The organism is Nocardioides cremeus (genome assembly GCF_030518195.1).
Classification (GTDB): domain Bacteria; phylum Actinomycetota; class Actinomycetes; order Propionibacteriales; family Nocardioidaceae; genus Nocardioides; species Nocardioides cremeus.
In genome coordinates this window covers 55695-168918 of sequence record NZ_JAULSC010000006.1, presented here as the reverse complement: position 1 = coordinate 168918, position 113224 = coordinate 55695, and the positions used below count along the sequence as shown (strand labels likewise).

104 protein-coding genes and 1 pseudogene (2 of these 105 only partly in view) are annotated in these 113224 nt (G+C 74.1%); 31 read left to right on the top strand and 74 right to left on the bottom strand.

Annotated elements, in window-relative coordinates:
• The 3 genes in view from QWJ41_RS08910 to QWJ41_RS08900 are tightly spaced (at most 57 nt apart) and all read right to left on the bottom strand, a layout consistent with a single transcriptional unit that may run on beyond the window.
• Positions 1–99, bottom strand: partial view of a YlbL family protein gene (locus QWJ41_RS08910; RefSeq protein WP_302707422.1) — the start only. Its footprint begins 951 nt before the window's first position; 99 of the gene's 1050 nt are visible here — the first part of the coding sequence; it begins with the start codon at positions 97–99; its stop codon lies beyond the left edge, outside the window.
• 35 nt (positions 100–134) lie between these two features.
• On the bottom strand, positions 135–365 hold the full coding sequence (locus tag QWJ41_RS08905; protein ID WP_302707420.1) for a hypothetical protein: 231 nt from the start codon (positions 363–365) through the stop codon (positions 135–137).
• Positions 366–422: 57 nt separating this feature from the next.
• Entirely contained in the window at positions 423–860 is a 438-nt protein-coding gene (locus QWJ41_RS08900; protein ID WP_302707418.1) for a molybdenum cofactor biosynthesis protein MoaE, read from the bottom strand.
• Between the two features lie 76 nt (positions 861–936).
• Here QWJ41_RS08900 and QWJ41_RS08895 point away from each other — a divergent pair, with 76 nt between their 5' ends.
• Together QWJ41_RS08895 and QWJ41_RS08890 are read left to right on the top strand one after the other, a co-directional pair.
• Positions 937–2331 carry a zinc-dependent metalloprotease gene (locus QWJ41_RS08895; RefSeq protein ID WP_302707416.1) on the top strand — a complete coding sequence of 465 codons (1395 nt, stop codon included), beginning with the start codon at positions 937–939 and terminating at the stop codon, positions 2329–2331.
• The gene (locus QWJ41_RS08890; protein WP_302707414.1) at positions 2328–2933 is read left to right on the top strand and encodes an NUDIX hydrolase; all 606 of its coding nucleotides are present in this window, start codon (positions 2328–2330) and stop codon (positions 2931–2933) included. Before QWJ41_RS08895 ends, QWJ41_RS08890 begins: the two co-directional genes overlap by 4 nt.
• On the opposite strand, the gene QWJ41_RS08885 is transcribed toward QWJ41_RS08890, so the two are convergent.
• Positions 2873–3454 carry a M48 metallopeptidase family protein gene (locus QWJ41_RS08885; RefSeq protein ID WP_302707412.1) on the bottom strand — a complete coding sequence of 194 codons (582 nt, stop codon included), beginning with the start codon at positions 3452–3454 and terminating at the stop codon, positions 2873–2875. The genes QWJ41_RS08890 and QWJ41_RS08885 overlap by 61 nt on opposite strands.
• Before the next feature lie 10 nt (positions 3455–3464).
• Entirely contained in the window at positions 3465–4517 is a 1053-nt protein-coding gene (locus QWJ41_RS08880) for a PHP domain-containing protein (RefSeq protein WP_302707410.1), read from the bottom strand.
• A gap of 84 nt (positions 4518–4601) precedes the next feature.
• On the opposite strand from QWJ41_RS08880, the gene QWJ41_RS08875 reads away from it, so the two are divergent.
• A complete protein-coding gene (locus tag QWJ41_RS08875; RefSeq protein ID WP_091026547.1) occupies positions 4602–4760 on the top strand; it encodes a DUF5679 domain-containing protein in 159 nt (52 codons plus the stop codon).
• Positions 4761–4831: 71 nt separating this feature from the next.
• The gene (locus tag QWJ41_RS08870; RefSeq protein ID WP_302707404.1) at positions 4832–5743 is read left to right on the top strand and encodes a TOMM precursor leader peptide-binding protein; all 912 of its coding nucleotides are present in this window, start codon (positions 4832–4834) and stop codon (positions 5741–5743) included.
• 10 nt (positions 5744–5753) lie between these two features.
• On the opposite strand, the gene QWJ41_RS08865 is transcribed toward QWJ41_RS08870, so the two are convergent.
• From QWJ41_RS08865 to QWJ41_RS08840, 6 genes and pseudogenes are all read right to left on the bottom strand, one after another.
• Positions 5754–5915 carry a hypothetical protein gene (locus tag QWJ41_RS08865; protein ID WP_302707402.1) on the bottom strand — a complete coding sequence of 54 codons (162 nt, stop codon included), beginning with the start codon at positions 5913–5915 and terminating at the stop codon, positions 5754–5756.
• Between the two features lie 89 nt (positions 5916–6004).
• Entirely contained in the window at positions 6005–6199 is a 195-nt protein-coding gene (locus QWJ41_RS08860) for a putative WhiB-interacting protein (protein ID WP_302707400.1), read from the bottom strand.
• 34 nt (positions 6200–6233) lie between these two features.
• Positions 6234–6479: pseudogene (locus tag QWJ41_RS08855) on the bottom strand (putative WhiB-interacting protein); the annotation flags it as partial.
• Entirely contained in the window at positions 6452–6733 is a 282-nt protein-coding gene (locus tag QWJ41_RS08850) for a WhiB family transcriptional regulator (RefSeq protein WP_302707397.1), read from the bottom strand. The gene QWJ41_RS08850 and the pseudogene QWJ41_RS08855, both read right to left, overlap by 28 nt.
• A gap of 125 nt (positions 6734–6858) precedes the next feature.
• Positions 6859–7047, bottom strand: a complete 189-nt coding sequence (locus tag QWJ41_RS08845; protein ID WP_302707395.1) for a hypothetical protein — start codon at positions 7045–7047, stop codon at positions 6859–6861.
• A 178-nt stretch (positions 7048–7225) separates the two neighbouring features.
• Complete coding sequence (locus QWJ41_RS08840) at positions 7226–9304, bottom strand: ATP-dependent DNA helicase UvrD2 (protein WP_302707393.1); 2079 nt, start codon at positions 9302–9304, stop codon at positions 7226–7228.
• 42 nt (positions 9305–9346) lie between these two features.
• Between QWJ41_RS08840 and QWJ41_RS08835 the strand changes: the two genes are divergently transcribed.
• A complete protein-coding gene (locus QWJ41_RS08835) occupies positions 9347–9625 on the top strand; it encodes a mycoredoxin (protein WP_302707391.1) in 279 nt (92 codons plus the stop codon).
• Between the two features lie 36 nt (positions 9626–9661).
• Here QWJ41_RS08835 and nudC read toward each other — a convergent pair whose 3' ends face one another.
• Positions 9662–10570: an NAD(+) diphosphatase gene (gene nudC, locus QWJ41_RS08830; RefSeq protein ID WP_302707389.1), complete on the bottom strand. Its 909-nt coding sequence runs from the start codon at positions 10568–10570 to the stop codon at positions 9662–9664.
• Positions 10571–10643: 73 nt separating this feature from the next.
• Here nudC and QWJ41_RS08825 point away from each other — a divergent pair, with 73 nt between their 5' ends.
• Positions 10644–11732: an NAD(P)-binding domain-containing protein gene (locus QWJ41_RS08825; RefSeq protein ID WP_302707387.1), complete on the top strand. Its 1089-nt coding sequence runs from the start codon at positions 10644–10646 to the stop codon at positions 11730–11732.
• Here the strand turns inward: QWJ41_RS08825 and QWJ41_RS08820 are convergent.
• From QWJ41_RS08820 to moeZ, 11 genes are all read right to left on the bottom strand, one after another.
• On the bottom strand, positions 11720–12376 hold the full coding sequence (locus QWJ41_RS08820; protein WP_302707385.1) for an SDR family NAD(P)-dependent oxidoreductase: 657 nt from the start codon (positions 12374–12376) through the stop codon (positions 11720–11722). The genes QWJ41_RS08825 and QWJ41_RS08820 overlap by 13 nt on opposite strands.
• 25 nt (positions 12377–12401) lie before the next feature.
• On the bottom strand, positions 12402–15641 hold the full coding sequence (locus tag QWJ41_RS08815; protein ID WP_302707383.1) for an ATP-dependent helicase: 3240 nt from the start codon (positions 15639–15641) through the stop codon (positions 12402–12404).
• Positions 15638–18916, bottom strand: a complete 3279-nt coding sequence (locus QWJ41_RS08810; protein WP_302707381.1) for an ATP-dependent helicase — start codon at positions 18914–18916, stop codon at positions 15638–15640. The genes QWJ41_RS08815 and QWJ41_RS08810 overlap by 4 nt, the downstream gene beginning before the upstream one ends.
• A 60-nt stretch (positions 18917–18976) precedes the next feature.
• Positions 18977–19702 (bottom strand): lysophospholipid acyltransferase family protein, encoded by a 726-nt coding sequence (locus QWJ41_RS08805; RefSeq protein WP_302707379.1) that lies wholly within the window; start codon positions 19700–19702, stop codon positions 18977–18979.
• A gap of 42 nt (positions 19703–19744) precedes the next feature.
• On the bottom strand, positions 19745–20698 hold the full coding sequence (locus QWJ41_RS08800) for a sulfotransferase family protein (RefSeq protein WP_302707377.1): 954 nt from the start codon (positions 20696–20698) through the stop codon (positions 19745–19747).
• 16 nt (positions 20699–20714) lie between these two features.
• Positions 20715–22262 (bottom strand): SpoIIE family protein phosphatase, encoded by a 1548-nt coding sequence (locus QWJ41_RS08795; protein WP_302707375.1) that lies wholly within the window; start codon positions 22260–22262, stop codon positions 20715–20717.
• Positions 22255–23691 carry an amidase gene (locus QWJ41_RS08790; RefSeq protein ID WP_302707373.1) on the bottom strand — a complete coding sequence of 479 codons (1437 nt, stop codon included), beginning with the start codon at positions 23689–23691 and terminating at the stop codon, positions 22255–22257. Before QWJ41_RS08790 ends, QWJ41_RS08795 begins: the two co-directional genes overlap by 8 nt.
• A complete protein-coding gene (locus tag QWJ41_RS08785) occupies positions 23688–24017 on the bottom strand; it encodes an MGMT family protein (RefSeq protein WP_302707371.1) in 330 nt (109 codons plus the stop codon). Before QWJ41_RS08785 ends, QWJ41_RS08790 begins: the two co-directional genes overlap by 4 nt.
• A gap of 33 nt (positions 24018–24050) precedes the next feature.
• Complete coding sequence (locus tag QWJ41_RS08780; protein ID WP_302707369.1) at positions 24051–24938, bottom strand: hypothetical protein; 888 nt, start codon at positions 24936–24938, stop codon at positions 24051–24053.
• A gap of 61 nt (positions 24939–24999) precedes the next feature.
• Positions 25000–25944 carry a S1 family serine peptidase gene (locus QWJ41_RS08775; protein ID WP_302707368.1) on the bottom strand — a complete coding sequence of 315 codons (945 nt, stop codon included), beginning with the start codon at positions 25942–25944 and terminating at the stop codon, positions 25000–25002.
• Positions 25945–26022: 78 nt separating this feature from the next.
• A complete protein-coding gene (moeZ, locus tag QWJ41_RS08770; protein WP_302707366.1) occupies positions 26023–27222 on the bottom strand; it encodes an adenylyltransferase/sulfurtransferase MoeZ in 1200 nt (399 codons plus the stop codon).
• 268 nt (positions 27223–27490) lie between these two features.
• Here moeZ and QWJ41_RS08765 point away from each other — a divergent pair, with 268 nt between their 5' ends.
• Together QWJ41_RS08765 and QWJ41_RS08760 are read left to right on the top strand one after the other, a co-directional pair.
• Positions 27491–28078: a TetR/AcrR family transcriptional regulator gene (locus tag QWJ41_RS08765; RefSeq protein WP_302707460.1), complete on the top strand. Its 588-nt coding sequence runs from the start codon at positions 27491–27493 to the stop codon at positions 28076–28078.
• Between the two features lie 31 nt (positions 28079–28109).
• Positions 28110–28331 carry a DUF3107 domain-containing protein gene (locus QWJ41_RS08760; protein ID WP_302707364.1) on the top strand — a complete coding sequence of 74 codons (222 nt, stop codon included), beginning with the start codon at positions 28110–28112 and terminating at the stop codon, positions 28329–28331.
• Between the two features lie 37 nt (positions 28332–28368).
• On the opposite strand, the gene QWJ41_RS08755 is transcribed toward QWJ41_RS08760, so the two are convergent.
• Entirely contained in the window at positions 28369–29094 is a 726-nt protein-coding gene (locus QWJ41_RS08755) for a ferritin-like fold-containing protein (RefSeq protein ID WP_302707362.1), read from the bottom strand.
• 202 nt (positions 29095–29296) lie between these two features.
• On the opposite strand from QWJ41_RS08755, the gene QWJ41_RS08750 reads away from it, so the two are divergent.
• Positions 29297–30829 (top strand): DEAD/DEAH box helicase, encoded by a 1533-nt coding sequence (locus QWJ41_RS08750; protein WP_302707360.1) that lies wholly within the window; start codon positions 29297–29299, stop codon positions 30827–30829.
• A gap of 89 nt (positions 30830–30918) precedes the next feature.
• Here the strand turns inward: QWJ41_RS08750 and QWJ41_RS08745 are convergent, their stop codons facing one another.
• Complete coding sequence (locus QWJ41_RS08745) at positions 30919–31689, bottom strand: ParA family protein (protein ID WP_302707358.1); 771 nt, start codon at positions 31687–31689, stop codon at positions 30919–30921.
• 62 nt (positions 31690–31751) lie between these two features.
• Between QWJ41_RS08745 and QWJ41_RS08740 the strand changes: the two genes are divergently transcribed.
• Complete coding sequence (locus QWJ41_RS08740; RefSeq protein ID WP_302707356.1) at positions 31752–32510, top strand: SDR family NAD(P)-dependent oxidoreductase; 759 nt, start codon at positions 31752–31754, stop codon at positions 32508–32510.
• Between the two features lie 9 nt (positions 32511–32519).
• Here the strand turns inward: QWJ41_RS08740 and QWJ41_RS08735 are convergent, their stop codons facing one another.
• Positions 32520–33392: a PHP domain-containing protein gene (locus QWJ41_RS08735; RefSeq protein ID WP_302707354.1), complete on the bottom strand. Its 873-nt coding sequence runs from the start codon at positions 33390–33392 to the stop codon at positions 32520–32522.
• A 29-nt stretch (positions 33393–33421) separates the two neighbouring features.
• The gene (locus QWJ41_RS08730) at positions 33422–34063 is read right to left on the bottom strand and encodes a DUF6758 family protein (RefSeq protein WP_302707353.1); all 642 of its coding nucleotides are present in this window, start codon (positions 34061–34063) and stop codon (positions 33422–33424) included.
• Between the two features lie 166 nt (positions 34064–34229).
• Here QWJ41_RS08730 and QWJ41_RS08725 point away from each other — a divergent pair, with 166 nt between their 5' ends.
• From QWJ41_RS08725 to QWJ41_RS08710, 4 genes are all read left to right on the top strand, one after another.
• Entirely contained in the window at positions 34230–34913 is a 684-nt protein-coding gene (locus QWJ41_RS08725) for an ANTAR domain-containing protein (protein ID WP_302707351.1), read from the top strand.
• Positions 34914–35065: 152 nt separating this feature from the next.
• Positions 35066–36091 carry a sensor histidine kinase gene (locus tag QWJ41_RS08720; RefSeq protein WP_302707349.1) on the top strand — a complete coding sequence of 342 codons (1026 nt, stop codon included), beginning with the start codon at positions 35066–35068 and terminating at the stop codon, positions 36089–36091.
• Complete coding sequence (locus QWJ41_RS08715; protein ID WP_302707347.1) at positions 36070–36753, top strand: LuxR C-terminal-related transcriptional regulator; 684 nt, start codon at positions 36070–36072, stop codon at positions 36751–36753. Before QWJ41_RS08720 ends, QWJ41_RS08715 begins: the two co-directional genes overlap by 22 nt.
• Positions 36754–36876: 123 nt before the next feature.
• Positions 36877–38277 carry an exopolysaccharide biosynthesis polyprenyl glycosylphosphotransferase gene (locus tag QWJ41_RS08710; RefSeq protein WP_302707345.1) on the top strand — a complete coding sequence of 467 codons (1401 nt, stop codon included), beginning with the start codon at positions 36877–36879 and terminating at the stop codon, positions 38275–38277.
• 60 nt (positions 38278–38337) lie between these two features.
• Here QWJ41_RS08710 and QWJ41_RS08705 read toward each other — a convergent pair whose 3' ends face one another.
• Together QWJ41_RS08705 and QWJ41_RS08700 are read right to left on the bottom strand one after the other, a co-directional pair.
• Positions 38338–39069 carry a helix-turn-helix transcriptional regulator gene (locus QWJ41_RS08705; protein WP_302707344.1) on the bottom strand — a complete coding sequence of 244 codons (732 nt, stop codon included), beginning with the start codon at positions 39067–39069 and terminating at the stop codon, positions 38338–38340.
• Positions 39070–39169: 100 nt separating this feature from the next.
• Complete coding sequence (locus QWJ41_RS08700) at positions 39170–40504, bottom strand: DUF4910 domain-containing protein (RefSeq protein WP_302707343.1); 1335 nt, start codon at positions 40502–40504, stop codon at positions 39170–39172.
• Between the two features lie 121 nt (positions 40505–40625).
• On the opposite strand from QWJ41_RS08700, the gene rfbG reads away from it, so the two are divergent.
• A complete protein-coding gene (rfbG, locus tag QWJ41_RS08695) occupies positions 40626–41690 on the top strand; it encodes a CDP-glucose 4,6-dehydratase (RefSeq protein ID WP_302707341.1) in 1065 nt (354 codons plus the stop codon).
• 10 nt (positions 41691–41700) lie between these two features.
• Here rfbG and QWJ41_RS08690 read toward each other — a convergent pair whose 3' ends face one another.
• Both QWJ41_RS08690 and QWJ41_RS08685 read right to left on the bottom strand, forming a co-directional pair.
• Positions 41701–43047, bottom strand: coding sequence for a glutamate-1-semialdehyde 2,1-aminomutase (locus tag QWJ41_RS08690; RefSeq protein ID WP_302707339.1), 1347 nt, complete (start codon positions 43045–43047; stop codon positions 41701–41703).
• Complete coding sequence (locus tag QWJ41_RS08685) at positions 43044–43703, bottom strand: PIG-L deacetylase family protein (protein ID WP_302707338.1); 660 nt, start codon at positions 43701–43703, stop codon at positions 43044–43046. The genes QWJ41_RS08690 and QWJ41_RS08685 overlap by 4 nt, the downstream gene beginning before the upstream one ends.
• Positions 43704–43858: 155 nt before the next feature.
• On the opposite strand from QWJ41_RS08685, the gene QWJ41_RS08680 reads away from it, so the two are divergent.
• Positions 43859–45451 (top strand): right-handed parallel beta-helix repeat-containing protein, encoded by a 1593-nt coding sequence (locus QWJ41_RS08680; RefSeq protein WP_302707336.1) that lies wholly within the window; start codon positions 43859–43861, stop codon positions 45449–45451.
• A gap of 356 nt (positions 45452–45807) precedes the next feature.
• Here the strand turns inward: QWJ41_RS08680 and QWJ41_RS08675 are convergent, their stop codons facing one another.
• Positions 45808–46626 carry a sugar phosphate nucleotidyltransferase gene (locus QWJ41_RS08675; protein ID WP_302707334.1) on the bottom strand — a complete coding sequence of 273 codons (819 nt, stop codon included), beginning with the start codon at positions 46624–46626 and terminating at the stop codon, positions 45808–45810.
• Between the two features lie 15 nt (positions 46627–46641).
• Positions 46642–47886, bottom strand: a complete 1245-nt coding sequence (locus QWJ41_RS08670) for a class I SAM-dependent methyltransferase (RefSeq protein WP_302707332.1) — start codon at positions 47884–47886, stop codon at positions 46642–46644.
• A gap of 128 nt (positions 47887–48014) precedes the next feature.
• On the opposite strand from QWJ41_RS08670, the gene rfbC reads away from it, so the two are divergent.
• Positions 48015–48587, top strand: coding sequence for a dTDP-4-dehydrorhamnose 3,5-epimerase (gene rfbC, locus QWJ41_RS08665; RefSeq protein ID WP_302707330.1), 573 nt, complete (start codon positions 48015–48017; stop codon positions 48585–48587).
• Here rfbC and QWJ41_RS08660 read toward each other — a convergent pair.
• From QWJ41_RS08660 to QWJ41_RS08600, 13 genes are read right to left on the bottom strand one after another with little or no spacing between them, the layout of a single operon-like run.
• Positions 48541–49776, bottom strand: coding sequence for a glycosyltransferase family 4 protein (locus QWJ41_RS08660; protein WP_302707328.1), 1236 nt, complete (start codon positions 49774–49776; stop codon positions 48541–48543). The genes rfbC and QWJ41_RS08660 overlap by 47 nt on opposite strands.
• The gene (locus QWJ41_RS08655; RefSeq protein WP_302707326.1) at positions 49766–51088 is read right to left on the bottom strand and encodes an MATE family efflux transporter; all 1323 of its coding nucleotides are present in this window, start codon (positions 51086–51088) and stop codon (positions 49766–49768) included. Before QWJ41_RS08655 ends, QWJ41_RS08660 begins: the two co-directional genes overlap by 11 nt.
• A complete protein-coding gene (locus tag QWJ41_RS08650) occupies positions 51085–52269 on the bottom strand; it encodes a polysaccharide pyruvyl transferase family protein (protein WP_302707324.1) in 1185 nt (394 codons plus the stop codon). Before QWJ41_RS08650 ends, QWJ41_RS08655 begins: the two co-directional genes overlap by 4 nt.
• Positions 52266–53252: a glycosyltransferase family 2 protein gene (locus tag QWJ41_RS08645; protein WP_302707322.1), complete on the bottom strand. Its 987-nt coding sequence runs from the start codon at positions 53250–53252 to the stop codon at positions 52266–52268. The genes QWJ41_RS08650 and QWJ41_RS08645 overlap by 4 nt, the downstream gene beginning before the upstream one ends.
• 3 nt (positions 53253–53255) lie before the next feature.
• On the bottom strand, positions 53256–54518 hold the full coding sequence (locus QWJ41_RS08640) for a glycosyltransferase (protein ID WP_302707321.1): 1263 nt from the start codon (positions 54516–54518) through the stop codon (positions 53256–53258).
• The gene (locus tag QWJ41_RS08635) at positions 54515–55744 is read right to left on the bottom strand and encodes a hypothetical protein (protein WP_302707319.1); all 1230 of its coding nucleotides are present in this window, start codon (positions 55742–55744) and stop codon (positions 54515–54517) included. Before QWJ41_RS08635 ends, QWJ41_RS08640 begins: the two co-directional genes overlap by 4 nt.
• Positions 55741–57297 carry a YveK family protein gene (locus tag QWJ41_RS08630; protein ID WP_302707317.1) on the bottom strand — a complete coding sequence of 519 codons (1557 nt, stop codon included), beginning with the start codon at positions 57295–57297 and terminating at the stop codon, positions 55741–55743. The genes QWJ41_RS08635 and QWJ41_RS08630 overlap by 4 nt, the downstream gene beginning before the upstream one ends.
• Before the next feature lie 17 nt (positions 57298–57314).
• Complete coding sequence (locus QWJ41_RS08625; protein ID WP_302707316.1) at positions 57315–58913, bottom strand: GumC domain-containing protein; 1599 nt, start codon at positions 58911–58913, stop codon at positions 57315–57317.
• On the bottom strand, positions 58906–60972 hold the full coding sequence (locus QWJ41_RS08620) for a heparinase II/III family protein (RefSeq protein ID WP_302707315.1): 2067 nt from the start codon (positions 60970–60972) through the stop codon (positions 58906–58908). Before QWJ41_RS08620 ends, QWJ41_RS08625 begins: the two co-directional genes overlap by 8 nt.
• Positions 60969–63128: a bi-domain-containing oxidoreductase gene (locus QWJ41_RS08615; RefSeq protein WP_302707314.1), complete on the bottom strand. Its 2160-nt coding sequence runs from the start codon at positions 63126–63128 to the stop codon at positions 60969–60971. The genes QWJ41_RS08620 and QWJ41_RS08615 overlap by 4 nt, the downstream gene beginning before the upstream one ends.
• Positions 63128–65053: an asparagine synthase (glutamine-hydrolyzing) gene (gene asnB, locus QWJ41_RS08610; protein WP_302707312.1), complete on the bottom strand. Its 1926-nt coding sequence runs from the start codon at positions 65051–65053 to the stop codon at positions 63128–63130. The genes QWJ41_RS08615 and asnB overlap by 1 nt, the downstream gene beginning before the upstream one ends.
• A gap of 3 nt (positions 65054–65056) precedes the next feature.
• Positions 65057–66307, bottom strand: coding sequence for a glycosyltransferase family 4 protein (locus QWJ41_RS08605; protein ID WP_302707310.1), 1251 nt, complete (start codon positions 66305–66307; stop codon positions 65057–65059).
• The gene (locus QWJ41_RS08600; protein WP_302707308.1) at positions 66304–67623 is read right to left on the bottom strand and encodes a UDP-glucose dehydrogenase family protein; all 1320 of its coding nucleotides are present in this window, start codon (positions 67621–67623) and stop codon (positions 66304–66306) included. Before QWJ41_RS08600 ends, QWJ41_RS08605 begins: the two co-directional genes overlap by 4 nt.
• A gap of 320 nt (positions 67624–67943) precedes the next feature.
• Between QWJ41_RS08600 and QWJ41_RS08595 the strand changes: the two genes are divergently transcribed.
• Complete coding sequence (locus QWJ41_RS08595) at positions 67944–68738, top strand: AfsR/SARP family transcriptional regulator (protein WP_302707306.1); 795 nt, start codon at positions 67944–67946, stop codon at positions 68736–68738.
• Between the two features lie 19 nt (positions 68739–68757).
• Here the strand turns inward: QWJ41_RS08595 and QWJ41_RS08590 are convergent, their stop codons facing one another.
• Entirely contained in the window at positions 68758–69294 is a 537-nt protein-coding gene (locus tag QWJ41_RS08590) for a MaoC family dehydratase (protein WP_302707304.1), read from the bottom strand.
• A gap of 137 nt (positions 69295–69431) precedes the next feature.
• On the opposite strand from QWJ41_RS08590, the gene QWJ41_RS08585 reads away from it, so the two are divergent.
• Positions 69432–69989, top strand: coding sequence for a DUF6174 domain-containing protein (locus tag QWJ41_RS08585; protein ID WP_302707302.1), 558 nt, complete (start codon positions 69432–69434; stop codon positions 69987–69989).
• A 15-nt stretch (positions 69990–70004) separates the two neighbouring features.
• On the top strand, positions 70005–71111 hold the full coding sequence (locus tag QWJ41_RS08580; protein WP_302707301.1) for a hypothetical protein: 1107 nt from the start codon (positions 70005–70007) through the stop codon (positions 71109–71111).
• 12 nt (positions 71112–71123) lie between these two features.
• On the opposite strand, the gene QWJ41_RS08575 is transcribed toward QWJ41_RS08580, so the two are convergent.
• From QWJ41_RS08575 to QWJ41_RS08550, 6 genes are read right to left on the bottom strand one after another with little or no spacing between them, the layout of a single operon-like run.
• Entirely contained in the window at positions 71124–72320 is a 1197-nt protein-coding gene (locus tag QWJ41_RS08575) for an acyl-CoA dehydrogenase family protein (RefSeq protein WP_302707300.1), read from the bottom strand.
• Between the two features lie 3 nt (positions 72321–72323).
• The gene (locus tag QWJ41_RS08570; RefSeq protein WP_302707298.1) at positions 72324–73706 is read right to left on the bottom strand and encodes a phospholipase D-like domain-containing protein; all 1383 of its coding nucleotides are present in this window, start codon (positions 73704–73706) and stop codon (positions 72324–72326) included.
• A gap of 16 nt (positions 73707–73722) precedes the next feature.
• Positions 73723–74847, bottom strand: coding sequence for a hypothetical protein (locus QWJ41_RS08565; protein WP_302707296.1), 1125 nt, complete (start codon positions 74845–74847; stop codon positions 73723–73725).
• Positions 74844–75077: a DUF6752 domain-containing protein gene (locus tag QWJ41_RS08560; protein ID WP_302707294.1), complete on the bottom strand. Its 234-nt coding sequence runs from the start codon at positions 75075–75077 to the stop codon at positions 74844–74846. Before QWJ41_RS08560 ends, QWJ41_RS08565 begins: the two co-directional genes overlap by 4 nt.
• Positions 75074–76648, bottom strand: coding sequence for a LicD family protein (locus QWJ41_RS08555; protein ID WP_302707292.1), 1575 nt, complete (start codon positions 76646–76648; stop codon positions 75074–75076). Before QWJ41_RS08555 ends, QWJ41_RS08560 begins: the two co-directional genes overlap by 4 nt.
• Positions 76645–77754: a hypothetical protein gene (locus tag QWJ41_RS08550; RefSeq protein ID WP_302707290.1), complete on the bottom strand. Its 1110-nt coding sequence runs from the start codon at positions 77752–77754 to the stop codon at positions 76645–76647. The genes QWJ41_RS08555 and QWJ41_RS08550 overlap by 4 nt, the downstream gene beginning before the upstream one ends.
• A gap of 189 nt (positions 77755–77943) precedes the next feature.
• Between QWJ41_RS08550 and QWJ41_RS08545 the strand changes: the two genes are divergently transcribed.
• Together QWJ41_RS08545 and QWJ41_RS08540 are read left to right on the top strand one after the other, a co-directional pair.
• Entirely contained in the window at positions 77944–79827 is a 1884-nt protein-coding gene (locus QWJ41_RS08545; protein ID WP_302707289.1) for an alkaline phosphatase family protein, read from the top strand.
• A gap of 50 nt (positions 79828–79877) precedes the next feature.
• Positions 79878–81488, top strand: a complete 1611-nt coding sequence (locus QWJ41_RS08540; RefSeq protein ID WP_302707287.1) for a sulfatase family protein — start codon at positions 79878–79880, stop codon at positions 81486–81488.
• Between the two features lie 12 nt (positions 81489–81500).
• Here the strand turns inward: QWJ41_RS08540 and QWJ41_RS08535 are convergent, their stop codons facing one another.
• Together QWJ41_RS08535 and QWJ41_RS08530 are read right to left on the bottom strand one after the other, a co-directional pair.
• Positions 81501–82598 (bottom strand): endonuclease/exonuclease/phosphatase family protein, encoded by a 1098-nt coding sequence (locus QWJ41_RS08535; RefSeq protein WP_302707285.1) that lies wholly within the window; start codon positions 82596–82598, stop codon positions 81501–81503.
• 73 nt (positions 82599–82671) lie between these two features.
• The gene (locus QWJ41_RS08530; RefSeq protein WP_302707283.1) at positions 82672–83772 is read right to left on the bottom strand and encodes a hypothetical protein; all 1101 of its coding nucleotides are present in this window, start codon (positions 83770–83772) and stop codon (positions 82672–82674) included.
• A 53-nt stretch (positions 83773–83825) separates the two neighbouring features.
• Here QWJ41_RS08530 and QWJ41_RS08525 point away from each other — a divergent pair, with 53 nt between their 5' ends.
• The 4 genes from QWJ41_RS08525 to QWJ41_RS08510 are packed head-to-tail and all read left to right on the top strand — an operon-like array spanning position 83826 to position 87239.
• Positions 83826–85133 carry a magnesium transporter MgtE N-terminal domain-containing protein gene (locus QWJ41_RS08525; protein ID WP_302707281.1) on the top strand — a complete coding sequence of 436 codons (1308 nt, stop codon included), beginning with the start codon at positions 83826–83828 and terminating at the stop codon, positions 85131–85133.
• Complete coding sequence (locus QWJ41_RS08520; protein ID WP_302707279.1) at positions 85126–85653, top strand: DUF1003 domain-containing protein; 528 nt, start codon at positions 85126–85128, stop codon at positions 85651–85653. Before QWJ41_RS08525 ends, QWJ41_RS08520 begins: the two co-directional genes overlap by 8 nt.
• Before the next feature lie 60 nt (positions 85654–85713).
• The gene (locus tag QWJ41_RS08515; protein WP_302707277.1) at positions 85714–86877 is read left to right on the top strand and encodes an Mrp/NBP35 family ATP-binding protein; all 1164 of its coding nucleotides are present in this window, start codon (positions 85714–85716) and stop codon (positions 86875–86877) included.
• A gap of 23 nt (positions 86878–86900) precedes the next feature.
• Positions 86901–87239 (top strand): sec-independent translocase, encoded by a 339-nt coding sequence (locus QWJ41_RS08510; protein ID WP_302707276.1) that lies wholly within the window; start codon positions 86901–86903, stop codon positions 87237–87239.
• 21 nt (positions 87240–87260) lie between these two features.
• Here QWJ41_RS08510 and QWJ41_RS08505 read toward each other — a convergent pair whose 3' ends face one another.
• On the bottom strand, positions 87261–87800 hold the full coding sequence (locus QWJ41_RS08505; RefSeq protein ID WP_302707275.1) for a hypothetical protein: 540 nt from the start codon (positions 87798–87800) through the stop codon (positions 87261–87263).
• Positions 87801–87923: 123 nt separating this feature from the next.
• Here QWJ41_RS08505 and QWJ41_RS08500 point away from each other — a divergent pair, with 123 nt between their 5' ends.
• Together QWJ41_RS08500 and QWJ41_RS08495 are read left to right on the top strand one after the other, a co-directional pair.
• The gene (locus tag QWJ41_RS08500; RefSeq protein ID WP_302707273.1) at positions 87924–88568 is read left to right on the top strand and encodes a LysM peptidoglycan-binding domain-containing protein; all 645 of its coding nucleotides are present in this window, start codon (positions 87924–87926) and stop codon (positions 88566–88568) included.
• Between the two features lie 43 nt (positions 88569–88611).
• Complete coding sequence (locus QWJ41_RS08495; protein WP_302707271.1) at positions 88612–89151, top strand: Rv3235 family protein; 540 nt, start codon at positions 88612–88614, stop codon at positions 89149–89151.
• 17 nt (positions 89152–89168) lie between these two features.
• Here the strand turns inward: QWJ41_RS08495 and secA are convergent, their stop codons facing one another.
• The 15 genes from secA to QWJ41_RS08420 all read right to left on the bottom strand — a co-directional run bounded on the left by secA (position 89169) and on the right by QWJ41_RS08420 (position 106817).
• Positions 89169–91997: a preprotein translocase subunit SecA gene (secA, locus tag QWJ41_RS08490; RefSeq protein ID WP_302707269.1), complete on the bottom strand. Its 2829-nt coding sequence runs from the start codon at positions 91995–91997 to the stop codon at positions 89169–89171.
• A 59-nt stretch (positions 91998–92056) separates the two neighbouring features.
• A complete protein-coding gene (locus QWJ41_RS08485) occupies positions 92057–93316 on the bottom strand; it encodes a winged helix-turn-helix domain-containing protein (RefSeq protein WP_302707267.1) in 1260 nt (419 codons plus the stop codon).
• Between the two features lie 5 nt (positions 93317–93321).
• Positions 93322–94014, bottom strand: a complete 693-nt coding sequence (locus QWJ41_RS08480) for a response regulator (protein WP_302707265.1) — start codon at positions 94012–94014, stop codon at positions 93322–93324.
• A gap of 80 nt (positions 94015–94094) precedes the next feature.
• Positions 94095–94730: a ribosome hibernation-promoting factor, HPF/YfiA family gene (gene hpf, locus QWJ41_RS08475; RefSeq protein ID WP_302707264.1), complete on the bottom strand. Its 636-nt coding sequence runs from the start codon at positions 94728–94730 to the stop codon at positions 94095–94097.
• Positions 94731–95226: 496 nt separating this feature from the next.
• Positions 95227–95961, bottom strand: a complete 735-nt coding sequence (locus tag QWJ41_RS08470) for a ComF family protein (protein ID WP_302707263.1) — start codon at positions 95959–95961, stop codon at positions 95227–95229.
• A gap of 72 nt (positions 95962–96033) precedes the next feature.
• Positions 96034–97770 carry an LpqB family beta-propeller domain-containing protein gene (locus QWJ41_RS08465; protein ID WP_302707261.1) on the bottom strand — a complete coding sequence of 579 codons (1737 nt, stop codon included), beginning with the start codon at positions 97768–97770 and terminating at the stop codon, positions 96034–96036.
• Positions 97767–99368 (bottom strand): MtrAB system histidine kinase MtrB, encoded by a 1602-nt coding sequence (gene mtrB, locus QWJ41_RS08460; protein WP_302707259.1) that lies wholly within the window; start codon positions 99366–99368, stop codon positions 97767–97769. Before mtrB ends, QWJ41_RS08465 begins: the two co-directional genes overlap by 4 nt.
• A 10-nt stretch (positions 99369–99378) precedes the next feature.
• Positions 99379–100092, bottom strand: coding sequence for an MtrAB system response regulator MtrA (gene mtrA, locus QWJ41_RS08455; RefSeq protein WP_302707258.1), 714 nt, complete (start codon positions 100090–100092; stop codon positions 99379–99381).
• Positions 100093–100177: 85 nt separating this feature from the next.
• A complete protein-coding gene (ahcY, locus tag QWJ41_RS08450; protein WP_439117313.1) occupies positions 100178–101623 on the bottom strand; it encodes an adenosylhomocysteinase in 1446 nt (481 codons plus the stop codon).
• Positions 101624–101728: 105 nt separating this feature from the next.
• Positions 101729–102682 carry a DUF808 domain-containing protein gene (locus tag QWJ41_RS08445; RefSeq protein ID WP_302707254.1) on the bottom strand — a complete coding sequence of 318 codons (954 nt, stop codon included), beginning with the start codon at positions 102680–102682 and terminating at the stop codon, positions 101729–101731.
• 51 nt (positions 102683–102733) lie between these two features.
• Entirely contained in the window at positions 102734–103825 is a 1092-nt protein-coding gene (locus tag QWJ41_RS08440; protein WP_302707252.1) for an acyltransferase family protein, read from the bottom strand.
• Between the two features lie 38 nt (positions 103826–103863).
• Complete coding sequence (locus QWJ41_RS08435; protein ID WP_302707250.1) at positions 103864–104892, bottom strand: SIS domain-containing protein; 1029 nt, start codon at positions 104890–104892, stop codon at positions 103864–103866.
• The gene (locus QWJ41_RS08430) at positions 104889–105074 is read right to left on the bottom strand and encodes a Trm112 family protein (RefSeq protein ID WP_302707248.1); all 186 of its coding nucleotides are present in this window, start codon (positions 105072–105074) and stop codon (positions 104889–104891) included. Before QWJ41_RS08430 ends, QWJ41_RS08435 begins: the two co-directional genes overlap by 4 nt.
• Positions 105071–106447, bottom strand: a complete 1377-nt coding sequence (locus QWJ41_RS08425; RefSeq protein ID WP_302707247.1) for a phosphomannomutase/phosphoglucomutase — start codon at positions 106445–106447, stop codon at positions 105071–105073. The genes QWJ41_RS08430 and QWJ41_RS08425 overlap by 4 nt, the downstream gene beginning before the upstream one ends.
• A 10-nt stretch (positions 106448–106457) precedes the next feature.
• Positions 106458–106817, bottom strand: a complete 360-nt coding sequence (locus tag QWJ41_RS08420; RefSeq protein WP_302707245.1) for a DUF3499 domain-containing protein — start codon at positions 106815–106817, stop codon at positions 106458–106460.
• A gap of 49 nt (positions 106818–106866) precedes the next feature.
• On the opposite strand from QWJ41_RS08420, the gene QWJ41_RS08415 reads away from it, so the two are divergent.
• On the top strand, positions 106867–107304 hold the full coding sequence (locus QWJ41_RS08415; protein ID WP_302707244.1) for a metallopeptidase family protein: 438 nt from the start codon (positions 106867–106869) through the stop codon (positions 107302–107304).
• 9 nt (positions 107305–107313) lie between these two features.
• Here QWJ41_RS08415 and QWJ41_RS08410 read toward each other — a convergent pair whose 3' ends face one another.
• The 3 genes from QWJ41_RS08410 to QWJ41_RS08400 all read right to left on the bottom strand — a co-directional run bounded on the left by QWJ41_RS08410 (position 107314) and on the right by QWJ41_RS08400 (position 111928).
• A complete protein-coding gene (locus tag QWJ41_RS08410) occupies positions 107314–108708 on the bottom strand; it encodes a DUF5719 family protein (RefSeq protein ID WP_302707243.1) in 1395 nt (464 codons plus the stop codon).
• Positions 108705–111572 (bottom strand): glycosyltransferase family 2 protein, encoded by a 2868-nt coding sequence (locus tag QWJ41_RS08405; protein WP_302707241.1) that lies wholly within the window; start codon positions 111570–111572, stop codon positions 108705–108707. Before QWJ41_RS08405 ends, QWJ41_RS08410 begins: the two co-directional genes overlap by 4 nt.
• Before the next feature lie 101 nt (positions 111573–111673).
• Positions 111674–111928 carry a WhiB family transcriptional regulator gene (locus QWJ41_RS08400; RefSeq protein WP_179613947.1) on the bottom strand — a complete coding sequence of 85 codons (255 nt, stop codon included), beginning with the start codon at positions 111926–111928 and terminating at the stop codon, positions 111674–111676.
• 167 nt (positions 111929–112095) lie between these two features.
• Between QWJ41_RS08400 and cofD the strand changes: the two genes are divergently transcribed.
• Both cofD and cofE read left to right on the top strand, forming a co-directional pair.
• Positions 112096–113109, top strand: a complete 1014-nt coding sequence (cofD, locus tag QWJ41_RS08395) for a 2-phospho-L-lactate transferase (RefSeq protein WP_302707238.1) — start codon at positions 112096–112098, stop codon at positions 113107–113109.
• Positions 113106–113224: the 5' end (the start) of a coenzyme F420-0:L-glutamate ligase gene (gene cofE, locus QWJ41_RS08390; protein ID WP_302707236.1), read on the top strand. The gene runs 892 nt beyond the window's last position; 119 of the gene's 1011 nt are visible here — the first part of the coding sequence; the start codon lies at positions 113106–113108; its stop codon lies off the right edge, out of view. Before cofD ends, cofE begins: the two co-directional genes overlap by 4 nt.

Below are 113224 nucleotides of genomic sequence, written 5' to 3'. Positions count from 1 at the left end.
CTGGTAGGTGGCGTAGGGCAGCGAGGTGAACCAGGCCGCCACGAACAGCGCGAGCACCAACGGCGCCGCGACGAGGGCGGCGATCAGGCGCTGGCTCATGGCCACACCTTCTCATCACCCGCCAAGAGGGCTGGTCAGGAGGCCTTGCGTGCCCGGGAGGGGCGGACGGCGATGCCGGTGCTGCGGTCGCGCTCGGGGCGGGGTGCGGCGTAGCGCAGCGGCGTCTCGCGCGCCATCCCCTTCGCCAGGCGCCGCACCATCACCTCGCGGTCGACCTCGCGGGGCTCGCGCCCGGCCCAGCCGACCCAGCCCATCGCCCCGACCGTGACCAGCACGGCCGGCACCAGCCACAGCAGGATCTCCACTCCCCCAGGCTAGGGACCCGGAGGCGCACGGCCCGGCTGCCACGCCGAAGCTCGTGGTCAGGGGGTGCCGACCCACTCGTCCTGGCCGTCGGTGAAGCGCTGGTGCTTCCAGATCGGCACCTCTGACTTGAGTGTGTCGATGAGGTCGCGGGAGGCGGCGAAGGCCTGCCCGCGGTGGCTGGCGACGGTGGCCACCACGACGGCGACGTCACCGATGGCCAGCGAGCCGGTGCGGTGCAGGGCGGCGACGCCCTGCACGTCGTGGTCGGCCGCGACCTGCTCGCAGACCTCGCGCAGCCGGGCCAGGGCGGTGGGGTGGGCGGAGTAGTCGAGGCCCACGACGCCCTTGCCGCCGTCGTGGTCGCGCACCCGGCCCACGAACAGGGTCAGGCCGCCGGCGGCGTCGTCGTCGAGCGCCGCCATCACCTCCTCGACCTCGAGCGGGGTCTCGCGCAGGTCGACGAGGCGGACGACAGGGGGTGTGCTGCTGGTCACGACCCGAGCCTACGGCGTACGGGCGGGCCGCCACCGGGGCCTGCCGGCCTTGGGCGCCCCGGCGTAGCCTGACCCCATGACTGACAAGCCTGCGGACGGCCCCGGCGACGGCGACGACGAGCAGCAGAACCCCTTCAAGGGCACGCCCTTCGAGCACCTCTTCGGTGCCGGCGGCCCGATGGGCGCCATGGGCGGCGCCGGCGGGCAGATGCCCGACCTGAGCGCGATGTTCGGCGGCAAGATGCCCGACCTCAACCAGATCATGAGCCAGATCCAGTCGCTGATGCAGCCCTACGAGGGCCCGGTCAACTGGGACCTCGCGGTCGACACCGCCCGCAAGACCGTGGCCCAGCAGCCCGACCCCAGCCCGTCGCAGCGCCAGAAGGACGCGGTCGCCGACGCCCTGGGGCTGGCCGACCACTGGCTCGACGCCGCCACCGACCTGCCCTCGGCGATCACCAGCACCAGCGCCTGGAGCCGCGCCGAGTGGGTCGTGGGCACCCAGGAGGTCTGGCGCGGGCTGGTCGAGCCGGTCGCCGCCCAGTCCACCCAGTCGCTCTCGAGCGCCCTGCCCGAGGAGGCGCGCGCCATGGGCGGCCCGCTGCTGGGCATGCTCGGCACCTTCATGGGCTCGATGCTGGCCACCCAGGCCGGCTCGGGCATCGGCACCCTGGCCTCCGAGGTGCTCTCGGTCTCCGACGTCGGCCTGCCGCTGGCGCCCGCCGGTCGCGCGGCGCTGCTGCCGGCCAACATCGAGACGTTCGCCGAGGGCCTCGACGTCGGCTACGACGACGTGCTGCTCTACCTGGCCCTGCGCGAGGCCGCTCACCAGCGCCTCTACGGCAGCGTCCCGTGGCTGCGCGACCACGTGCTCGGCGCGGTCAAGGACTACGGGCGCGGCATCGACATCAACACCGAGGCGATCCAGGAGCGCCTCGAGGAGCAGATGCGCGGCGTCGACCCCAGCAACCCCGAGTCGGTGCAGCAGCTGCTCGAGGGCGGGCTCTTCGACCTGCCCAAGTCGCCGCTGCAGGTGGCCGCGCTCGAGCGGCTCGAGATCGTGCTCGCCCTCGTCGAGGGCTGGGTCGACGAGGTGGTCAGCCAGGCCACCGAGGGCAAGATGCCCTCCGCCGCCAAGCTGCAGGAGGCCGTACGCCGCCGCCGCGCGGCCGGTGGCCCCGCCGAGGAGACCTTCGCGGCCCTGGTGGGCCTCGAGCTGCGACCGCGGCGGCTGCGCGACGCCTCCACCCTGTGGGGCTCGCTGCGCACCCGTCAGGGCCCCGAGGCCCGCGACGGCGTGTGGACCCACCCCGACCTGCTGCCGACCTCGGCCGACCTCGACGACCCGCTCGGCTTCCGCGACGAGGCCAACGCGCCCGAGGCGCTGAGCGAGGCCGACTTCGACGCCGAGCTGGCCAAGCTGCTCGGTGGCGAGCAGCCCGACGACCAGCAGCGCGACGACGGCGAGTGAGCCTGCACGCCGACGCGCTGGCGCTGCTCTCGGGCTGGTCGGCCCCCGACGCGGGCCAGGAGGAGCTGCGTGAGCGCTACGTCGCGCAGCTGCACGCCGACCCCGACGCGCTGCGCCGCGAGGGCCGCCCCGACCACCTGACGGCGAGCACCCTGGTGCTCAGCGCCGACCGGGAGCGGGTGCTGCTGACCCTGCACGCCAAGGCCCGGCGCTGGTTCCAGCTGGGCGGGCACTGCGAGGAGGCCGACCCGACCCTGGCCGCGGCGGCGCTGCGCGAGGCCACCGAGGAGTCCGGGCTGGCCGGGCTGCACCTCGACCCGGTCCCGGTGCAGCTCAGCGCCCACCCGGTCCCCTTCTGCGGCGGCCCGCCCGAGCGGCCGGTGCACCACCTCGACGTGCGCTTCGTGGCGGTCGCCGGCGACGAGCAGCACGCACTCAGCGAGGAGTCCCTCGACCTGCGGTGGTGGCCGGTCGACGCGCTGCCCGACCCCGAGGCCGACCTGGTCGAGCTGGTGCGGCTGGCCCGTGCGCGCCTGTGCGCTCAGTCGGGCTCGTCGGGCTCGTCGGGCTCGTCGCGCGCCGCCGACCAGCCCATCAGGTAGCCCTTCGCGCGCTCGGCCTGCGGGTAGTTGTCGACCCAGGCCCAGAACCGCTCGTTGTGGTGGGCCTCGACCAGGTGCGCCAGCTCGTGGACGATGACGTAGTCGACGACCCACTGCGGCATCTGCTGCAGCCGCGACGAGATCCGGATCGTGCGCTCCCCCGGCGTGCACGACCCCCACCGCGTCGCCTGGTTCTCCACCCAGCGCACCGACTCGGGCACCGCGAGCCCACCGAGGTAGCGGTCCGAGAGGCTCCGCGCCCGGCCCATCAGGTCGTCGTCGCTGGGCCGGCGCCGCTGCTCGGAGCGCTCGATGCGCGCCACCATCGTCGCGACCCAGTCGGCCTCCTCGGCGCGGGTCAGCGAGGCCGGCACCAGCACCACGATGCGACCGCCGTCGCGGTACGCCGACACGGTGCGGCGGCGGCGGGCCGAGCGGCGTACCTCGACCTCGGGCGGGCAGGGCGGGACCGATCCCGAGCGCGGGTCGTCGTCTGGCCGGGAGTCCGGCAGGACCGCCATACCCCGCAGGCTAGCCGTTCGCCCACTCCAGCAGGCGCTGCTTGGGCCAGGTGTTGACGATCCGATCGGGGTCGATGCCGGCGGCCGCGGCACGCTGGGCGCCGTAGGCGAGGAAGTCGAGCTGCCCCGGGGCGTGGGCGTCGGTGTCGATGGAGAACAGGCAACCCAGGTCGCGGGCCAGCTCGAGCAGCCGGGTCGGGGGGTCGCGCCGCTCGGGACGGGAGTTGATCTCGACCGCGGTGCCGCTCTCGGCGCAGGCCTCGAAGACCGCGTGTGCGTCGAAGCTCGACTCGGCACGGGTGCCGCGGCCGCCGGTGACCAGACGGCCCGTGCAGTGGCCCAGCACGTCGACCCGCGGGTTGCGCACCGCGGCCACCATCCGCCGCGTCATCGCCTCGGACTCCATCTTCAGCTTGGAGTGCACGCTGGCCACCCGCACGTCGAGGCGGTCGAGCATCTCGTCGCTCTGGTCGAGGGAGCCGTCGTCGAGGATGTCGACCTCGATGCCCTTGAGCAGCGTGAAGCCGGAGCCGGCCAGGTGGTCGTTGACCGCGTCGATGACGTCGAGCTGGCGCGCGAGCCGCTCGGCGGAGAGCCCGCGGGCGACCTTGAGGCGCGGCGAGTGGTCGGTGAGCACCTGGTACTCCCGGCCGAGCTCGATGGCGCTGAAGGCCATCTCCTCGATCGGCGAGCCCCCGTCGGACCAGTCGGAGTGCGAGTGCAGGTCGCCGCGCAGCAGCGCGTGCAGCTCCTCGCCACCCTCGACGAGCGGCCCGCCGTGCTCGGCCTCGGCCCGCACCAGCCGGTCGGGACGCTGCCCGCGCACCGCCTGCTCGATCACCGACGCGGTGCTGGCGCCCACGCCGTCGACGCGGCGCAGGGTGCCGTCGGCGACCGCGCTGGCCACCGCCTCCTCGCCCATCGGCAGGATCGCCGCGGCCGCGCCCCGGTAGGCCTTGACCTTGTAGGTGTCCTCGCGGCCGCGCTCGAGCAGGAAGGCGATCCGCCGCAGCGCGGCGACCGGTCCGGCGTCGTACGGCTCCTGGCTGGTCTGGTCGGCCACACCGGGAAGCCTAGGTGCCGTAGGGTCGAGCCGGCCCGGTGGCACCCGCCGCGGCGACCCGAGTGAGACAGCGAGGAGGCCGTCATGGCGGAGACCTGGAGCGGCGAGTTCTACTGCGTGAAGTGCAAGGAGAAGCGCGAGGCGGAGGGCGAGGTCAGGGTCAACGACAAGGGCACCCGCATGGCCAAGGCCGTGTGCCCGGTCTGCAGCACCAACCTCAACCGCATCCTCGGCAAGGCCTGAGCCCACCGGCCCCCGGCCAGACCTGTGGACGAGCCGGGGCTGCGCCGGCGTGGGAGGGGTAGGAAGGGCGCATGAGCCTGCCCCCACCACTGCCGGCGCGGCCCCGGCTGCTGCCCGGCGCCGGGATCTACCGCCGCGACGACCGGCACCTGCAGGTCGGCCTCGCCGCGCCGCGCCGGGTCGTCCTGGCCGACCACCCCGAGGTGCGCGCCCTGCTGCGCTCGCTCGAGGCCCCCGCGTCGTACGCCGCCGCCCCGGCCGGTCCCCGCCCGGCGGCAGCGCTCTCGGCGCTGGCGGCGGCCGGGCTGCTGGTCGACGCCGACGAGGTCGACGACTGCCTGCGCGAGGCACGCGACGGGGGCGGAGCCGACGAGGCCGGCGTGGCCGCAGCCTTCTGCGAGGCGCCGCTCGACGCACCCCGTCGGCTGCGCGAGCGGGCGCGCGCCCGCGTGCAGGTGCTGGGCGAGGCGAGCACGTGCGCCGAGGTCGCCGGCGTGCTGGGCGAGTCGGGGGTGGGTGTGCACTCCCCCGGCGCCGAGCCGCCCGGCCTGGCGCTGCTCGTCGGCTCCGAGCCCGACCGTGAGCAGGTGGACGACCTGGTGCGCGACCAGGTGCCGCACCTGCTGGTGACCGCGCACCTCGACACCTACGTCGTGGGTCCGTTCGTGGTGCCCGGTCGCACCGCCTGCCTGCGCTGCCTCGACGCCCACGCCGGCGACAGCGATCCCCGGCGCGCGCTCGTGCTGGCCCAGCACGCGCAGCGTGCACGGGCGCCGACGACCGCGCCCGAGCCCAGCGACCCGGCGCTGCGCCGGCTGGCGGTGGCGTGGGCGGTGCGCGACGTGGTGCGCCACCTCGACGGTGAGCGGCCCTCGACCTGGTCGGCGACCACGACCCTGGGCCCCGACCTGGCGCCGGCCCGCTCGGTGCTGCTGCGCCACCCGCACTGCGGCTGCGCGTGGGACGAGCTGGCCACGGCCTGAGCCGGGCGGCTCACCACCACTCGGAGTCGAGCTTGCCCTCCATGGCGCGCAGGTGCTCGCGCGAGCAGGTGTCGCAGAAGACGCGGGTGCGACCGCGCTCGACGGCGGTCGACCAGGAGAGGGTCGCGGCGTCGTCGTCCTCCTGGCGGCCGCAGAAGTCACAGGTGCGCATGCCTGCCACCCTAGGTGTGCTGCCCGGATGTGCAGCCCGCGGACGCGCAGGAGCCGGGCACGACAGGTGTCGTGCCCGGCTCCGTGCTGCTACAGCGCGCGGGCCAGGGCCAGGCGCGCCTGCTGGGCGGCGGCCTCGGCCCTGCGGCTCAGGCGCTGGGCCCGGGCCAGCTGGTGGCCACGGCGAAGGGAATGCGCCTCTCCCAGGCGCGCGGCCATTTGTGCGCGGGCCAGATCTTCGTTCATCAAGCTCATGTCGTTGCTCCGGTTCGTGTGCGTGGTCATGGTGTCTCTGTCTTCCAGGACGAGGTGGTGGCGCTCAGAGCGCCCGGGCGAAGGCGGTGCGGGCCTGGGCCGCGGCACGCTCAGCACGTCGGCTGAAGCGGTGCGCGCGAGCCAGCTCGTGGTGGCGTCGCCGTCGTCCTGCCTCGTCGAGCCGGGCGCTGATCTGCGCCGCGGCGAGGGTGTCGGGCTGGATGTGCATGGTGGTCGTCTCTCTGTGAGTGATGTCGGGGTGCTGCTGGTGCTGCTGGGTGGTCAGGCCGCCTGCTCGTCCTTGCGGGGCCGGCCGCGGGGCCGCTTGCGCGGGATCACGACGCCTTGCAGGAAGAGCTCACCGCCCCACACGCCCCAGGGCTCACGCCGCTCGAGGGCCCCGGCCAGGCACAGCTGGCGCACGGGGCAGTCGAGACAGAGCGCCTTGGCACGTTCGACGTCCTGGGGGGACTCGGCGAACCAGAGCTCGGGGTTGGCGACCCGGCAGGGCATCTGGTCGGCGGGCAGGGCCTCGTCGACGCGGTCGAGAACGCTGATGGTCATGGATGTCACCTCCTTGTCGACCTGGTAGCGGGTGGGAAACAGCTGGGTGGGCCGCTGGTGGCAAAGACAAAGGCCGCGGATCCCGGTTTCGGGTTCCGCGGCCTGGAGGCTCTCGACGACTGCTCTCAGCAGGTCGGTGGTCTCCAGGCAGAGGTCCCCCGGGCGGCGGCGAAGCCGGCCTGGCCCTTCACGGCGCCGATGACGCCACGACGGTCACGATCGACGACGTGACCGGAAGTGGGCAGGAGGGTGCCGTACGGGCGCGCGGTCGTCGCGGCGGTCATGGCCGTCATCGCGATCTGGTTGCTGAACATCTGCTCCACCTCCTCGTGGTCTCGTGCGCGGGCGTCGTCACTGCCTGGGTGCGCGTTTGCTGGTGCTGAGTAAACTAGCGGCCCCCTCGTGTAAGGGGCAAACCATTTATTGACTATTTCTCGAGAACTTTCCTGCGCCCCCGTCAGCAGGGCGTGAAACGCCCGCTCGGCCCTCGACTCAGCCCACGACGCCGAGCACGTCCTCGCCGTAGCGGTCGAGCTTCTGGCGCCCGATCCCGCTGATGCGCAGCAGCGCCTCGGGGGTCTGCGGCTTCTGCTCGGCGATCAGCTCGAGGGTGGCGTCGGAGAAGACCACGAAGGCCGGCACCTTCTCCTCGCCGGCGCGCTCCTTGCGCCACTCGCGCAGCCGCTCGAAGAGCTCCTCGTCGTAGGAGGCCGGGCAGTCCTCGCAGCGCGCGCGCTTCTTGTCGGCCGGGGTGCGCAGCGGGGTGCCGCACTCGCGGCAGCTCATCGCACGACCGGCCCGCGTCGAGCCCGATGGCCGCGGTCGGGCCTCCTCGGGCAGCAGCGGGTCGAGGAACCGCGAGGGCTTGCGCGAGCCCCGGCCGCCGGGGTTGCGCGCCAGCGACCACGAGCAGGAGAGCTCGAGGCGGGCGCGGGTCATGCCGACGTAGAGCAGCCGGCGCTCCTCCTCGACCGCCGCCGGGGTGTCGGCGTAGGTGATGGGCAGGGTGCCGTCCTGCAGCCCGCAGAGGAAGACGTGGTCCCACTCCAGGCCCTTCGCGGCGTGGAAGGTCGCCAGGGTCACGCCCTCGGCCACCGGGGCGTGCTGCTCGGCGGCGCGACGGTCGAGGTCGTCGACGAAGGCGCCGGCGGGGTCGGCGTGGTCCTTGCCCTCCCCCGCCGCGAACTCCTCGGCCTGGTCGACCAGCGCCTGCCAGGACTCCCACCGGTCGCGGGTCTGGCCCCGCCCGGTCGGCGGCGCGGAGGTCCAGCCCATCCCGGCCAGCGTGGAGCGCACCAGCTCGACGAGCTCCTCGCCCTCGCCGCTGCGCGCGGCGCCCCGGATGCGGGTGACCGCCTCGCGCACCTCGGGCCGGTCGAAGAACCGGGCCGCGCCGCGGATCACGTAGGGGATCTTGCGTGCCGCCAGCGCCTCCTCGAACGTCTCGGACTGGGCGTTGATGCGGAAGAGGATGGCCACCTCGCCCAGCGAGGCGCCGGCCTCGCGCAGCTGCAGGACGCGCGCGGCGACCGCCTCGGCCTCCGAGACCTCGTCGGGGGCCGAGCGGTACTCCACCGCGCGGCCCGAGGGACGCTGGGAGCGCAGCGAGACGCTGGTGGTGGCCGAGCCCTCGAGCAGCGCGTTGGCCGCGGAGACCACCTCGGGGGTCGAGCGGTAGTTGCGGACCAGCTCGACCGAGGTGGTGCCGGGGTGCTTGACGGGGAAGTCGCGCAGGTAGTCGGCGTCGGCGCCGGCGAAGGAGTAGATGGTCTGCGCGGGGTCGCCCACCACGCACAGCTCGTCGCGCCCGCCGAGCCACAGGTCGAGCAGCGCCGACTGCAGCGGCGAGACGTCCTGGAACTCGTCGACGACGAAGTACTTGTACTGCCGGCGCACCTGCGCGGCCACCCGCTCGTCCTCGGCGAGCAGCCCCGCGGTCAGCAGCAGGATGTCCTCCATGTCCATCCGGCCCTCGCCGCGCTTGACGTCCTCGTACCCCGCGAAGACGCGCGCGACGGTGTCGGCGTCGTGGCCGGTGACGCTGCGCCCGCGGCGGGTGGCGACGCGCGCGTAGTCGTCGGGGTGGACGTTGCTGACCTTGGCCCACTCGACCTCCGAGGCCAGGTCGCGCAGCAGCGCCTGGTCGACGCGCAGCCGCTGGCGCCGCGCGGCGCCGGCGAGCAGCGGGATCTTCGACTCGGTCAGGCGGGGCAGCTCGGTGCCGTGGACGTGGGGCCAGAAGTAGCGCAGCTGGCGCAGCGCGGCGGCGTGGAAGGTGCGCGCCTGCACCGCACCGGCACCCATGGTGCGCAGCCGCTGGCGCATCTCGCCGGCGGCGCGCGTGGTGAAGGTGACCGCGAGCACCTCGGTCGGGGTGTAGACCCCGGAGGCGACGCCGTAGGCGATGCGGTGGGTGATCGCCCGGGTCTTGCCGGTGCCGGCACCGGCCAGCACCCGCACCGGGCCGCGCAGCGCCTCCGCGACCTCCCGCTGCTCGGGGTCGAGAGCGGAGAGCAGGGCGTCGGGGTCGGGCATCAGGGGGAACAACTCCGCTTCGGACGTGGTTGGCATGGGGACCGATCACACCCTAGATGCCGGAGGCGACAGCCCGAGATGAGCACCGAAGCACCTGTGGAGACCACCCCCACGACCGGGTTCACGATGTACAGCACCCCGTGGTGCGGCTACTGCCACCGCCTGAAGTCGCAGCTGGACCGTGAGGGCATCCCCTTCACGATCGTCGACATCGAGCAGGACCCCGCGGCCGCCGACGTCGTCATGGAGGTCAACAACGGCAACCAGACGGTGCCGACGCTGGTCTTCTCCGACGGCAGCGCGATGACCAACCCCTCGCTGGTGCAGGTCAAGGACAAGCTGGCCTCGCTGGCCTGATCGGCCGGCCCGGCCGGTCCGACCGGCCGGCCGGGCTCACCAGTGGCCGGGCAGCGGGCCGCCGTACCAGTGCTCGACCAGCGAGCGGCTGATGGAGACCCCGCCCGGCAGCACGAGGCTGCCGGCCTCGGCCTGCTCACGCATCTCGGCACGGGTGAACCAGCGCGCGTCCTCGAGCTCGTCGTGGTCGACCTCGATGGCGGTGCTGGTCGCCCGGGCCGTGAAGCCGACCATCAGGCTCGCCGGCAGCGGCCACGGCTGGTTGCCGAAGTAGGTGACCTCGCCCACGCGCACGCCCGTCTCCTCGAGGACCTCGCGGCGCACGGCGTCCTCGAGGCTCTCGCCGGGCTCGCAGAAGCCCGCCAGCGTCGAGAAGCGGCCCTCGGGCCAGACCGACTGGCGCCCCAGGAGGCAGCGCTCGTCGTCGCTGCCCGGCTCGCCGTGCGCGACGACCATGATCACCGCGGGGTCGGTGCGCGGGAACTGCGCCTTGCCGCAGCGCGTGCAGACCAGCTCGTGGCCCGACTTGCGGGGTTCGAGGTCGCCCGCGCAGCGCGGGCAGAAGCGGGTCACGAAGAGCCACTCGGCCAGCCCCAGGGCGTGGAAGACCAGGGGCGCGTAGGCCAGCGCGTCGTCGGCCAGCGAGGGCAGCAGCCCGCGCAGCGGCACCCAGCCCTCGCCCCGCCGGGAGAGCTCCGCGTCGGTCACGACCGCGAACCAGGCGCGGCCGTCCCACTCCCCCAGCAGCACCCGCAGTCCCTCGGGCGCCTCGCCGGGCGGGACCCACTCGATGCGACCCCCGCTCGGGCGGATGCGGGTGCCCGAGACCACCAGGACCCGGCTCTCCGGGTCGGCCCAACGCTGCTCGAGCCAGGCGTCGTCGGTGCGGTGCAGCGCGGCGCGGTCGTGTGGGTCGGCGGCCATCATCTGGTGCGGGTAGCTCACGAGCGCGACGGTAGCGCGCGGGACAGCCCGGACCAGCACGGAACAGCCCGGCCCCCGGGCGCGTTCCACCGACGTGGAGATCTGGGACAGCATCGTCGTCGGCGCCGGCCAGGCGGGGCTCTCGGCCTCCTTCCACCTGGCCAGGCGGGGCGTGCGGCACCTGGTGCTCGACGCCGCCCCGGCTCCTGGCGGCGCGTGGCAGCACCGCTGGGACTCGCTGTCGATGGTCGACGTGCACGGCGTGCACGAGCTGCCGCACGACCCACGTGACCCGGCGGACCCCGGGGCGCCCGGCCGCGACGACCGACCGGCCAACCGTGCGGTCCCGGCCTACTTCGCCGACTACGAGCGCCGGCACGCGCTGCCGGTGCTGCGCCCGGTGCGCGTCGACCGGGTCACCGACGGCCCCGGGACGCTGCTGACCGTGCACGCCGGCGAGCGCACCTGGTCGACCCGCACGCTGGTCAACGCCTCGGGCACGTGGTCGCAGCCCTACCTGCCCGCCTACCCCGGCGCTGCCGAGTTCGCCGGGCTGCAGGTGCACACCCGCGACTACCCCGGCGCCGAGGCCTTCCGTGGCCGCCGCACCGTCGTGGTCGGCGGCGGCGCGGCCGCGGTGCAGCTGCTCGGCGAGGTCGCGCTGGTCACCGACACCCTGTGGGTCACCCGGCGTGAGCCGCGCTGGCGCACCGACGACTTCACCAGCGAGGCGGGCCGGGCCGCGGTGGCGCTCGTCGAGGACCGGGTGCGCCGGGGACTGCCGCCCGCGAGCGTCGTGGGCGTGACGGGGCTGGCGTTGCGCGAGCAGGAGCGAGCAGCGGCCGCGCTCGGTGCCTACGACCGGCAGCCGATGTTCGCCGCGCTCGAGCGTGACGGCGTGCGGTGGGCCGACGGCCGGTTCGAGCCGGCCCAGGCCGTGCTCTGGGCCACCGGCTTCCGTCCGGCGGTGCGCCACCTCGCGCCGCTGCACCTGCGCACCCGCGAGGGCGGGATCCGCCTCGACCGGCACGGCACCACCGCGGTCGACGACCCGCGGGTGCAGCTGGTCGGCTACGGCCCCTCGGCGAGCACCATCGGCGCCAACCGGGCCGGCCGGCACGCGGCCGTCGGTGTCGTGGCCGCCCTGGGCGCGGGCCGCGACCGGACGGCTCAGGCCGGGTAGGACACCTCGGCGCGCCAGTCGCCCGGTTCCTGGTGGGCGGCCGCCCAGATCGCCTCCGCGACCGCGTCGTGGCTGAAGGTGCCCTCGCGGGCCAGCGCGCCCCGCACGGTCACCGAGACCGCGCGCACCCCCTCGGGGGCCAGCGTCGTGTCGAGGGAGCGCACCAGGTTGCGCACGCCGGCCTTCTGCACGCCCAGCGACGCTGCGGCGGCCGACGGCTCGTCGGCGGCCATCGAGCCGGTGACGGTGACTCGCGAGCCGGGGTGCAGGTAGGGGTGCGCGGCCTGCACGGCCACCAGCAGCGCGCCCACCCCGAGCCGCACGTCGTCGAGCAGCTCCTCGACCCCCAGGTGCAGCGGGTCGGCCTCGCGGTAGGCGCTCGGGTTGACGTGCAGCAGGTCGATGCGCCCCAGCCGGCGCGCCAGGTCGGCGACCGCCCCGCCCCCGGTCACCGGGTCGGAGACGTCGGCGACCCGGCGCTCGACCCGCGCCGGCACCAGCGTCGAGGCGAGGTCCTCGAGGGCGGCCTCGTCGTTGCCGACCAGGCCGACCGCCCAGCCGTCGGCCGCGCAGCGGCGCGCCAGCGACCCGCTGACACCCGGACCGGCCCCGACCACCACGACGACCCGCTGCTCCGCGCTCATCCCCCGACCCTACGACCCGGTGCGGCTACGACCCGGCCAGCAGCGTCTCGAGCTGGTCGCGGCCCGGCAGGTCGGCGGGCTCGACGAGCTCACCGGTGCGCACGTAGTAGAAGCCCGCGCGCACCTCGTCGGGCGCCAGGCCCTCGAGCTCGGCCCACGCGGTGCGGTAGAGCGCGAGCTGGAGCGGGTCGGCGTCGGCGCGACGGTTGGTCTTCCAGTCCACCAGCAGGAACGAGCCGTCGGGCTCGCGGAAGACCGCGTCGATGCGACCGCGCACCACCTGCCCGGCGAGCACCAGCGCGAACGGCGCCTCGACGGCGTAGGGCACCCGGTCGGCGAAGGGGCCCTCCTCGAAGCGGCGCACCAGCTCCTCGAGGTCGGCCGCGTCGTCGATGCCCTCGTCGCCGCGTCCCGGCAGCTCGTCGGGGTCGAGCAGCGGCTGCTGGCCGAAGCGGGCCTCGACCCAGGCGTGGAAGCGGGTGCCGAAGCGAGCCGCGGGCGAGGGCGGACGCGGCATCGGGCGGACCAGCTCGCGGGCGAACGTCTCGGGGTCGTCGCGCAGGCGCGACAGTGCTGTCACCGAGATGCTGCCCGGCAGCGGCACCTCGACCTCGGGGCTGCGGTCGCGGCGCGCCTCGACCAGGAGCCGCTCGAGCTCGTCGTCCCAGGTGTCGAGGACCGAGCGCTCGACCAGGTCGGCCTGCTGGTCCCACTCGCCGCCGCGCCCGGCCGCCAGCTGCTCGGTGGCCTCGGCGACGAGCTCGGCGGCCTCGAGCCGACGCAGCGCCTCGGCGGTGTGCTCGGTGACCGGCCAGGGGTGCTCGGGCACCTCGGCCTGCAGCAGCGGGTTGACCTCGCTCTTGTCGGGGCACTCGCGCCAGGCCAGGGGCGCGACGCCGGCCAGCGCCAGGAAGTCGCGGACGACGACCTGGTAGGGCGAGGGGCCCAGGCCGCCCTTGCGACCCTCGGTCCACACGTAGGACGAGACGACCAGCCGGTGCCGCGCCCGGGTGAAGGCCACGTAGCCCAGCCGCAGCTCCTCGGTGGCCTCGTGCGCCTTGGTGTCGGTCTCGAGCCGCTTGAGCGCCTCGGCGTCGTGACCGAGCAGCTGGGGCAGGTCGCGCTCGTCGCCCCGCAGCGGCGTCGGCAGCATCTCGAGGCGGCGCGGCCACAGGCCGCGGCTGCGGGTGTGCGGGAACTTGTCGCGGCAGGTGCCGACCAGGAACACCACGTCCCACTCCAGGCCCTTCGCGCGGTGCACCGTCAACAGCTTGACCGAGTCGGCCTCCGACGGGGTGGCGGCGTCGAGGCCGTTGCCGAGCTCGTCCTCGGCCTGCAGCCAGGCCAGCAGCGAGGTCAGGCTCACCGAGCCGTCGATCGCCTGGAAGTCGGCGACCGCCTTGACGAAGATGTCGAGGTTGTCGCGCCGGGCCCGCGCGGCCTCGCTGACCGAGGCGGCCAGCTCGAGGTCGATGCCGCAGGTCTCGATGATGCGGCGCACCAGCTCGAGCAGCGGCTCGCCCACGTGGGCGCGCAGCATCCGCAGCTCGGCGGCCAGCAGCGCGAAGCGCTCGCGAGCCGCGGTCGAGTAGGCCAGCTCGCCCGGGTCGTCGAGCGCGTCGCACAGCGCGGGGACCTCGGTCGGGTCGGCACCGGAGACGGCCTGCTCGAGCTCCTCGCCCAGGGCCCGGTCGCCGGCACCGGCGCGGCCACGCCGAGCCCCGGCGAGCTCCTCGGCGCGCTGGCCCAGCAGCGCGAGGTCGCGCGGGCCCACCGCCCAGCGCGGACCCGTGAGCAGGGTCAGCAGGTCGGCGTTGGCGGTGAGGTCCTCCAGCAGCGTGAGGGTCGCGAGCACCTCGGCGACCTCCGGCAGCCGCAGCAGGCCGCTGAGACCCACGATCTCGACCGGCACCTCGGCCGCGCTGAGCGCGTCGAAGACGTCGGCCGCGTGGGCGTTGTCGCGCACCAGCACCCCCACCTCGCGCCACGGCGTGCCGGCATCGTGGGCCGCGCGCACCTGCTCGGCGAGCCAGCCCAGCTCCTCGGCGTAGGTCTCGTGCACGGCCACGTCGACGACACCCTGGGCCGAGGTGCCCGAGCGCAGCGGCGCCACCATCGGGAACTGGCGGTAGAGCGGGTCGGCCAGCGCGTTGGCGACGTCGAGGATGCGGGTGTCGGAGCGGCGGTTGACGCTGAGCCGGAAGCGCGCCACCTCGGCGCCGTCGCCGCGGGGGAAGTCCTCGCCGAAGCGCAGGATGTTGGAGACCGACGCGCCGCGCCAGCCGTAGATCGCCTGGTTGGGGTCGCCCACCGCCATCACCGGGTGGCCGCCCCCGAAGAGCCGGCGCAGCATCCGGGCCTGGGCCACCGAGGTGTCCTGGTACTCGTCGAGCAGCACCACCTTGAACTTGCCGCGCTCCTGCTCGCCGACCTCGGCGTGGCTCTCCGCCAGCCGGGCGGCCAGCGCGATCTGGTCGGAGAAGTCCATCAGCCCCAGCGCCTGCTTGAGCCGGCGGTACTCCTCGACCAGGTCGAGCGCCTCGGCCCGGCGGGCGAAGGCGCTGGCGACGTCGTCGCGGGTCTTCTTCGGCCCCGCCTGCAGCGCCTCGGCGAAGCGCGGCGCCTGCGCGGCGTCGAAGCCGCGCAGGGCCGCGACGTCGACCAGGTGCTCGCTCAGCGCGCCCTCGAGGCGCAGCACGTAGTCGATGACGTGGCGCGGGCTGTCGGAGAGCAGCTCGACGCGGCCGGTGTGCCGGTCGATGACCCGGGCGGCGAGCTGGTAGCGCGAGGCGTCGGCCATCACCCGGGTGTCGGGCTCGTGGCCGATGCGCAGCCCGTGCTCGGAGAGCAGCGCCGAGGCGTAGGCGTTGTACGTCGACACCGTGGGTTCGAGCAGCTCCACGGCCTCCTCGTCCTGCTCCCGTGCTGCGCGGTCTGGGAGGTCGGGGCCGCCGGGACCGAAGCCGGCGCGCTCGAGGGCCTCGCGGATGCGCTGGCGCAGCTCGCTGGCCGCCTTGGTGGTGAAGGTCAGCCCGAGGACCTCGTCGGGGCGCACCTGGCCGGTCACCACGAGGTAGACGACCCGTGCGGCCATCAACGTCGTCTTGCCCGAGCCGGCGCCCGCGACCACCACGGCCGGCTCGAGGGGCGCCCGGATCGCCTCCCACTGCTCGGGGCTGGGCGGGAAGTCGGACTGCATGACCTGCTGCAGCTCCTCCGGGGTGTCCACGGTGCGCGGGCCCGCGGAGGCGCTCGTCGCGCTCACGACAGCACCGTCCCGGAGCTCTTGGCCGGGCACAGGGGCTGGAAGTCGCAGAAGTCGCAGTGCTTGCCGGGCCTGGCCACGAAGTCCTCCTCGCGCACCGCTCGCGCGGCCGCCATCAGCTGGTGCTCGATCGTGCGCACGCCCTGCTCGTCGGGCTCCTGCGGCGCCTGGGTCTGGACGGTGAGCCGGCCGCGCGCCTCGTGGCGCAGCTGCCACAGCTCGGCGCCGCCGGGCTGCGCGGTCGAGGGCTCGCCGCGGCGCTCGGTCAGCACCTCGTCGACGGCGCCGTGCTCGACGGCGAGCTGGTAGAGCCCCAGCTGCGGGTGCACCGTGATCTCCTCCCCCGTCGGCTTGTACTTGCTGGTCTTGAGGTCGATGACGACCACCCGGCCCTCCGCGTCGACCTCGAGCCGGTCGGCGTACCCGTGCAGGTGCACCTGCTGGCCGTCGGGCAGCGCGACCGTGGTGTTGATGCGCTGCTCGGTGGCCAGCACCTCGCGGGCCTCGGGGCGCTGGTGCCAGGCCAGGAACCGGGTCAGGGCCTTGCGCACCTCCTCGCGCTCCCGGCCGCCCGACCAGGGGGTGCGGAAGGGCAGGCGGGACCAGACGGCGTCGACGTGCTCCATCAGCGCCTCGACCGGGTCGGGGCCCGACAGGTCGACCTCGCCGCGGCTGATCCGGTCGGCCAGGGCGTGCACGACGTTGCCGAAGCCCTGGGCCTGGGTCGCCGCCCGCGCTCCCCCGGCCTCGGACTCCAGGAACCACTTCGCCGGGCACTGCTCGAGCGTGGTCAGGGCGCTGGCGGACAGGCGCACCGGCTCGTCGGGCTCGCGCACGGGCTGCTCGGAGGCGCTGAAGGCCCGGGTGCCCCACCAGGTGGCGGGGTCGGCGGCCGGCACCCACGCCGCACCCTCGCGGTGCTCGGCCACCAGGCGGGCCAGCCGCTCGGCGGCCGCGTGGCGCAGCACCTTGGACTGGTTGTCGTCGGCGACGGTGCGCCGCAGCTCGGCGACCAGCCCGGCCAGCGACAGCGGCCGCCGGGGCCGGCCCTGCACGTGCTGGGGGGTCGGGCCGAGCTCGGCGAGGAAGCGCGAGGCCTGCTCGCCGTCCTCGTCGGGCGAGGCCACCGCCGTCACGACGAGGCGCTCGCGCGCCCGGGTGCAGGCGACGTAGAAGAGCCGGCGCTCGTCGGCGAGCAGCTCGCGCGCCGATGTCGGGGGCACCAGGTGGCCCTGGCCGATCCGGTCGGCCTGCAGCAGCGTCGAGCGGCGGCGCAGGTCGGGCCAGCCCTCCTCCTGCACGTGCGCCACGACGACCAGGCGCCACTCCAGGCCCTTGGAGCGGTGGGCGGTCAGCAGCCGCACGGCCTCGCCGCGGATGCCCTGCTCGGCCAGGGTGTCGGCGGGGATCTGCTGGGCCACCAGGGTGGAGAGGAACGAGGCCAGCGCGGTGTGGCCGCGGCGCTCCTCGACGCGGGCCGCCTCGTCGAAGAGGGCGCACACGGCGTCGAGGTCGCGGTGGGCGGTGCGCCCGCCCTGCCCGCCGCGGGTGGAGGCGGTCTGCAGCCGCGCGGGCCAGTCGGTGCCCGACCAGAGGTGCCACAGCACCTCCTCGGCCGAGGCGCCGTCCTCGACCAGGGCCCGCGCCTCGCGCAGCAGCCGGGCCAGGCGCGCCGCCCGCGCCACCGCCGGGAGGTCGGCGCCCGGGGTGCCGGCCAGGTCCTCGAGCACGCCCTCGTCGACAACCGCGGCGCGCAGCAGCTCGGGCGAGCTGCGGGGGGCGGTGCCCTCGGCGGCCTCGGCGACCCGCTGCTTCTCGCGGGTGCGCAGCAGCCGGGCCAGCACCCGCACGTCGGCGGCGTCGAGCCCGGCCAGGTGGGAGTGCAGCAGGGTCTGCGCGTGCTGGGCGTCGAGGTGGTCGACGCTGCGCGGGTCGTCGTCGTCGAGGTGCAGGACGGCCGTCAGCGCGTCGACCAGGGTGCGCACGGCGGGCTCGCCGACCAACGGGGTGTCGTCGCCGGCGACCTCCACCGGCACGCCGGCGGCCAGCAGCGAGCGGCGCAGGCCGGGGATCGAGGTGCGCCCCGAGCGCACCAGCACGGCCATGTCGTCCCAGGCGACGCCGTCCTCGAGGTGCGCGCGGCGCAGCAGGTCGGCCAGGTGCTCGGCCTCGGCGCGCTCGGTGTCGTAGGTCAGCACCTGTACCCGGCCGTCGCCGTGGTCGCCGACCGGCACCGGGGCCAGGAAGTCGTCGCGGGCCCCGCTCTCGATGGTGCCGATCAGCGGCAGCCGCGCTGCCACCCGCTGCGAGCAGCGCAGCAGCGAGGCGCCGAAGCGGCGGGTGCCGCGCAGCACGACGGTGCCGGCCGGGCTGCCGTCGCGGCGGGGGAAGGTGGTGGGGAACTCCAGGATGCCGCGCACCTCGGCGCCGCGGAACGCGTAGATCGACTGGTGGGGGTCGCCGACGACGGTGATGTCGCGCCCGTCGCCGGCCAGCGCCTGGAGCAGCGCCACCTGGCCGGGGTCGGTGTCCTGGTACTCGTCGACGAAGACGTGGCGGTAGGTGGCGCGCAGCTCGTCGCGGTGCTCCTCGGCCAGGATCGCCGCACGCCGGATGAGGTCGGCGTAGTCGATGGCGCCGCGCGAGTCGAGCACGTCGAGGTACTGGTCGAGGAACCACCCGGCGGCCACCAGCTCCTCGCGCCCGGACTCGAGCCCGAGGCGGCGCAGCTCCTCGCCGTCGAGCCCCTTCTCCCGGGCCCGGGCCAGCACGGCCTGCACCTCGCCGGCGAAGCCGCGGGTGCCGACGGCGCGGCGCAGCGCCTCGGGCCAGCGCACCGACTCGGGCGCGTCGGTGAGCAGCTGCTGGAGCACGACGTCCTGCTCGGGGGCGCTGAGCAGCTGCAGCGGGCCCTCGTAGAGCTCCGCGGGCTGGTGCTGGCGGATCAGGCCGTAGGCGAAGGAGTGGAACGTGGTGCCGATCGCCACCGCCGAGGTCAGGCCCAGGCGGGCGGTGACCCGGTCGCGCAGCTGCTCGGCGGCCTTGCGCGAGAAGGTCAGCGCCAGCACCTGCTCGGGGCGGGCGCCCTGCTCGATGCGGTGCACGATCGTCTCGACCAGCGTGGTGGTCTTGCCGGTGCCCGGCCCGGCCAGCACGAGCAGCGGACCGCCGGGGTGCTCGAGCACCCGGCGCTGGTGCTCGTCGAGCGTGGGCACCGCGGCCGCCTGCTGCGGCGCGGCGAGCCGGTAGGTGGTGGTCGCGGCGGGGCTCCTCATGGCGACCATTCGACCACCCGGCACCGACAGGCCCACGACCACGGCGGACGAACCATGTCCTCAGGCGCCGGGTGCCCGGTCGTTGTAGACGCCGGCCTCGACCTGGCCGCTCAGGGCAGCGATGGCGGCCATGACCTCGTCGGTCAGCTCGCGGCGGGCCCGCCCGAGCGGGACGCCCTCGAAGCGGCCGCCGGCGCGCACCGGCGGACCGAAGCGCACGGTGACCCGCACCGGGCGCGGCAGGCTCGAGCCGACGGGCTGGAGCCGGTCGGTGCCGACCAGGCCGACGGGCACCACGGGCACCCCGGCGGTCAGCGCGAGGTGGCCGACGCCGGTGCGGCCGCGGTAGAGCCGGCCATCGCGCGAGCGCGAGCCCTCGGGGTAGAGACCGAAGGCCTCCCCCCGCTCCAGCACCTCGAGCGCGGTGTCGAGGCTGCCGATCGCCGAGCGCGGGTCGTCGCGGTCGACGGGCAGCATCCCCAGCCCCTCGAACCAGGCGCGCTGGGCGGCGCCGCGCAGCCCGGGACCGGTGAAGTAGTCGGACTTGGCCAGGAAGACGACCTTGCGCGGCACCACGACCGGGATGACCACCGAGTCGATGAAGGAGAGGTGGTTGCTGGCCAGCAGCACCCCACCGGTGGCCGGCAGGTGCTCGAGGCCCTCGACCCTCGGGCGCCACAGCGCGCGGGCCACGGGCGGCACGACCGCGTGCAGGGCCCGGTACATCCGGTCGCTGGGCTCGCTGGGCTCGCTGGGCTCGTGGGACGACGGGGCGGAGGCGGGCACGTGGTCAGTGTGCTGGTTACCGGCGGGTCCGCCGATCCGACGTCAGAGCAGTCCGGCCTTGCGCCCCAGCTTCTCGGCGACGTCGCCCGGGGTGAGCTCGCCCGTCAGCAGCCGGCTGGTTGTCCACGCCGACGTGTCGAGCCCGGAGGTCTCGCTGAAGGCGCGGTGGTCGTCGGCGAAGCGGTCGCGCAGCACCGCGATGTCGTCGGCGGTGGGCGCGTCGGCCTCGAAGTCGGTCTGCGAGGCGCTGCGCGCCAGCGGCTCGAAGCGCTTCTTGTACGGCGGCAGCCCCAGGCGCGCCACGAGGTCCTCGGCCGTGTCGTGCTGGGCCTTGACCATCTGGTGGAAGTCGACCAGGTGCACCTGCTCGCTGGGGAAGATCGAGCGCACCCGGGCGAGCTGGGCGCCGTAGAAGCCGCGGGCCACCACGGTGCGCGTGCGCAGCGCCTTGGCGTCCCAGCCCTCGGGGCGGGTGCCGACCCAGGAGGGCTCGAAGTCGATGCGCACCGACTCGGCGAAGGTGATCCGCTCCTCGGCGGGCAGCCGGCGCGTCCAGTTCATCACCCAGTGCGAGAAGGCGCGCTCGATCGGGTCGCGGAAGCAGAAGATCAGCGGCACGTCGGGGTTCCAGGCGCGGATCCGCTCCAGCGCCCCCGGCCAGAAGAGGTACGACGGGGTCGCGTCGACGCCCATCGTCGCCTTCGAGCGGGCCGAGCGCAGGGCGACGTGGTAGCCGCTGAAGTCGGGGCGCTCCCAGTCGAGGGAGTCGTCGTCGAAGAAGTGCCACTCCTTCTGCGGGGCACGGGTGATGTGCTGGTGGCTGACCAGGACCCGGTAGAGGGTGCTGGTCGCGGCCTTCTGCACACCACCGAGGACCAGCCCGATCGGGACGGTGCCGTGGGGTGCCTCGGTCTGGGCGGCGCTGGGTGCGGTGATCGTGTGCCTCCTCGCGGTGCGCCCGGGGTGCCTCCCGGACGGTTGGCGAGCATACGACAAGAGCGGCGCGGCCCGGTCAGTCGCGGGCGCGCAGGGCCAGCAGCACCAGGTCGTCCTCGTGCTCCCCCACCGCGTCGAGCAGGTGGTCGCACAGGTCCTCGGGGTCGGCGTCGCCCCAGCCGGTCAAGGAGTCCACCAGCCAGGCCAGGCCCTCCGAGAGCCCCGCGTCGCGGCGCTCGACCAGCCCGTCGGTGTAGAGCAGCAGCGTGTCTCCGGGTCGCAGCCGCAGCCGGTGGTCGGCGCGCCGGGTGTCGGGGTCGAGGCCCAGCAGCAGGTCGGGCGTCTCCTCGAGCAGCCGCGCCGTGCCCTCCGCGGTCACCAGCAGCGGTGGCGGGTGGCCGGCGTTGCTCCAGTGCAGCAGCTGGCCGTCGGGGCCGCCGTCCTCGACGACGGCCAGCACCGCGGTGGCGACCTCGTCGACACCGAGCCCGGCCATCGCCCGGTCGAGGTCGCTGAGCACCCGGGCCGGCAGCGCGAGGCGGGCGCTGTAGGCCACGCCCCGGGTCAGGTTGCGCAGCTGGCCCATCGCGGCCGCGGCGTCCTGGTCGTGGCCGGCGACGTCGCCGACCATCACCGCGAGCGCGCCGTCGGGCAGCACGTAGGCGTCGTACCAGTCGCCGCCGACCCGCGCCTTCTCGGCGGCCGGCTGGTAGCGCACCGCGACCTGCAGCGCGGGCCCGTGGGCGGGGCGGGTCAGCAGGCTGCGCTGCAGCGCCTCGGAGAGCTGGCGGTCGCTCTCGCGGGCGGCGAGCAGCTCGAGGGACTGCTGCAGCGTGCCGGCCAGGGAGCGCAGGAAGTCGACGTACTCGCCGTCGAGGGCCAAGCGGTCGCTGAGCCGCAGCCGGAGGTGCTGCTGGGGCGCGCGCGGGTCGGGGGCGGGCAGCGCGACCCGGGCCACGGTGCCCTGCCCGGGGCCGTCGAGGCTCTCGAGCACCAGCGGGTCGGCCACGGCACCGGGGCGGACCGCGACCTCGACGAGGTCGCCGGGGTCCTCGCGCAGCTCGCGCACCGCCAGGTCGACCAGCGCGGCGGCGCTCGAGACCCCGGCGAGAGCCTGGTCGAGGCGGGTCAGCACCTGCAGGCGGCGCCGGGCGACCACCTGGCGCGTCGTCTCGGTGACGATGTCGACCACGCCCTCGACCCGGCCGTCGGGGCCGCGCACGGGTGAGTAGGAGAAGGTGAAGTAGCACTCCTCGAGGAAGCCCGAGCGCTGCAGCGGCACCTCGGCGTCGACGACCCAGGTGGGGGTGGCGTCCTCGACGACCGAGCGCATCATCGGCCCGAGCTGCTCCCAGGCCTCCGCGAAGACGTCCTCGGTCCGCCGGCCCAGCGCCAGGGGGTGCTTGTCGGCGATCAGCTCGACGAACGCCTCGTTGTAGAGCAGCACGTGGTCGGGGCCCCAGAGGAGCGCCATCGCGAACCGGGTCTCGAGGGCCAGGGCCAGGGTGCTGCGCAGCGCGGGGCTCCAGGTGCTCGGCTCGCCCAGGCCGGCCGCCTCCCAGTCGACCCCGGCGTACGCCGCGCGCAGCGAGCCGGCGAGCTCGAAGAGCGGGTCCTCAGCCATGCTCGCCGACCTCGGAGGCGGCCGCGGCCTCGAAGGCGGCGGCGATCTCGAGCAGGCGCCGGTCGCTGCCGTGCGGGCCCACCAGCTGCACCCCGACGGGCAGCCCGTCCGGCGTGCGGCCGGCCGGCACCGCGATCGCGGGGCAGCCGGTGACGGTGACGAGGTAGGCCGAGCGCATCCAGTCGAGGTAGGAGCCCATCGGCCGGCCGGCGACCTGCGTGGGGTACTCCTGCTCGGCGGGGAACGGCGCCACCTGCGAGACCGGCAGCACCAGCAGGTCGTGCTGGGTGAAGAACTGCCGCATCCGCTCGCCGAGCGTGGTGCGCTGGGTGTAGGCGCGCGCCACGTCGGTGCCGCTCAGCGGCGCGCCGGCCCGGATGTTGTCGGCGAGGCTGGCCTTGAGCTCGCCCGGGTGCTCGGCCAGCAGCGGGCCGAGCTTGGCGTGCAGGTGCCAGGCGCGCAGGGTGCGGAAGGTGTCGTCGCCCTCGGCGAGGTCGGGGTGGGCGCCGTGCACCCGCGCCCCGTGCCGCGCCATCAGCCGGCCGGCCTGCTCGGTGACGGCCGCGACGTCCTCGTCGACGGCGAAGGCGCCGCCGAGGTCGAGCGACCAGGCGACCCGCAGCCCGTGCAGCGCCCGGGGCGTGGGGTCGAACGGGGCCGCGAAGAGGTGCCCCGGATCGCCGAGGGCCAGCGGCGCGCGCGGGTCGGGACCCGCCATCACCGACAGCAGCAGGGCGAGGTCGCCGACGTCGCGGGCCAGCGGCCCCCCGACCGACGTGGTCTCCCACTGGTTGTAGAGCGGCCACTCGGGCACCCGGCCCAGGCTCGGGCGCATCCCGACGACGCCGCAGAAGGACGCCGGGTTGCGCAGCGAGCCACCCATGTCGGAGCCGTCGGCGAGCGGCACCATCCCGCTGGCCAGCGCCGCCGCGGCGCCGCCGCTCGAGCCGCCGGCGCTGCGGGTGGGGTCGTGCGGGTTGCGGGTGGTGCCGAAGAGCCGGTTGAAGGTGTGCGAGCCGGCGGCGAGCTCGGGCACGTTGGTGCGCCCGAGCACCACCACGCCGGCGCGGCGCACGCGCTCGACGAGCAGCTCGTCGTGCTGGGGCACGTGGTCGGCGAAGAGCCGGGAGCCGAAGGTGGTCGGCCAGCCGGCCACCGCGTGGGTGTCCTTGAAGGCGAACGGCAGCCCGTGCAGCGCGCCCAGCGGACCTCCCCGGGCCAGGTGCTCGTCGGCCGCGGCGGCGCCGGCCCGGGCGCGCTCGGCGTCGAGGTTGACGACCGCGTTGAGCTCGGGGTTGCGCTCCTCGATGCGTGTCAGGTGCAGCTCGAGCAGCTCGCGGGCCGAGATCCGGCGCTCGCGCACGGCCGCTGCCATGGCGCGGGCGCTGGAGTGGACGCTCACGTCGGGTCCCGGCTGCTGGCTGTTCACCCGCGAATCATGGCAGGCGGACCGGGCGGCGCGGGCCGGAAGAAGGCCACCTCGAGGTCGACCCGGCCGGAGGGCCGCAGCGCGGTGCCCTCCTCGAGGTAGGCCTGGCGGGCCTCGCCGTCGTGGCTGGGCGGCAGCGACCCGTCGGCGCGCACCACCCGCCACCAGGCCACCGCCGCGCCGTGGCCGGCCATCACGTTGCCGACCCGGCGCGGGCCGTAGCGACCCACGGCCTCGGCGATCGCGCCGTACGTCGTCACCCGCCCCGGCGGCACCTGCTCGACGCACGACAGCACGTCCTCGACGTACTCCTCGGGATGCCGCACACCGAGGAACCTACCGGGCGCCGGCGGTGCGGCTCAGCCCAGCGGCAGGGCCGAGAACGACTCGGTGCCCTTGACCAGGCGCAGCCCCTTGATGCCCGAGTGGCGCCGGGCGAAGTCGAGCTCGGAGGCCAGGTCGCCGACGCCGTTGCTCAGCGGCAGCGGCGCCAGCGCCACGGTCGAGAGGGTGCCGAAGGCCGCGCCGTCGGCGTCGAGGAGGCCCGAGCCCGAGTCGCCGGGCACCCCCGGGGTCAGGGTGTAGACGTCCCAGCTCCAGTCACCGAAGGCGCCCAGGGAGAGCCCGACCTTGGGCGAGAGCAGCGTGGTGGGCCGCAGGCTCGACTGGCCGTAGCTGTAGACCTGCGAGCCGGCCGGCGCACCGTCCTGGGAGAGTCCGGTCGGGCCGCCGAAGAAGGGCACGCTGGGGTTGACCGAGCGGGCGAAGCGCTGCTGCAGTCGCACCAGCGCGAAGTCGTTGTAGTCGCAGGTGTCGGCGTCGGTGGTGCCCACGCGCTGCATGGTCTCCCACGACGAGTAGACCAGGCGGCCGCGGCCCACCGTGGTGCCGCCGGACGCGAGGTTGCCGCCCCGGGCCAGGCGCACCTTGGTGCCGCTGGGCAGCGTCGGGGTGGCGCAGCCGCTGGTGTCGGTCGCCTCCCCCAGGCCTGCGCAGTGGGCGGCGTAGCCGACGTACACGCGCCCGCGCCGGTCGGTGTAGACGAAGTTGGCGGTGCACTGCGAGCCGTCGGTGTACATCTGCACCCCCGGCGTGATCGTGGCCTCGCCGGCCGGCGCCCAGGAGTCGAAGCGCCGGGCCGTTGCGGCCCCGGCGCTCGTGGGCAGCAGCACCCCGATCAGGCCGATCATCAGGGGCAGGACGGCCAGGACGACGGCGGCGGGAGCCGTCACGGGTCGGGTGCGCATGCCTCCTCAACGACCGATGCCCCCGCTCGGCTACGCGAGCGGGGGCATCGATCGGTGCGGGTCAGAGCAGCGGCGAGAAGGGCTCGGTGCCCAGGGCGAGCTCGAGGCCCGCGATGCCGGAGTGCTGCTGGGCGAAGGCCAGCTCGCGCTCGAGGTCGCCGATGTTGTTGGACGCCGGCAGCGGCGCCAGGCCCAGCGTCGAGAGGGTGCCGATCGCCTCGCCGTCCTCGCTCACGAAGGCGGAGCCGGAGTCTCCGGGGACACCGGGGGTCACGGTGTAGAGCGGGTGGCTCCACCCCTCGTCGCCCGCGCTGTCACCGAGGCTGATGCCGGTCTTGGGCGAGAGCGGCTCGAGGCCGGCGCGCAGGCTGGAGTTGCCGTAGCTGTAGACCCGGTCGCCGGCGGCGGTGCCGTCGGTGTCGATGCCGGTCGGACCGCCCCAGAACGGGATGCTCGGGTTGACCTTGGACACGTCGGCCGCGTCGACCTTGACCAGCGCGAAGTCGTTGTAGGCGCAGGCGTTCTCGTCGGTGGTGCCGATGTCGCGCATGGTGCGCCACGAGGAGTAGGCGAGCTCGCCGCTGCCGAGCTCGGTCCCCGAGCTGATCAGGCTGCCGCCCTTGCGGAAGGTGACCTCGGTGCCCAGCGGCACCGAGTCGTTGAGGCAGCCGTTGGTGTCGGTGGCCGCACCCATGCCGGCGCAGTGCGCGGCGTAGCCGAGGTAGACATTGGCGGCGGCGTCGGTGAAGACGAAGTTCGAGGTGCACTGGGCGCCGTCGGTGTACATCTGCGTGCCCGGCGTGATCGTCGCCTGGTCGGCGGGCGCCCAGGTGGGCGCTGCCACGGCGGGGGCCGAGGTGGCTGCCCCGGCCGCGAGGCCGGTGGCGGCGAGCGCGGCGAGGGCGCCGGTGGCGCGGCGCAGGGTGGTGTGGCGGTGGCTGGCGGTCTTCATCGGGACGAGGTCCTCCTGGTCGTGGCCGGCGACCTCCCGAGATGGAGGCCACATCTACTGCTCAACGACCGGGTCCCGACATGGTTACGCCCGGGTAGTCCAGAAGGACTACCCGGGCGTGGCCCGGACGGGTCAGTACGACGGCTGGCTGGGGTCGACCTGGTTGACCCAGGCCACCACGCCGCCGCCGACGTGCACGCTGTTCTCGAAGCCGGCGCCCTTGAGCACCGCCAGCGCCTCGGCCGAGCGCACCCCCGACTTGCAGTGCAGCACGACCTGCTTGTCGGCGGGCAGCTGGCCCAGGGCGTTGCCGTTGAGGAACTCGCCCTTGGGGATCAGCACCGAGCCCGGGATCTTGTTGATCTCGTACTCGTTGGGCTCGCGCACGTCGACCAGCACGAAGTCGCGCTCCCCGGCCTCGCGCTCGCCCAGCATCTTCTCGAGCTGGGTGACCGAGATCGTCGAGCCGGCCGCGGCGTCGGCGGCGTCCTCGGAGATCGCGCCGCAGAACGCCTCGTAGTCGATCAGGTCGGTCACGTCGGCGTCGGGGCCGCACAGGCGGCAGGCCGGGTCCTTGCGGACCTTGAGCTTGCGCCACTCGAGCTCGAGGGCGTCGTAGATGACGAGCTTGCCGATGGCCGGCTCGCCCGCGCCGGTGAGCAGCTTGATGGCCTCGTTCACCTGGATCGAGCCGATCGAGGCGCACAGCACACCGAGCACGCCGCCCTCGGCGCAGCTGGGCACCATGCCCGGCGGCGGGGGCTCGGGGTAGAGGCAGCGGTAGCACGGCGCGTCGTCGGCCATCGACGGCGCGAAGACCGAGGCCTGGCCGTCGAAGCGGTAGATCGAGCCCCACACGTAGGGGATCCCGAGGAAGTACGCCGCGTCGTTGACCATGTAGCGGGTCGCGAAGTTGTCGGTGCCGTCGACGATCAGGTCGTAGCCGCGGAAGACGTCCATGACGTTGTCGTTGTCGAGGCGCTCCTCGTGCAGCACCACCTCGACGTAGGGGTTGGCCTCGGCGATCGACTCCTTGGCCGAGACCGCCTTCGACTTACCGATGTCGGACTGGGTGTGGATGATCTGGCGCTGCAGGTTCGACTCGTCGACCTCGTCGAACTCGGCGATGCCGATCGTGCCGACACCGGCCGCGGCCAGGTAGAGCAGCGCGGGGCTGCCGAGTCCGCCGGCGCCGATCACGAGCACCTTGGCGTTCTTCAGGCGCTTCTGACCGGTCATCCCGACGTCGGGGATGATCAGGTGCCGGCTGTAGCGGCGTACCTCGTCGACGGTCAGCTCGGCTGCCGGCTCCACGAGTGCTGGGTAGGTCACTGCTGGGCTCCTCGGTCTGTTCGCAGGGGTCTGGTGGACGCAACAGCCTGCGGGCGCGTCCTGTTCCCACGGCGTGCTCCATCGTGGCCGCGGCCGGCGCGCGACCCGGCGGCGTCCCGTCATCCGGACCGCCGCTACCGCGGGGTAGGCTCGCGCCCCGAGCAAAGAGACGACCGTGACCGCACCTTCGAGGAGGGCAGCAGTGCCAGCTGGCCAGTACGACGTCGAGGCCGGCTCCGCCGCGCCCTCCCGGCAGCGCGGGGCCCGGATGCCGCGTCGCGAGCGCCGCGCCCAGCTGCTCGAGTCGGCGCTCGGGGTCTTCGTGGCCTCGGGCTACCACGCCGCCGCGATGGACGACATCGCCGAGCGGGCGGGCGTCTCGAAGCCGGTGCTCTACCAGCACTTCCCCGGCAAGATGGACCTCTACCTCGCGCTGCTCGACATCGCCTGCGACCAGGTGATCGACAACTGCCGCGCCGCGCTGGCCTCGACGCCCGACAACAAGCAGCGTGTGGCCGCGACCATCGACGCCTTCTACGACTACGTCGCCGACGACAACGGCGCCTTCCGCCTGGTCTTCGAGTCCGACCTGACCAACGAGGCCGCGGTGCGCCAGCTGGTCGACCGGGTCACCACCGAGTGCGCGGCGATGATCGCCGAGGTGATCCGCGACGACACCGGGCTGCCCGACGAGTCCTCGCGCCTGCTGGCGGTCTCGCTGGTGGGAATGGCACAGGTCAGCGCGCGGTTCTGGCTCAACGACACCGCGGGCATCGACCGCGCCGACGCCACCGCGCTGATCGCCGGCCTGGCCTGGCGGGGCATCCGCGGCTACCCCAAGACCGACGAGCACTGAAGACCAGCAGCACCCAACAGGAGGAGGACCCGTGGAGGTCAAGATCGGCATCCAGCAGGCCCAGCGCGAGCTGAGCATCGAGACCGACGAGACGGCCGAGCAGGTGCAGCAGCAGGTCGCCACCGCCGTCGAGTCCGGTGGCGTGGTGACCCTGACCGACACCAAGGGCCGCACCGTGCTGGTGCCGGCCGCCAAGCTCGCCTACGTCGAGATCGGCACCGCGAGCGTCGGGACGGTCGGCTTCCGCAGCTGACCCTGCACCACCCAGGACGACCGGGCGGGGTCCGGGCTCAGGCGTCGAGGCCGAGCTCGGACATCCGCTCGGTGTGCCGCTCGGTGAGCCGCGTGAACATCCGACCCAGCGCGGCCAGGTCGAGCCCGGGGCGGTCCACTCCCCCGGCCAGCAGCGCCGAGAGCGCCTCGCGCTCGGCGGCCACCCGCTGGGCCTGGATCAGCGCCTCGCCCATCAGCCTGCGGCCCCACAGGGCCAGCCGGCCGCCGAGGCGGTGGTCGCGCGCGATCGCCGCGCGCACCCGGTCGACCACGAAGGCTGCGTGCGGGCCCTCCTCGAGCGAGGACAGCACCAGCTCGCGGGTGCCGGCGTCGAGGTAGGCGGCGATCTCGCGGTAGAAGTCGTCGGCCAGCCCGTCGCCGACGTAGGCCTTGATCAGCCCCTCGTACCAGTCGGAGGGCGCGGTGTGCTCGTGGAAGAGGTCGAGCGCGCTGCGGAACGGCGCCATCGCCACGAACGGGTCGCCGTCGAGCTCGCGGATGCGTCGGTGCAGCCGGTCGACCCGGGCGACCTCGCTGGCCGCCATCTGCGCGATGGCCAGCTTGTCCTCCAGCGTGGGCGCCAGCTTGGCGTCCTCGGCCAGCCGCTCGAAGGCCGAGATCTCGCCGTAGGCCAGCACGCCGAGCAGGTCGACGACCGCCTCGCGGTAGGCGGGATCGGCCAGCGCGAGCTCGGCCTCCCGCGCCGGCGAGACGGGCGTGTCGCCGGCCTGGGATTCAGTCATGCGCGCACCCTACCGATACCCTGGGCCCATCGAGCGCTGCGCCGGTGCCGCCACGAGCGGGCACCCGGGCACGGCGCCGAGGCGGGAAACCACCCGCCAGCATGTGCGCGGCAGACGCGCCAGCGAGCTTTCCGAGTCCGCCGGGTCCGCCGCTCCGAGCCACCCGGCCCACCGCGGCTGACGACGAAAGCAGAAGACCAACGTGACCACCTTCCGTGACCTGGGGGTCCTCCCCAAGATCTGTGACGCGCTCGAGCGCGCCGGCATCACCACCCCCTTCGCCATCCAGGAGATGACCCTCTCGGTCGCCCTGATGGGCACCGACCTGATCGGCCAGGCCCGCACGGGCACCGGCAAGACCCTCGCCTTCGGCATCCCGGTGCTGCAGCGCAGCACCCCCGTCGACGACCCGGCGTACGCCGACCTGCCGCAGGGCAAGCCGCAGGCCCTCATCGTCGCGCCGACCCGCGAGCTGGCCCTGCAGGTCTCCAACGACCTCGCGCTGGCCAGCAAGGACCTCGGCCTGCGCGTGCTGACCGTCTACGGCGGCGTGGGCTACGAGCCCCAGCTCGAGGCGCTCGAGAGCGGCGTCGACGTGGTCGTCGGCACCCCCGGCCGCCTGATCGACCTGGCGCACCGCAAGGTGCTCGACCTCAGCCACGTGCACGCGCTGGTGCTCGACGAGGCCGACGAGATGCTCGACCTGGGCTTCCTGCCCGACGTCGAGCGACTGCTCAAGATGACCCCCGAGACCCGCCAGACGATGCTGTTCTCGGCCACGATGCCCTCCGCGATCGTCGCGCTGGCCCGCACCCACATGCGCCACCCGATGAACATCCGCGCGGAGTCGTCGTACGAGAACGCGACCGTGCCGGCCACCGCGCAGTTCATCTACCAGGCCCACGACCTCGACAAGCCCGAGATCATCGGGCGCATCCTGCAGGCCCCCGACGCCGAGAAGATCATCGTCTTCACCCGCACCAAGCGCCAGAGCCAGCGGGTGGCCGACGACCTCTCCGAGCGCGGCTTCGCCGCCAGCCCGCTGCACGGCGACATGGCCCAGGTCGCGCGCGAGAAGGCGCTGACCAAGTTCCGCGAGGACAAGATCCGGGTGCTGGTGGCCACCGACGTCGCCGCCCGCGGCATCGACGTGCGCGGCGTCTCGCACGTCATCAACTACACCTGCCCCGAGGACGACAAGACCTACGTGCACCGCATCGGCCGCACCGGTCGCGCCGGGGCCTCGGGCATCGCGATCACCTTCGTGGACTGGGCCGACCTGCACCGCTGGAAGATGATCAACAAGACCCTCGACCTGCCCTTCGACGCGCCGCAGGAGACCTACTCGACCTCCCCGCACCTGGCCACCGACCAGGGCATCCCCGAGGGCACCAAGGGCCGGGTCGTCCCCGAGGCGCCCCGCGAGCCCCGCGCCCCGCGCGAGGGCGGTCGCGGTGGTCGCGACGGCGGCCGTGAGGGCGGTCGTGAGGGTGGTCGCGACGGCGGCCAGCGCGCCCCGCGCAACCGCGATCGCACCCGCAGCCGCAGCCGTGGCGGCGAGGTCGTCGCCGAGGTGAGCACCAACGAGTCCGGCGAGAAGGTCGAGAAGCCCGTCGAGGGCGCCGGCTCCGGCAGCCGCAACCGCCGTCGTCGCCGCTCCCGCGGTGGCCAGGGCGGCCAGGGTGGCCAGGGCGGTCAGGCGAACCAGAGCGCCGAGGCCGCACCCCAGGCCTGAGCCGACCCGGCCCTTATCTCTCACTGACCCGGCCCGAACCTCTCCTCGCGGAGAAGTTCGGGCCGGGTGAGTACGTTATTGGGGCCGGGTCAGCGGGGGCGCTGGGAGCGGGTGACCAGGTTGGCGGCCGCCTCGCGGTAGGCCTTCGCGCCCTTGCTGGTGCGGCTGGTGGCCAGGATGGAGCGGCCCGCGGCGGGCGCCTCGGCGAACTTGATGGTCTTGGGGATCGGCGGCTCGACGACCTCGAGGTCGTAGGTCTCCGAGATCGTGTCGAGCACGGTGCGCGCGTGGTTGGTGCGGCCGTCGTAGAGCGTGGGCAGCACGCCCCACACCTCGAGACCGCGGTTGGTGAAGCGGCGTACGTCGTGCACGGTGTCGAGCAGCTGGCCCACCCCGCGGTGCGAGAGCGTCTCGCACTGCAGCGGCACCAGCACCCCGTCGGCAGCGGTGAGCGCTGCGACGGTGAGCACGCCCAGCGAGGGCGGGCAGTCGAGCAGCACCCAGTCGTAGGCGCCGTCGAGGTCCTCCACGACCCCCTTGACCACGTGCTCGCGCCCGGTGCGGGTCAGCAGGTCGGCCTCGGCGCGCGCCAGCTCGATCGTGGCCGGCAGCAGGTCGACGCCCTCCTCGGTGGAGATGATCACCTCGGTCGCGTCGAGACCACGGGTCAGCACGTGGTGCACCGAGGTCTCGAGGTCCTCCGGGTCGATGCCCAGCGAGAAGGTCAGGCAGGCCTGCGGGTCGAGGTCGACCAGCAGGACCCGGTGGCCCAGCTCGGCGAGCGCGGCGCCCAGGGAGGCCACGGACGTCGTCTTGGCGACGCCGCCCTTCTGGTTGGCGACGGCGAGTGTGGTGGTCATCGAGCCACATCATGCCCGATCCGGGCCTGCCCCGGGCGCGAGCCACCTGTTCTACTGCTCCCATGCCACGCGCCCTGGTCACCGGCCCCACCGCCGGCATCGGTCACAGCTTCGCCGTCCAGCTCGCCGAACGCGGCCACGACCTGGTCCTGGTGGCCCGCGACGAGCAGCGCCTGGCGCAGGTCGCAGGCGAGCTGCGCGACCGCTTCGGCGTCGACGTCGAGGTGCTCGCGGCCGACCTGGCCGACCGCGACCAGCTCGTCCGGGTCGAGCAGCGCCTGGCCGACCGGTCCGCGCCCGTCGACCTGCTGGTCAACAATGCGGGCTTCGGCCTCAAGGGGCGCTTCCTCGACAACGACGTGGCCGCCGAGACGGCCATGCTCGACGTGCTGGTGACCGCGGTGGTGCGCCTGATGCACGCCGCGCTGGGCCCGATGGTCGAGCGCGGGCACGGCCAGGTGCTCAACGTCTCGAGCGTGGCCGCGTTCCTGCCGCGCGGCTCCTACTCGGCGGCGAAGGCCTACGTCAACAAGCTGGGCGAGTGGGCGGCCGCCGAGTACGCGCCCCACGGCGTGACCGTGACGACCCTGTGCCCGGGCTTCGTGCGCACCGAGTTCCACGAGCGGATGCAGGTCGGCCAGGACTCCGCCCCCGACTTCCTCTGGCTCGACGCCGACGACCTGGTGCGCACCGCGCTGGCCGACCTCGAGCAGGGCAAGGTCTACTCGATCCCCAGCGCGCGCTACAAGGTGATCACCGGCGCCGCGCGCCTGGTGCCCCGCGGGGTGCTGCAGCGCTTCCAGTCGCTGGGCCGCAAGTAGCCGCCCTGCTCAGACGACGTCGGGCGTCTCCCGGCCCGACGCCGCCGAGGCGGCCGCGGCCAGGTCGAGGAGCCGCTCGAGCTCCTCGGGCGCGGTGGTGTGGCAGCCGAGGTCGTGGTCGACCTTGCCCAGGCCGTGGTGGTCGCTGGAGCCGGTGACCACCAGGTCGAGGTCGCGGGCGATCGCCCGCAGCCGTTCGCGGGCGGACGGCGTGTGGTCCTGGTGGTCGACCTCGATGCCGGCCAGGCCGAGGCCGGCCAGCTCGGCGAAGGCCTCCGCGTCGGGGCGCTCGTCGCTGCGCCGGCCCCACGCGTGGGCCACCACCGAGACGCCACCGGCCTCGGTGACCAGGCGGATCGTCTCGCGCAGCGGCGCGGCGTAGCGGTCGACGTACCCGGGCCGTCCCGGGCTGAGCCACCGTTCGAACGCCTCGGTGCGGTCGGCGACCACGCCGACCGCCACCATCGCGTCGGCGACGTGCGGGCGCCCGCTGGCCGCGCTGTGGCCCGAGACCCGGTCGACGTCGTCCTCGGTGAGGTCGACGCCGGCCGCACGCAGGGCCGCGAGCATGCCCGGCACCCGCGAGCGCCGGCCCTCGAGCACGCGCTCGAGCTCGGCGGCCAGCGGCGGGTACGTCGCGTCGGGCAGGTAGGCGAGCAGGTGCACGCCCTGCCCCTGGTGGCGGGTGCTGATCTCCATGCCCCGCACCAGCCGGAGCCCGCTCGCGTCGGCGGCGCTCGCCGCCTCGGCCCACCCCTCGGCGCTGTCGTGGTCGGTCAGCGCGAGCACGTCGAGACCGGCCGCGACCGCTGCGTGCACCAGCTCGGTGGGCGACTGGGTGCCGTCGCTGGCCCGCGAGTGGGTGTGGAGGTCGATGCGCACGCCGCCAGACTAGGTCCAGCCGGATCCGGCTAGGTCCAGCCGGGGGCGGGCCCGTCGAAGGGCAGCTCGACCACGGCGGGGCCCACCGTCGAGACGTCGCGCAGGATCCAGTCGTCGCGCAGCAGCAGCACGGCCGAGGCGGGGCGCACCACCAGCCACAGCCACCGCCCCTGGGCCTCGCCCGCGAGCACCGAGCGGTCCCACTCCCCCGGGGTGGCGCTGGTGGAGACCGTCCACAGCGGCACCTGCTGGCGCTCGAGGCGCACCCGCACGTCGGCGGGCCCGTGGCCGGCCTCCGGGCCGGGGTCGGTGCGCGCGGTGCCGGCGACCCGGGCGGCGAAGCCGGTGCCCGGCTCCTCGGCCACCACGTGCACGTCGACGGGGCCGTCGAGGCTGCTGGTGCCGCTGACGCAGGTCATCGTGGCGACCGCGTCCCCACCCTCCCCGACCGCGGCGAAGTCGGTCACCGCCCAGCCGGGGCTCAGCGGCCAGGGCAGGAACGTCGGGAACTGCCCGGCGCGGCGCAGGTGCTCGGCGAACGCGTCGTACGACGCCTCCGCGCCACGCCACAGCGGCGGCACCGGACCGTGCTCGGGGCACGACCACAGCGACGAGCCGTCGCCCGGTGGGGCGACCGGCGCGGGACATCGGGGGCAGTCGGCGCTGGGCACGGTGACAACGGTCCCCAGCGGCTCGCGGCACGTCAAGACCCTGACCAGCACGGATGCTGGTCAAAACCTGGTCCAGCCGGGCGCTGACAGCCGGGGCCGGGTGTGCAAATCTGACGAACCCGATGCGCGCTGGTCACCCCGACCCGGCCGGGTCGAGGAGACTGCCATGACCGACGAAGCCGTCGACTCCCTGCTGGACGCCCTGACGGGGGCGCCCAGCCTCGAGGACGCCTGCGCGGGGCTGCTCACCACGGCACGCCGGATGCTCGGGGCCGACGTCGCCGGCCTGGTCGCCTGGGATGCGAGGGGCCGCCTGGAGCACCTGGCCACCACGGACCCCGAGCTCACCACGTCCCTGTGCGACCTGTCCGGTGGGCCGATCTGTCCGCCGAGCGCCACAGACGCGCACCCCGACGGGATCCTGACGATCGACGACGTGGCGGCCGAGGACCGCTGGCCGGGGTGGGCCCGGCAGGTCCTGGACGCGGGCTACCGCTCGGTGCAGGTGATCAGCCTGCCCAGCATGGTGCACCGACCGCTGGCCATGCACGCCTGGGCGGCGCGCCCGGGCGCGTTCTCCGCAGGAGCACCGCCGACGATCGACCAGGTGCGGCTGGCGGCCCTGATGATCGCCCAGGCCGAGCGCGTCGAGAACCTCGCGGAGGCCCTGCGCACGCGCAGCCTCATCGCCCAGGCCCAGGGCATCGTCATGGAGCGCTACTCGCTCGACCCCGAGCAGGCCATGGCCTACCTCCGGCGGGTCTCGCAGGACCGCCAGGTCAAGGTCCGCGAGCTCGCCGAGGCGCTCGTGGAGACCCGCGAGAAGTGCATGGAGCCACCGGGGCCCTGAGCGGGGATTTCACGCTCGTGTGACGAATCTTTACGCGTTCCATGACCAGATTGGGGTCAGGGACGAGGGGGACACGGATGACGCGCGCAGAGGGAAGCAAGACGACCGGGGACTTACCACGATCGGACCTGCGACGGCCATGCTTCCTGCTGGTGCCCATCGCGGTCCTCGCGGTCGTCGTGGCCACCGTGCTCGTGCACGGCCTCAGCCGGGACGCCGCGACCGCGTCGTCGTGGCTCGCGGCCGGCTCGCTGCTGGCGCTGCTGGTCGCTTGGGCACGGGCCCGAGCCGCCTGCTCGCGCACGACCCGCGAGCTCGACCAGGTCTGCGCACGCGTCGACGAGACCGAGCGGCTGCTCGGTGAGGACGAGGACACCCTCCACGAGGTGCGCACCGCCCTCGCCGGGCTGGTGCTCAGCGACCGGCTCCTCCAGGAGCACGACGAGCTGCTCGACGAGCAGACCCGCGACCGATTGCTGCACCTGCGCGAGCGCGACCTCGACCGCATCCAGCACCTGCTCTCCGGAGGCCTGCACCACCTGCCGCCGGCGCCCGAGCCGGCCGCCAGCGAGGCGGAGCAGCCCGAGACCGACCCCGCCCCCACGGACGACGGCGTGGACGACGCCGCCGACGAGGTGCCGGTGACCGCGCTCGTCGTCGACGCCCTCACCGCCGCCCAGATGCGCGGGGAGCCCGTCGAGGAGCACGGCCCCGCCCTGCCGGACGCGACCGTGCGTGCCGAGCCGCACGACGTGGCCGAGATCCTCGACATCCTGCTGCGCAACGCCGCCCGGCACGCGCCGGGCGCCCGCGTCGAGGTCGATGTCGAACCGGCCGAGCACTCCGTCTGCGTTCGCGTCAGGGACGAGGGACCCGGCGTGCCCGAGGGCCTGCGCTCGACGCTCTTCACCCGAGGGGCCCGCGGACCGTCGTCACCAGGCTCGGGCCTCGGCCTCGCCGTGGCCCGGCGTCTGGCCGAGCGCAACGACGGCGCCCTGCACCTGGAGACGACCGGTCCCGAGGGCACGACCTTCGCGCTGCACCTGCCCGCCGGCGGGCTCGACGACCACGACGCCATCGACCACCAACACGAGCACGACACCACCACGGAGGACGCCACCATGCCCACCACCGACCGACTCGTAGCCGTCCCGTCATGCCACGCGCACTCGGCCTGACCCGCGTCGCGGTGGTCGAGGACCACCAGCTCTTCGCGGAGTCCCTCGAGGTCGCGCTGACGCTGGAGGGCCACGACGTGCACCGCATCGAGGTGCCCGAGGGGACGCCGCCCGCCGGCTGGCTCCTCACGGCGCTGCTGCGGGTGCGCCCCCGGGTCGTGCTGCTCGACCTCGACCTGGGCCCCGGCGGGCCGGGGACGCGGCTCATCGAGCCCCTCGTTCGCACCCGCGCCGCGGTCGTCGTCGTCACCGGCGAGACCCGGGAGGCGGTGTGGGGCGAGTGCCTGCGCCGCGGCGCCCGCGCCGTGCTGGAGAAGACCGCCTCGCTCAACACGATCCTGGCCACGATCCGGCTGATCGGCGACGGCCGGCCGGTGATGAGCCGCGAGGAGCGTGAACGCCTGATGCTCGTCTACCACCAGGAGAAGCAGGAGCTCGCCGCCGTGCGGGCCCGCCTCGACCGGCTCACCCCGCGCGAGCGGGAGGTGCTCGGCTGCCTGATGCAGGGCACGACAGTGCGCGAGATCGCCAAGTCGTCCTTCGTCTCGGAGGCCACGGTGCGCACCCAGGTCAAGTCGATCCTGGCCAAGCTCGAGGTCTGCTCGCAGCTGGCCGCGGTGGGCATGGCCCACCGGGCGCAGAGCCACCTCGTCCCGCACTAGGGCACCACCCCCCTCACCCGGGAGCCCCGTCGGCGATACCGCATTCGCGGCATGCCAGCGGGGCTTCCGGCTCCTAGATTGGCCGCACGGGGCCGACACAGGTGCGAGGTCAGGGGGGGGTCCATGAGCGCCTACGCCGACCAGGGCCCGCGCGTCGCGCCACCCCTCGTGGGGCGCGTCGCGGGCCCGGGTCAACGACGTACGCGGTGGTACTGGATGGCAGCCACCGACGGTGTGGTGGCCATGGTCGCCGCCATCGTCTGGCTGCCGTTCGACCTGGTGCCCGGCCCCGCGCTGGCGGTGGCCTTCTCGGTGGCCTGGGTGGTACTGCTGGGCCTGGCCCGCACCTACGACCCCGGCCCGGTGCCGCGCCGCGCCGACCTGCTGCGCATCTGCCTGTCGGGCGTCCACCTGGTCGCGCTGGGCGCGCTGCTCAGCGGCGTGACGGGGCTCGTGGTGCCGGCCGACCAGCTGGTGCGGGCCGCCGGTGCGGCCTGCCTGGCCAGCGGCGGGCTGCGGCTGGTCTCCTCGCTGCGCCGCCCGCCGCGCACCCGCGTGGTCCTGGTCGGCCACCGCCGCCAGGTCCGCCGGTTGGCCGCGGAGCTGCGCGAGAGCACCGAGGTCGAGGTGGTGGCCCTGTGCGTGGCCGGTCCCAGAGGCTGCGCCGGCCTCGACCTGCCGACCTCGCCGGGCTTCGACTCCGTGCCCGACCTGGTGCGTGAGCACCGGGCCGAGTGCGTCGTCGCGCTGCCCTGCCGCCACCTCGACGCGACCTCGCTGCGCCGCATGGGCTGGCTGCTGGAGCGCGACCGCGTGCACCTGTTGATCGGCCCGGGCCTGCACGACGTCGACAGCGGCCGGGCCGTGCTGCGGCGCACCGGCGGGCTCTCGCTGCTGCACGTGCGCCACGCCGACCTCACCGGGCCCAGGCGGGCACTCAAGACGCTCTGGGAGCGCGCCGCCTGCGCACTGGCCCTGGTGGTCCTGGCGCCGCTGCTGCTGGGCCTGGTGGCGCTGGTGCGCCTCGACTCCCCCGGCCCCGCGCTCTTCCGCCAGCAGCGCGTGGGCCGCGACGGCCGGGTCTTCTCCATCCTCAAGCTGCGCACCATGCACGTCGACGCCGAGGCACGCCTCGAGGAGCTGCGTGCCCACAACGAGAGCGACGGCGCGCTGTTCAAGATGCGCCACGACCCGCGTGTCACCCGGGCCGGGCGCTGGCTGCGCCGGCTCTCGCTCGACGAGCTGCCGCAGCTGGTCAACGTGGTGCGCGGCGACATGGCCCTGGTCGGCCCGCGCCCGCCGCTGCCCGGCGAGGTCACGACGTACGACGAGGACGCCCTGCGCCGCCTGGCGGTGCGCCCGGGCATCACCGGCCTGTGGCAGGTCTCGGGCCGCTCCGACCTGCCGTGGTCGATGACGGTGCGCCTGGACTCGCGCTACGTCGACAACTGGAGCCTGCGCCTCGACGCCTGGATCCTCGCGCGCACCGTGCGCGCCGTGCTCAGCCACGACGGCGCGTACTGAACCCCGCCGGGCAGCCGGCGGGGCGGCCGGTCGGCCGGCCGGCTGCGGTGAGCCGGGGCGTCAGGACCGGTCGGTCTGCTGCATCCAGCGGTCGTACTGCGCGACCGCGGCGAGCTGCGAGCTCACCGCGAGCTTGCGCAGCACCGCCTTGACCTGGCTGCGCACGGTGCCCTCGCGCACGCCGGTCAGCTCCGCGACCTCGCGCACCGACAGGCCGTCGTGCAGGAGCGCCAGGACGGAGCGCTCGCGGGGGCTCAGGCTGCTCATCCGCCGCTGCACCTCCTCCTGCTCCTCGCGCAGGCGACGCCACTCCAGCTCGAGCTCCTCGCGGCCCGGCCACGCGATCGCGCGGCCCATCACGAGGTCGTCGAGCATCCGCACGAGGTCGTCGAGGCCCACCGAGCTCGGCACCACCGAGCTGGCCCCGGCGGCGACCAGGTCGCTCCACCGCGGGTCGCCGGGCTCGTCGACGAGCAGCAGCCAGGGCAGCGGCAGGTGCGGCAGCCGCACGACGGCCTCACGCTGCTCGGTGCTCAGGAAGTCGCCCACGACGAGGGCGGCGCCCACGCGCCACCCGGCGAGCCGGTGCCGCGAGACGGGCTCCTGGCCGGCCTCGGTGGCGGGCAGCGCCAGCATCTCGAGGCCGCGGCTCTCGAGCGCGACGCGGATGGCGTCACCGACGAGGTGACGTCCGGAGACGAAGAGGACGCGGGAGCCGGTGGTCGATCGCACCGGGGATCCCGAGCTCGGGTCGTTGCTCTCGTTGCTCTCCGGACGGGCGGCCAGGTCCACGTGCCCACCCCCCTCCCCGGTCTGCGATCGGGCCTCCCCGACCCATGGCGGAAGCCTAGGAAGGCGGCCGGGGCCGACGCGGCGCCCGGGGCGAAGATGCTCAATCTTGGTGAGCGGTCCCCGGGTCCGCCTCGCGGGCCAGCAGCCCGGCCCCTTCGAGGTCCTGCGCGGCCGCGTGCAGCGAGGCCACCGAGGCGCCCGAGAGCGCGGCCACCTCGACCAGCGACGTGGCCCCGTCGGAGGCCGCCAGCAGCCACAGCATCGCCATCACGGCGTCCGTCGCGTTCTTGCCGCCGGTGGTCGGGTAGAGCCCGCGCCGGCCCAGCTGCGGCTCGCCGTACGGGCTGAGGTTGCGGTAGGTGACGTCGGCCTGGAGCGACTCGACGACCTCGAGCACCGCGTCGTACGACGCCGCGAGCTGCTCGTCGGTCACGAAGGCCAGGTCGTCGGCCGAGGTGTGGTACTCGGGGTACTCGCCGTGCGGCGTGCGCGAGATCCTGCCCACCGGCAGGTCGAAGCCCAGCGCGTTGAACTGGCGCTCGTCGTAGCCGTAGGGCGAGTAGTCGCGCACCTGACCGCCGTGCGCGGCCACGACGAGCTCGGCGGCGCGGTCGACCGGGCGGGCGCCGCGCCGGGTGCGCTTGTAGACCAGGGACCCCGGCCCGCCGAGACCGGTCAGCACCAGCCCGTGCCGCAGCCGGGGCAGGTGCTCGGCGTTGCGGGCCAGCCAGGTGATCGAGCCGATGGTCCCGGGGGCCAGCAGCAGGCGCACGCCCAGCCGGCGCGGGCGCCCGGCCAGCTCGCGCACCAGCTCGGTGGCCACGCTGAGCCCCGAGAGGTTGTCGTTGGCCAGCGAGGGGTGGCACAGGTGCGCCCAGAGCAGGATCTCGCCCTCCTCGCTGCCGGGCAGCACCACCTCGCCGTACGTCAGCGAGCCGGGCGCGACGGTGGTGTCGACCACGACCTCGAGCGGCCCCAGGCGCGCGGCCTCCTCGAGGCCGGCCAGGTCGCGGTGGGCCAGGCAGAATCCCCAGGTGCGCTCGTAGTAGGTCGTGCGGTAGGGGATCCAGTCGGGCCGGTCGGGCATCGTGTGCAGGTGCGGGCGCAGCTCCTCGAAGCTCATCGAGGCCCGCACCGGCACGCTGTAACCCACCAGGTGCAGGGTGTGCCGGGCCAGGTCGACCAGGCGGCGACCGGTCGCGTCGGCGATCCACGCGGCCCGCGCGTTCCACTCGTCGTTGACGACCCAGTCGTGCACCTGGGTGCCGGAGGGCACCTCGTGGCGGTGCAGCTCGACCCCCGGCGGGAGGTCCTGCTCGATCACGTCGAGGGTGGCGCGCACGCCGTCGCCGGTGATGCTGCGGCACAGGGGGTAGAGGCGCTGCATCCGCACGCGCATCCGCCGCCTGCGACGGGCCGGCTCGTCGTCCTCCACGCGCCCACCCTGCCCCCGCCGCGCGCACCGCGTCGCCCACGTCCGGGGGGTCTACCCACAACTGGGTATCGCTGCGCGAGGTCCTGCGCCACCGGCTGCGCCGGCACTAGCGTCACCGGCCATGGACCCAGCCCACTGGAGGGACCGGGACGTCTTCGTCACCGGCCACACCGGCTTCAAGGGCGCCTGGCTGAGCCGGCTGCTGCACCGGATGGGTGCGCGCGTGCACGGCTACGCCCTCACCACGCCCGAGCACTTCCTGCACACCCGCGCCCGCTGCGCCGACGACCTCGCCAGCGACCGGGTGGGCGACATCCGTGAGCGCGAGCGGCTCACCGCCGCCCTCGAGGCCTCCGGTGCCGACACGGTGCTGCACCTGGCCGCGCAGTCGGTGGTGCGCGAGTCCTACCGCGACCCGCGCGAGACGTTCTCGAGCAACGTCGACGGCACGCTGGCGGTCCTCGAGGCCGTGCTCGCGGTGCCGCGGGTGAGCCGCTGCGTGGTGGTGACCACCGACAAGGTCTACCGCAACAACGAGTGGCACTGGGGCTACCGCGAGAGCGAGCCGCTCGGCGGCGACGACCCCTACAGCGCCAGCAAGGCCTGCGCCGAGCTGCTGACCCACTCGATGGTCGCCTCCTTCCCGCGCGAGGGCCTGGGCGTGGCGACGGCCCGCGCCGGCAACGTCGTCGGCGGCGGCGACGCCACCGCCGACGCGCTGCTGCCCGAGCTGGTCGCCCGGTTCGCGGCCGGCGAGCCGGCCCGGCTGCGGCGACCGGACGCCGTACGCCCCTGGCAGCACGTGCTGGAGCCGCTCAGCGGCTACCTGACCGTCGCCGAGCACCTGCCCGGGCGCGCGCACGACCGGGGGTGGAACTTCGGCCCGACGAGCGCCGACACGCTCAGCGTCGCCGACGTCGCCGACCTGATGGCGCGGCAGTGGGGCGAGGGCGCCCGCTGGGAGGCCACCGGCGACCCCGGCCCGCACGAGGCCGGGCTGCTGGCGCTGGACTCGACGCTGGCGCGCACCGAGCTCGGGTGGCACCCCGTGCTGAGGGCCAAGGAGGCGGTGGCGATCACCGTCGACTGGGAGAAGGCGGTGCGCGCCGGCGAGCCCCCGCGCGAGGCGGTCGACCGCCAGGTCGAGTGCTACCTCGAGCGGCACGCCGAGACCCAGCGCGCCTGAGGCGGATCGCTCAGAGCCGCCGCGGGGCGGCCACGGGGCGCAGCGCCGGCGCGACCGGACGGCCCACCAGCAGGCCCTCGACGCCGCCCTGCTCCAGGGCGCGCGCGTAGACGGGCAGCGCGTGCCGCACCGCGCGCACGGTGAGGTCGAGGTCGTCGTCGGTGTGCGCTGCCGACACCACGAACGACTGGCCCAGCACCCCGTGGCGCAGCAGCTCCTGCAGGAACAGCGTGCGCATCGACTGGCACGGCCGTCCCCGACCGTCGAGCGTCGCGAAGACCATCGAGGTCGGGCGTCCGTGCAGCTGCACGTGCTCGCCCAGCCCCGCGACCGCGACCTCGTGCCGCACCGCGTCGGCCAGGCGGGTGCCCCGGTCGGTCATCGTGGCCACCACGTCGTGCTGCGCGTACTCGTCGTCGACGGCCAGGTACGCCGCCAGCCCACCCGTCTCCGGGCCGTGCGTGGTGGAGACCAGGAAGACCCGCTCGGCGTCGGTGCGCAGCCCGCCCAGCTCCATCAGCTCGCGCCGGCCGGCCAGCGCCGCGATCGGGAACCCGTTGCCCAGCGCCTTGCCCCAGCACGACAGGTCGGGGCGCACCCCGTAGACGTGCTGGGCCCCGTGGCGCGACCATCGCATCCCGCAGATTATCTCGTCGAAGACCAGCACGAAGCCGTCCTCGTCGGCCAGGCGGCGTACGCCCTCGAGGAAGCCGGGCTCCGGCTCGGCGGTCGCCGAGGCCGGCTCGAGCACCACCGCCGCGACCCGGCCCGGGTGCTCGGCGAGCACCGCGCGCAGCGAGTCGAGGTCGTTGTAGTCGAAGCCGACGGTGTCGCCGCGGTGCGCGGGCAGCACCCCGTGGGGCATCGCGGTCGTGCCGATGAACCAGTCGTCGGTGGAGAAGAAGGGCTGGGTGCGGCAGACGGCCACCAGCGGACGCCCGGTCGCGGCCCGCGCCAGGCGCACCGCCGCGGTGGTGACGTCCGAGCCGTTCTTGGCGAACTTGACCATGTCGGCGCCGGGCACCTGCTCCAGGAAGCGCTCCGCGGCCCGCAGCTCCCACACCGAGGGCCGCGTGAAGCTGACCCCGTCGCGCACCGCGCGGCAGACCGCGTCGACCACCGGCGCGAAGCCGTGGCCCAGCGTGACCGCGCGCAGCCCCATGCCGTACTCCACGAAGACGTTGCCGTCGAGGTCCTCGACCCGGGCCCCCGAGCCGCGCACGATCACCGGCGCCATCTGCTCGGGGTACTGGTCGCTGCCGCGGGCGTAGGTGTGTGCCCCGCCGGGCACCAGCTCGTGCAGGCGGGCCTGCGCCCGCAGCGAGCACGAGAAGTCCGGGTCGGTCCCGCCGATCACGAGGCCGCTCCCCCGCGTGCGCCGTCGAGACCGACCAGCACCTTGGCCGAGGAGAAGCCCTCGGCGTACCGGGCGCGGCACTCGACGCCGCGCAGCCGCATCAGGCCCAGGAAGGTCTCCTCGTCCCACCAGTCGCGCCCGTGCTGGCTGGGGAACGAGGCGTCGAGGACGGCGAACTTGCGGCGAGCAGTCTCCTCGTCGAGGGCGACGTAGTGGGTCGAGGGACGCAGGTCGGCGTCCCACTTGGGGATCTCGTAGTGCAGCACCAGCGCGTCGCGCCAGACCGTGGCCACCAGCTCGCCCACCACCCGGTGGTCCTGGTGGGCGTCGTCGGCGCGCGGCGCCAGGACGACATGGGGGCTGTGGATGGCGGCGAGGTCCTCGAGCGCCTGCTTGACCGCGCCCCAGTGCTCCGGCAGCCGCCCGTCGGGCAGGCCCACGCAGCTCAGCCGGGTGCCGGGGAACAACCCCTCCAGCGCCTGCTCCGACTCGCGGACGCGGTCGGGCGTCCCGGTCAGCACCAGCGCGGCGACCGAGGTCTGCGGCCGGCTCGCCAGGCGCAGCAGGGTGCCCCCGCACCCGATCTCGATGTCGTCGGGGTGCGCCCCCAGGCACACCACCTCCAGCGCCCCAGCGCCGATCCCCAGCTCCAGCACGTCGGTCCCCCTTGCCCCTCGCCCACGCGGCCGTCAGGGCGATCCTGCGCGCGGCCGCGGCGGTGTGGGCCGTCGGTGCGCAGAGGTCCCCGATATGCGGTAGATCGCCCTGCAGCGCCCGCACGGGGCCCTGCCCGCGGTCCTACCGTGGCCGGGTGCCCTCACGTCAGAGCCGCCCACGCCCCCGCCCAGGCCTCCCGCTGCTGGGCTGGGTGGGTCTCGCCGTCGTCCTCGTCGCCGCGCTGGCGGCCCTGCGCACCTCGTCGCTGGGGGCCGCCGACCCGGCGGCCGGCGGCCCGGTGGGCGGTCCCGGCGCCGAGCCACAGGCACGCGCCGAGGCACCCGACGACGCACCGGCAGCGGTGTGCGGCTCGCCGCGCCTCGACGGGCCGGCCGAACCGCCGGACGGTGCCGTGGTGGTCCCGACGTCCGACAACCTGCCGCTGGTGGTGAGCCAGTCGCCGCCCGGCACCACCTTCTGGCTCGCACCCGGTCGGCACCGCCTCGGCGAGACGGCGTACGACTCGGTGCGCCCCAACGACGGTGACACCTTCGTCGGGGCGCCCGGCGCGGTGCTCGACGGCGACGGCACCAACCTCTACGCCTTCACCGGCAAGGCCAGCGACGTGACCGTGCGGCACCTGACCGTCGAGGGCTTCGGCGGACGTCTCGACAACCGCAACCAGGGCGTCGTCAACCACGACAGCGCGCCCGGGTGGCTGGTCGAGCGCAACACCCTGCGGCGCAACGGCGGGGCCGGGGTCTTTCTCGGCGACGGTGCGGTGGTGCGCCACAACTGCCTGACCGAGAACGGCCAGTACGGCTTCAGCGCCTACTCCCCGACCGGTCCGAAGGACGTGGTGCTGCACCACAACGAGATCAGCCACAACAACACCGCCGACTGGGAGAAGCGCATCCCGACCTGCGGGTGCACCGGTGGCGGCAAGTTCTGGGCCACGACCGGCGCCCAGATCACCGACAACTGGGTGCACAACAACTCCGGCCCGGGGCTGTGGGCCGACAACAACAACACCGGCTTCACCATCGAGGGCAACCTGGTCGAGCACAACGACTCCGAGGGCCTGGTCTACGAGACCAGCTACAACGCCTCGATCGTGGGCAACACCTTCATCGGCAACGGCACCGTCAAGGGCCCGCGCAACCCGGGCTTCCCCACCCCCGCGATCTACGTCTCCGAGTCCGGGGCCGACCCGCGCGCGGGCACGCTGCACGGCGAGGCGCTGGTCGTGGCCGGCAACCGCTTCATCGACAACTGGGGCGGGGTGGCGATCTGGGAGAACGCCGACCGGTACGCCGGCTCGCCGGCCAACCCCACCCAGGACACCACCCTGGTCAACCCCGAGGTCGCCACCTTCGAGGCCTGCGCCGATCCCGACCTGATCGCCGAGGATCCCTACTTCGACGACTGCCGCTGGAAGTCCCAGCACGTGCACGTGCACGACAACCTCTTCGAGCTCGACCCCGAGCAGCTGGGCCCCGAGTGCACCGTGGAGAACATCTGCGGGGTGAGCGGCATCTTCTCCAACTGGGGCACCTTCCCGCCGCACTCGCCCTTCCAGGGCACCCTGGTGGAGAACGCGGTGACGCTCGAGCAGGACAACCGCTTCTGGGACAACACCTACCGCGGCCCCTGGCTCTTCATGGCCCTCGAGGCCGGCAGCTTCGTGACCTGGAACCAGTGGCGCAGCGAGCCCTACCTCCAGGACGCCGGCAGCAGCACCCAGTAGCCGACCCGGCCCCTATCTCGCGCTGACCCGGCCTGGATCTCACGTCGACCCGGCGCTTCTCTCTCCCCAGCTGCTCGCGGCGTCGTACGAGGCCGGGGCACCGGCGAAGCTCGGACCGCTCGTCGGACGCCGGCAGCCACTGCGACAGCGCGGCGGGTACCTCGACTCACCCGGAAGCAACGCTGACCCGGCCCTAACTTCGCGCCGAGCCGGCGCAGATCTCCCTGCTGCCGTGGGCGTCGTACGCCGATTGGCACGGCTGGCGGCTCAGCGAGATGCCCAGGCCGACTCATGTGGAAGATCCGGGCCGACTCGTTGCGAAGTTCGGGCCGGGTCGGGGCGAAGTCCGGGCCGGGTCAGAGGGCGACGGGGGTGACCGCGGCGCCGGGCTGCACGGGGCGGTCGCGCCACAGCGCCCAGGGGCTGATGCCGTGCCGGTACTTCTCCTCCAGGGCGGTGCGCTCCTTGAGCGTGTCCATCGGGGCCCAGAAGCCGTCGTAGCGCACCGCGCGCACCCGGCCGTCGCGAGCAGCGCGCACGCACCCGTCCATGACCAGGTCGTCGCCCTCCTCGAGGTAGTCGAAGATGCCCTGGCTCAGCACGAAGTAGCCGCCGTTGATGCACAGCGACATGTCGGCGACCGGCACCAGCCCGGAGACCTGCCCGGCGCCGTCGACGTCGATGACGTGGAAGGAGTCCTGCGGCTTGACGGCCAGCATCTGCGCCACCGCGTCGGTCTGCTCGAACTGGGCGACCAGCTCGTCCATCGGCGCGTCGGTGAGCACGTCGCCGTAGTTGGCCAGGAAGACGCCGTCGCCCTCCAGGTGCGGGCGCACGCGGCGCAGCCGCTCACCGATCGCGGTGTCCATGCCGGTGTCGATGAACCGGATCGTCCAGTCGCTGATGTCGGTGCCGAGCATCTCGATGTAGTCGCCGCCCTTGGTGAGCACGAAGTCGTTGGAGGCGGTCTCCTGGTAGTTCAGGAAGTAGTCCTTGACCGCCTGCGCGCCGTGCCCCAGGCACAGCACGAAGTCGGTGTGCCCGAAGTAGGCGTAGTAGCGCATCACGTGCCACAGCACCGGCCGGCTCCCGATGGGCATCATCGGCTTCGGCAGGGACTGGTTGTCGGCGCGCATGCGCATCCCCAGGCCACCGCAGAACAGGACCACCTTCATGTCGTACTCCTCTCGTCAGGCCGATCCGGCCTGGAAGACCTCGAGGCGCGGCAGGGCCACGACCAGCTGGCCGCCCCACTCGCCCACGTAGTCGAGCTGGGCCGTGATCTCCTTGCGGAGGTTCCACGGCATGATCACCACGTAGTCGGGGCGGGCCTGGGCCAGCGCCTCGACCGGCAGCACCGGGATGTGGGTGCCGGGCAGGAACCTGCCGTGCTTGTGCGGGTTGCGGTCGACCGCGAAGGACAGCAGGTCGGCGCGCACACCGCAGTGGTTGAGCAGCGTGTTGCCCTTGCCCGGGGCGCCGTACGCCGCGACGCTGCGTCCGCGTCGGCGACAGTCGACGAGGAACTCCACGAAGTCGTCGCGCACCTCGGCGACCGAGCTGGCGAAGCCGGCGTGACCGTCGAGGGTGTGCAGCCCGGCGGCGGCCTCGTCGGCCAGCACGCGCGCCACCGCCGGCGACGGCTCGGGCGCGGTCTCGGTGCGTGCCGACCAGGTGCGCAGCGAGCCGCCGTGCGTGGGCAGCTCCTCGACGTCGACGACGCTCAGGCCGGCCGCGGCGAGCACCCGCTGTGTGGTCAGCAGCGAGAGGTAGGAGTAGTGCTCGTGGTAGATCGTGTCGAACTCACGGCCCTCCACCAGGCGCAGCAGGTGCGGGATCTCGATGCTCACCCGGCCGTCGTCGGCGACCAGCTCGCGCATCCCGCGGCTGAAGTCGACGATGTCGGGCACGTGGGCGAAGACGTTGTTGGCCACGACGAGGTCGGCGCGCCCGTGCACGTCGGCGATCTTGCGGCCGGTCTCCTGGCCCAGGAAGAGCACCTCGGTGGGCACGCCGCGCTCCTCGGCGGCCACGGCCACGTTGGCGGCGGGCTCGATGCCCAGCGAGCGGATGCCGCGGGCCACGGCGTGCTGCAGGAGGTAGCCGTCGTTGCTGGCCACCTCGACGACGAACGAGTCGGCGCCCAGGCCGAGCCGCTCGACGGCGGTCTCGACGAAGCGCTCGCAGTGGCGCACCCACGAGTCGGAGTAGGAGGAGAAGTAGGCGTAGTCGCTGAAGATGTCCTCGGCCGGGATGTAGGCCGGCAGCTGGACCAGCAGGCACTCGTCGCAGACCCGCACGTGCAGCGGGTGGAAGACCTCCGCGCGGTCCAGGTCCTCCTCGGCCAGGTAGCTCTCGCACGGCGGTGACATCCCCAGGTCCACGAAGGTGGTCCTCAGGTCGGCCCCGCACAACCGGCAGCTGCGTGTTCCCATGCTCGTCCTCCTCGTGGCGTGAGGCACCAGCGTGGGCCCGCGGGACCCGCCTCGAGCCGGCGAGCGGCCCGATTACCTCAATTTCGTGAGGTCCCCCGGCGGACGGCGGGAGAGGCTCGGGCCAGGAGGTGAGCAGCGTGCAGGTACGACGGACCCGGATCGCCGGGGTGCTGGTCATGGAGCCCGAGCCGGTGCGCGACGAGCGCGGCTGGTTCGCGCGCACCTTCGACGCCGACCTCGCGCGCGAGCACGGCGTGCGTGCCGAGGACTTCCTGCAGGACAGCGTCTCGCGCTCGCACCGCGGCGTGGTGCGCGGGCTGCACGTGCGCACCGGCGAGGGCGAGGCCAAGCTGGTGCGCTGCTCGCGGGGTGCCCTGTACGACGTCGTGGTCGACCTGCGCGTCGGCTCGCCGACGTACGGCGAGTGGGAGGGCTTCGAGCTCAGCGAGGAGTCGCTGCGCTCGGTCTACATCCCCGCGGGGTGCGCGCACGGCTTCCAGGCCTTGCGCGAGCCGTCGGACACCTCCTACCGCATCGACCGGCGCCACGACCCGGCCGCGTCGCTGGCGATCGCCCACGACGACCCGGACATCGCGGTCGCGTGGCCGCTGCCGGTCGCGCTGCTCTCGGCGAACGACCGGGCGGCGCCTCGGCTCAGCGAGGTGCGCCACCTGCTGGGGCCCGCGCTGGGCGCACGCTGAGCGAGCCCAGGAAGTCGACCAGCCGGGGCACCACGACGTGGGTGCCCAGCTCGTCGGCGGCGCGAGCCGCCCCGGCCCGGCCCATCCGCTCCCGGGCCTCCTCGTCGTCGAGCAGGTCGAGCAGCAGGTCGGTGGCCGCGGCGACGTCGTCGAGCGGCCAGTGCCGCCCCTCGACCCCGTCGCGCACCACCTCGGGGATGCCTCCGACGGCTCCCGCGAGGACCGGCAGCCCGGACCGCATCGCCTCGGCGAGGGCGATGCCGAAGGACTCGGTCAGTGCGGCGTGGCAGTAGACGCGGTGCCCGGCCAGCCAGGCCGGCACGTCGGTGCGGTGCCCCACCATGCGGACGTCGGCCTCGACACCGAGCGTCCGCGAGCGCCGCTGCAGCTCGTGGCGCTGGGGGCCGTCGCCGACGACGGTCAGGGTGCAGGGCCGGCCCCGGCGGCGGGCCTCGGCGAGCACCTCGAGCAGGAAGCCCTGGTTCTTGCGGGGCTCCACCGACCCGACGGTGACCAGGTCGCGCACCGGCGCCGCCGCGCCGGGGGCGGACGCCGGTGGGGCGGGCAGGGCAGGCACCGCGTTGGGCACCACCACCGCCGGCACGCCGGCCGCTGCGGGCACCCGGGCCAGGCAGTCCCGGCGCGCGGCCTCGGAGACGAAGACCAGCCCGTCGAGGCGGGGCAGCACCCGGGCCTCGAGCTCGCGGATGGCCCGGAAGACCCGCCCGCCCGCGCTGATCTCGCCCTTGCCGGCCCACTCGTCGGCCTCGGAGATGTTGAAGTGCACCGCCATCACGACCGGCTCGCAACCGCCTGCGCGCTCGCGCACGTCGAGCGCGGCCAGGGCCGAGCCCGGGCACTGCGCGTAGACGACCGGTCGGCCCGCACCGGCCCGGGCGGCCTCCAGCACCGGGTCGAGGGCGGCCCGCAGGTAGGCCGTGTGCCAGTGCCGGTACCACCACACCCCGGCCGCGCCCGAGAGCGGCTGCAGCGCCAGCCGCGCCGCGAAGACGGGCCGTACGAGGGGCGAGGTGGCCTCGAAGGGGCTGACCACCCGTACCGGCAGCCCGGTCGCCTCGAGGTGCTCGACCACGGTGCGCACGTGGGTCTGGACGCCGCTGCCGCCCTCCCGGCGCATCACCGTCGCGACCACGACCTGCAGGCTCTCGGTCGACGGCTCAACCGACACGGTCGTCGACCTCCTCGGGCTCGACCAGGGCCGTGGCCGGCGGGAGCGGCAGCGCTGCCCGGGCGGCCCGGTCGAGGGCCAGCCACCACGCCACGGCTCCCAGGCAGGAGGCCGTGGCGGTGCCCCAGACCATCCCCCCGGCTCCGCCCGCCGCCGCGCCGGCGGTGCCGAGCACGGCGTACGTCGAGGTCACCAGCACCTGCATGCGCAGCGTCAGGTCGGCGCGCCCCAGGGCGCGCAGCCCGGCCGAGGGACCCACGTGCAGGCAGCCCGCGGTGGCCCCGATGATGACGGCCGGCAGCAGCGAGTGGGCTGAGGGCCAGACCTCGCCCAGCAGCCGGTCGCCGAGCCCGTGGGGCAGCACGACGAAGACCAGCGCGCCCCACAGCAGCGCGACCGCGGCCAGTCCCCCGCTCAGCGCGCGGCAGAGCCGCTCGAGCGACGAGCGCCCGTTGGCGCGGGCCCGCACCGCCTCGGGCACCGCCACCTGCGAGATCCCCATCAGCAGGCTGGCCACCGGTCCGATCAGCATCTCCGCGCCGCGGACCGCACCGAGGGCCCCCAGTCCGGCGACGGCCGCGACGACCAGGACCGTGACCTGCTGGCCCACCCCGAGGGTCACGTTCTCGCCCAGGAAGCGGGTGCCGAGGTCGTGGTGCTCGCGCCACCACCACACGACCCGTCGCGGGTCGGGCAGGGTGCGCGCCCGCCAGGCCGCGAAGGCCGCGGAGAGTCCGGCGCTGGCGCCGAAGGCCACGACGGCCCAGGCGATGCCGTCGTGGCCCAGCGGTGCGCCGAGCGGCAGCAGCAGCACCAGCGAGACCGCCCAGACCATGTCGGTGGCGCAGGCCGCGCCGCCGCGGCCGGCGGCGAAGAAGGCGTAGCGGTAGCTGTCCTGGAGGGCCAGCAGCGGCAGGCAGGGCGCCAGCGCGGTGAAGGCCGCGCCGCCCTCGCCGCTGACCCAGCGCGTCAGCACCGCGCCACCGGCCAGGCAGGCCGCCCCGGCGACGATGCCCACGACCGTGGCGGTCGCGGTGGCAGCAGCGCTCGAGGAGCGCCAGGTCCGCGGCTCGGTGCCGGTGTAGCGCACCATCAGCGGGTCGGTGGCCAGGCCGCGGGCGGCCTGCAGCACGATCGCGTAGGTCACCAGCACCAGGCCCAGCGCACCCAGGCTCTGTGCTCCCAGCGTGGTCGCCACGAAGACGCCCAGCACGAAGTTCTTGACGCTGGAGACGCCCTGGTCGGCGACCCCCCAGCCGAGCCGGCCGGCGGTGCGCAGCAGGGCCGCGCGCCCGACCGGCACGGTGCTCATGCCGCCACCTCGGCAGGCGCGTCGAGCAGCCGGGCGGCCACCTCGTCGAAGTGCTGCTCGAACGTGGGAGCCAGCTCCTCGAGCCGCTGCTCCAGGTGCGCCCGCACGCCCTCGCGGTCGCGGTGGACCTCGTCGACGTGGTCCACGAGGCGCTCGGCGTCGAGCCCGCGCAGCTCGTGGCACAGCTCCCCGACCCCCATCAGGGCCATCAGGTCGCGGTGCTTGGGCGCGTAGCACAGCGCCACGACGGGGGTCGCGCAGCGCAGCGCACCGACGACGTTGTGGTAGCGCGCGGCCACCACCACCTCGACGGCCGAGACCGCCTCGACCAGCTCGTCCGGGGTCGTCGGCACCACCAGCCGCACCCGCTCGCTGCCGGCCCCCGAGACCAGGTCCTGGGCCACCGGCACGTCGTCGGCGTCGCCCACCAGCACGCTGACGTCGTAGCCGCGCTCGAGCAGCAGCTCGAGCACGCGCTCCATCTCGGCGACGTACGCCGCGTGCAGGCGCTCGGCCAGCGCGCGCTCGCCGTTGCTGCCCGACCAGGCCATCACCCCCAGCCCGACGCTGCGCGGTCGCGCCGGCGGGTGCGGGGGCGCCGGCCGGGCCAGCACCACGTCGGGCAGGACCCCGTCGTGGGTGCGCAGGCCCATCCGCTGCATCTCGTCGCGGGAGCGCTCGTCGCGGAAGGAGCGGTAGGCGACCAGGCGGGCGGCGGTGACGAACATCCAGCGCTGGGCCCGTTCGGGCACTGCTCCGGCCCCGACGCCCACCAGGGCCACCTTGGTGCGCCACAGCCGTCCGCTGACGGCCATCACCAGCAGCGTCCAGGGCATCTGCCAGGCCCGCTCCTGCAGCGTCGACTCGAGCGTGCCCATGCCCGGCACCAGCACGACGTCGTGGCGACGCACCCACCGGCCGACGCGCACGGCGTCGACGACCAGCCCGGCCAGCACCCGCCAGGGCGTGGGGCCGCGCAGGGCGCGGTGCAGCTCCACGGTGGGCAGGTCGTAGCGCTCGCGCACGACCTCGGGCCCCGAGCACATGGCGTCGAGCACCGCGTCGGGGCGCCGGGCCCGCACCAGGCCCAGCACCACCTCGAGGCTGGCGTCGTTGCCCAGGTTGCCGGCGCCCAGCCGTCCCAGGAAGCCCACCCGGGGCGGCCCGGCGGGCGGGCTCACGGCCCGACGCCCTGCCCCGCCACGACCCGGCTGGCCAGGTCGCGACGCTGCGGCACGACGTCGTACTCGTCGGCAGGCACGCCCGGGTCGGCGCCGCCGAGGCGGCGCCCCGCACGCGAGGCCGCCCACGAGGCCAGGTGGCGCACGCAGGCCCGCTTCTCCGCAGCGCTGATCGGTGAGCGCTGCACCGCACCGAGGTAGCCGGTGAACATCTCCCCCACCAGCCGCGCGGTCGGGTTGCGCAGCCGGTCGGCGCGGCGCGGGTCGAGCGAGGCGCACCACGAGCGCACCGTCGCCTCGTCGTGCGAGAGCCGGCCGCCGTGGTGGCGGCGGAAGTAGAGCCAGTCGGGCACCTGGACGAAGCGGCCCTGCAGGACCAGCTCGCTGACGAAGACGTGGTCGGCGCGGTAGAAGCTGTCGTGCGGCCTGACCCGGCGCAGCACGTCGGCGCGCACCAGGCCGTAGAAGTCGTCGGAGCGGATCGCGCCGGGCATGTGGTCACCGTCGCGGAGCATGCTGCGGAAGCGCCGGGAGGGCCGGCGCGAGTTCGTCAGCAAGGGGTACTCGTGGGCCTGCACCACCGCGCCCGACTCGTCGACCGCAGCCGTCCACGAGTGGGCCAGCACGGCGTCGGGGTGGTCGTCGAGCAGCCGCACGCACTGCTCGACGAGGTCGGTGGCGTACAGGTCGTCGGCTGAGGCCCACTTGAACAGCTCGCCGCGCGCGCGGCGCAGCACGACGTCGTGGTTGGCCGCCGCGCCGAGGTTGGTCGACAGCCGCTCGAAGCGCACCCGGGGGTCGCGCGCCGCGTAGTCGCGCACGAGGTCGTCGGTGCCGTCGGTCGAGGCGTTGCTCGAGACGACGACCTCGAGGTCCTCGAAGCTCTGCCCGAGCAGGGCGTCGAGGGACTGGCCCACGTAGTCGACGCCGTTGTAGACCGGCAGCCCGATGCTCACGCGGGGCACACGCGCCGTCCCGGTCACGACTCAGCCCTCCGTCGCCGGCGCGGGGCGGGCGGTGCGGGGACCGTGGGCGGGTCGAGAGGCATGGGAGGTCCTTCCTGCCGGGTGTGCGATGGCGTACCGATAGATGGAGAGCAGCTGCTCGAGGTTGCGCTCGCGCGAGAAGCGGCGCCGCGAGGTCGCCCGGGCCCGCTCGCCGAGCTCGAGGTGGTGGCCGGGGTCGCGGTCGGCACGGTCGAGCACGCGGGCCAGGTCGGCGGCGCTGCCGGGCTCGAAGAGCACGCCGTCCCAGCCGTCGCGCACCAGCTCGGGGAAGGAGCCGCGTGCCGGCGCCACCGGCACCGCGCCGTGGGCCATGGCCTCCACGGCCACCAGGCCGAAGACCTCCTCCCACGCCGAGGGCACGACCGCCAGCAGGGCCCGGTCGAGCAGGTCGCCGACCCCGGCCGGGTCGAGGGTGCCGACCATCCGCACCCGCTCGCGCCCCGCGGCCCAGTCGCGCACCAGGTCCTCGAGGGGCCCGCCGCCGGCGACCACGAGCTGCAGCCGCGAGTCGGGCGACATGCGCTCGTGGAGCTCCCAGGCGGCCATCGTCAGACGGATCCCCTTGGCCTCGTCGAGGCGGCCGAGGTGGGCCACGAGGTGCTCGCGCGGCACCGGTGAGACCTCGGCCCGGTCGACGAAGTTGGGCTTGACGAAGACCCGCTCCTCGGGCAGCGCCAGGCCCTGCAACAACCCACGCTGCGACTCGCTGATGAGCAGGTACGCCGACACCAGCTGCTGCCACAGCCGCCGGTTGAGCACCAGCCCGGCCGCGACCGGCAGGGTCGCGGCGTGCGAGGCGCGGTAGCAGCCGTGCCGCAGCGCCGGCGAGACCTGCCCGTCGCCGCAGTCGTGGCAGGGCGCACCGTCGCGGTAGAAGTCGCCGCTGGCGCAGAGCAGCTTGTAGTTGTGCACCGTGGCCACCGCGGGGACCCCCACGTCGTGGCAGGCCAGCAGCACCGAGGGGCTGAGCAGCGGGAAGGTGTTGTGCACGTGCACGACGTCGGGACGCTCGCGGCGCAGGTACGCCGCCAGCTCGGCGCGCACCGGCCCGTTGCGCACGCTGCTCATCACCAGCAGCGCCCGGCGCCGGGCCGGCCAGTCGGCGATGTCGTCGCTGTGCCGCTCGTAGCTGCGCACCTCGTGACCGGCCTCGCGCAGCATCCGGACCTCCTGGTCGACCACGCGGTTCTCCCCGCTCGGCGCGACCGAGCGGTAGCGCCCGTGCACCACCACGACCTTCATGGCTGCCTCGCCCGCCAGCCGGTCGTCAGCAGCGACGCGGCGACGGCCAGGTCGAGCAGGTAGACCGACGGGGCGCCCAGACCGGTCTCGGTGACCGAGGCGACCATGCAGTAGACGACCAGGAACAGCGCGATGGCCCGCTCGGGCCCGGGCCGGTGCACGACCGCCATCAGCAGGAGCAGCAGCAGCACCGCGGCCTGCACCCCCACGCCCAGCCAGCCCTGGTCGACGTACGTCGCCACCCAGCTGCTGTCGATGGGCAACCCGCCGAAGGACTGGTCGGACAGGCCCCACCCGAAGAGGTCCTCGATCCAGGGCCGCTCGAGGTCGGCCACGGCGCTCCACACGTCGGTGCGACCGGTGAGCTTGTTGGCCTCGTCGGCCGACTGGCCGCGCAGCAGCCACACGGTCAGCGGCGAGATGAACAGGGCTGCTGCGATCGCGCCGCCACCGCCGGCCACCAGCAGGGTGCGACGCACGCGCACGTGGCCCAGCAGCAGGCTCAGGGAGGCGACCACCATCCCCAGCAGCACCCCGATCACCGCGGTGCGGGTGTGGGTGGCCACCAGGGGCAGCAGCGAGAGCAGCACCATCAGCCCGGCCCGCAGGCCGCCGACCAGCCGGCACATCCACAGCAGCAGCGAGGTGCCCAGCAGGACCGCGGCGTAGTGCGCGACCTGGGTGGGCGGGATCGGCCAGATCACCCCGGCCAGGCGGTCCTGGAACGCGAAGGCCAGCCCGGGCGCCACCAGCGCCCCGAGGTAGACGGTGGCCATCACCACGGCCAGCGCCGTGCGGTGCAGCCGCAGCAGCAGCATGTCGCGCCGTCCGAACCAGGTGCTCAGCAGCCACAGCACGGCCACGAAGAGCACCATCCGCCCGGCCCGGAAGGTCGCGGAGAGGAAGAACTCGGAGTAGAGGCTGGCGGCGCTGGCACCGATGGCCAGCACCGTCAGCAGCAGCAGGAAGACCTGGGGACGCACGACCCCGCCGGGGTTGACCACCAGCGCCAGCAGCAGCGCCACCAGCACCGCGCCCTGGGTCAGCGCCGAGCCCACCAGGGTGGGCAGCGGCACCACGGTGGCGGTGTCGGCGTAGGTCAGCACGTTGAGCAGCAGGGCGCCCCAGGCGAGGCCGACCAGCGTCCGCTCGCGTCGGCCCAGGCGCACGTCCGGGGTCGGGGGGCCGGCGCCGCGCCCGGTCAGGACGGGGCGGAGCGCACTCACCTGCCCCACCGTCCCGAGAGCAGCGAGCGGCCGGAGCCGGCGTCCTCGTCGACGGGCGCCAGGCCCAGGCTGTCGTCGGTGGCGTCGGCGTTCACCAGCACGGCCTCGGACGGCTCCAGGCCGGCGGCGCGGGCCAGCTCGGCCGTGGTGCGCAGGCGCTCGGCGGTCGAGCCGCCCGCGCTGACCACGACCACCAGGCGCTCGGCGCGCGCGGCGACGTGGTCGAGCCCGACGGCGGGGTCGATGTCGACCACGACCAGCACCAGGTCGGCGTCCGACTCGGCCTCGGTCACCGTGGCGGTCGACATCTCGGCCCCCGGCACCGGCCCGGCCGCGCGGGTGGGCACCCCGTCGGGGCGCAGCACCACCGGCCGGGTCCCGGCGCCGCTCCACAGCCCGGCGACCGCGCGGCCGACCCGGCCGCGCTCGGTCAGGTCCACCACCAGCACCCGGTCGCCGGCCCGGGCCCGGTCCACAGCCAGGGCCGCCGCGAGCACGGTGGTCTCCGAGCCGTTCTCGACGGCGCCCACCGCCCACCGCACGGGGTCGTGGCCCTCCGCGGCCGGGTCGGGTGCCACCAGCTGTGAGACGCAGGCGACGGCACGCCCGAGCGAGGCGCGGCGACGGCCCGGGCGGGGCGCGCCGTGCGACACCCGCGTGGGCACCCGGCCCACGCTGCAGCACACCCGCGTGCCGAGCGCCATCGCGATCTCCTCGCGGCGCCGCACCCGCTGCGAGAGCAGGGCTCCCAGCAGCACCCAGCCGGCGCCCACGGAACCGCCGGCCACCAGCCCGGCGGTGGTGTCGAGGGCCAGGCTGCGCACGAGCGAGCGGCCGTCGAGCGTGTCGGTGGGGTCGAGCACGTGGCTGGCGCCCGCGACGGCTCCCGCCACGATGCGGGTGCGCTCGATCTCCTGCTCCAGCTCGCTGATCTGGGCGTCGACCTGGGCGCGGCGGGTCAGCACCTCGGCTGCCTCGGCACGCCCCCGGCGGCCGCTGGCGCTGAGGACGTCGTACTGGGCCGTGAGCGTGCCGGCCTCGCTGCGCAGGGCCTCGACCCGGATCCGGTAGCGGTCGGTGCGAGCGTCGGTCTGCACGTCCATCGTCTCGTTGCGGAAGTCGAGGAACGTGGTGGCGACCGCCTCGGTGCGCCGCCGCGACTCGGCACTGTCGGGCCCCGCGACCTCGAGCTGCAGCACCGTGGTCGTCTCGACGGTGGCCAGGATCGAGTCCTGCATCTCCTCGGGGCTCAGGTCGAGGTCGAGCCGGTCGACGACCCGCTCGGCCACCGTGCGGGTGCGCAGCAGGGCCACGTCGGTGTTCATCGCCATCGTCGGGTCCGCACCGTCGGGGTGCGCGAGCAGCAGCGTCACGCTGGCGGCGCTGCGCGTGGGCAGGGCCAGCGCGACGGCCGCCCCGAGCAGGACACCGACCAGGGCGCAACCGGCCCAGACCCGCCAGCGCCGCCGCAGCGCGCGCCGCAGGAAGTGCAGGCTCACGATCGCCGGGGCCACCTCCTCGAGCTCGGGGTCCTCCGAGTGCTCGGTCTCCACCGGCCAGGCTGACGTCCTCACTGCGCACCTCCCTCGTGTCCGTTCGTGCGGGCCACGCTGCCCAGCCGGGGCCGTCCCCGCCGGTCCGTGGGCACCGTGCCGGTCAGCCGGACCGGCAGCTGGGGCTCGCGGATCCGCTCGGGCTGCAGGCGACGCCCGGTCGTGCGGTCGAGACGGTCGGGGTCGAGGACGACCACGCCCTGCACCCCCACGCCCGCCTCGTCGACGCTGACCGCGAGGCGGGCCAGGTCGGCGGCCGTCGCGGTGCCCGCGCTCACGGCCACCACGCCCACGCAGCCCGACGGCAGCTCGGGGCGCTCGGGACTCGTGCGGTCGAGCACCACCATCAGCACGCGCAGGTCGTCGGGCTCGCCGCCCTCGTGCAGCGGCCGGTTGACCCACAGGTGCCCGCGCAGCTCGTGCTCGGGGTGCAGCCGCGCGCAGGCGGCCCACAGCGCCGCCGACGAGTCGTGCCCGTGGTGGGGCACCAGGCGGGTGCGCAGCCCCACCGACGCGGCGTACGTCGCCAGCTGCGGGCCCATGGCCAGCGCGGCGTTGTCGTCGGACAGGGTCACCACGACCACGTCGACCGCGGGCTCCTCGGAGGCCCCGGCGTGGGCACGGGTCAGCGTGCCGGCGGGCAGCACCTCGCGCAGCACCTGGCGCAGCGACCAGGCGTCGACGGGGCCCGGCACGTAGCGTCCGAGCAGCGTGCGCCAGGCCGAGACGTTGCGCGCCGGGCGCGAGGAGACCGAGGCCACCACGGTGCTGCCCAGGGCGTCGGCGATCTCGTCGCGGTAGCGCAGCCGCCGGTCGCGGCGCTCGGAGACCAGCAGCGCCAGGCCCACCAGCAGCAGCAGCGCCGCGGCCCCGGCCAGGCCGTGCAGGATCCGACCGAGCAGCAGGCCGGGACGGGTGGCCGGCGAGGCGTCCTCGATGAGCGAGGCGGTGTCGCGTCCGACGTCGGCCGACGCGGCCTCGGCCACCTGGTCGGCCTGCAGCACGAGCGAGGCCTGCTGGGCGCTGAGCTGGGCGAGCGCGGCCGTCAGCGCCTTCTCGGCGACCGAGCCGAACCTCTCCTCGTCCCGCCTTTCGGTGGTCTCCTGGATGTCGCGCCTGACGGTGCGCAGGGTGGCGCGCAGGGTCTCCAGCCGGGTCTCCCGGCCCGAGCGCGCGGCGTCGCGCAGCCGGGCGGCGGCGCTGGAGACGTAGCGCAGCTCGGCGGCAGCGACCGCGGCGGCCAGCTCTCTAGCCCGCTCGGGGTCGTCGGCCCGGGCGGTGAAGCGCAGCACGTCGGGCGTCGCGGCAGTGACCTCGATGGCCTCCTTCATCGCGGTGAGGTCGAGGGGCGGCGAGACCCGGCGCCCGGCCTGGCCGAGCACCAGGTCGCTCGAGGCCACCCGCACCTGGGTGCCCGAGTCACGCTCGGCGGCGCCGACCCCCGACTCCGAGGCCGGGGGCAGCAGCACCGTGCTCTCGCTGGTCCACAGCGGGGGACGCCACACCGCCAGCGCCACGCCGGCGACCGCGCCGACCAGCAGCGCCACCGTCAGCAGGAAGGCGTGGCGGCGCAGCACCGTCCACGCGGCCTTCAGGTCCAGGCTCTGCTCAGACATCGTCACTCCTGCGGTCGTGGCCCTCACCGGGCGCCTGGACGTCGAGGACGAGCAGGGTGCGCAGCAACGCACGCGCGCACAGCTCCCCGGTGCCCACGAGCGTGGTGGTCGGACGGCGGCGTCCCAGCCCCTCGGCCCACCAACCGAGTGGCGGGTCCTCCTCGCCGCGGTGCCGGGTCCAGACCAGCTCGGGAGGCAGGTGCATCAGCGCCGTCACCGTCTCCCTCTCGTCAGCACCCGCGCCGTCGGCCACCGGGCGCGCCCAGGTCAGCCGGGCCAGCGAGCCGTGCAGCGCGAGCTCGACCTCCGGGCCCAGGTGCCAGGCCATCCGGAAGCCGTGCGGGCGTCCGGAGCGCAGCTCGTCGACGACCTGCAGGGCACCCGAGCCGCGGTCCAGCCGGACGGTGCGCGCGTGGCGCAGGCCGGCGTCGAGGCGGGCGTAGCCGGTGTGGTGGGCCGACCAGAGCTGGACGTCGAGGTCACCGACCTCGGCGCGGTCCAGGTAGGTCCGCGCGTGCTGGGTCCACAGGAAGGGCCCGCCGCTGGTCGACTGGTCGCACCCGTCGACCTCGAGCGTGCTGTGGGCCAGGGTGGAGCGGAAGTAGTCACGCCAGCGCGGCTCGCCGTGGTAGCTGTAGGTGCCGGGGTCGCAGAGGACCTCCACGCCGTCGTGGCGCAGCTCCACCGACAGCGCGTCCGCGTGCGCGTGGGCGGCCAGCGAGCCGAAGCCGTGCGGCCCGCTGTCGCAGCGGACCCAGATCTCCGGCTGCCGGCCGGCCGGGGTGCGCAGGAGCGCCAGCCCGGCGTCCTCGAAGAGGTCGGGTCGCCGCTGCGGGCGCGGCCGGTCGCCGGCCAGCGGGCCGGCCGGGGCCGGCAGCGCGCCGACCAGGACCGACACGACACCGCCGCGGCGTCGCGGCCACCACGGCTGCGGGCCCACGAGCGCCTGGCCGAGCCCGAGCAGCTGCTCCCACGGGTCGTCGCCCGGGTCGGCCACCAGCAGCGCACGGCCCTCGTCGCCGTCGCCGTTGCGCGGTGGGCGTCCCTCGACGTCGAGCATCGCGGCCGCCGCGTCGAACCCCGCGGTGACCAGGTCGGGGTCGGGGCCGTCCTCGGCGTGCCCGCAGGCGCGTGCCTCGGCCAGCGCGAGGCCGGCCAGCTCGCACACGAAGCGGTGGTAGTCGGCGGCCTGCTCGCGGTTGACCCCGCTGGGGAACGTGTTCGCCTGAAGGTGCCGGCGCAGCTGGCGGCCCGACTCGACCCGCCACTTCTCGCTCTCCTCGAACCACGGGAACGCGCAGGCGGCGACCAGCCGGCCGCAGGTCTCGGCGACGGCGTGGTTGTTGGCCGAGCTGCCCCGGCTCGGGAAGCCGCGCAGCACCTCCTGGTGCCAGCGCAGCTGGGCCAGGGCCGTCTCGTCCTCCTCGAAGAGCGCGGCCGCTCCGGCCCATCCGTCGAGGAGTCGCCGGGTCCAGGCCCACGAGACCAGGCGCAGCCCCAGCTCGATGCCGCTGGTCCAGTGCACGCCGCGCAGGACCGGGTTGGCCGCCCACCACGAGCGCAGCTGCTCGGCCGCGGCGACGGCGTACTCGTCCTCGCCGGTCAGCCAGTACGCCGCGGCCAGCACGGTCACGTGCTGGTGGCGCGAGAGCTCCCACACCTGCTTGACGTCGCCGGTGACCGACGGGTCGCGGTGGTCGACGCGGAAGGCCAGGACGTCGTGGGGGGCGCGGATGCCGGACACGGGGTCCAGGAACCAGTCGGGGTCGCGCAGGTCGGTGCGCTCGTGGCCCAGCACGCCCCACCGCCCGACGAGCAGCCGGTCCGCCGCCGCGGTCAGGCCGGCGGCGTCGTGCGGGAGCACCTGCTCGGCGGCCGCGGCCGGCACGACCGCCGCGAAGCTGCGTCGCGGCAGCAGGCCCGGCACCGGCGCGCCGGCGCGCTGCGGCAGGGTGTGCACCGCCACCGCCCGACGGGCCTCGTCGCCCACGCGCAGCGCGACCTCGCGGGTGCTCATCCGCGTCAGCCGCCGGGCGTACCAGGACAGGGGTGTGCTCATCGTGCCGCCTCCAGGGTGGTGCGGGTGGTGGTCACCAGCGAGGCCGGGTCGATGGGCATCGGCCCGCCCGTGCGGACCGCGGTGACGAAGGCCGCGACCGCGGCGCGGTGACCCTTGTCGGGTCCGGTGCGCGAGCGCCGCGACTGCCGGCCCCGCTCGGTCCACACCGTCGTGCGCACGAAGTTGTCGAGATGGGCGCTGCGCCCTCCCCCGAGCACGTCGAGGCTCTCCTTGCCGCAGCGGCGCGAGCCGCCGGTCGCGTAGGTCAGCGTGGCCAGCGAACCGCCGGCGAAGCGCAGCACCAGGCTCACGTCCTGGCCCTCGCCGTGCTGGGCGCACACGGCCACCGGGTCCTCGCCGGTCCAGGCGCTGAGCAGGTCGATGAAGTGCCCGCCCTCGCCGACGAACCGGGACCCCTCGGCCTCGTCGAGGTACCAGCTGCTGGCCCCGAGCCGCCCGGCGTTGACCAGGTAGCGCAGCGCGACCGGCTCGCCGACCTCGCCGAAGCGGCGCCGGAGGTCGAGGAAGCTGGGCGCGAAGCGCCGGTTGAACCCGACCATCAGGCGGTCGTTGCCGGTGCGGGCCATCGTCTCCTCGACGCGCGCCAGCTCCTCGTGGCTGAGCGCCAACGGCTTCTCGACGTAGACCGCCTTGCCGCTCTCGAGAGCGGCGCAGACGAGGTCGGCGTGGGTGCGGTGCCGGGTGGCCACGAGCACGGCGTCGAGGCTGTAGTCCTCGATCACCGACCGGGCCTCGGTGCCGGCAGACTCGAAGCCGAAGGCACGTTGGGCGTTGATGCTCGACAACGACCGTGCCGTGGCGACCCGGACCAGCGCGACGTCGCCGGAGGAGGCCAGGCCGGGCAGCAGCATCGCCGAGGCGTGGCTGCCGGCGCCGATGACGCCCAGGCGCACCGCGCCGTCGCGGGCCCGGGGCCGCCGGGCGGCGCTGGGAGCGGTGGGGCGCGGGGTGTCCGCGCCGACCGGTCCCGAGCCGTCCCGGGCCGGGTAGGACAGCAGGTGGCCGACCCCGGTGATCCCGCCGGTGCGCAGCCGCTCGTAGACCTGCGGCGCCTCGGTGACCGGGTGGTTGCTCGAGACGAGCGCTGCGATGTCGAGGGAGCCGTCGGCCAGCAGCGCGAGGAAGCAGGCGATATTGCGCTCCTCGGTCCAGCGCACGTAGCCCAGCGGGTAGTCGACGCCGTCGAGCTCGTAGCGGTCGTCATACCGGCCCGGGCCGTAGGAGCGCGAGAACCGGACGTCGAGCTCCTTCTCGTAGTAGGCGTTCCAGGGCAGGTCGAGGCGCGTCTTGCCGATGTCGACGACGCAGGCCCGGTCGCGAGCCAGCCGCGCGGCGAGCTCGACGGGCTCGTTGCTCGCCCCGCCCGCGGCCAGGAAGACGTGGTCGGCGCCCCCCGGCGCCCCGGCCCGCAGCAGCACCTCGAGCCGGTCCACCCCCGCCGGGTCGGGCCCGGCGCAGCCCACGGCGCCGCCCTCCTCGGCGGTGCGGCAGCGCTCCTCGACGGTGTCGAGGCCCACCACCCGGACCCCGGCGCCGACCAGCAGCCGCACCAGCAGCTGGCCGACCAGGCCCAACCCGATGACGCAGGCGGTCTCCCCCAGCTGCACCTCCGCCCGGCGCAGCGCCTGCATCGCGATGGCACCGACCGTGGAGAAGGCGGCGTGCTCGGCGAGCACCCCGTCGGGCACCCGCACGCAGAGGTTGCGCGGCACCCAGTTGACCTCGGCGTGCAGCGCGAACTCGTTGCCCGCTGCGGCGACCAGGTCACCGACCTCGAAGCCGTGCACGCCCTCCCCGACCTCCACGACCACGCCGCACAGCGAGTAGCCCAGGGGCGTCCAGGAGTCGAGCCGGTTGCGGGTCTTGCGGTAGGTCGCCACCGCACCGTTCTGGGCGACCGCGTCGAGCACCTGGCGCACCTGGTCGGGACGGTGCCGCGCCTTCGACAGCAGCGACATCCGCGCCTCGGAGACCTTCATCAGCTCGGTGCCGGTCGAGATCAGCGAGTACGACGAGCGCACCAGCACCCCGCCGGGCCGGCAGGAGGGCACGGGTGCCTCGAGCACCGCGAGCTCACCGGAGCTGTAGTTCTGGGCCACGTGCCACATCCGCGTCTCCTCGTCGGGTCTCTTCATCACGCACCTCCTGTGCCGGCGCCGACACCGGCGCCGCGGGCGTTGCGCAGCCACAGCTCCAGGCTGAGCAGCTGGTAGATCTGCTGGGAGCGGTCGCGCCGCCCGCTGCGCTGGTCGTGGACCAGCGCGGCCAGGGGCTCGCGCCGCAGGAAGCCCGAGCCGACCAGCTCGCCGCCCAGCAGGAGGTCGTCGATCATCGGGCGCAGGTCGTGGGTGGTCCAGGCCCGCAGCGGCGCGCCGAAGGAGGCCTTGGGCCGGTCGATGACCTCGTCGGGCAACCAGGACCGCGCGACCGCCTTCAGGCCGGCCTTCTGCACCCGGCCGTCGATCTTGGGGACCGCCTGCGGCGCGAAGGCCGCCCGCAGCACCTCGATGTCGACGAAGGGCACCCGCACCTCGGTGGAGGCCGCCATCGACGCACGGTCGGTGTAGGTCAGGTTCAGGCCCGGCAGGAACATCCGTGTGTCGGCCAGGCACATCCGCTCGACGTGGTCGTCGAACGCCGTGTCCTCGTACGTCGCGCGGTGCTGCTCGAGCAGGTCGTCGACCAGGCCACCGAGCTCGGGGTCGAGCAGCGCCTGCAGCCCCTCGGGGTCGTGCAGCGTGTAGCTGCGCCGGAACGCCTCCTGCTCGGGCAGGCCGGCGAACGCGACGAAGCGCTGGGCCCACCGCACCGGTCGCACCCCGCGCCCGGCGAGCGCGACCGGGAGCCGCTCGACCGCCGGGCCGACCACCCGCGAGCGCAGCGACGCGGGCAGGCGGCGGTAGCGGGCGGCCAGCAGGTTGGCCAGGTGCTTGCGGTAGCCGCCGAAGAGCTCGTCGGCGCCGGTGCCCGACAGCAGCACCTCGACGCCCGCCGTGCGGGCGGCCTCGCACATCAGGAACGTGTTGAGGGCGGCCGGGTCGCCGACCGGCTCGTCGAGCACGTCGACCATCCGCGGCAGCATGGAGACCACGTCGGGACCGATCTCGATCTCGTGCAGACGCACCCCGAGGTGCTGCGCGAGCCGGCGGGCGTAGGCCGCGTCGTCGGGCATCGCCTCGAGGCGCCGGTCGACGGCGCGGAAGCCGATGGTCCACGCCTCGATGCCCGGGTCGTGCCGGTGCGCCAGGGCGGTCACGATGCTTGAGTCGAGCCCGCCGCTGAGGAAGGTCGCCACCGGCACGTCGGAGACCAGGTGCGCGCGCACCGAGTCCTCCAGGACCGCGGCCAGGTCGACCGGCGGACCGGCGGCCGCGTCGGCGGCCTCCTCGGCGAGGCTGCAGAACACCCCGCTGCGGCTGGTGCCGTCGGGCCGGTGCTCCGACCAGGTGCCCGGCGCCAGCTTGCGCACGCCGCGCACGGCGTCGGTCTCGGTGGGCAGCCAGTAGTACAGCGTCGAGGCGACCATCCCGGCCGGGTCGACGGACAGCTCGGGGCCGAGCGCGGCGACGACCGCCTTGAGCTCGGAGGCGAAGACGACGCCGGCGCCGCGGCGCAGCACGTAGAGCGGCTTGATGCCGAAGGGGTCGCGCGCCAGGGTCAGGCAGCCGGTGCGCTCGTCGTGCACGGCCAGGGCGAACATGCCGCGCAGGCGGGCCAGGCCAGCGGTCCCCCAGGCCCGCCAGACCTCGAGCACCACCTCGGTGTCGCAGGCCGTGGCGAAGCGCACCCCGCGCGACTCCAGCTCGGAGCGCAGCTCGCGGTAGTTGTAGACCTCGCCGTTGTAGACCAGGCGCAGGCCGTGCTTCGAGAACGGCTGGTCGGAGGCCGCGACCGGGTCGATGATGGAGAGCCGCCGGTGCCCGAGCACGACCGAGGTGGTCGGGTCGACGAGCTCCACCACGCCGCGCGCGTCGGGGCCGCGGTGCTCCAGGCGCTCGGTCATCGTGTCGACGAGCACCTTGCCGTCGTCCTGCTGGTAGGCGCCCGCGATGCCGCACACGGCTCAGCCCCGCGCTTCCTGCAGGTCGTCGACGCGACCGGCCAGCTCGGCCAGCTCCTCGACGACGGCCAGGTAGCCCCGCTCCTGGTGGACCCAGGCGAGCTCGTCCTCGACCCGGCGCCGTCCGGCGCGCGCCATCTCCTCGCGCCGGGCCGGGTCGTCGAGCAGGGCCAGCAGCGCCCGGGCGTACTCCTCGGCCCCGGCCTCGCGCGCCACGAAGCGGGCGGCGTCGCCGGCCGAGACGCGGGTCTCGGGCAGGTCGAAGGCCAGCACCGGGAGCCCGAGGGCCATGTACTCCATCGTCTTGTTCATGGTCGAGACGTCGTTGAGGGGGTTGCTGGGGTCGGGCGAGAGCCCGACGTCGGCGGTCGAGAGCACCTCGAGCACGTGCTCGTCGCTGACCCGGCCGGGCATGTCGACGGCGTCCTGCAGCCCGAGGCGGTCGCGCTCGGCGACCAGCTCCTGGTGGCAGTCGCCGCCGCCCATCACCGCGAACGCCACGTCGTCGCGGCCCCACCGGTTCACGACGAGGTCGGCGGCGGCGATCACCACGTCGACCCCGTCCTGCGGCCCCATCACGCCCAGGTAGGCCACCAGGTGGCGCCGGCCGCGGCGCAGCCGCTCGTCGGGCTCGACCGGGTGCAGCCGCTCGAGGTCGGGCCCGGTGCGCACCACGCGCACGTGCTCGGGGTCCTTGCCGCCCCGCGAGACCGCGACCGCGGCGTACGACTCGTTGGTCGAGACCACCCGGTCGGCGGTGCGGAAGGTACGCCGCTCGAGCGCCAGCAGGCCGCGGTGGGCCAGCCGGGGGCCGTCGGGGAAGCGCGACTCGTAGAGCTCGGGGCACAGGTCGTGGTGGTCGAAAACGAAGCGGGTACCGTCGCGCATCCGCAGCCAGCGCGCCAGCGGCCAGAAGATGTCGGGCGGGTTGCAGGCCTGCACCACGTCGAAGCGACCGGCCCGGCGCGCGCGCAGCACCAGCCACGCGGTGGCCAGGAACGACCAGACGTACTCCGCGACGTAGCCCGCGGCGCCGCCCCCCGGGGCGTACGGGCGGTAGGCGTGGATGGTGACGCCGTCCACGACCTGGAAGCGGCCCGTGCCGCTGCCACGGGGGCACACGACCGTGACGTCGTGGCCGGCGCGGGTCAGGGTGCGGCACTCCAGCCACACGCGACGGTCGAAGGGCACCGGCAGGTTCTGCACGATGATCAGCACCCGCGCCGCCCCGGCGCCGGGTCGTGCGCGGCTCACCACCCGGTCCCCCGGTAGCCCGCGAGTGCCTCGACCTCGGGGCCCAGCGCCCCGTGCAGGTCCAGCACCACCGGCGGGTCGGCGGCCAGCAGCGCCTCGACGGCCAGTCGGGCGCCGGTGGAGACCAGCGCCACGTCGGCTCCGGCCAGGGCCGCCTCCGGCGTCGGTGCCAGCAGGCGGCTCAGGTGCGGCAGCCGCGAGGTCAGGTGCGCCCGGTTCTCGCCGACCAGGTCCTCCGGCACCAGCACCGGGTCGTAGATCCGCACGTCGTAGCCCTTGCCGACCAGCCGCTCGGCGAGGTCGACGCTGGGGCTCTCGCGCACGTCGTCGGTGTCGGCCTTGAAGCTCAGCCCGAGCATCCCGACCCGGCAGCGGCCGCTGGCCACGACCCGGTCGACGACCTCGCGCACGACCAGCTCGTTGCTGGTCGTGGTCGCGAACATCAGCGGCACGTCGACGTCGCTCTCGCGGGCCATGTGGTGCAGCGAGCGCAGGTCCTTGGGCAGGCACGACCCGCCGAAGGCGAAGCCGGGGCGCAGGTAGGCCGGGGCGATGTTGAGCTTGTGGTCCTCGCAGAAGATCTCCATCACCCGGCGCGCGTCGACGCCGTACGAGCGGAAGACGCGGGCCACCTCGTTAGCGAAGACCACCTTGGTCGCGTGGAAGGCGTTGCAGGCGTACTTCAGCGCCTCGGCGGTGCGCACGTCGACCTGGTGGGCAGGGACGTCGAGGAAGGCGAAGAGCTCCTCGAGCTGGGCACGGGTGCCGGGGTGCTCGGTGCCGATGACCAGGAAGGGCGGGTCGTAGAAGTCCGCGACCCCGCAGCCCTCGCGCAGGAACTCGGGGCACATCGCGGTCGCGACCTCCCAGCCGCCGGCGACGGCGTCGTCGAAGACCGGGGCCACCACCTGGTCGCCCGTGCCGGGCGGCACCGTGGAGCGCACGACCACCGACAGCAGCCCGCCCTCGGGCGGGGCGGCCAGGGCGAGCGCGTCACGGACCCCGGCGAGGGCCCGCTCGACGTGGCTCAGGTCGGTCTCGCCGTGCGCCCCCGACGGGGTCCCGACGCAGACCAGGCACACCTCGGCCCGCTGCATCGCCTCGACGACGTCGGTGGTCGCCCGCAGCCGTCCCGACGCGACCCCGTCGGCGATCAGCTCGTTCAGCCCCGGTTCCACGACGGGACTGTGGCCGGCCGACAGCTGCGCGACCTTGGCCTCGTCGACGTCGACGCCCACCACGTCGTGACCGCGGGCGGCCAGGCCCGCAGCCGTGACCGCCCCGACGTACCCCAGCCCGATGACCGCTGCTCTCATGTCCCCTCCACACCTCGCGCGACGGCGCCGGGAGGAGCCCCGGCGCCGGGCAACATCGTGCGACCGCGGCTGGGGGCCCCGAGCGGTCCAGGAGCCCAATCCACCGATGTTGGGTACAGGTCGGACGAGCGGCTGTGCGGGGGCCGCTGGAGCCCCTACCCGATCTGGGGGATGCCGGCCTTACCGCATTGAGCAGAGTCTGTGTAAAAGCATGAGTTGAACATCACACCGAGTAGGTGGAGAATCAAGGTGCGGTCATACCGGTGCTGCACTCGGGGCAAGCCGACCTTCTCGGGTCAGTTGCTGGGGGGAAACACGGAATGCGAAGCACACCACCTGTAGGTATCACGAGGATTCGGCTGCTCGACGACCTCTTCGTCGTGCGGGCCGACGGCACACCTGTCCATCCCGCCGACTGGCGCACCGGCAAGACGATGGACCTGCTGCGGATGCTGGCACTCCACGTCGAGCGGCCCGTGCGGGTCGAGTCGATCATCGAGCGGCTGTGGCCCGACGCCAGCCGCGAGCGCGGCCGCGGCAGCCTGCGCACCGCCGTCAGCGAGGTGCGCCGGCAGCTGGGCGACAAGGAGTCGGTGGTGCGCATCCACGACAGCCTGGTGCTCACCGGCGTGTGGGTCGACGTCGCGGCCTTCGAGCAGGTCGCCGGCCGGGTCCGCGCGATGCGCGAGCAGGCACGGCCCAGCGAGGGCGCGATGGCCGCGATGGACGCCCGCGACCTCTACCGTGACGACCTGCGCGCCTACGACGACGACGCCGACTGGGTGCGGGCCGAGCGCGAGAGGCTGCGCCTCCTGCGCCAGGACCTGCTCACCGACGCCGCGGAGTGCGCGGTGGCCATCGGCTGCCACCGCGAGGCCGCGACGCTCGCCAAGTCGGCCCTGCACTTCGAGCCGACCTCCGAGATCGCCGTCCGCACGTTGATGACGGCCCTCTCCGAGCTCGGCGACGTGGCCCGCGCACTGCGGGTCTACGCCGACTTCCGGGCCTGCCTGGTCGACGACCTCGGCGTGGAGCCGTCCCACCAGACCCGCGGACTGCACCTGCGGCTGCTGCGCGGCGAGAGCCCCGCGCAGGTGGGCCTGCAGCAAGCCTGAGCCGGCGCCGGCGCGTGGCTCACTGCTGCGCGTCGGGCCCCGGCCAGTTCTTGTCCGGCTGCGGCACCGGGCGTCCGGGCTGCTCGCCACCGCGCTGCTCGAGGTAGTTGTCCTTGGGCACCATCACCTTGCGGCGGAAGATGCACACGACCTTGCCGTCCTGGTTGTAGCCGATGGTCTCGACGTGCACGACGCCACGGTCGTCCTTCGAGGTGCTCTCCCACTTGTCGAGCACCCGGGTCTCGCCGTAGAGCGTGTCGCCGTGGAAGGTCGGCGCCACGTGGCGCAGCGACTCGATCTCGAGGTTGGCGATCGCCTTGCCGGAGATGTCGGGCACCGACATGCCGAGCAGGATCGAGTAGACGTAGTTGCCCACCACGACGTTCTTGGCGAACTGGGTGGTCTCCTCGGCGTAGTTGCTGTCGAGGTGCAGCGGGTGGTGGTTCATCGTCAGCAGGCAGAACATGTGGTCGTCGAACTCGGTGACCGTCTTGCCGGGCCAGTGCTTGTAGGTCGCGCCGACCTCGAACTCCTCGTAGCTGCGACCGAACTGCACGGCTGGCTCCTCCTGATCGGGTGGACCGGGCCTGGGCCGCGGTCGGACGCGCCCATGGTGTCGGAACCGGGCGCCGGCGTCAGCCCCCGGCGGGGTGGCCTTCGTCACCGTGGCGCCGGTGGCGCAGGATGGGGGGCGTGCAACCCACAGCGCGCCGGCGCCGTCCCATGACCATGAGACCTGCCCGCGCCGCCCTGCCCGCGCTCGCCGCCCTCGCCCTGCTGGCCCTCGCGGGCTGCGGCGACAGCGAGCCCGGCCTGGCTCCCGACCCCGCCTCCAGCACGTCGCCCTCTGACGAGCCCGCCGCGGAGCCCTCCGACGAGCCGACCCAGGATCCCGGTGGGTTCGCGCCGACCGACTACTCCTACACGTTGACGCTGACCTGCTACTGCCCCGACGCCGGGGTGCCGATCCGGGTCACCGTGGCCGACGACGAGGTCGTCTCGGCCACCTACGCCCGCGGCGGCGGACGCAGCGGAGCGGTCGCCGGCGACCCCGTCCCCCTCTCGAGGGTCGTGACCATCGACGAGGTGATCGCGGCCGCCGAGACGCCGGGCGCCCACCGGGTCGAGGTCGACTGGCCGGAGGGCCAGGACCACCCCAGCTCGGTGGCCGTGGACCCCTCCGAACGCGCGGTCGACGAGGAGTTCGGCTACCTGGTCGACGACGTCGAGGTGGCTGACGCCCCGCAGTGAGCCGAGCGTGCGAGGATGAGCGCCGGCAGGACGTGGGCGAGCGAGGGGCAGGCGATGGCGGAGCGGGTGCTGCTGCACGTCGGACTGATGAAGTCGGGCACGACCTTCATCCAGGGACGGCTCAACGCCAACCGGGACCGCCTGGCCGAGCAGGGCATCCTGTTCCCCGGCCCCAGCTGGGCCCGGCACGCTCGCGCGGTCTCCGACCTGATCGGCTCCAAGCACGCCGAGGAGGGCGCCTGGGCCTCCTTGGCCGAGGAGCTGCGCGCCCATCCGGGCACCGCGATCGTCTCGATGGAGTACCTCGGCCCGATCTCCGCCGAGCGCATCCGCCAGGTCCGTGACGACCTGGCCGGCTCCCCCGTCGAGGCCGTGGTCACCGTGCGCGACCTGGGTCGCAGCGTGCCGGCGATGTGGCAGGAGACGCTGAAGAACCGCCAGTCCTGGGGCTGGACCGAGTACCTGAGCGCCCTCGAGGACGGTGGCGACGCCGGCCGGCGCTTCTGGCGCCAGCAGGCCGCCGACCGGGTCGTGGGTCGCTGGGCCGAGGTGCTGGGCCCCGAGAACGTGCACGTGGTCACGGTGCCGCCGCCCGGGGCTCCGGGCGAGCTGCTGTGGGAGCGCTTCTGCGAGGTGGCCGGCATCACCGGCACCGAGTGGGACGAGGCACCCCGGGCCAACGAGTCGCTGGGCGTGGCCTCGGCACTGTTGATGGGCCGCATCAACGAGCTGGTGGGCGACCTCGCGCTGCCCGAGTACAACAAGAAGATCAAGGCGCTGGGCAAGCACGTGCTGGTGCACCGCCGCCGCGACGAGGAGCCGATCGGCTTCACCGTGCCGCGCTGGCTGCGCAAGCGCTCGGCGGGCATGGTGGCCGGCATCGAGGCCAGCGGCGCCCGTGTCGTGGGCGACCTGCGCGAGCTCGAGCCGCTCGACGTGCCCGGGGCCGACCCGGCCTCCGTCGACGCCCAGGCCCAGCTCGACGCCGCGGTGGCGGCGCTGGTGCACGTGCTGCGCGAGGGCGGGATCAAGCGTCCCGGCCAGGGCGGGAAGAACCGTGGGAAGAACCAGGGCGCCAAGAAGAACCGGCGCCGCGGCAAGGGCCGCGACGCCGGTCAGTGAGCAGCTGCTGGCTCAGAGGAGCTTGTAGTCCTTGAGCAGGCTGCGTCCGATGATCATCTTCTGGATCTCCGCGGTGCCCTCGCCGATGAGCAGGAACGCCGCCTCGCGGTAGAGGCGCTCGATCTCGTACTCCTTGGAGTAGCCGTAGCCGCCGTGGATGCGGAACGAGGCCTCGACGACCTCGTTGCAGTACTCCGCGGCCAGGTACTTGGCCATGCCCGCCTCGACGTCGTTGCGCTGGCCCTTGTCCTTGATGCGGGCCGCCTTGACCATCATCGCGTGCGAGGCCTCGACCTTGACGGCCATCTCGGCGAGCTTGAACTGGATGGCCTGGTGCTGGGCGATCGGCTTGCCGAAGGTCTCGCGCTGCTGGGCGTAGGCGATGGCCAGCTCGAAGGCGCGGTTGGCCACGCCGCAGGCGCGCGCGGCGACGTTGACCCGCCCGACCTCGACGCCGTCCATCATCTGGTAGAAGCCCTTGCCGGACTCGCCGCCCAGCACCTGGTCGGCGGATATCCGGTGGCCCTCGAGCACCAGCTCGGTGGTGTCGACGCCCTTGTAGCCCATCTTGTCGATCTTGCCGGGCACGGTGACGCCCTGGGCGGTCTCGCCGAAGCCGGGCTCCTTCTCGACCAGGAACGTCGTCATGTTCTTGTAGACCGAGTCGGAGCCCTCGTCGGTCTTGACCAGCACGGCGACCAGGTTCGAGGAGCCACCGTTGGTCAGCCACATCTTCTGGCCGTCGATGGTGTAGCCACCGTCGTCACCTCTGACGGCCTTGGTCTTGATCGCGGAGACGTCGGAGCCCAGGCCGGGCTCGGACATCGAGAACGAGCCGCGCACGTCGCCGGTGGCCATCCGGGGCAGGTACTTCTGCTTCTGCTCCTCGGTGCCGTGCTGCATCAGCATGTAGGCGACGATGAAGTGGGTGTTGATGACGCCCGAGACGCTCATCCAGCCGCGAGCGATCTCCTCGACGCACAGCGCGTAGGTGAGCAGCGACTCGCCGAGGCCGCCGTACTCCTCGGGGATCATCAGGCCGAACACCCCGAGCTCCTTGAGCCCCTCGACGATCTCGGTGGGGTACTCGTCGGCGTGCTCGAGCTCGGTGGCCACGGGGAGGATCGACTTCTCGACGAAGCCGCGCACCGCCTTGAGGATCTCCTGCTGGTCCTCGCCGAGGCCCTCGGTCTCACACAGTCGCGCCATGGGTCACTGGTCCTTCCACTCGGGACTGTCGGTCCCGAGCCCGTCGTCGTAGATGCGCTGCTCGGTCGTGGCCGCGCCGTCGAGGCCTCGTCCGGAGACAGTCTTCTTCTGGTAGGGAACGGCCCGGGTGTGGTTGTTCCACATCCAGTCGAAGTGGGCGAGGTACTGCTTGGTGGCCTTGCCCTGGTCGTACATGCGGAACAGCAGCTCGTCGCCGCGCAGGCCGCTGTCCTGGTAGTTGCTCGAGCCGGTGACCACGACCCGCTTGGAGGTGTCGTTGCCGTAGTTGCCGGAGATCACGAGCAGCTTCATGTGGCTGTAGAGGTCGATCTCGCCGTCGGCGTTGGTGTCCATGCCGCTGGAGCGCACCGGCACGTAGCCGCGCGGGGTGCGCACCCCGAGCTCGTTGCGCACCCGCTTGCCGGCGTAGCCGTACTGCAGGCGCACGTCGCAGCCCAGTGCGTAGAGCTTGCGCAGCCGGCGCGCCAGGTAGGTGCCCCGGTCACCGTCCCAGGCGTGCATGTTGACCCGGATGCGGGTGCGGCCCTGGTTGCCGGTGCCGCCGGTCGCGCCCTTGCAGCGCACCGGGTCGAGGATCGTGTCGATCGGGTCGTGGTTGGGCCCGTTGCCGTGGAAGGGCAGCGCCTGCAGCTGGAAGTTCTTGCCGATGTTCTGCACCCAGTAGTTGGGCCGGGCGACCTTGTCGCGCTCCATCTGCTCGTGCAGCGCGTCGAAGGCCTGGTAGATCTTCGGGACGTTGTTGCGCGTCCACAGGTCGTTGAACTGGTTCTTGGCGCCGTTCATCTTCATGTTGACCGAGCCGGTCATCACGACGTTCTTGGCGATCCCGGTGTGGGAGAAGATGAAGTACTTGTCGTGGTTGTTCTCGCCCGAGGAGCGGCAGCCGTTGGTGCACTGGTAGATGTAGCTGCGCTTGGAGCGGTTGGCCCCGATGACGCTGCGCAGCTTCTTCTGGGCGCCCGGCACCTCGTGGTTGTTCATCAGCACCTGCACGTCGACACCGCGGCGGTGGGCCTTGATGAGCGCGTCGGCGACCGGGTAGCGGTCGAAGGAGAAGAGCGAGATCCGGATGACCGAGCCCTTCTTGGCGTGCCGGATCGCACCGAGCACCTGCGCCTCGAGGCGGAACTGGGTGCCCGGCTTGGAGCGCGGGGTGTTGAACTTGGCCCCGGCGACGGGCTTCCAGCCCGTCTTCCTCGCCGCCACCTGCACCCGTGCCGCCGTCTCGACGGAGGCGAGCGGTGCCGCTGCACGGGCCGTTGGCGCCGCGGGACCTGCCGAGGCGGCGGAGCCCGTGGCCAGGCCGCTCAGGACGAGGACGGTCGCGGTGGCCAGCGCGGTCGCCAGTCTCCTGTCGCGTGTCACGGTGCTTCCCCTCTCGCTACCCCGTGCGGGGCCCGCGACCGCGAACGTTAACACGCAGCCATGACAGTCTCGGTGGTCGCGACGGGGCCTGGGAGAGGGCGTCGCGCTCGCGAGTGAGCGACCTCACGTCGCCGGTCAGCCGGGCCATCGCCTCGGTGGCGCAGGCCAGCATCTCCGCCTCGTCGACCTCGTCGGGGTGACGGCGCCCGTCGAGGTCGCCGGGCTCCAGCAGAGTCGCGTCGCCCACGACGTCGAAGCCCTCCTCGCGCAGCATCCGCTGTGCCCGCTCGCCGCGCGCGACGAGGTCGGCCACGGTCTCGCGGGAGGGTCGGAACTTCTCGCGCGAGGCCGGGAGCACCCCGCCCTCGCCGAGGTAGCCGCGGATCCAGGTGCCGCGGTCGTGCGCCGAGCGGAAGTCGCCGAGGTGCGCGTTGACCCGGCGCAGCAGCTCGACCTCCACGAGGCCGAGGGAGGCGTTCGCCGCCGCGGCCGGCACCTCGAGCCCCTCGTCGTCGAGACCGAGCACCCCCAGGAAGCGGCGCAGCAGCTCGCCCGGCTCGGAGCTGCCCGGTGCCATCGGCAGCACGTGCACGCGCTCGTGGGGCAGCACCGCGCCCCAGCGCTCGAGCACGATGCCCAGGTCGAAGCTGGGCCAGCCCCACTCCCCCGTGTCGGCGCGCGGCCCGTCGGGCGGGTAGGCGTCGATGCGCCCGCGGGCACCGTTCTTGACCCACTCCTGCCAGCGCGAGATGAACAGGTCGGGCATCGCCCGCGCCGTGACCAGCACGTGCACCTCGGCGCCCGCCAGGTCGGCGACCACGCGTCGTACCTGCTCGACCGAGGCGGCGGCGAAGAACTCGTGGGTCACCAGCACGTCGCCCGACCACTGCTGCGCCTCGGCGACGAGGTCCTGCCAGGGGTGCGCGGTGTCACCGGGCCGGCGCGCCAGGCCGGGGTCCTCGCGCACCTCGAGGGAGGCCAGCAGGTGCCGTCGGCGGGCGCCGGGCAGCAGCAGGCCCCGCTCGCGCAGCAGCCGCTTGTTGGCCCACAGCGCGTCCTGCAGGTAGGTGGTGCCGGTCTTGGGCAGCCCCACGTGCAGGAAGACGCGCCGGGGACCGGAGCGCTCCGGGGTGGGGCTCATCGCTGCGAGGGGCCCGCGGGGTCGCTCACGCCGGCGCGGTAGCGCTCGAGGATCTCCACGACCCGGGGGTCCTCGCTGGCGGCGAGGGGCACCAGGAGCTCGGTGACCAGGTCGGTGAGCTCGGCGACCCGCAGGTTCATCGAGCGGCACTCCTGTACCTCGGCCTCGAGCTCGGTGAGTCGGCGCGCGAGCCCCGCCTGGTCGCGGTACTGACGGAGGAGGTTCTTCACTGAGGCCACTGGACCACCAATCTGCAGAGGTACGGGGTCGCACCGGGGTCGGTCTCGCCGGGGCGCTCCCCGGCGAGGTCGTGCCGGGCCACGACGGTGCCGCCGGAGGCCCGGACCTGCTCCTCGAGGGCGTCGACGTCGATGGGGTGAACACCGAGCGGGTTGCCGCCCGGGGCGGGGGCGCTGAGCACCTGGAGGTAGAGCCGGCCCTGGCCGCCGAGCGCCATCCTGGCCAGGCGCAGCAGGTTGGCCCGCCCGTCGGCGTTGGTGGCGTCGGCGACGTGGCGCGCCAGCACCACGGTGGGCCCCGGCGAGCGGGAGAGCAGGGCGCCGGTGACCAGCGTGGAGCGGACCTCGGTCAGGTTGGCCCAGCGGAAGGTCGCGGGCAGGTCGCGTCGGGCCAGCTTGCGCTGCTTGCGCGCGAAGGCCCGGCGGCAGTAGTCGAGGCCGACCGCCTCGACGCCGTGGCGCGCCAGGAAGGCGACGTCGGCGCCGGTGCCGCAGCCGATGTCGACGGCGCGCACGGCGCGGCGCTCGCGGCGGCGCACCCAGCGCACGAAGTCGCTGGGCCGGTCCTTGGCACCGGCGCCGCGGCGTGAGTAGTAGGGGTCCCAGACCTCCTCGCGCTGCACGCGGGTGCCCCGGAACCAGCCGTTGAGGCGCCGGCGGGTCGAGGCGGGGGTCTCGAACTGGTACGCCGGGTCGGGCACCCGCCACGACTCGCCGTACATGGCGGCCAGCAGGTGCTCGGGCTGCGCCGGCACGGGCACCTCGCGCCCCTCGAGGCTGGCCGTGCCCAGGGGCCAGATCCACTCGCGCTCGAAGGGGTGTCCCACCTCGCCCATCAGGTAGAGCACGCCCTCGCGCAGGAAGCCGCCGAAGACGTCGAGGCCCCGGCGCGTCCCGTCGGACTCCTGGACGAAGATCTTGAAGGCCAGGCCCGAGTAGCGGGTGACGGGGTAGCCCATCTCGACCAGCGCCCGCTGCAGGCGGAAGGACTCGCGCACCACGTCGGCGGGGTGGTCGTGGGCGCTGACGTAGCCCAGGTCGGCGTCGGAGTCGTGGCCGATGAAGCCGCCCTGGCGCACCGCGCCGAGCAGGGTGCCGTAGGCGACGAACCCCTCGACGCCGCAGCTGCGCAGCGCGGCCAGCACGTCCTCGATCGAGTCGAGCAGGGGGTCGAGGTGCTCGGCCGAGCGGTCCGCGAAGAGCCGCATCAGCCGCATCGACTTGTCGAGGCCCAGCGGGTTGCCCTGGGCGTCGGCCACCACGATCCGCTGCTCGGGGTCGCTCGGCCCGCCCAGCACGAGGTCGAGCGCGGCGAGCTGCTCGGAGCTGGCGTGGTCGACCAGCGAGAGCCGGGTCCGCCCGACGAGGTGCGGACGCAGCGCGGCCGGCCACGCCCACCAGCGCGCACCCTCGCGCTCGACGGTGTCGCGCTCGAGCCAGAAGGAGCCGATGCGCTGGTCGTCGAGGAGCAGGTCGACGGGCCGGTCCTCGGCGCCGCGGGGCAGCGAGAGCCGCAGGCCCTCGTCGTCGGCGTGGGCCTCGAGGACGTCCGGGGTGCTCATCGCTTCTCCTCGCTCGCGCGGCGCAGGTGGGCGACGGCGTCGCGGACCAGGGCGTCGACGTCGTCGCGGTCGGGGCCACCGCGCGCGGGGCCGCCCGTGAGCGCGACCGCGTGGTCGTGCACGACCTGCGCGCATCGCAGCACCTGGTCGGCCGGCGGGGCCGGCGCCTCGCGGGGGTGGGCCGAGAGGTCCTCGGGCACCGGCAGGTCGTCGAGGTCCCCGACCAGGCCGACCCGGCCCGAGGCGACGAGGTCGCGCAGCTCCTGGTTGCGCCCGCGCGCCCAGGCCGCCGCACGCTCGTCGAGCCGGGGGCGGTCCTGCTCGTCGCGCAGCGGCGCCAGGACCCCGCGGGCCAGCGGTCGCACGAGGCGCCGGTAGCTGCGCGGCGCGAGGTCGTCGAGGTGCGGGTTGGCCCGGCGCAGCCAGTCGCAGGCGGCATAGCCCAGCGACTCGTTGTCCTTCACCTCGCCGAGGTCGGCGATGTCGGGGCGCACGCCGGTCGCCTGCGCGAAGCGACGCCACAGCTCGTCGCGCGGCGCCGAGGACGGTGGCACGGTGACCACGTCGATGCCCTGCACGCCCGGCACCGACCAGCGCTCGACGATCGTGGCGACGTCCTGGGCGCGGTGGAAGGTGCGGTGGGCGCGCGACGGTGCACGCCGCCCGGGGGTGGCCTCGATGGCGCGCAGGTAGCTCGCCCAGTCGTCGGTGCCCAGGTTGCGCGTGTAGGTCTGCCACTGGGCCGGCACCACGCGCATCTGGTCGCGCACGGTCAGCAGCACCCGGACGTCGAGCCCCTCCAGGGGCGCGAGGAAGGCCTCCACGTGGCGGGGCGCGGCGAAGCTGAGGAACTCCATCGACACGATGCCGGTGTGGCCGTCCATGTCGTGGGCCGCGCGGGCGATCTTCTCCCAGCGGCGGCGGTTGCGGCGCTCGTCCTTGGGCAGGCGCAGCACGTCGCGCACGGCCTTGGTCTGGCGGGCGAAGCCGCCCAGGAACTCGACGCCGGTGTCGACGAGCTCGTCCTTGTTGCTGCCCAGGACCGACTGGACGTAGCTGGTGCCGGTCTTCATGGCACCGATGTGCAGCACGACGCGGCGACCCATCACACTCCCTGCTCCTCGTGCTGCTCCTCGTGGCTCCCGCGGCCACGGCCGCCCACACGCTACGCCACCCGAAGCGTCCCGAGCACGAGACGAAACACGGTTCGTCACAGTAGCATCACCAGCACCGCTGGCCCCGCACGCAACGCCGCAGGGCCTTCCCACCAGCGAGCACGTCAGGACGTCGTACCCATGAGGCCCAGCAGGATCGCTCCCCCCCGGTCCGGTCGCCGACTCACGACCGCACTCCTCGCCACCACGCTGCTGCTCACCGGGGTCGCCACGACCGCCGGCTCCAGCAGCGCGGCACCCTCGGCCCAGCCGGGCGAGCGCACCGTCCTCGGCGAGCAGGCGCCGGGCCCGCTCACCTTCCAGGTCAGCTCCTTCAACCTGCTCGGCGCCGGCCACACCGACGGCAAGAAGCCGCGCAAGGGCTTCGACAAGAGCGGGCCGCGCCTCGAGCGCGCGATCCAGATCCTCGACCGCGAGAGCATCGACGTCGTCGGCTTCCAGGAGATGCACCAGGCCCAGTTCGCGAAGTTCACCGAGTGGGAGAGCGACCGGTTCGGGCTCTTCCCGGGCAACAAGCTCGGCGCGGCCCCCATGCACAACTCGATCGCCTGGCGCACCGCGCAGTGGCGCGCGCTGCGCACCGAGTCGATCAAGATCCCCTACTTCAAGGGCAACGAGATCAGGATGCCCTACGTGCTGCTCGAGCACGTCGAGACCGGCCAGCAGGCCTGGTTCCTCAACGTCCACAACCCCGCCGACGCCCGGGGGCCGGCTCAGAAGTGGCGCGACGAGGCGGTGCGCCGCGAGGCCAACCTCGTCAACCGGCTGCGCGCCGACCACCCCGGGGTTCCGGTCTTCTTCACCGGCGACATGAACGACCGCGACGAGTTCTTCTGCCCCGTGGTGGCCCGCACCGAGCTCGAGGCCGCCAACGGCGGCGGCTCCGACGACAGCGGCTGCCAGACGCCCCCCGCGATGAAGGTCGACTGGCTCCTGGGCACCGCGCCCACCGTCTTCACCGGGTACGCCGCGCTCACCGACGAGCTGGTCAAGGCCACCACCGACCACCCGGTCATCGTGGCCGACGCGGTGGTGCCCTCCGCCGCCGTGCAGGCCTCGCCCATCGACCGTGTCGTGGTCATCGGCGTCGAGGGGCTGCGCTCCTCGGCCCTCGACCTGACCTCGGGCGCCTACGGCCGCCTGGCCGCCGAGGGGGCGGTGACGCTCAACGCCCGCACCACCGTCGAGTCGACCTCCCCGCTGCCCAACGTGCTGTCGATGCTGACCGGGCGCCGTGTCGACGCGGCCGCACTCGGGCACGGCGTCACCTACAACAACGACCGCGGCGAGGTGGTCCGCACGACCGCCGGCCGCTACGTCTCGAGCATCTTCGACCTGGTGCACAACCAGGGCGGGCGCACCTACCTGGCCGCCAACCGCAACCGCATCGACATGGTCGACCGCTCGTGGGACGCCGCCAACGGCGGGCGCGACCCCTACGGCTTCGACGACGGCGCCGACAAGGTCGACAAGTACTTCCGCGGCGGCAACGACTACCGCCTCGTCGAGGACCTGCGGGCCCGCCTCGAGCGTCGTCCCGCCGCGTTCACGTACGCCGAGCTGTCCAGCCTCGACAAGGTGGGGCGCAAGTCGGGCTTCGGCTCCGAGCGCTACACCAAGTTCGTCGGCAAGATCGAGCGGATGATCGGGCGGACGATGAGCAGCATCGAGGGCTCGCGCAAGCTCGCCGGGCGCACCCTGCTCGTCGTGGCGGGCACCAACGGCGGTGTCGACGGCGCGGCACGCGACAACGAGCGCGACGGCAACTACACCGTGCCGTTGATGGTGTGGGGCCCCGGCGTCGTGGCGGGGGCCGACCTCTACGACCTCAACCCGCAGTGGACCGACCCCGGCAACGAGCAGGACGGCTACGAGACGCCGGCGCCGATCCACACCGGCGTGGTCGCCAACCTCGTGCTCAGCGTGCTGGGCCTGCCCGCCCTGCCGGGCAGCCTGATGAACCGGGACCAGCGGTTCAACGTGCTGACCGGTCCCCTGGGCTGAGCACCTACACTCGGCGGCGCCCGTCCGCCACCGTCAGGAGCTCCTCCCCCATGTCGCGCACCATCGGCACCCGACGGCTGGGCGCCGCCGCGGTGGTGGCCGCGCTGGCCCTGGCCGGCTGCACCGGCCCGGACCCGGCTCCCAGCGAGACCGAGACCGGGGCGACCCCGGCAGCGAGCCCACCCCCGCGCAACGAGACCGAGCCCGGGCGTGCGGCGGTGCGCGACCCCCGCCCCTCGGACCTCGTGCTGCCCACGGGCGACGAGGGGCTCGCCGAGCCGGTGCCGGTCGACTCGCCGGACCAGCCGAACCTGCTGATGATCACCCTCGACGACGCCGCCTGGGGCGACATGGTCCACATGCCCCGGCTGCAGGAGCTGCTCGTCGACGAGGGGGTCACCCTGCGCGGCGCCCTGGCGCCGAACCCGATCTGTGTGCCGGCGCGCAGCTCGCTGATGACCGGGCAGCACTCGCACAACCACGGCGCCTGGAACACCACCGAGGAGGGCGGGCACGGCCTCGAGGCGCTCGACGAGTCCGAGACCCTCGCGGTGTGGCTCCAGGAGGCCGGCTACGACACGTTCTTCCTCGGCAAGTACCCCAACGGCTACGAGGACGGCACCGTCGTACCGCCGGGCTGGACGGGCTGGCGCGGCCTGGTCGACCCCACGACGTACAACTTCGTGCGTCCCAAGGTCAGCGTCGACGGCGTCGAGCAGCGCTTCGAGACCTACTCCACCACCCTGCTCTCCGAGCAGAGCGAGGAGATGCTGCGCGACCCGGCGCGCGCCGAGGACCCCTGGTACATGTGGCTCAACTACGTCGCCCCGCACCACGGCGGCCCCGACGCCCCCGACGACCCGGCGGTGCTCTTCCCCGACGACCCCGACCCGGTGAAGACCACGACGCCGGCGCCCCGCGACGTCGACACCTTCGCCGACCTGGACCTGCCCGGCACCCCGAACATGTTCGAGGAGGACGTCAGCGACAAGGTGCTGGTGCGCCCCACCCAGCGCACGGTCTCGGCCGACCGGCGCGCGCAGATGACCGAGGCGCACCAGCAGCGCATCGAGTCGCTGCAGTCGGTGGACCGCGCGCTGGGGCGCACCATCGAGACCCTCGAGGAGACCGGTCAGCTCGACGAGACCTACGTGGTGCTGACCTCCGACAACGGCTACACGCTCGGCGCGCACAACCTCGAGGGCAAGCTCTGGTACTTCCGCGAGATGGTGGGCGTGCCGATGTACGTCCGCGGCCCCGGGCTGGAGGCCGGCACCACCAGCCAGGCCCCGGTCACCAACGTCGACTGGGCCCCCACCTTCGCCGCCCTCGCCGGCGCCCGGCCCACCGCCGAGGTCGACGGGGTCGACGTGCTGCCCTGGATCGGCAGCGACGCCGAGCGCCGGGTCGTCCCGATCGAGGCCTACCCGGTCCAGCGCGGGCGCAAGCGGCTCTACCGCGGCGTCGTGGTGGGCCCGTGGACCTACGTGCAGAACCGGGCCGGGCGCGCCGAGGTCTACTACCGCGAGGTCGACGAGTGGGAGATGGAGAACATCGCCGGCGACCCCCGGTACGCCGACCAGGTCGCCCGGCTCAAGAAGCTGGTGCGCCGCACCAGCAGCTGCGCGGGCGAGCAGTGCCCGTCGACCTACTACCGCTGAGGCGCGCGAGCCCTACTCCTCCGACCCGCCGATCGCTGCGGTCGCCACGATGACCGGGTGGTCGGTCGTGCGGTTGACCAGCTCGGTCTCCAGCGCCGCGAACTGCGAGAAGGAGATGTCGGGCGAGCCGAGGATCCAGTCGACGTTCATCCGCGCCGGGGGCGCGCAGGCGCTGCCGGTGGAGCCGCCGTTGGCGGCGCGCAGAGTGGTGCTGCGGGTGATGGGGCAGAAGAACTCCGCCCGGTCGTTGAAGTCGCCGGTCATCACCAGCGGGGTGCCGTCGGCGGTGAGCCGGTTGGCCAGCTGGGCCTCGATCGCCACCGCCGCGTTGCGCCACTTCTGGGCTGGGCCCTTGGCGTCGGCGGGGTTGTGGAAGTTGGCGATCCAGATCTGCTGACCGGTCTGGTTGTGCTGCAGCTTCACGTAGGGCATCGGCACCCGCCGTCCCTTGAAGTAGGGGATCGGCACCGTGTAGGCCTCGACACGGGTCCAGACGTCGCTGCGCCACACGACCGAGTTCGCCAGCGGGCCCGGCCCCATCCCGGGGCCCGGGTAGACCTGCCAGACCGGCGCGACCGAGCGCAGGGTGTTGTACTGCGGCGCCTGCAGCTCCTGCAGCCCGGCGACGCTCACGCCCTGGCCGGCCAGGATCTGCACGGCCCAGCGCATCCGGGTCACCCCGTCGGTGAAGCGCGCGTGGCGTCCCCCGGGCTTGGTGTGGTTGGCGCCCAGCACGTTGAAGGAGCTGACCCGGAAGGTCGTGGGGGCCTGCGTCTGCTCCTCCTCCTCCTCACGCTGCGTGGCGCGCTGGGCGGCGCGCGCCAGGCGCCCACCGCCCCGGATCTTCTGCGGCGAGGGGGTGCGCGTCTCCCCGGGCTCGCCCAGCCACTCCTCGGGCTGCATCACCACGCCGGTCACGATGCTGCGCGGCCCGGCCCGGTTGGCCTCGGCCACCGGCTGCCCGTCGGCGTCGACCACGGTCGCGTCACCGTCGCGCGAGAGCACCAGCAGGACGGCCACGGCCCCGATGACCAGCGTCAGCACGCCAGCGAGCAGGCCCTGGACGAGCGGGCCTCCGGGGCCGGCGGGGGCACCGGCGTGCTTGGTCATCGGTGTCCCTCTCCATGGCTGCGGCGCGTCGGGGTGGCGCGGCGTCGAGAGTACCCGACGTCACACCGGCGGCTCAGGGAGTCGACGAGCGCCACCACCGCCGCCTGCGGGGACGGGCGGAGGCCACCAGCTCCCGCGCCACGGCGACGGGGTCGACTCCCGGCGGCGGCACGACGTCGGGGCCGTCCTCGCCGGGACCGGCCAGCACCGGGAACAGGTCGTCGGGATCACCGTGCAGGGAGTGCCCGGCGGCCAGCGCCTCGTCCAGCCAGCGCCGCGCCGGCGGACCGAGGACGTCGGCCAGCGCGGCCGGGGCCCGCGCGGGCCGCCCGCCCTGGGCGGCGAGCACGCCCTCGGCGTACCCGCGCTTGACCACCTGGTGGCGCTGCGCGGCGTCGAGGCCGCTGCCCCGCTCGCCGAGGCGCTGCACCTCCCGGTTGACCTCGCGCAGCAGCGCCACCTGCGCAGCGCCCAGCGACGGGTTGGCGCCGACCTCGACCGTCGGGTCCAGCAGCCCCGGGTCGATGCCGCAGGCCGCCGCGAACCGCTGCCACAGCAGCTCGCGGGGGGCACCGGGCGGCGGGGCCAGCACCAGGTGGCCGCGTCCGGCGGGCAGCGGTCCGCTCCACCGCTCGAGGGCGGCGGCGAAGTCCTGGGCGTGCCAGAAGTGCGGGCGTCGCCCGCCGGCGTCGGGCCCGGCGTCGCGGCCGGTGTCGCAGCGCAGCTGGGTGCGCTCGAGCTCGGCGAAGCTCGCGGTCGAGCCCAGCTTGACCTCCTCCTGCCAGTGCGCCACCGCCTGCCTGCCCAGGTCGCGCGCGGTGACCACCACGTGCACCTCCAGCCCGGCCAGCGGCGCCAGCGCCCGGTGCACCTGCTCGGGCGTGGCGCCGGCCAGCACCTCGTGGCTCAGCACCGCCGTCGAGCCGCCCTCCTGCTCCAGGAAGGCGCGGGCCCGCTCGCACAGCGCCTGCCAGGTGCCCTCGACCCGGGCGGGGTCGAGACCGAACTTGGCGGCGCTGCCGCGCACCTCGACCGCACCCTCGAACATCGCGCCGGGGCGCACGAACGGGTGGACGACCCCGCCGGCCCGCAGCGCGTCGCGCTGACCGGCGAGCAGGGCCTGGAGGTAGGTGGTGCCCGTCTTGGGCAGGCCCACGTGGAGGACGACGCGCACCCGCCCATCGTGCCATCGCAGCGCTCCCGGGGCGCGGAGGCTAGTTTGGTCCCGTGAGCTCGAGCCCGTCCCGCGTCTACGCCGCACGGCTGGTCGGGCTGCCCATCTTCGACCCGCGCGGCGACCAGGTCGGCAAGGTCCGCGACCTCGTGGCCGCCGTGCGCTCCGAGGTCAGCCAGCCGCGGGTGCTCGGCCTGGTGGCCGAGGTCTTCGGCCGGCGCCGGATCTTCGTGCCCATGACCCGGGTGACCAACATCGACAGCGGCCAGGTCTACACGACCGGCCTGCTCAACATGCGCCGCTTCGAGCAGCGTTCCACCGAGACCCTGGTGATCGGCCAGATGCTCGACCGCACCGTCACGATCCGGGGCAACGGACCGGGCGAGGGTGTCACCGGCGTCGTCTACGACGTCGCGATGGAGCAGGCGCGCAACCGCGACTGGGTGCTGAGCCGGGTGGCCGTGCAGGAGCCCGCCAAGGGCCTGCGCCGGCGCGGGCAGACGCACGTGGCCGAGTGGCGCGACGTCGAGGGGCTGACCCGGCGCGAGGAGACCCAGGGGGCGACCCACCTGGTGCACGCGCTCAACGAGATGCGCCCGGCCGACGCCGCCACGATGATCCACGACCTGCCGCTCGAGCGGCGCGCCGCGGTGGTGGGCGCGCTCGACGACGAGCGGCTGGCCGACGTGCTCGAGGAGATGCCCGACGAGGACCAGGTCGAGATCCTGAGCCACCTCGGCGACGAGCGCGCCGCCGACGTGCTCGAGGAGATGTCGGCCGACGACGCGGCCGACCTGATCGCCGAGCTGCCTCCCGAGACGGCGGCGACCCTGCTGGCGCTGATGGAGCCGGAGGAGGCCGAGGACGTGCGGCGCCTGATGTCGTACGTCGAGGACACCGCCGGCGCGATGATGACCCCCGAGCCGGTCATCCTCGGGCCCGACGCCACGATCGCCGACGCCCTGGCCCACGTGCGCAACCCCGACCTGACCCCGTCGCTGGCCTCGCAGGTCTACATCTGCCGCCAGCCGCTGGAGACGCCGACCGGCAAGTTCCTCGGGGTCGGCCACATCCAGCGGCTCCTGCGCGAGCCGCCGTCGACGCTGGTCGCCGGCGCGCTCGACGACAGCATGGAGACGCTGCGCGCCGAGGCCGGCATGGACGAGGTCGCGGCCCACCTGGCCACCTACAACCTGGTCGCGGCGCCCGTGGTCGACGAGAACGGCCACCTGCTGGGCGCCGTGACGGTCGACGACCTGCTCGACCACATGCTGCCCGAGGGCTGGCGCGACCGGCGCCCCCGCAAGATGAACCCGGTGACCCAGGTGAACCCGGTGACCCCGGGGGTGCCGCGTGGCTGAGCAGCGCCGCCCCCGGCTCGACACCCCGCGCGACGCGCGCCGCCAGCTGGTGCGGCGCCCGGCCTACGACTCCGAGACGTTCGGGGTCTTCGCCGAGCAGTTCGCCCGCTTCATGGGCACCGCGAGCTTCTTGTTCTACATGACGATGTTCGTGGCGTTCTGGCTCCTCTTCAACGTCCTGGCCCCCGGCGGCATCGCGTTCGACGACTACCCCTTCATCTTCCTGACCCTGATGCTGAGCCTGCAGGCTTCGTACGCCGCGCCGCTGATCCTGCTGGCCCAGAACCGCCAGGAGCAGCGCGACAAGGTGATCGCCGAGCAGGACCGCCAGGCCAACAGCCGCGCGCACGCCGACATGGAGTTCCTGGCCCGCGAGGTGGCCTCGCTGCGGATGTCGGTGGGCGAGGTGGCCACGCGCGACTTCGTGCGCAGCGAGCTGCGCTCCCTGCTGGCCGAGCTCGACGAGCGCGACGAGCGCGAGGGCCGCGACGAACGCCCCGAGCCGCCCGGGAGCCGCTGAGACCCAGCCCACCCCGGCCGGGGCCCGGACGCTGCGAGGCACCACCTAGACTCGGGGATCATGAGCAGTCCCTCCCTCGAGCAGGTCCAGGCAGCGCTGGCGACGGTCAACGACCCCGAGATCAAGCGGCCGATCACCGACCTCGGCATGGTCGACACCGTGGAGATCTCCGACTCCGGTGTCGTCACCCTCACCGTGCTCCTCACCGTGGCCGGTTGCCCGCTCAAGGAGACCATCACCCGTGACGTGACCACCGCCGTGGGCAAGGTCCCCGGCGTCACCGACGTGGCGCTGACCCTGGGCGTGATGACCGACGAGCAGCGCTCGGGCCTCAAGGAGGTGCTGAGCGGCGGCAAGGCGCAGCGCGAGATCCCCTTCGCCCAGCCCGGCTCGCTGACCAAGGTCTTCGCGATCGCCAGCGGCAAGGGCGGCGTCGGCAAGTCGTCGGTCACCGTCAACCTGGCCCTCTCGATGGCCAAGAGCGGCCTCAAGGTCGGCATCGTCGACGCCGACATCTACGGCCACTCGGTGCCGGCGATGCTGGGCGTCGCCGACGCCCGCCCCACCCAGGTCGACGACCTGATCATGCCCGTGCCGACCTCCTCGGGCGTCTCGGTCATCTCGATCGGCATGCTCAAGCCGCGCCGCGACCAGGTCGTCGCCTGGCGTGGTCCGATGCTCGACCGGGCCCTGGTGCAGATGCTCTCCGACGTCTACTGGGGCGACCTCGACGTGCTGCTGCTCGACCTGCCGCCGGGCACCGGCGACGTGGCGATCTCGCTGGGCCAGCACCTGCCCGGCGCCGAGGTCGTGGTCGTCACCACGCCCCAGGAGGCCGCGGCCGAGGTCGCCGAGCGGGCCGGCACGATGGCCTCGATGATGCACCAGCGCGTCGTCGGCGTCGTCGAGAACATGAGCTTCCTGCCCTGCCCGCACTGCGCCGAGGACGGCACCGAGCACCGTCTCGAGATCTTCGGCAGCGGCGGCGGGGCCCGGGTGGCCGCCACCCTCTCCGGCCGCTTCGGCTACGACGTGCCGGTGCTGGGCGAGATCCCCCTCGACACCTCGCTGCGCGAGGGCGGCGACGTCGGCAAGCCGATCGTCGACGCCGACCCCACCGCCCCGGCCGCCCAGGTGCTCGCCTCGGTCGCCGAGCGGCTCGCCGGACGGGGTCGCGGCCTGGCCGGCATGCAGCTCGGGCTGACGCCGACCAGCAAGTTCTGAGCCCAGCCCCCTAGGCTGTCGGCGTGTTCGGAATCGGGCTGGCGGAGCTGGCGGTCATCGCGTTGGTCGCCATCGTGGTCTTCGGGCCCGACAAGGTGCCCGACCTGGCCCGCCAGGCCGGGCAGTGGCTCAAGATGGCCAAGAAGTTCGCCAACAACGCCCGCGACGAGCTGCGCACCGAGCTCGGTCCCGAGTACGCCGACCTCGAGCTGCGCGACCTCGACCCGCGCACCATCGTGCGCAAGCACATCATCGAGGCGATGGAGGACGCCGACGACGAGGAGGAGCGCGAGCAGCGCCGCCCCGGCGCCCGCCCCCTCGACGACGGCGAGCTGCCGCCGTACGACCTCGAGGCGACCTGAGCCTCGCTGGGTAGGGCCTCGCTAGCCCTCGTCGCGGCTCTGCACCGCCGCGAGCTGGTCGGTCGCGACCAGCACCAGCTGCCGGCCCGCGCCCGCGACCTCGACGAAGTCGGCGCCCACCCGCTGCAGGACCCCGTCGTGGCGTGAGCCGTCGACGAGGTGGAGCACGCAGCGCTCGCCGCTGTCGGCGAGCCGGCGCAGCGCCGAGCCCACCGCGAGCCGCGCGGTGGCCGGCCAGGCCACCTCCGGCACCGAGCGCTCCGGCAGGCCGTGGGCGGCGGTGAGCGCCGCGGTGCGCAGCACCCAGTCCTGCGCCGGCCCGCGCAGCAGCACCCAACCGGTGCCCACCCTCTCGAGGTCGCCGGTCACCGGCCCGACGCCCCGCACGTCGAGGCGCACCGACGTGCCCGTGGCCGCCATCAGCCGGCTGGCCAGGCTCACCTCGGCGTACGCCGCCCGGGCGCGGTCGGCGAGCTCGAGGCTGCGCTCGGCGTCGTAGAGCGCCTCGGCCTGCTGCTCGAGGTCGTCGAGCACGTCGAAGAGCCGGTCCTCCCACGTCATGCCCCGGACTCTCTCACGCCGGCAGCGCGACCGGGGGCTGTGGACGAACGATTGACGACCGGCTCGACCGAGCGTTGAATGACGCAAACGGAAGCAAACGCAACGATCGACAGGGTTCTCGGGATGATCGACACGATGCACGCCTCGGCAGCACGCTGCCTGCTCGTGTGGGCGACCACCACCGCCGTGGCAGCGCTGCTGGTGACGCTCCTGGCGCCGGCCGCGCTGGCGCCGGCCGGGGGCTTCGACGCCCTGCTGGTGCGCGGGTGCAGCGCGGCGCTGCTCGCCTGCGCCGCGTGGGCCTGGCTCTCGGTCACCGTGGTCGTCGTCGAGGCCCGCTCGGGCGGTGGGCCGGCTGTGCCGCACCTGGGCGTGCCCCACGGGCTGCGCCGGCTGGTGCTGCGCGCCTGCGGCCTCGCCCTGGTCGGGGCCACCGCGGCCGGGGTCGCCCCGGCTGCGGCCACTCCCGACCACCTGCAGCAGGGCACCGTCGTCGGCGCCGGGACGGTGGACCCGCTGGTGGGCCTGCCGCTGCCGCAGCGGGCCGTGGGTGCCGCGCACCGCCCCAGCAGCACGCCGGTGCTGGTCGGGCCGGGCGACAGCCTCTGGTCGCTCAGTGCCGATCACCTGGCCACCCACGGCGAGCGACCCACCGACGCCGCGGTCGCGGCGTACTGGCCCCGGCTGCACGCGGCCAACCGCCACGTCGTCGGCCCCGACCCCGACCTACTGCGTCCCGGCCAGGCCCTGCGCCTGCCGCCCGGCTGACCCGTCCCCACGCCTGTCCCCACGACCACCCGAGGAGCACCCCATGACCACCTCCCCGCTCGCCCGCGACCGGGCGCCGCACCACGTGCCGCTCGCGGCCGTCCAGGGCACCCTGGCCCTCGACCTGCAGCCGCGCACCGCACCGCCGCGGGGGCCCGGGCCCCGCACCGGCACGCCCGGGCAGGTGCTGCCCATCGACCAGCGTGCCCGCCGCGAGGGCGAGCAGTGGGCCGGCTCGTTCGCCCAGGCCGTGGTCGAGGTGGTCGGCGGCGACCGTCCGGCGTCCCAGCTGGTGCGCTGGACCACGCGCAGCGTCTACGAGGACCTGACCCGCCGTGCGCAGCTGGTGGCACGTGCCGGCGCACACCAGCCCGGCCTGGCCCGGGTGCAGCCGGTGCGCCCCCAGGTCCTCAGCGTGCACACCTGCTTCCCGTGCCGCGACGTGCTGGAAGCCAGCGTGCACGTGCGCTACGGGCACCGCTCCCGCGCGGTCGCGGCGCGCTTCGAGCGCCGGGCGCCCGCGGGCGCGGCAGGAGCGCGAACCGGAGAGCGGTGGCTGTGCACCGCTCTCCAGTTCGCCTGAGCCTCAGCCCTGGTCGATCAGCCCTGGGCGCGAGCCGTCGTGCCCGTGGGCCCACCCGGGGCTCCGTGGCACTGCTTGAACTTCTTGCCCGACCCGCAGGGGCAGGTGGCGTTGCGGCTGACCCCGGCGTAGGGGTCCTCCGCCGTGGCGACGTCGGCGCGCACCTCGGCCTCGCCGTCCTCGGCGGGCGCCGAGTAGGTGAGGTTCTGCGGCGCGCTCGGCGCGTCGAGGCCCTTGGCGTGGATGTGCGGGGCCTCGCCCTGCTGGCCCGGCACCGGGGAGCGCAGGCCGGGCGCGACGGTGAGGACCTGCTGCTCGTCCTCGTCCTCGTCCTGCTGCTCGTCGACGGTGACCTCGAGGTTGAAGAGGAACCCGACGGTCTCCTCCTTGATGCCGTCCATCATCGCCGCGAACATGTCGAAGCCCTCGCGCTGGTACTCCACCAGCGGGTCGCGCTGCGAGTAGGCGCGCAGGTAGATGCCCTCGCGCAGGTAGTCCATCTCGTAGAGGTGCTCGCGCCACTTGCGGTCGAGCACCGAGAGGATCACGCGGCGCTCGAGCTCGCGAGCGACCTCCTCGCCCATCTCGGCGACCCGCTTGTCGTAGGCCGACTGGGCGTCGGCGCGCAGGCGCTCGATCACGGTGTCGCGGTCGAGGTTGGCCTTGTCGCCGCCGGCCTCAGCGACCAGCGCGTCGAGGTCGACCCCGACCGGGTAGACCTGCTGCAGGTCGGTCCAGGCCTGCTCGAGGTCCCACTCCTCGGCCAGCCCCTGCGTGGAGCCGGTGACGTAGCCGCGCACGACGTCGTCGATGAAGGTGCGGATCTGGTCCTCGATGTCGGCGCCCTCGAGGACCTCGCGGCGCTCGGCGTAGATCACCTTGCGCTGGCGGTCCATGACGTCGTCGTACTTCAGGACGTTCTTGCGCGACTCGAAGTTCTGCGACTCGACCTGGCCCTGCGCGTTGGCGATCGCGCTGGTGACCCGCTTGTTCTCGATCGGGACGTCGTCGGGGATCTTGAGGACCTGGAGGACCCGGTCGACCCAGTCGGACTTGAACAGGCGCATCAGCTCGTCCTGCAGCGAGAGGTAGAACCGGGACTCGCCCGGGTCGCCCTGACGGCCGGAGCGACCGCGCAGCTGGTTGTCGATGCGCCGCGACTCGTGCCGCTCGGTGCCCACGACGTAGAGGCCGCCGAGCTCCTTGACCTCGTCGTGGTCGGCCTTGACCTGCTCGCGCACGCGCTCGACGGTCGCGGGCCAGGCCGCCTCGTACTCCTCGGCGCTCTCGCCGGAGGGCTCGAGGCCCTTGGCGCGCAGCTCGGCGTCGGCGAGGAACTCCACCGCACCACCGAGCATGATGTCGGTGCCGCGACCGGCCATGTTGGTGGCCACGGTGACGGCGCCCCGGTGGCCGGCCATCGCGACGATCTTGGCCTCGTCGGCGTGCACCTTGGCGTTCAGGACGTTGTGCGGGATGCCCCGCTTCTTCAGCAGCGCGCCGAGGTACTCGGACTTCTCGACCGAGACCGTGCCCACGAGGACCGGCTGGCCCTTGGCGTGCCGCTCGGCGATGTCGTCGGCGACGGCGTCGTACTTGGCCTCCTCGGTGCGGTAGACCAGGTCGGGCTGGTCGATGCGCGCCATCGGGCGGTTGGTCGGGATCGGGACGACGCCGAGCTTGTAGATCTTGTCGAACTCCGAGGCCTCGGTCATCGCCGTGCCGGTCATGCCCGACAGCGTGTCGTAGAGGCGGAAGTAGTTCTGCAGGGTGACGTTGGCCAGCGTCTGGTACTCCTCGCGGACCTGGACGCCCTCCTTGGCCTCGATCGCCTGGTGCAGGCCGTCGTTGTAGCGGCGCCCGGCCAGCATCCGGCCGGTGTGCTCGTCGACGATGAGCACCTCGCCGTTCATGACGACGTACTCCTTGTCGTTGCGGAACAGCTCCTTGGCCTTGATGGAGTTGTTCAGGAACGAGATGAGCGGGGTGTTGGCCGACTCGTAGAGGTTCTCGATGCCCAGGTGGTCCTCGACCTTGGTGATGCCGGGCTCGAGGACGGAGATGGTGCGCTTCTTCTCGTCGACCTCGTAGTCGACGTCCTTCTCCAGGCGCTTGGCGATCTTGGCGAACTCGCCGTACCACTTCACCTCGTCCTGGGTCGGGCCGCTGATGATCAGCGGGGTCCGGGCCTCGTCGATGAGGATCGAGTCGACCTCGTCGACCACGGCGAAGTTGTGCCCGCGCTGCACGCAGTCCTCGATCGAGGAGGCCATGTTGTCGCGCAGGTAGTCGAAGCCGAGCTCGTTGTTGGTGGCGTAGGTGATGTCGCAGGCGTACTGCTCGCGCCGCGCGTCGGGGCGCAGGTCGGGGGTGATCACGCCGACGGTGAGCCCGAGGAAGTGGTGCACCCGGCCCATCTGCTCGGCCTGGTAGGTGGCCAGGTAGTCGTTGACGGTCACGACGTGGACGCCCTTGCCGGACAGGGCGTTGAGGTAGGACGGCAGCACGGCGACCAGCGTCTTGCCCTCACCGGTCTTCATCTCGGCGATGTTGCCCAGGTGCAGGGCCGCACCGCCCATCACCTGCACGTCGAAGGGACGCATGCCCAGCACCCGCTTGGCGGCCTCGCGCACGGTGGCGAAGGCCTCGGGCATCAGGTTGTCGAGGCTCTCGCCGTCGCCGTCGGCGTGGCGCTGGCGCAGCTCGTCGGTCATCGCCTGGAGCTCGGCGTCGCTCATCGCGACGAAGTCGTCCTCGATGGCGTTGACGGCCTTCGCGATCCCCTCGAGCTGACGCAGGATCTTCCCCTCGCCGATGCGGAGGAGTTTGTCGAGAATCACGGGCACGGCGTAGCTGCTCCTTGCTGTGGACGACCGACGGCGTCTCACGCCTCGGCGCCTTCACTCTACCCAGGGCCGCGGAGAGCCCCTAACCGCGGTACCAGGTCGCCGCGGCCCTCGATCCGCAGCCCGGCCAGGCCCAACCAGGTGGCCATGCGCTGCAGCTCGACGAGCAGCTCGGAGGCCGTCTCCTCGGGCGCGTCGGGCTCGGCGAAGGCCCCCCGGACCACGAGCTCGCCGCCGGGGACGCGCCGGTCGGCCTTGAGGTCGACCCGGGCCACCAGCTGCTCACCGAGCAGGAACGGCAGCACGTAGTAGCCGTGCACCCGCTGCGCGGCCGGGGTGTAGATCTCGATGCGGTAGCGGAAGCCGAAGAGGCGCTCGGTGCGCTCGCGCTCCCACACGACCGGGTCGAAGGGGCTGAGCAGGGTCCGGGCCCGCACCCGGCGCGGCAGCCGGGCGTCGCGGTGCAGGTAGGCCGGGCGTGACCAGCCCTCGATGCGCACCGGCTCCAGCTCCCCGGTCTCGACCAGCGTGGCGACGGCCTCGCGCGCGCTGGCCAGGCCCGGGGCCGGCTGGGCGCGCATCCGGTAGTAGTCGGCCAGGCAGCGCTCGGTGGCCACGCCGTGCGAGCGGGCCGCCCGGCGCACGAGCGCGACGGCGGCCTCGGCCACGTCGGGCACCGGGGCGTCGAGCACCTCGCGCGGCAGCACCCGCTCGGGCAGGTCGTAGCGGATCTCGAACTGGGCGGTGCGCGAGGCCACCGCGACGTCACCGACCGTGAAGAGGTAGTCGAGGATGCGTCGCGTCGACGACCAGTTCCAGCCCCAGTGGTCCTTCGACGACGCCGCCCCCTCCCCCAGGTACGCCGCGACCTCGCGCGAGGTCGAGGCGCCCAGCACGTCGACCGCGTGCAGCACCCCGGCCTCGAGCGCCGGGTCGGCCTCCACGACCCGCCACTTCCCCCGGCGTGCGCGGTGGTCCTCCATCCGGTGCCGCATCACCGGCCACAGGTCGACGGGCATGAAGGCCTGCACGTGCGCCCAGTACTCCACCATGCGGCGTGGCGAGCGCTCGGCGGCCCGGTGCAGCAGCGCCGTGTCGTAGGGGCCCATCCGGGAGTAGAGCGGCACGTAGTGGGCGCGCTGGAGCACGTTGACCGAGTCGACCTGGAGCACGCCGGTGCGGCGCAGCGCCCGCTCGAGGGTGCGCATCGTGGGTGTCGCGTGCGGCGGGTCGGTGAAGCCCTGCGCCGCCAGCGCGACGCGCCGCGCCTGGGAGCGGCTCAGCGTCTGGGTGGTCGGTGGCACGGCGGTCGGGGGCACAGCCGCTACGGCAGGTCCAGCAGCTTCTCGCGCACGGCGTACATGACGGCCTCCATGCGCGAGTGCAGCTGCAGCTTCTCCAGGATGTTGCGCACGTGGTTCTTGACGGTATTCTCGGAGATGAACAGCTGCTTGGCGATCTCGCGGTTGTTCATGCCCTTGGCCACCAGGCGCAGCACCTCGAGCTCGCGCTCGGTGAGGCGCAGGCCCGGCACGTGCTCGCGCTCGGGCTTGCTCATCTGCTTGAACTCGTCGATGAGCTTGACGGCCATGGAGGGGCTGATCAGCGACTGGCCGTCGGCGACGACGCGCACGGCCTGGGCGACCTCCTCGATCGAGGAGTCCTTGAGCAGGTAGCCGGAGGCGCCGCTCTTGACGGCCTCGTAGAGGTCGGCCTCCTCGTCGGAGACGGTGAGCATGATGATCTTGGCCGAGGGCACGGCCTCCTTGATCGCCTTGCAGGCCTCGATGCCGGTGCGCTTGGGCATCCGGATGTCGAGCAGGACGACGTCGGGGGCCACCCCGGCGGCCAGCGTGGTGCCCTCGATCCCGTCGCCCGCCTCGCCGACGACCTCGATGCCGTCCTCGACGCCGAGCAGCATCGTCAAGCCACGGCGGAAGAGCTCCTGGTCGTCCACGACCATCACGCGGATGGGTTCGGTTCCCGCCCCAGCGGGACCCGTCGTCTCGTCGGCCACGCGCGCATCATGGCACGGACGTGGCCCGATCGGGTGGTCCTCCCACCCGATCGGGCCACACCGGCCTGGTCAGTTCGGGGTCAGGCCTGGCCCAGGTCCAGCGAGAGCACGCCGTAGTCGTAGCCCCGGCGCCGGTAGACGACCGAGGGCCGCTCGCTCTCCTTGTCGACGAACAGGTAGAAGTCGTGACCCACGAGCTCCATCTCGTAGAGGGCCTGGTCGAGGGTCATCGGACTGGCCGGGTGGGTCTTCTCGCGCACGATCATCGGTCCGTCGCCGTCCATGGCGACGGGTCCGACCTCGCGCTCGGTCTCGGTCTCACCCGTGGCGGCATCGTCGTCGCCGACGAGGTCCTGGACCATCGGGGTGCCCGAGAGCGCCTCGCCCACCGAGACCGGTGTCTTGCGGCCGCGGTGCACGCGCCGTCGGTCGGCGGCTCGCTGCATCTGGCGCGCCATCTTGTCCAGCGCCAGGTCGAGGGCGGCCATCTTGTCGTCGGCCGCCGCCTCGGCGCGGATGACCGGGCCCTTCGAGAAGGCGGTCAGCTCCACGTGCACGGCGCGGTCGTGCTGTCGGGGGTTGGGTTCGCAGTCGACCTCCACGTGGACCCGCATGATCCGGTGGTCGTGCTTCTCGAGCTTCGCCAGCTTCTCCGAGCAGTGGGCCCTGAAGCCCTCCTTGATCTCGCAGTGCCGGCCGGTGACCACAACTTCCATGTGAACCTCCTCGTGCGCACCAAGTGCGCGATGGGTGATCTCTCAGGCTCCTGGCACGCCTCCCGCTCGCGCGGTGCGCACAGGACGGCGCCAGGCCGACCACCGGAGGCGGTGCGCCCGGTGGTGGGAACGAGATGGAGCCCGCCCGGCCGACCTGGTCTTCGACCCCACAATCGCCTGCTGAGGCTCTCGCAGCTTCTCTGCCACTACCCACCTTCTCCCGGCTGCGGCCACATCTGGTGGCCGGACCGGGGCAGGACTTACGTCTAAGCCGCACCGTGATCGTCGTGCCCACGGGGCTCGCGCCCCGTGCACCGACTTACGTGGACCGCTTCGCCTGCGACTGGCATCGGCTTGCCGCGGGGACGTCCGGACTGGCCGGCGCGTCCCGACGACGCAACCACGGACCCGGACGGACTCCATGTCGAGACGATAGGCGAGGCACGGTCGCGGCGAAAGGGACCCCCACACCTTTCACCCCCGGGTCACCCCCGACTCATCCCCCGGGGCTCGCCGGGACGACGGTCGAGGGGCCTCGGCGCCGGGTCGCGGCGACGACCGCGGCGCCGGCCACGACGAGCCCGACGGCCTCCAGCGCCCGCTGGGCCTCACGTAGGGTGGAGCCGGTGGTCACCACGTCGTCGCACACCACCACCTGCACCCGGGGCCGCGACGCGGCCAGGCGCCGCAACGCGGGCGACGGGCAGGTCATCGACCCCGTCAGGTTGGCCGCGCGCGCGGCCGTGTCGAGCCCGGCCTGGTCGAGCACCCCGGGACGCAGGCGCAGCAGCCGGGCGGCCCCGACCGGCAGCCCGCCGCGTGCGGCCGTGGCAGCGGCACCGCGCGTCATCGTCCACGTGGGGTCGTGCCCGCGGGCCCGCACCGTGGATGCGCGCGAGGGCACCGGCACCAGGACCAGCCCCTCCGCACCGCCGGTCCGGACCCGGTCGAGGCAGGGCCCGAGCGCGGTCAGCAGCAGGTCGCGCAGCGGCACCCGCAGCGCGTGCAGGCCCCGCTCCTTGTGGCCCAGCACCAGCGCGCGCAGCACGGCGTCGTAGTCCCCCGCAGCCCAGCAGTCGACCAGCCCCGGCGGGCAGGGGTCGGGACGCGCCGGCACGGCCGTGGCGGGCAGCTCCCCGCGGCACCGGGTGCACAGCAGCCGGCCCGGCTCGCCGCAGCCCACGCAGGCGCTGCCCAGCAGCAGGTCGAGGGCGGCGTCGCGCAGCAGCACACGCCGATGCCACCAGTCGCCGGCCCGCACCTCAAGGGGCTCCCGGCCCCCTGTGGACAGCCGACCGACGCCTCAGCCGACGTAGCCGACGTAGGTGATCCCCTCGTCGAGGACCTGCGGGCCGCGCACCGCCACCGACAGGTCGACCAGGCCGCCGCCGGTGACCGCGTAGACGACCTGCTCGGGCACCGGCGAGCCGGCCAGCGCGGTGGCCCCGCCGAGGGTGGTGGTGATGCCCGCCAAGCCGGTCGGCGCCCCGTCGACGCCGATGGTGCCCACCTTGCCGCTGGCGGGGCTGAGCCGGTTGAGCACCGCGATGGTGGTGGCGGTGCGCCAGGCGATGTCGACGATGCGCCCCGGCGCCTCCTGCGGCTCCAGCGCCCGCGCCCGTGACGCGCCCACGACCCGTCCGCGCTGGTCGTGGTGCAGCCGCGCGACCCGCATTTCGTCGGCGCGGGCCAGGCGCACCACCGCGACCACCCGGGTGCCGTCACGCGAGACCAGGAAGCTCTTGACCTGCTCACCGGTGATGCCGGGCACCTCGACCGCCGCGCCGCGCCGACCACGCAGCCAGCGGAGCTGGGCGCCGTCGGCGGTGCGGTCCAGCAGCCAGAGCCGCCCGTCGTGGTCCCACGCGGGCGTGGCCAGGTCGGTGGCGTCCTGCAGCGCGGTCGTGACGTCGTCGTCGCCGCGCACGGGCCCGGTGAACAGGGTGGTGCCGTCCTGGGAGACCTCGGCGGCCCGCTCGCCGCGCAGGTCGACCGCGACGCTGCGCGCACCGAGGTCGGCCTCGCCGAAGGGCCCGTCGACGGGGTCCAGCGAGCCGGGGGTGCCCGAGACCAGCAGCCCGTCGCGCAGCCCGTAGAGCAGCGAGCTGGCCTGGTAGCCGGTGGGGTCCAGCCGAGCGCCCGCCTCCACCGGGATGCGGTCCTCCCCGTCGGCCAGGCGGATCCGCTGACCACCGATGCTCAGCGTGAACGCCGTGATGTCGGGGTCCTGGCGCAGCGTCCACGCCAGCTGGGCCAGCATCTGGGCGTTCTCGGTGGGGGTCAGCGCGGTCGCCTCGCCGGTGAGCTCGATGGCGGCCGTGCCGTCGTCGGAGACCGGCACCGAGAGCTCCAGCGAGACGTCGGCAGGGAGCAGCGAGCGCGCGGCGCGCTCGTCGTCGGGCCCGGCCACCAGCCCGGCGACCAGGGTGCTGGCGAGCTTGTCGTCGTCGGCGACGAAGACGGGCTCGGGCACCAGCACGTCGCCGCCGGGAGCCAGGAAGTAGAGCGCGAGCTGCTCGTAGCGGGCCTCGAACCAGGTCTGGGGGACGACCAGGTCGGACGGCGGGTTCGTGATCCGCAGTTGTCCGTCCTCGGTGGTCAGCGAGAGCTGGAGGATCGACTCGTACGCCGACAATGCGCCCTCGTAGGCGCCCCGGGCGTCGAGCCGGTCGGCGCCGGCGAGCCGCAGCGAGACCCGGTCGCTGGTGGTGCTCTGCGGCGGCTGGGCCTCGACGTAGGTCACCAGGCCGTCGGGGTTCCAGGTCGCGGCCGCGTCGGAGGACAGGTACTCCTTGGCGGTCGACAGCTCACGGGGCCAGGCCTGCATCGCGTCGAGGAAGCCGCGCACCACCTCGGTGGCGCTCTGCCCGTCCTGGGGGGCTCGGGCGTCGATGGCGGGCACCCCGCCCATGTCGGCGTCGACCTCGTCGCCGACCCCCGCCCCGACCACGGGCCCGTCCTCGGGCATGCTCACGCAGCCGCCGGCCAGGAGCAGCAGCGGCAGGAGCAGGGCGCCCAGCAGGCGTCTGGCACTGGTCACACGGGCTCCACGGCGTCGTCGGGGATCAGGCTGATCGGGCTGCGGCGCAGCGGCTCGCCGGCCCGGCGCGGCAGGGTCAGCCGGAACTGGGCGCCCTCGCCCGGCCGACCCCACGCCTGCAGCCAGCCGCCGTGCAGGTGGGTGTCCTCGAGCGAGATCGACAGGCCCAGCCCGGTGCCGCCGGACGTGCGGGCCCGGGCCGGGTCGGCGCGCCAGAACCGGTTGAAGACCATCGCGGACTCCCCCGGGGCGAGTCCCACACCGTGGTCGCGCACCGCGACCGCCGCCGAGTGCTGGTCGCCCTCCACGTGCACGAGCACCTCGGTGGTGCCGCCGGCCCGGGCGGGCCCGGCGTGGTCGATGGCGTTGGTGACCAGGTTGCGCACGATCCGCTCGACCCGGCGCACGTCGGCCTGGGCCAGGCACGGGTGGTCGTCGGGCGCGCGCACCACCAGGCGCACCCCGCGCTGGTCGGCCAGCGGGGTCGTGTTGTCGACCACGCGGTGGGCCACGTCGGTGAGGTTGACGTCGTCGAGGTCCAGCACCGCCGCGCCGGCGTCGAAGCGGCTGATCTCGAGCAGGTCCGAGAGCAGCGTCTCGAACCGGTCGAGCTCGACCTGCAGCAGCTCGGCGGCCCGCGCCGAGACCGGGTCGAAGTCGGCCCGGGCGTCGTGCAGGACGTCGCCGGCCATCCGCACCGTCGTCAGCGGGGTGCGCAGCTCGTGGGAGACGTCGGAGACGAAGCGCTGCTGGACCCGGCTGAGCTCCTCGAGCTGACGGATCTGGCGCTGCAGGTTGCTGGCCATCTGGTTGAAGGAGGTCGCCAGTCGCGCCAGGTCGTCCTCGCCCTTGACCTCCAGGCGCTCGCGCAGCCGGCCCGCCGCCAGCCGCTCGGCGACCCGTCTGGCCATCCGCACCGGGGTGACCACCTGGCGGGTGACCAGGAAGGCGACACCGGCGACGAGGACCAGCAGCAGGGAACCCGCGGTCAGCAGTGCGCGACTGACCAGGTCGAGCGTGCGCTCCTCACCGGAGAGCGGGAAGAGCAGGTAGAGCGTGTAGGTGCGCCCGTCGGCCGGCAGCGTGACCTGGGAGCCGACGACGACGCCGGGCTCGACGACCCGGGTGCCGTCGGGGCCCTCGCGCCGGATCCGCGTGTAGGTCCACGCCGGCTCGGCGACCTCGGCGAAGTGCTCGACGAGGGAGGCCGGCACCGAGGTGCGGTCCAGCCCCCGGGTGTAGGTGGCCCCTCCCTCGCTGAGGTCTCCGGCGCCCGTGGGTCCGGCCAGCACCACCGCGAAGTCGCGGGTGGCCCCCCGCGCGATGATCGGCTCGACCAGGGCCCGCTGCTGCTGGGTGGCGTCCACGTCGTTGAAGGGCGTCGACTGCAGCCGGGCCCGGGCGTCGTCGGTCTCGTTGCCGGCCTCGGCCACGACGGCGGCGACGCGCTGGTCGAGCAGGCCGTCGCGGGTCTGCTGCAGCAGCAGCCAGCCCACCACGCCGACCACGACGGCCGAGAGCAGCACGGTGCTGGCCACCACGCGCGCCTGGATGGAACGGCGCCAGAACGTCAGCGCCCCGCGCGCCCCGGTGGCCATCGTCCCTCGCTCAGGCGTTCCCGGCCTTGTAGCCGACGCCACGCACGGTCACCACGACCTCCGGGTTCTCGGGGTCGTGCTCGATCTTGGAGCGCAGCCTCTGCACGTGCACATTGACCAGTCGCGTGTCGGCCGCGTGCCGGTAGCCCCAGACCTGCTCGAGCAGCACCTCACGGGTGAAGACCTGCCAGGGCTTGCGGGCCAGGCACACCAGGAGGTCGAACTCCAGCGGCGTCAGGCTCACGGCCTCGCCGTCGCGCGAGACCTGGTGGCCGGCGACGTCGATGGACAGGTCCCCGATCGTGAGGGTCTCGGCCTGGGACGTCGAGTCGTTGCGCCGGACCCGGGCCCGGATGCGCGCCACGAGCTCCTTGGGCTTGAAGGGCTTGACGACGTAGTCGTCGGCGCCCGACTCCAGGCCCACCACCACGTCGACGGTGTCGCCCTTGGCCGTCAGCATCACGATCGGCACGCCGGACTCGGCCCGGATCTCCTTGCACACGTCGATGCCGTCCTTGCCCGGCAGCATCAGGTCGAGCAGCACCACGTCGGGCTTGTAGTCGCGGAAGGCGTCGAGGGCGAGGTCGCCGCGGGTCACCATCCGGCTGTCGAAGCCCTCCTGGCGCAGCACGATGGTGAGCATCTCGGCGAGGGAGGCGTCGTCGTCGACGACGAGCACGCGCCCCTTGGTGGCGTACTCGTTGCGGCTCGCTGCCTCGCTCATGGTCCCCATCCTGCACCCTGGCACCACGACGGCGCGCAGGCCGGTCGTGGTGCCAGGGACGGCTCGTCGTCGGTGGTCGTCGTGCTCAGTAGCGGTACTGGTCGGACTTGTAGGGACCGGCCACGTCGACACCGAGGTAGGCGGCCTGGTCACCGGACAGCTCGGTGAGCTTGACGCCCAGCGCGCCGAGGTGCAGCCGGGCGACCTCCTCGTCGAGGTGCTTGGGCAGCACGTAGACCCCGACGGGGTACTCCTCGGGCTTGGTGAAGATCTCGATCTGGGCCAGCACCTGGTTGGTGAAGGAGTTCGACATCACGAACGACGGGTGGCCGGTCGCGTTGCCGAGGTTCATCAGGCGGCCCTCGGACAGCACGATGATCGCGGACTCCTCGCGACCCTCGGCCGCGGGGAAGGTCCACACGTCGACCTGCGGCTTGACGGTCTTGCGGTGCACCCCCGGGAAGGTCTCGAGCCCGGCCATGTCGATCTCGTTGTCGAAGTGGCCGATGTTGCCGAGGATCGCGTTGTGCTTCATCCGGCGCATCTGGTCGACCGAGACGACGTCCTTGTTGCCGGTCGCGGTGATGATGATGTCGGCGACGTCGAGGACGTCGTCGAGCGTGGTCACCTGGTAGCCGTCCATCGCCGCCTGCAGCGCGCAGATCGGGTCGATCTCGGTGACGATGACGCGGGCGCCCTGGCCGCGCAGCGAGTCGGCGCTGCCCTTGCCCACGTCGCCGTAGCCGCACACGACCGCGACCTTGCCGCCGATCAGGACGTCGGTGGCGCGGTTGATGCCGTCGACGAGGCTGTGGCGGCAGCCGTACTTGTTGTCGAACTTCGACTTGGTGACCGAGTCGTTGACGTTGATGGCGGGGAAGAGCAGCGTGCCCTCGCGCATCATGTCGTAGAGGCGCAGCACACCGGTGGTGGTCTCCTCGGTGACGCCGCGGATCTCGTTGCCGATCTTGGTGAACCGCTCCGGGGTCGCGGCCAGGGAGGCCTGCAGGACGTCGAAGACGACCTTCTGCTCGTGGCTCTTGGCGGTGACCGGGTCGGGCGCCTGGCCGGACTTCTCGGCCTCGGTGCCGAGGTGGACCAGCAGCGTGGCGTCACCGCCGTCGTCGAGGATCATGTTGGCGAAGGTGTCGCCGGGCCAGTCGAGGATCTGCTGGGTGCACCACCAGTACTCCTCGAGGCTCTCGCCCTTCCAGGCGAAGACCGGGACGCCCTGCGGGTCCTCGGGGGTGCCCTGGGGGCCCACGACGACCGCGGCCGCGGCGTGGTCCTGGGTGGAGAAGATGTTGCACGAGGCCCAGCGGACCTCGGCGCCCAGCGCCACGAGGGTCTCGATGAGCACCGCGGTCTGGATGGTCATGTGCAGCGATCCGGCGATCCGGGCACCCGCCAGCGGCTTGTCGGCGCCGTAGCGCTCGCGCATCGCCATCAGGCCGGGCATCTCGTGCTCGGCCAGGGTGATCTCGGTGCGGCCGTAGTCGGCCAGGGACAGGTCGGCGACCTTGAAGTCCATCTTGTTGTCTCCTCGAAGCGTCTGGAGCAGGTCTGCGTCGCGCATCTGCGCATCGTCGGGATCTCCCACGCGGACCCCTCCAGCGTAGGTCGGTGCGCGAACGATTCAGGAATTCGCGGAGGAGCGGCGGCGCGGGCGCAGGTGCACCAGCGCCACGACGACCGCGCCCACCAGCAGCCCCAGCACGGCGGACGCCGCGGTGTTGACCAGCCAGGCGGCCACCGCGCCGAGCGCGCCGAGCGCCTCGTCGACGTCCTCCTCGAGGTGGTGCACCAGGTCGTAGAGCGCGTGCCAGCCGAGCTCGTCGACGCCGACGAGGAGGATGTGCCCGCCCACCCACAGCATCGCGACGGTGCCTACGGCGCCGATGACGGTGAGCAGCCGGGGCATCGCGGCGACCATCGCGTGGCCGACGCGCTGCGCGGTCGCCGAGCTGCGCTGGGTCAGGCCCAGCCCGACGTCGTCGGTCTTCACGATCAGGGCCACCACGCCGTACACCAGGGCGGTGATGCCCACCGCGACCACGGCCAGGATCACGGCACGGGACCAGAACGACTCCGCGGCCACCTCGTTGAGGCTGATCACCATGATCTCGGCCGACAGGATCAGGTCGGTGCGGATCGCCCCGGCGACCATCTTCTTCTCGGTCTCCGCGGGGTCGGCCGCGGTGTCGGCGACCTCGGCCTGCTCCTCGGGGTGGTGCCCGCTCACCTTCTCCCAGATCTTCTCCGCGCCCTCGTAGCAGAGGAACGCGCCGCCCAGCATCAGGATCGGTGTCAGCAGCCAGGGCAGGAACTGCGAGAGCAGCAGCGCCGCCGGCAGGATGATCAGCAGCTTGTTGCGCAGCGAGCCGATCGCGATCTGCTTGATCATCGGCAGCTCGCGCTCGGCGGCGACGCCCTGCACGTACTGCGGGGTGACGGCGGTGTCGTCGACGACCACGCCGGCGGCCTTCATGCTGGCCCGGCCCGCGGCGGCGCCCACGTCGTCGACGGACGCAGCGGCCAGGCGGGCCAGGACGGCGACGTCGTCGAGGAGGGCGAACAGGCCGCCGCTCATCGCTGGGCTCCGCGGCAGGTGTGGGGGTGGTGGGTCGGCACGACCAGGAGCCTACCCACGCAGCGCCGGTGCGCGCTGCTGCGCGGCGACGAGCTCGGCCAGCTCGTCGGCGTGGTCGTCGACGCGCTGCGAGGCGACCGCGACGTCGGCGGCCTCCCCCACCCTGCGCCCGGCGAAGCCGAGGGGGTCCACCGCGTGACCCAGCACCCGGGCCACCGGTGGGCTGGCCAGCAGCAGCGCCAGCGCGACGGCCAGCACGCTGGTCGTCGCCAGGCCCAGCGCCGGGTGCTGCTCGGTGAAGCCGCCCCAGCCGGCGTACCCGGCGCCCTTCACCGCGAAGCCGTGGAAGAGGTAGACCACGAGCGTGGCCGAGCCCATCCGGGTGAACCAGCCCCCGATGCGCGGCACCAGGGCCAGGAACGCCCACGCGCCCAGGGTGCCGAGCACCAGCAGGCTGGCGCGGGTCAGGAAGGCCCGCGAGTCGCTGACGTCGAGCTCGTCGTAGCGCGCCCGGTAGTAGAGCCACTCGGTGGCCGCCCACTGGTCGGTGCGGGCGGTGAGGAACCAGATGCCGACCAGCACGCCCACCGAGACCACCTGCACCCAGCGCGCCCGCAGCAGCTCGAGCCGCTCGGGCGTCGCCTTGAGACCCATCACGAAGAACGGCAGCAGGCCCAGGATGCGGGCCACGTCGAGGGTGTCACCGGCGTAGAGGCCGGCGACGAGGCTGACGGCCACCGCGACGGCCAGACCGCCCCACAAGCCACGGAGCACCGGGGTGAGCAGCCGCCAGAAGAACAGCGCCGAGAGGAACCACATCGGCCAGTGCGGGTCGCGCCACAGGTCCTCGAGCTGCTCGCCGCCCACGTGGATGCGGAACAGCGCGATGCCGGCCTCGAAGAGCACGTAGGGCACCGCGACCGTGCGCACCAGGCTCCACAGGCGCGCGCGGGTGTAGGAGAAGGAGCGCGACAGGTAGCCGGTGACCAGCACGAAGGCCGGGACGTGCCAGGCGTAGAGGAAGTCGTAGAGGTGCTCGACCAGCGCGTTGTCGGGCAGCAGCACCCACGAGTGACCGAGGACCACCAACGTCACGAGGGCCATCTTGGCGTTGTCGAACCACGGGTCTCGTCGGGAGGCCATGGCCCCAGTCCTACCCGCTGGCGCCGGCCGGGCAAACCTCAGTCGTCGACCAGCCCGAGCCGCAGGTACTCGGCGGCGTAGGTGCCGCTGAGCAGCAGCGAGGCGTAGCGGGCGACCTCGTCGCCCTCCTCGCAGGTCAGCGTCTCGACCCGTACGCCGCGCTCGGCGGCGGCCGACTCCAGCTGCTGGCGCTCCTCGCGCACCAGCGGGTCGTCGACACCGTCGTCGAGCACCACCAGCACCGGGCGCAGCTCGCCACCGCTCTCGGCGAACGGGTCGTCGAAGACGTCGCGGGGCCGGGTGGCCTCGATCACCGGCAGCAGCTGGTCGACCTCGCCGGCGATGGCGGTGCGCCCGCTGGAGCGGCGGATCGACTCCGCCACCCGGCGGGCCGCGCGGGCGGCCAGCACGCTGCCGCCCCAGACCACGGGATTGGTGTCGGCCAGCCCGATCGCGAGGGTCTTGGCCGGGTTCACGGCCAGGTCGCGGCGCGGCGCGCAGGCCAGCGCGACCTGGTCGAGGGCGTCGGCCACGGTGCCGGGGTCGGCGCTGGGGCCCAGCCGCACCTGCTCGAGGTAGGAGAGCATCACCACGGCGGTGGCCAGCGGGTCGCGCGTCGTCGTCGGCAGGATCGCGCTCCAGCGGCCCTCGGCGTGCTGGGCGACCATCGAGCCGGGCGGGCAGGCCACCACGACCTGGCAGCCGCGGCGCACCGCCTCGGCCACGGCCGAGGCCGTGCCCGGGTCGCCGCCGTCCGGCGCGAGCACCGCGACGAGGTCGAGGCTGCCGGCCCAGCCGGGCAGCGCGTGCCCGGGCCAGGCCACGAACGGCACCGGGCACCAGGGCTCCAGCACCGCGCGCAGCAGGCGCGAGTCGGGGCCGGCCGCGATCACGGCGCGCGGCCGGGGCAGGTCCTGGGCGCGGTCGACCGCCTCGGCCATCGCCGCGGCGGCGTCGCCGGCCTCGCGGCGCACCCGCGAGCCGGACTCGGCCAGGGTGCGCAGCCGCACGTCGATGCGCTCCAGCGCCGCCTCGTCGTCGAGCCGGGACTCGTCGAACCAGGTCACGGGCGACGGGCCTCGTCGACGAGCAGCACCGGGATCTGGTCGCGCACGGGGTAGGCCAGGCCGCAGGAGCCGCAGACCAGCTCGGGGCCGGCACCCACGCCCGGACCCTCGGCCAGGTCACCGTGGCAGTCGGGGCACACGATGATCTCCAGCAGGGCCGGGTCGAGCTCGAGGCCGCTCATCGCGCACCCCGGATCATGCTCAGCACCTCGTCGCGCACGCTCGTCATGGTCTGCTGGTCCTTCCCCTCGGCGTTGAGCCGCAGCAGCGGCTCCGTGTTGGAGCCGCGCACGTTGAAGGCCCAGTCTGCGTGCAGCACGCTGAGCCCGTCGAGCCGGTCGGTGCTCACGCCCTCGCGACCGGCGTACGCCGCCTCGATCGCGGCGATCACCTCGCCCTGGTCGGCGACCGTGGAGTTGATCTCGCCGCTGAGCGGGTAGCGCTCGTACTGCGCCAGCAGCGCGGAGAGCGGGACGTCGGTCTCGGCGAGCGCGGCCAGGGCGTGCAGGGCCGCGAGCATGCCCGAGTCGGCGCGCCAGAAGTCGCGGAAGTAGAAGTGCCCCGAGTGCTCGCCGCCGAAGACCGCGTCGGTCTCGGCCATCGTGGCCTTGATGTAGGAGTGCCCCACCCGGGTGCGCACCGGGCGACCACCCAGCTCCTCAACGAGCTCCGGGACGGCCCGGCTGGTGATCAGGTTGTGGATGACGGCCGACCCGGGGTGCTTGGCCAGCTCGCGCTCGGCGATCAGCGCCGTCAGGGTCGACGGCGAGACCGCGACGCCGCGCTCGTCGACCAGGAAGCAGCGGTCGGCGTCGCCGTCGAAGGCCAGGCCCACGTCGGCGCCCTCCGCCACGACGCGCGCCTGCAGGTCGACCAGCGTCTCGGCGTCGATGGGGTTGGCGTCGTGGTGGGGGAAGGTGCCGTCGAGCTCGAAGTACATCGGCACCACCTCGACGACGCCCTCGCCCAGGCGCCCGAAGACGGCCGGTGCGGTGTGCCCGGCCATCCCGTTGCCCGCGTCGACGACCACCTTGAGCCGCCGCCCCGAGACGGGCGCCAGGGTCAGCAGGTGGGCGGCGTAGGCCTCGAGCACGTCGTGGCTGCTGATCGAGCCCGTGGCGGGGGCGTCGACCTCGACCCCCGCGACCACGAGGTCGCGGATCTCGGCGAGGCCGGTGTCGGCGCCGACCGGCACGGCGTCGGCCCGGCACATCTTGATGCCGTTGTACTGCGCGGGGTTGTGGCTGGCGGTGAACATCACGCCGGCGCGACCCAGGAAGCCCGAGGCGAAGTAGAGCTGGTCGGTCGAGGCCAGGCCGATCATCACCACGTCGGCACCGGCCTCGGTGGCGCCCTCGGCGAAGGCCCCGGCCAGTCCCGGGGAGGTGGGACGCATGTCGTGGCCGACCACGACGGAGTCGACGCCCAGCACCCGCACGTAGGCGCGGCCGGTGGCGCGGGCCAGCGTCTCGTCGATCTGCTCGGGGGCGAGCCCGCGCACGTCGTAGGCCTTGAAGACCGCGTGGACGTTGTCGGCACTCAGGGTGTCGGCCATGGCCCGAACCCTAGTGGTCGGAGCTGAGCACCCGCAGATGGCCCCGACGCGTCGTCTCGCGACCGGTCTCGGCCTCGGGCAGGGTCCGCTGCACCGGCGCGGGCCGACCGGCCTCGCGCACGGCGTCGGCGAGCGCGAGCAGGTCGTCGTTGCTGGGCCCCGGGGGTGCGGGCTGGGCCAGCCGGAGCACCTCCCAGCCACGGGGGGCCGAGAGCCGCTCGCTGTGGGTCTCGCACAGGTCGTAGGCGTGCGGCTCGGCATAGGTGGCCAGCGGACCGAGGACGGCGGTCTGGTCGGCGTAGACGTAGGTCAGCGTCATCACCGCAGGCCGACCGCACGCGGTGCGGGAGCAGCGGCGGGCGGGCTTCACCGGGCAGACGCTACCTCGCGCCGCGGTCGGCGCCCACTAGGCTCGCGGCATGCCCGACGACGCCGTGCCCCGACGTCGGACCCGCGACCGGCGTGGGCGGGGTCCCCGCGGGCCCGGCGTGCTGCCCGCGGTGCCCGGCACCGTCGCCGTCCGCACCCGCCGCCAGCGCTTCGACGACCTGGTGCTCGACCTGGTCACCGACCTCGAGGACCGCTGGTCCGACCGGCTCGGGCTCGTCGAGTTCGCGGTCGAGGACACCCCGCTGGTGCCCGACGACTGGACCCCCGACAGCGTGCCGCTGGCCTCGCTGGTGCGCGGCGCGGGCGGGCGGCCCAGCCGCCTGGTGGTCTTCCGGCGCCCGATCGAGCACCGCTGCGAGACCCGCTCGGAGCTGCACGCGCTGCTGCTGACCGTGCTGGTCGAGCAGGTCGCCGAGCTGCTCGGCTGCGACCCCGCCGACGTCGACCCCCGCTACGACGCGGGCTGACCCGTCGGACTAGGGCAGGCCGGGCCGCACCGCGGGCACCAGGTCGGTCAGCACCAGCGGCCGCAGCGGCAGCACCGCCGCGCCGGCCCCGGTCTCGACCAGCACCGAGCCGACGAGGTCGAGGTCGTCGGTGCGCACCTCGACCAGCTCGGCGCCGTCGGGCAGCGGGACCGAGAGCCCGACCTCCGGCGACAGCTCGTAGCGGCGGCGCTGCAGCCGCTCGCCGTCGGCGTCGCGCGCCTCGACGCGCACCGTCCCGACGCCGTCGGCGTCGGCGAGCAGCAGCTGCTTGGCCCCGACGGGTACCGGCAGCAGCGTGCTGCCCTCGACACGTCCGCCGGGCACCGACTGGAGCAGGTCCGCGCCGCTGCGGGCCCGGAAGGTCGCGGTCACCGGGCGGCTGCTGACCACCCGCAGGCCCAGGGCGCCCTCGGCGGCGTCGGAGCCCAGCAGGCCCTCGACGGAGATCCGCTCGACGCTCCCGGGGTCGACGGTGACCTCCTCGAGCTCCGTGGGCGCGAAGACGGAGCCCGACGTGACCACCTCGAGCCGCACCCGCGCGACGTCGTCTCCGCCGTTGGCCAGCACCACCGAGCGCTCGTCGTCCTCCTGCGGGTCGCCCTCCGGCAGCCCCATCAGCACGTTGACCAGTGCCGGCTCCGCCTGGCCGGGCAGGTACTCCTTGGTGGGCACCCCGCGCCCGATCGGCACGAAGGCGTCGACGACCACGGCGGCGACCCTGCCCCGCTCGGTGTTCACCCGCAGGGCGAGCTCCTCGCGCTGGGGGACCTCGGCGCCCAGGCGCAGCCGCACGGTCCCCCGGCCGGGCACCGCGACGCCGCGCAGCCCGTCGGCCGGCACCGGTCCGGACTGGCCGTGCACCTCGACGTCGACGGTCGCCGGTCCGGCGTCGGGGTTGGTGAGCTCGAGGACCGAGGTGTGCTCGGCACCGGCCCCGACGCCGGTGAACCACTGCTCGGAACGGGTGCCGGGGCAGCCGACCGCGCGCAGCCCCGGCCCGGCGGTGCGCAGCGCGACCAGGCCCGGGGCCAGAGCGCCGGTGCCGGTGACCACGGTGACGTCGTCGGTGTCCACGACGCCGGCGGCACCACGGTCGAGCCGCAGGTCGTCACCCTCGGCACCGACCGCCACCTCGCCGCGGGCTCCGGTGCCGCTGGCCACGACGACCCGACCGTCGGTGGTGGCCGTCGGGCAGACCGCGGTGGCGCGGTCGAGGTCGGCCTCACGGGGCGGCTGGTCGACCGGACGGGGCTCGACCGCGGTGTCGGCGAGCAGGGCGCCGCCGACGGCCAGGACCGGCACGACCACCGCCGCCACCAGCACGCGGTCGAGACGGCGCGCGGAGCCGGAGCCGGCCCTGCGGCCCGGGGTCACGGGGCTCATCGGCGCCTCCTGCGCTCGCGGGTGGGGGCGCACAGGACCAGGACCACGACGAGCGTGACGCCCTGGAGCACGAGCAGCACGACGTGCAGCGGGGAGGTGCCGCTCTCGAGGGCCTGGGTCGACAGGGGCTCGTCGACCTGCCACGCGCGGGTGCCGGGATCGGCGGCGCTGGCCTGCACCAGGCCGCCGGCGGCGTCGAGGCCGGCCGCCACGTCGCCGTCGGCGGGCGCCGGCAGCACGACGTGCTCGATGCCCAGCTCGCCGAGCCGTGCGACGGTGTCGCTGGTGGGCGCCGAGACGAGCTCGCGCACCGTGGCGGTCAGGTCGGCGTCCTCGCCGCTCAGCGCGAGGACCTCGTCCTCGCCGAGGGTGGTGCCGTCGCCGCGGCGGACGGTGTGCTCGAGGCCGCCGGTGACGTCGCCGCGCAGCACGAGGATCCCGTGCTCGGGGCCCAGCTCGGAGCGCTGGACCATGTAGGCGGGCACGTCGGCGGCCAGCTCGTCGCCGAGCCGGTCGTCGGCGAGCACCGCCCAGCCCAGCCCGAGCACCGGCACCACGGCGGCGACGACGCCCAGCCCGACCAGCAGCGGCCGCGCGGCGACCTCGCGCGCACCCACCCCGCCCAGCACCACGGCGGTCACCAGGGCCCCGACCAGCACTGCCAGCGGGGCGGCCACGCCCGGTGCGGCGGCGCCGACCGAGAGCTCCAGGCGCACCAGCGAGAGTGCGAGGGCCACGAGCACGGCCACCAGGGCCACCACCCAGACGAGGAGCACGGCCGCCCGGGTGGTGCGCGGCACGAGCGCCAGCAGCGCCAGCGCGACCAGCACCAGCCCCAGCCACCCGGGAGCCCCGGTGTCGGTGAGGCGCCCCGCGAGCAGTTGGAGCCCGCTGGGCTCGGCGGCGGGCAGCCGGCCGGGGTCGAGCAGCAGCGCCTCGGCGGCGCCGCGTCGCAGCGAGCCCACCCACCAGGGGGCGAGCAGTGCCAGCGGGACCGCGAGCGCGGTGAGCGGGGGCAGCCAGGTCGACCGGTCGCGCGCGGCGCCGGGGAGCACGAGGACCACGACGGTGACGACGACGGCGACCAGCAGCACCGCGACCGGCCAGGCGGTGGGTGTGAAGGCGGTGAGCAGGGCCAGCAGCAGCCCCAGGCGCCACGCCGCCCGCCAGCGGCGGTCGGGCACCGGGTCGGCGAAGCCGAGCGCGGCGTGCGCCGCCCAGGGCAGCAGGGCCGTGGTGACGACCGGGCCGATCCGGCCCTCGCCCCAGGCGCCGCTGGTCAGCGGCACCAGCGCGTAGGAGACCGAGCCCCACACCAGCAGCCACCGCGGCGCGCCGCGCACCGAGGCGAGGCGGCCGGCGACGCGCAGCAGGCGCCAGGCGCCCCACAGCGCCAGCGGCGCCGCCAGCAGCAGCACCGCCGTGACCGCCGCGCCGGGGCTGCCGCCCAGCAGCGTGGCGAGCAGCGCCAGGGGCAGCAGGTAGGCCGGGGCCGGCACGGCGGTGCCCTGGCCCAGCGGGTGCCAGGTCTCCAGGTGCAGCCCCCACCACGCCCCGACCGAGTCGGGCACCGGCGCCAGCGCGCCCCCGACGGCCTGGCCGAGGCCGGCCCGGGTGGCCACCAGGAGGGCGAGCACCACGACCGAGAGCACCACGGCCACCGGGTCGGTCAGGAACCGGGCGACGAACGAGCTGTCCTCGGGGACGTCCTCGTCCTCGTCGTCCTCGGCGACGGCCCGACGCGTGCCGGTCCGGGCGGCGTACGCCGTGGGGTCGCGCTCGGCGGCCGCGGCCCGGCGCCGCTCGGCGACGTCGGCCGCCTGGTCGGTCAGGGCCGAGGCCAGGTCGCTGACGGCGTCGAGGCCGTGGCGGTAGGGCAGCCAGGGCGGCGCGAGCAGGCGCCGCACCTCCTGCGGCGCGGCGGTGGCCCGCGCGCGGCGCTCGCGCCGGGCGCGGCGGACGTCGCCGGCCGAGCCGCCGAGCGAGAGCAGCGCGGCCAGCTCGTCGAGGGCCTCGCCGACCGAGCGGACCAGCAGGAACCCGAGCACCCGCAGCACCGTGCCGAGCACGAGGCGCACGACCTGCAGCGGGAGCGCGCGGGAGCGCACGTTGACCAGCAGCGTGAACAGCGCGGCGCGCCGCTCCTGGAAGTGCGTGTGCCGCCCGGTGAGGGCGGTGCGGCGCACCCCTCGGTGGGCGGCCTCGGCGTGGAAGACCACCGCCTGCGGGACGACCAGCGTGGTGTGCCCGGCGGCGGCGGCACGCCAGCCGAGGTCGATGTCGTTGCCGAAGACGGGCAGGCGGTCGTCGAGGCCGCCGAGGTCCTCCAGGACCCTGCGGCGCACCAGCATCCCGGCGGTGTTGACCGCGAGCACGCGGCGTACCTCGTCGTGCTGGCCCTGGTCGTACTCGCCGCGCTCGAGGCCGGTCTCGCGGCGCCCGGTGCCCGAGATCGTCACGCCGACCTCGAGGAGGCGGCGCAGCGAGGGCCACTCGCGCAGCTTGGGCCCGAGGATGTCGGCCTCGGGATGCTCGTCGGCGGCCGCGAGCAGCGCCTCGAGGGCGCCGGCATCGGGCGTGGAGTCGTCGTGCAGCAGCCAGAGCCACTCGACCTCGGGCCCGAGCTCGGCGACGCCGCGGCGCACCGCCTCGGGGTAGCCGGTGCTCGCGGGCGCCGGCACCACCGGGCCGAAGGCCGCGTCGAGGAGGTCGGCGCTCTCGTCGCGGCTGCCGGTGTCGACGGCCACGACGTGGTCGGGGGCGCGGGTCTGCGAGCGCAGCGCATCGATCACGACGGGCAGCCAGCGCGCACCGTCGTGACTGACCACGAGGGCGGCCACCGCCCCCCGACCCGACCCGGACACGATCGGCAAGCGTACGTGGCTGCGGGCGGCGGCCCCGAAATGCAAGGGGCCCCGGTCGCTGACGACCGGGGCAGACCCTCACCAGGGTGCGGGGAGCACCCTCAGACTGCGCGCTTCTTCAGCTTGCGGCGCTCCCGCTCGGAGAGGCCGCCCCAGATGCCGAAGCGCTCGTCGTTCATCAGCGCGGACTCGAGGCACTCGTCGCGCACCTCGCAGGTCAGGCAGACCTTCTTGGCCTCCCTGGTGGAACCACCCTTTTCAGGGAAGAACGCCTCGGGGTCGGTCTGTGCGCACAGGGCGCGATCCTGCCAGCCCGCCTCGGTGGCGTCCGATTCGAGGAGAAACAGCTCTCTCACGGCGTACGCCCTTTCGACCCAGTGGAAATCCCGAAGAACACTGTGGGAATTACATGCCTGTCGTACACCGGAAGTCAAGCGAAAGTCTGGTATTACCCCACCGGGTCCAGACGACGGCCACGGGGTCGCCGAACACCCTGCGGGCCCGGCTGCGGCACAGTAGCCTCATGCGTTCCATCACCGTCCTCTCCGGGGGCATCGGCGGCGCCCGCTTCCTGCAGGGCCTGCTGCACGCGATCGACACCGGCGCGCTGCCCGGTGTCGCGCCCGACGCGGTCGTCACGGTCGTCACCAACACCGCCGACGACCTGTGGGTGCACGGGCTCAAGGTCTGCCCCGACCTCGACACGGTGATGTACACCCTCGGCGAGGGCATCGACCCCGAGCGGGGCTGGGGCCGGCGCGAGGAGACCTGGAGCGTGCGCGAGGAGCTGGCGGCGTACGGCGTCGAGCCGACGTGGTTCGGCCTCGGCGACCGCGACGTGGCCACCCACCTGGTGCGCACCCAGATGCTCGAGGCCGGCTACCCGCTCTCGGCGGTCACCACCGCCCTGTGCCGGCGCTGGCTCGAGCCGGTGCACGGCGAGCGGGTCCGGCTGCTGCCGATGACCGACGACCGGGTCGAGACCCACGTCGCCGTCGCCGACGCCGACGCCCCGAGCGGCACCCGGGTCGTGCACTTCCAGGAGTACTGGATCCGGATGCGCGCCGAGGTGCCGGCCGAGACGGTCGTCGTGGTCGGCCTCGACCGGGCCACCCCCGCGCCCGGCGTCGTCGAGGCGATCACCGACGCCGACCTGGTGCTGGTGCCGCCGTCGAACCCCGTCGTGTCCGTGGGCACGATCCTGGGCGTGCCCGGGGTCCGTGACGCCCTGGTCGGCACCGACGCTCCGGTGGTGGGCCTCTCCCCCGTGGTCGAGGGCCAGCACGTGCGCGGCATGGCCCGCCAGCTGCTGACCGCCATCGGGGTCGAGGTCAGCGCGGCCGGCGTCGGGCTGCACTACGGCGCCCGCTCGCGGGGCGGCGTGCTCGACGGCTGGCTGGTCGACACCGGCGACGCCGGCGACGTCGCGGCCCTCGAGGCCGCCGGTCTGCGCGCCGCCGCCGTGCCGCTGATGATGACCTCGCCCGAGGCCACCGCGGCGATGGTGGCCGCGGCGCTCGACCTCGTGGCCCGATGACGTCCCTCGCGGTGCACGCCCCCGACGGCGTGCCCGAGGTCGTCGAGGGGACCGACCTGGCCGCCGCGCTCCTCACGGCGCTGGGTCACGGCACGGGCGGCCACGACCTCGTCGA

What these genes read in the sequence shown, in the direction of transcription:
- QWJ41_RS08655 (WP_302707326.1), bottom strand. Translation starts at nt 51,088, where the DNA reads ATGAGCACCGTGCCGGTCGGGCGCGCGGCCCTGCTGCGCACCGCCGGC.
- QWJ41_RS08580 (WP_302707301.1), top strand. Translation starts at nt 70,005, where the DNA reads ATGAGCGCCGGCAGGACGTGGGCGAGCGAGGGGCAGGCGATGGCGGAG.
- mtrB (WP_302707259.1), bottom strand. Translation starts at nt 99,368, where the DNA reads ATGGCCACCGGGGCGCGCGGGGCGCTGACGTTCTGGCGCCGTTCCATC.
- QWJ41_RS08415 (WP_302707244.1), top strand. Translation starts at nt 106,867, where the DNA reads ATGCCCGACGACGCCGTGCCCCGACGTCGGACCCGCGACCGGCGTGGG.
- QWJ41_RS08445 (WP_302707254.1), bottom strand. Translation starts at nt 102,682, where the DNA reads ATGAGCGGCGGCCTGTTCGCCCTCCTCGACGACGTCGCCGTCCTGGCC.
- QWJ41_RS08615 (WP_302707314.1), bottom strand. Translation starts at nt 63,128, where the DNA reads ATGAAGAGACCCGACGAGGAGACGCGGATGTGGCACGTGGCCCAGAAC.
- QWJ41_RS08885 (WP_302707412.1), bottom strand. Translation starts at nt 3,454, where the DNA reads ATGGCGGTCCTGCCGGACTCCCGGCCAGACGACGACCCGCGCTCGGGA.
- QWJ41_RS08595 (WP_302707306.1), top strand. Translation starts at nt 67,944, where the DNA reads ATGCGAAGCACACCACCTGTAGGTATCACGAGGATTCGGCTGCTCGAC.
- QWJ41_RS08410 (WP_302707243.1), bottom strand. Translation starts at nt 108,708, where the DNA reads ATGAGCCCCGTGACCCCGGGCCGCAGGGCCGGCTCCGGCTCCGCGCGC.
- QWJ41_RS08575 (WP_302707300.1), bottom strand. Translation starts at nt 72,320, where the DNA reads ATGGCGCGACTGTGTGAGACCGAGGGCCTCGGCGAGGACCAGCAGGAG.
- QWJ41_RS08565 (WP_302707296.1), bottom strand. Translation starts at nt 74,847, where the DNA reads ATGAGCCCCACCCCGGAGCGCTCCGGTCCCCGGCGCGTCTTCCTGCAC.
- QWJ41_RS08780 (WP_302707369.1), bottom strand. Translation starts at nt 24,938, where the DNA reads ATGCGCACCCGACCCGTGACGGCTCCCGCCGCCGTCGTCCTGGCCGTC.
- QWJ41_RS08775 (WP_302707368.1), bottom strand. Translation starts at nt 25,944, where the DNA reads ATGTGGCCTCCATCTCGGGAGGTCGCCGGCCACGACCAGGAGGACCTC.
- mtrA (WP_302707258.1), bottom strand. Translation starts at nt 100,092, where the DNA reads ATGAGCGAGGCAGCGAGCCGCAACGAGTACGCCACCAAGGGGCGCGTG.
- QWJ41_RS08840 (WP_302707393.1), bottom strand. Translation starts at nt 9,304, where the DNA reads ATGCCAACCACGTCCGAAGCGGAGTTGTTCCCCCTGATGCCCGACCCC.
- QWJ41_RS08430 (WP_302707248.1), bottom strand. Translation starts at nt 105,074, where the DNA reads ATGAGCGGCCTCGAGCTCGACCCGGCCCTGCTGGAGATCATCGTGTGC.
- cofD (WP_302707238.1), top strand. Translation starts at nt 112,096, where the DNA reads ATGCGTTCCATCACCGTCCTCTCCGGGGGCATCGGCGGCGCCCGCTTC.
- QWJ41_RS08850 (WP_302707397.1), bottom strand. Translation starts at nt 6,733, where the DNA reads ATGACCATCAGCGTTCTCGACCGCGTCGACGAGGCCCTGCCCGCCGAC.
- QWJ41_RS08865 (WP_302707402.1), bottom strand. Translation starts at nt 5,915, where the DNA reads ATGCGCACCTGTGACTTCTGCGGCCGCCAGGAGGACGACGACGCCGCG.
- QWJ41_RS08860 (WP_302707400.1), bottom strand. Translation starts at nt 6,199, where the DNA reads ATGACCACGCACACGAACCGGAGCAACGACATGAGCTTGATGAACGAA.
- QWJ41_RS08515 (WP_302707277.1), top strand. Translation starts at nt 85,714, where the DNA reads ATGAGCAGTCCCTCCCTCGAGCAGGTCCAGGCAGCGCTGGCGACGGTC.
- QWJ41_RS08870 (WP_302707404.1), top strand. Translation starts at nt 4,832, where the DNA reads ATGAGCCTGCCCCCACCACTGCCGGCGCGGCCCCGGCTGCTGCCCGGC.
- QWJ41_RS08500 (WP_302707273.1), top strand. Translation starts at nt 87,924, where the DNA reads ATGATCGACACGATGCACGCCTCGGCAGCACGCTGCCTGCTCGTGTGG.
- QWJ41_RS08725 (WP_302707351.1), top strand. Translation starts at nt 34,230, where the DNA reads ATGACCGACGAAGCCGTCGACTCCCTGCTGGACGCCCTGACGGGGGCG.
- QWJ41_RS08495 (WP_302707271.1), top strand. Translation starts at nt 88,612, where the DNA reads ATGACCACCTCCCCGCTCGCCCGCGACCGGGCGCCGCACCACGTGCCG.
- QWJ41_RS08505 (WP_302707275.1), bottom strand. Translation starts at nt 87,800, where the DNA reads ATGACGTGGGAGGACCGGCTCTTCGACGTGCTCGACGACCTCGAGCAG.
- QWJ41_RS08620 (WP_302707315.1), bottom strand. Translation starts at nt 60,972, where the DNA reads ATGAGCACACCCCTGTCCTGGTACGCCCGGCGGCTGACGCGGATGAGC.
- rfbG (WP_302707341.1), top strand. Translation starts at nt 40,626, where the DNA reads ATGGACCCAGCCCACTGGAGGGACCGGGACGTCTTCGTCACCGGCCAC.
- QWJ41_RS08550 (WP_302707290.1), bottom strand. Translation starts at nt 77,754, where the DNA reads ATGGGTCGCCGCGTCGTGCTGCACATCGGTGCCATGAAGACCGGCACC.
- QWJ41_RS08755 (WP_302707362.1), bottom strand. Translation starts at nt 29,094, where the DNA reads ATGACTGAATCCCAGGCCGGCGACACGCCCGTCTCGCCGGCGCGGGAG.
- QWJ41_RS08745 (WP_302707358.1), bottom strand. Translation starts at nt 31,689, where the DNA reads ATGACCACCACACTCGCCGTCGCCAACCAGAAGGGCGGCGTCGCCAAG.
- QWJ41_RS08640 (WP_302707321.1), bottom strand. Translation starts at nt 54,518, where the DNA reads ATGAAGGTCGTGGTGGTGCACGGGCGCTACCGCTCGGTCGCGCCGAGC.
- QWJ41_RS08875 (WP_091026547.1), top strand. Translation starts at nt 4,602, where the DNA reads ATGGCGGAGACCTGGAGCGGCGAGTTCTACTGCGTGAAGTGCAAGGAG.
- QWJ41_RS08795 (WP_302707375.1), bottom strand. Translation starts at nt 22,262, where the DNA reads ATGGCTGAGGACCCGCTCTTCGAGCTCGCCGGCTCGCTGCGCGCGGCG.
- ahcY (WP_439117313.1), bottom strand. Translation starts at nt 101,623, where the DNA reads ATGGACTTCAAGGTCGCCGACCTGTCCCTGGCCGACTACGGCCGCACC.
- QWJ41_RS08540 (WP_302707287.1), top strand. Translation starts at nt 79,878, where the DNA reads ATGTCGCGCACCATCGGCACCCGACGGCTGGGCGCCGCCGCGGTGGTG.
- QWJ41_RS08820 (WP_302707385.1), bottom strand. Translation starts at nt 12,376, where the DNA reads ATGAGCGCGGAGCAGCGGGTCGTCGTGGTGGTCGGGGCCGGTCCGGGT.
- QWJ41_RS08555 (WP_302707292.1), bottom strand. Translation starts at nt 76,648, where the DNA reads ATGAGCACCCCGGACGTCCTCGAGGCCCACGCCGACGACGAGGGCCTG.
- QWJ41_RS08600 (WP_302707308.1), bottom strand. Translation starts at nt 67,623, where the DNA reads ATGAGAGCAGCGGTCATCGGGCTGGGGTACGTCGGGGCGGTCACGGCT.
- QWJ41_RS08675 (WP_302707334.1), bottom strand. Translation starts at nt 46,626, where the DNA reads ATGAAGGTGGTCCTGTTCTGCGGTGGCCTGGGGATGCGCATGCGCGCC.
- QWJ41_RS08425 (WP_302707247.1), bottom strand. Translation starts at nt 106,447, where the DNA reads ATGGCCGACACCCTGAGTGCCGACAACGTCCACGCGGTCTTCAAGGCC.
- QWJ41_RS08545 (WP_302707289.1), top strand. Translation starts at nt 77,944, where the DNA reads ATGAGGCCCAGCAGGATCGCTCCCCCCCGGTCCGGTCGCCGACTCACG.
- hpf (WP_302707264.1), bottom strand. Translation starts at nt 94,730, where the DNA reads ATGGAAGTTGTGGTCACCGGCCGGCACTGCGAGATCAAGGAGGGCTTC.
- QWJ41_RS08625 (WP_302707316.1), bottom strand. Translation starts at nt 58,913, where the DNA reads ATGTCTGAGCAGAGCCTGGACCTGAAGGCCGCGTGGACGGTGCTGCGC.
- QWJ41_RS08440 (WP_302707252.1), bottom strand. Translation starts at nt 103,825, where the DNA reads ATGGCCTCCCGACGAGACCCGTGGTTCGACAACGCCAAGATGGCCCTC.
- QWJ41_RS08895 (WP_302707416.1), top strand. Translation starts at nt 937, where the DNA reads ATGACTGACAAGCCTGCGGACGGCCCCGGCGACGGCGACGACGAGCAG.
- QWJ41_RS08535 (WP_302707285.1), bottom strand. Translation starts at nt 82,598, where the DNA reads ATGACCAAGCACGCCGGTGCCCCCGCCGGCCCCGGAGGCCCGCTCGTC.
- QWJ41_RS08715 (WP_302707347.1), top strand. Translation starts at nt 36,070, where the DNA reads ATGCCACGCGCACTCGGCCTGACCCGCGTCGCGGTGGTCGAGGACCAC.
- QWJ41_RS08765 (WP_302707460.1), top strand. Translation starts at nt 27,491, where the DNA reads ATGCCGCGTCGCGAGCGCCGCGCCCAGCTGCTCGAGTCGGCGCTCGGG.
- QWJ41_RS08740 (WP_302707356.1), top strand. Translation starts at nt 31,752, where the DNA reads ATGCCACGCGCCCTGGTCACCGGCCCCACCGCCGGCATCGGTCACAGC.
- QWJ41_RS08835 (WP_302707391.1), top strand. Translation starts at nt 9,347, where the DNA reads ATGAGCACCGAAGCACCTGTGGAGACCACCCCCACGACCGGGTTCACG.
- QWJ41_RS08810 (WP_302707381.1), bottom strand. Translation starts at nt 18,916, where the DNA reads ATGAGGAGCCCCGCCGCGACCACCACCTACCGGCTCGCCGCGCCGCAG.
- QWJ41_RS08845 (WP_302707395.1), bottom strand. Translation starts at nt 7,047, where the DNA reads ATGTTCAGCAACCAGATCGCGATGACGGCCATGACCGCCGCGACGACC.
- QWJ41_RS08670 (WP_302707332.1), bottom strand. Translation starts at nt 47,886, where the DNA reads ATGGGAACACGCAGCTGCCGGTTGTGCGGGGCCGACCTGAGGACCACC.
- QWJ41_RS08710 (WP_302707345.1), top strand. Translation starts at nt 36,877, where the DNA reads ATGAGCGCCTACGCCGACCAGGGCCCGCGCGTCGCGCCACCCCTCGTG.